This window comes from Wenzhouxiangella sp. XN24, from assembly GCF_011064545.1.
Lineage (GTDB): Bacteria > Pseudomonadota > Gammaproteobacteria > Steroidobacterales > XN24 > XN24.
Genome location: NZ_JAAMFG010000021.1, coordinates 1 through 112,560 on the forward strand (window position 1 = coordinate 1; position 112,560 = coordinate 112,560).

Sequence of the window (112,560 nt, forward strand, 5' to 3'; positions counted from 1 at the left end):
CGGCTCGCGACCGCGGGCGCGCGGGCGCATCGCGTCGCGCCCACCAGAATACGGCGAGCCCGACGACAGCCAGCAGCACGATCAGAAGCTCCATATAGCCAACCTATCGGCCCGCGGGGGCTCAAACTTGAGTCAATTCATGCTGCGGCGCGATAGTGTGGCGTCGCCCGGCGCAGGCTATCATGCGCAAAACTGCTCGGCGCGGAGACAATGGACCGGTCAGAGCGCTTCCACAAGATCATCCGGATGCTCAAGGACCGGAAAGTCGTCTCGCGGGATGCGTTTCTCGCGGCGCTCGAGGTGTCTCGCGCCACCTTCAAGCGGGACCTGGAGTACCTGCGCGACCGCATGGACGCGCCGATCCTTTGGGATGCCGAGTTCGGCGGCTACCGCCTGGCGGCGGCCGGCGGTGCGCCGCAGAACTATGAATTGCCGGGCCTGTGGCTCAATGCCGGCGAATTGCATGCCCTGCTGGCGATGGAGCAGTTGCTCGACGGGCTGCAGCCGGGCCTGCTCGGGCCGCATGTCCGGCCGCTGCGCGACCGCATCCGCCGGCTCATCGAGGTCGGCGACCACTCGGCGGAGGAGGTCGGCCGGCGGATCCGGGTGCTGGAGGTCGGCAGCCGGCCGGTCGAGCCGGATTGTTTCCAGTCGCTCGCTTCGGCGGTGTTGTCCCGACGCCGGCTCAGGATCACGCACTACAGCCGCGTCCGCGGCGTCTCGACGGAGCGCACCGTGTCACCGCAGCGCCTCGTGCATTACCGCGACAACTGGTACCTGGATGCCTGGTGCCACGAGCGCCAGGCCCTGCGCACCTTCTCGGCGGACGCCATCGAGTCGGCGGAGATGCTGGAGCGCGGCGCGCGCGAGATCTCCGACGCGAAACTCGACCGGCACCTCGGCTCCGGCTTCGGCATTTTTTCCGGGGCGCGCACCGACCTCGCCGTGCTGCAGTTCACGCCCGATCGCGCCCGCTGGGTGGCACGCGAATCCTGGCATCCTGAACAGGAGGGCCAGTTCCAGCTGGACGGTTCCTACCTGCTCAAGGTCCCGTATTCGGACCCGCGCGAACTGGTGATGGATATCATGAAATACGGGCCCGATGTCGAAGTGCTCGCCCCGGCCGCGCTGGCGGAGCTGGTGCTGGATCGTCTCGCGGAGGCGAAGGGACGGTACGACGCCCGCACCACGCGGCGATGAATCGACGCTGAAGGGCACCGCGAATCGGTCCATAATGCTTTTTTGCGTCGCTGTTTCCTGGAGCCGTTCCGATGCTAGCCTCACTGCTTGGCCAGAAGACCCGCATGATCACCGCCGACGACGCCCTGCCGGGGCGCGCGACGCCGATGCCCGTGCCCGCGGCCCACTTCGTCAACGGCCGCCCGATGGCGCCGCCCTATCCGGAAGGCCTCGCCTGGGTGGATTTCGGTCTCGGGTGTTTCTGGGGCGCGGAGCGACGCTTCTGGCAAACGCCGGGCGTGTGGGTCACGGCCGCGGGCTATGCCGGCGGCTTCACCCCCAATCCGGACTACCGGGAAGTCTGCTCGGGCCGCACCGGGCACACGGAGGTCGTGCGCGTCGTGTTCGACCCTGCCGAGATCGATTTTGCCGGGCTGCTGAAAGTTTTCTGGGAGTCGCATGACCCGACGCAGGGCATGCGCCAGGGCGGCGACGTCGGCACGCAGTACCGCTCGGCGATCTACACCTACGGTGAGACCCAGCAGGCCGAGGCCGAGGCGTCCGCCGCGGCCTACCAGCAGGCGCTGCGGGCCGCCGGGCGCGGCGAGATCACGACCGAAATCCGTCCGGCCGGGGCGTTCTACTTTGCCGAGGACTACCACCAGCAGTACCTGGCGAAGAATCCGGGCGGCTATTGCGGTATCGGGGGTTGCGGCGTCGACTACGTCGCGCCGGCCGGCTAGGCTTTTTCCGGCCGACTACCAGTAGCGGACGCGGCCGGTGTCGATGTGGATGAAATCTGAGCTCTGGTAATAGCCCACGCCGCCGGCCTTGAGGTCCAGCGCCGCCTGGCGCAGCTGCCGCGTGTCCACGCCCCTGAGACGGATGTCCATGGCGCGCCCCTCCATGTGCAGGCTGCGCTGCGCCACACCGTTGCTGCTGGAGCGGAGCATCTCGTTGGTCTGCGGCGAGCGGTAGGCTGAGATGATCTCGAACGGGCCCTTGCCGCCCGTCGACTGCTGCAGGTGGTGGAGGATATCCAGCAACTGCGGGTCCATCTGGTGTGCTTCGCCGCTGCGGAAGTCCCTCAGGAAGTGGCTGACCTCGTCGAGCGCCGCGGGGATATGGTGGTCGCCCTCTGCGTAGGCCACGCGAAGCTTTTCGCCGGTGTGCGTATGATAGAAGCTCAGGATTCGCGCTGCGGACTGGGTTGCGGACCGGTTGGCGAACGCGCTGGCGGGGAACATCGCCAGCGCGCCGGCGCCCAATCCCGCGAAAACCAGCCGCCGCCGCGCCCGGCCGTGATCGGGCAAGGATTCCTCGCAAAGGTCGCACATGCGCATTTCTCCGGCGCCGGCCCGCCCGGCCGGCAATCTGTTGATCCTGCGTTGCATCACCGCGGTGATGCTATTGGTGGCGCTCGCTCCCCGGGCTCATCCGGAGGCGTTATCGTCGGTCGCATCGGCCGAGCAGCTGCAGCTGCGGATCGGCGCCCTGGCCGAAGATTCCCGCGTCGCCGGCCGGGAGGTAGCCGACCCCTGGTTCCTGGCGCGCTTCTACGAGCGCCGGCAGTTTACCCCGGTCTGGGCCGATCGGGCAAAAATTGACCAGCTCCTTGAGGCGGTTATCGTCAGCGAGCGCCATGGACTTGAGCCGGAAGACTACCACCTCACGATTCTCCGGGAGCTGGCGGCGGCCATGCGTTCCGCGCCTCGCCCCTGGCTGGCCAACGAGCTCGAGATTCTTGCCACGGACGCCCTGGTCAGGCTGGCGTTCCACCTCCGCTTCGGCAAGGTGAACCCGGGGCGCATCGAATCCACCTGGAACTTCAGTCCCGACATGGGCAGCGTCAGCCCGGTCGATGCGATCCAGTCGCTGCTCCGTGCGGACGACCTGGCTGCGGCGGTGGCTGGGAATGCCCCGGACAGTGCGCATTACCGGGCGCTGATGGGCCACCTGGCGGCTTACCGGGAGATCGCTGCGCAAGGCGGCTGGCCGGTCATCGGGCTCGGCGACTCGTTGCGCCTGGGAATGCAGTCGCGCCGGGTGCCGGCGCTGCGCGCGCTGCTGTCGATCACCGGCGACCTGGAGGCGGCCGTGTACGCGGAGGCCCCTGACGTCTTCGACCCAGTCATGGAGGCCGCGGTAAAGCGCTTCCAGGAGCGCCACGGCCTCGACCCCGACGGCGTGGTCGGCCGCCAGACGCTGGTCGAGCTCAATGTCCCGGTCGAGGCACGCATCGACCAGCTGCGCATCAACATGGAACGGTTTCGCTGGATATTCCGGGACCTCGAGCCGCGCTTCCTGCTGGTCAACATCGCCCGCTACCGTGTGCTGCTGGTGGAGAACCAGCAGGTCGTATGGAGCACGCGCGCCGTGGTCGGCCGCCCGTACCGCCAGACGCCGGTGTTCAAGGCGCGCATGACTTACCTGGAGCTGAATCCCACCTGGACGGTGCCTCCGACCATCCTGCGCGAGGACCTGCTGCCTGACATCCGCCGCGATCCCACAGTCCTTCAGCAGCGCAACATGACGGTGCTGGATCACCAGGGCCGGCCTGTGGACCCTGCCACCATCGACTGGTCGACCGTCACCGGGCAAACGTTCCACCACATGATCCGCCAGGAACCGGGTCCCGACAATGCGCTCGGCCGGGTGAAGTTCATGTTTCCCAACCCGTACCACGTGTACATGCATGACACGCCCGCCCGCAGCTTGTTCGCGCGGGCCGCGCGTGGCTTCAGCTCGGGGTGCATCCGCCTCGAGCGCCCCTTCGAGCTGGTGGAAATCCTGTTGGCCGGCACGCAGTGGAACCAGGCGGCGATCGAGCAAGTCCTCGCGAGCGGCCGCACGCGGGTCGTCAACCTGCCGCAGCCGTTGACCGTGCTGACGCTGTACGGCACGGCGGTGCCGGAGGCCGGCCGTATTCACTTCGCCCGGGATGTTTACCAACGCGATGCCCGGCTGCTGCAGGCGCTGGATGTGCCTTTTGAGTTCAGCCCGCCGGCAGGCTACCAGGAAGCCCTGGATTCGACCGACTGATTCGCCACATTGGTCTATGGTGTGTCGACAGGAGCGGTCCCGGGCGGTCAGACCATGCCGACAGTCACTTTCCCCTCGAATCTGCGCCGCCACCTCGATGTCACCGGCGCCCGGTCGGGTGGCGAGAGCGTGCGCGCGATGCTGGAGGCGGTAAAAATCCGGGAGGTCACGACCGGGTGGCATGCATGTCGCCTGCATGCCACCCGAGAGGGTCACGGACCCGAGTCCCGCTGGCCCGTTACATTGCGGCCGCCTGCCCCGCTAGAATCTCGCCGATGCAGCCGATCATCCACATCCGCAACCTGGGCAAGACCTACGCCTCCGGCCTGAAGGCGTTGCAGAGCATAGACCTCGAGATCCGGCGCGGCGAGATCTTCGCGCTGCTCGGTCCGAACGGCGCCGGCAAGACCACGCTGATCAGCATCCTTTGCGGACTCGTGACGCCCGGCGAGGGCACGGCAGCGGTCGACGGCCACGACATCGTGCGCGACTACCGCGCCGCGCGCGCGGTCATCGGGCTGGTGCCGCAGGAACTGCACACCGACATGTTCGAGACGGTGTGGGACACGACCTGCTTCAGCCGCGGCCTGTTCGGCCTGGGGCAGGACAAGGCGCACATCGAGCGCGTGCTGCGTGCCCTGTCGCTGTGGGACAAGCGACATGAGAAGATCATGACCCTGTCGGGCGGCATGAAGCGCCGCGTGCTGATCGCCAAGGCGCTGGCCCACGAGCCGCGCGTACTGTTTCTCGATGAGCCGACCGCCGGCGTGGACGTCGAGCTGCGGCGCGAGATGTGGGACCTCATGCGCCGTCTGCAGGACGACGGGGTCACGATCATCCTGACGACCCACTATATCGCCGAGGCCGAGGAGATGGCCGATCGGGTCGGCGTCATCCACAAGGGCGCGCTGGTGGTGGTGGACGAGACACGCGCGTTGATGAGCAGGCTCGGGAAGAAGCAGCTCACCCTGCACCTGCAGTCCCCGCTGCAGGAAATCCCGGCGGAACTCGGGCCCTGGGAACTCGAGCTGGACGATGACGGGTGCGAGTTGCGGCTGGAGTTCCGCACGGGCGAGGAGCAGTCCCGCATCCCGTCCCTGCTCAAGCGCATCGGCGAGCTCGGCATCGAGTTTCGCGACCTCAACACGCGGCAGAGTTCGCTGGAGGAGATCTTCGTGGACCTGGTGAACGAGCGATGAGCGCGGCGTCGAGGGTCAACCTGCGCGGCATGCGCGCCATCTACCTGTTCGAGATGGCGCGTTTCAGGCGCACGCTGTGGCAGAGCCTGGCCACGCCCGTCATCACCACCGCGCTGTATTTCGTGGTGTTCGGTTCGGCCATCGGCGGGCGCATCGGGACCATCGACGGCGTGAGCTACGCCGCCTTCATCGTGCCGGGGCTGATCATGCTCACCGTGTTCACCGAGAGCCTGAGCAACGCGGCCTTCGGGATCTACATGCCGAAGTTCAACGGCACCAGCTACGAGTTGCTGTCGGCGCCGATCTCGCCGCTCGAGACCGTGCTCGCCTTCGTGGGCGCCGCCGCGACCAAGTCGGTGATTCTCGGGCTGGTGATCCTCGCGACCGCCGCGACGTTCGTGCCGCTGGAGTTGCAGCATCCCGTCTGGATGTTCTGCTACCTGGTGCTCGTGGCGCTGGCATTCAGCCTCGCCGGGTTCATCATCGGCCTCATGGCGGAGGGCTTCGAGGCGCTGCAGTTCGTGCCGATGCTGGTCATCACGCCGTTGAGCTTCCTCGGCGGGGCCTTCTACTCGATCCGCATGCTGCCCGAGACCTTCCAGGCGGTCAGCCTGTTGAACCCGATCGTCTACGTGATCAGCGGCTTCCGCTGGAGTTTCTACGGCAGCGGCGACGTTTCGATCGGCGTCAGCATGGCGGTCCTGGGGACTTTTCTCGTCGCCAGTTTCGGCTTCGTGTGGTGGGTTTTCCGCAGCGGTTACCGGCTCAAGAGCTGAGCCGGCAACCGCGCTGGTATCCCGTTGGAGCCGCGATCGCAAAGCGCGGCACCCTGTGTCGACGCCTATCTTTCCGGGGTGACGCCCTGCACCGGTTCGACCGGCAGGTCGTCGGTGGCGGGCGCCTCGGGCGCGCGCCAGCGCAGGGCGGCGGCCTGGGCCTGGCGGCTGTAGTCCATCGACTCGGCGAGGATCCGGGCCGCTTCCTGGTCCGCATGGAAACCCTTGGAGTTCTCGCTGCTGATGTAGTCGAGCCGCCACATGGCCTTGCTCTGCAGGTCGAAGATCTCCGCAAGGTCGGCGTCCGTCGCGCCGGCGGCCTTGGCTTCCATGATGGCGTCGAGCATTTCGGTCACAGCCTCGCCGGCACGGTTGGTCAGGGAGACGGTGCGTTCCTGGATCGTCTTGACCCGATCGCGCAGCTCGTCCTCGCTCACGTTATGGCAGGTCTGGCAGGCGCCGTTGATGTTCTCCATCGGGCTGCGCACGTTATGGTTGCTTACCTTCATGGCGCCCTCGCGCTCATAAGGCATGTGGCAGTCGGCACAGCTCACGCCGCTGCGCGCGTGGATGCCCTGGCTCCACAGTTCGAACTCGGGATGCTGGGCCTTGAAGACGGGGGCGCCGGTCTCGCCGTGCTTGTAGTCGAAAAACGGCGTGCCGTCGGGGAACACCTTCTCGCTCCAGACCTGTTCGGCGTCTTCGACCGTCAGGCCTTCGCTCCACGGGAAGGTGAGGGTGTCCTTGTTCGCGCAGTAGTACTCCACGTGGCATTGGCCGCAGGTGAAGGAGCGCATCTCCTGGCGTGTCGCAAGTTCGTTCGGGTCATAGGGTTCGGAGCGGTCTCCCTCGCGCCACTGTTCCACGCTGGGCAGGTGGGATGCGTCGCCGTCGCCGGCGGCGAGGGCGGCCATGCCGAGCATGAAACCGGGCCGCGTGATGCGGATCGCCATGCTTTCGGGATCGTGGCAGTCAATGCAGGTGACGGGATGTGCCTCGCCGATCATGCCGTGGTTCTCGGGCACTTGCTGGCCGGCGTATTCGCCGGTGAAGCCGCCCGCCGGGGCCATCGGGAAGACCGGCTCGTTCTCGCCGGGCGTGCCGTCGGGGGTGGCATACAGCATCGCCAGGACTTCCTGGTAGGGCTTCTGGCTGACCTCCTCGAAGCCGCGGATCACCGCCGGCATGTTGAAGTCTTCCGCCAGCTTCTCGTCGGTCACTTCCTCGCCCATCGCCTCGAGGCCGACGCGACGATAGAGCACCGAGGTCGAGGCATGGCAATGCAGGCAGGCGCCGGCCTGCGGTTTCTGGGTGACACGCTCGGTCACGCCCTGGTCGTAGAGCATGTAGGCGTGGCCACGGGCTTCCCGGTAGTCGATGCTGAAGGCATAGCCGGCATACAAGCGCTTCAGCCAGGGCTGATGGTCCAGCTTGCTCTCCGGCAGCGCGCTGCTGCCGCCGTAGAACTCGTCGCCCGCCGTCGATTTCCAGTCCTCGAAATGGCGCGGCCAGTTCTGGCCCCAGGGCTCGGGATCCGTGCTGATCTCGCTGACCTCGGTCACGCGAACGAAGGGCTGACGCGCGTCCTGCTTGTGGCCGAACATCGTGATCAGCACGTAAGTCACGGCGATCGTGGCGAGGATCGCGACGATGAGCACGAGGCCGAGCAACATCGCGCTCCCGCGTTGAGTGTCTGCCTCGCGCCGGCTCGGTCGGCGGCTGTTCCCTGGTGCTGCTTTCATCATCATGGACCTCAGAAGTATGTCTAGCGCCGGCCTGCGTGACCGACGTCGCTATGGCAATGCACACACAGCTGCACGTCGCCGCCGTGCTCCGCCGGGAGCATGGCGTTGACCAGGTCGCTGTGGCAGGAGAGACACGCGCCCTGCGTCACGCGCCGGTTGCGCGGCTTGATCTTGATGGGCTCGTCAAAATTGCCGGTCGTGAAGGCCAGCGCGTGGAAGAAACCGTTGTCGGCCTTGGTGAGCCATTTGCCGACGAAATCATGCGGCAGATGGCAATCGCCGCAGCCCGCCACATCACGGTGACTGGAGTTCAGCCAGGCATCGAAATGATCCTGCATGACGTGGCAGTTGGCACAGGCCGTGGAGTCCTTCGTCAGGTAGGACAGGCCGTCGCCGTAGCCGAGGGTGAACACGCCCAGCCCGCCCAGCACGCCGACGGCGATCGCCGTGGCGAAGGCCAGGACACGAAGCCCGCGGGGCTTGGGAGAGGGGGCGGCTTGAGACTGGCGCATAATTAATACATTTCGTGTGTATCTTTATGGCGGGCAGTCTCCTCGAGCCGTCGAAAGGTGGCAATACGCAGAATCCGAAGGTTGAGACGGGGCCGGCGAAACCGGCCGGCGTTGAGCGGCGGCCCCCAGGAAACGCCCGGCGGATAGCCGGGATCGCGGCGCTCAGTCGCCGTCGAACAGCGCCGCGGTCCCCATGGCTTCCACCGCGGCGCCGATGCGCTTGAGCACGAGCCCGTAGGCCGCCATGCGTGGCGACAGGGACTTGTCCGCCGCAATGTCCATGACGACGTTGAACTGGTCACACATCCGCTTGTCCAGCCGCGCCAGCACGTCACGTTCCTCCCAGTACTCGCCGCTGCGGTTCTGCACCCACTCGTAGTAGCTGACCGTCACACCACCCGCGTTGGCGAGAATGTCGGGAATGATGGTCACCCCCCGCTCGTCGAGGATCCGATCGGCCTCAATGGTCGTCGGGCCGTTGGCCAGTTCGATGACGGTCGTGGCCTTGATCTGCCCGGCATTGTCGGCGTTGATGACGTCTTCGAGAGCGGCGGGCACCAGCACATCGACGTCCAGTTCGAGCAGTTGGGCGTTGGAAATATGCTCACCGTTCTTTTCATCGCCCACGGAGTGTTCGCAGTACAGGCTCTTCACCTGGCCGTGCTCGTTTTTCGCCCGGATCAGGCGCGGCACGTCGAGACCGCTCTCGTCGTGGACGCCGCCGCCGGAATCGCTGACCGCCACGACGCGATAACCGTTCTCGTACAGGAGGCGGGCCGCCTCCTGGCCGACATTGCCGAAGCCCTGCACCGCGACGGTGGTCTCTTCCGCAACCCAGTCGCGCCGTTTCGCGAGTTCGCGGATGCAGACGTAGCCGCCGTAGCCCGTTGCACCCCGTCGCCCGAGACTGCCGCCCAGGGCGACCGGCTTGCCGGTGAAGGCGGCGGGCGTGCGTTGCCGGACCACCTGAGAGTACTCGTCCATCATCCAGCCCATGATGCGGGCGTTGGTGTACACGTCGGGCGCGGGAATATCGGCCGCCGGGCCGATGAAGTCCGCGATTCTGCGGATGAAGCCGCGGCTGAGCCGCTCGAGCTCCATCTTCGACAGCGATTTCGGGTCCACGGCGACGCCGCCTTTCGCGCCGCCGTAGGGCAGGTCCATGAGCGCGCACTTGCAGCTCATCCAGAGCGCGAGGGCCTTGAGTTCCTCGAGGCAGACGTCCGGGTGGTAGCGAAGTCCGCCCTTGCACGGGCCGAGCAGGTCGCTGTGCTGCACGCGGTAGCCGTCGAATATTTCCAGGCGGCCGTCGTCCATGCGCAGGGGTATCGATACGGCGAGGACCGCGGTCGGATGGCGCAGCCGTTCCAGCGTTTCTGCGCCGACCTCCATGTGTTGCGCCGCTTCGTCGAGTCTGCCGAGGGCGCGTTCGAAAAGTTTCTCTGTCATGTCAGATCACGTTGGCGAGCAGTACCCAGGCGATGCCGAGCGGCGCGATGTATCGCAGTGTGAAACGCCACAGGCCGAACAGCCGGTTGTTTTCCAGGCCGAGTTCCTTGCGCGTCGTCTCCGCCGACACGACCCAGCCGACGAACACGGCGATCAGCAGGCCGCCCAGCGGCAGCAGGAGGTTGGAGGTGAAATAGTCGATCAGGTCGAACACCGTCGATTCGCGAAAGCGCTCGAAACCGCCGAGCGGGAACCAGCCGGCCCAGATGTTGAAAGAGAACACCGTCGCCAGGCCCATCAGCCATGCGGCGGCGCCCGCGATGATCGTCGCGGGGCCGCGGCGCATGCCGTTGTGCTCCTCCGCCCAGGAGACAACCGGCTCCAGGATCGCGATCGACGAGGTGATGGCGGACACCAGCACGAGCAGGAAGAACACGGCGCCGAACAGCGCGCCCGCCGGCATCTGGCCGAAGGCGATCGGCAGCGTGACGAAGATCAGTCCCGGCCCCTCGGCAGGGTCGAGTCCGTTGGCGAACACCAGCGGGAAGATCGCGAGACCGGAGAGCAGCGCAACGCTGGTGTCCGCGCCGGCGATATAGACCGCAGACGAACCGAGGCGGGCGGAGCTGTCGAGATAAGCCCCGTAGGTGATCAGAAGCCCCATCGCGACGCTCACGGAGAAAAAGGCCTGCCCGATGGCCTGCAGCACGACGCCGGAATCGATTTTCGAGAAATCCGCCTTGAACAGGAAGCTGAGGGCGCTGGCCATGTCGCCGGCGATCGCCGCATAGCCCACCAGCATGACCAGCATCACGAGCAGGGCCGGCATGAGAAAGCGCACGGCGCGCTCGATGCCGCGTTTCAGGCCGACCGAGACGATGCCGACCGTCAGGATCATGAAGATGGCGTGGAACAGTGCGAGGCGCCCGGGGGATGCGAGCAGTGCACTGAATTCCGCTGCCACCTCGTCCGGCGAGGCGCCCGAGAAATGGCCCATCGCCATCTTGGGCACGTAACCGAGAGCCCAACCCGCGATCACGCTGTAGAAGGAGAGGATCAGGAAGACCGCGAGCAGGTTCATCCAGCCGACGAATCGCCAGCCCGGATTGGCGCCGGCCTCCCGGGCCAGGGCGAGAAAACTGTTCGGCGGACTCAACCGACCGCGCCTGCCGATCATCAGTTCGGCGATGACCACCGGGATGGCGACCGCCGCCACCGCGACCAGGTACACGACCACGAAGGCTGCGCCCCCGCTGACCCCGGCCGTGTACGGGAATTTCCACAGGTTGCCGAGTCCGACGGCGGCGCCCACGGCCGCCATCAGGAACACGATCCGGGACGACCAGCCCTCGTGGACGTTTGCGCTGCCTTGGCCAGACGCCATGCCTACCCCCGTTATCTCGCGATGCGCCGGGCCGGTCTGTCGCCGGCTTTGCATCCCGGATGATAACGAATATGCGGGCTTCCAGTGGAATGCACCCCGGTTGCGGCAGGCCACCGGGGTGAACGGACCTGGACTTCAAGGCCTGGAAGTCCTCAGTCGTCCTTCACGGCCAGCTCGTTGCGCACGTCCTTCACGCCGGACGTGTTCGCGGCGATCAGTTCCGCCAGTTCGCGTTCCGTGTCGTCATTCACATTGCCCATGAGCGTGACGACCTGCTCGTCGGTATCGACATTTATCTCCAGCCCTGCGGTATTCTCGCTGGCAAGAAGGCGCGCCTTCACGGTGGCGGTGATGCGCGCGTCGTCCGCCGTCGAGGCGAGTCGCTCGGCGATCGTGGCCTGCTCGGTGTCGCCGATGACGCGGATGTCGTTGCGCACCGAGCGAATCCCCTCGATATTGAAGGCGGCCTGTTCGGCGAGTTCGCGTTCCGCAGCGGACTCTACCTCGCCGCCCAGGTAGGCGGTCCCGTCACGCACGTCGGTATCGATCTGCAGGGCGCTGAGTTCGTCGCTCATCGCATAGTGCGTCTCCAGCCGGATATGCGCCTCGATGTCGTCGAAATTGCTGCTGCGACCGCTGCCGTTGATCCCGCCCGCCTGGGCCGGATCACCGTAGCTTGCGTCACTCTGTGATTCATCCGTGGTGGTCTGCGCCTGCGTTTGCTCCGCCTGTTGCGTCTGCTGTTCGGTTCTTTGTGTCTGTGCCCGGGCGTCGTCGGCGGTCTCGTTATCGCGGTCCGCACATGCGCCCAGCGGCAGCAGGAACAACCCTGCGAGCATCAGCGTGGTCTTCCTGGATGGTTTCATGGTCTTTTACCTCTATGCGTTGATTGGTTGCGATGCCCGGCACGGCCAATGCCGAAGCCGGGGTTTCGTCAAGGTCCCCGGCGACGTGTGCCCATCAGGTGGGAGACGAGAGACACGACCAGCAACACGAGGAAGACGAAGAACAGGATCTGGGCGATGCCGGCCGCGGCGCCGGCGACTCCGCCAAAGCCCATGACGCCCGCGATCAGGGCGATGATGAAAAACAACAATATCCAGCCAAGCATGGCGATCTCCTTTTGTATCGATCCGTGAGACAAGCGGTCCCACCGGGCTCTTTGCCATTTCGATGCAATCAACGTGCCAGTGCCCCGATGTACGTGATACGGGCCGCGCCCGCGCCTTTGAGCGTCGGTACTATCGAAAGCCGAGACCGGGCGCGCCGAGCACCGATGGGTGCGACGGGACGGCATGGCTGAGGAAGAGTTTTCAGCGGGAACGGAAGTTTCTACCGCCCGGAGGGGCCCTGTCCGCCGAGATTCTTGAGCCGGCCGAGTGCTTGCCGGCTGATGCCGAGGACCAGTTGCGACTGCGAACGGCGTTCCAGCAGGCTCCACGGCACCGCGACCATGCGCTGGCGAGGCTCCGTCGGCTGCTCGATATGCACGAGCGCGTAACAGATGTTGGCCGCGCCCGGCACATCGAGAATGAGATCTTCAATCCGGCCGACGCGGTCGCCTTCGCGGTCGACGACGGCCGATCCCAGCAGCTCGCTTGCGTGTATCGTCATGCACCTGCGCCTACAACATTGCCCGCTTGAGGACATGCAGGAAGCGTGCCGTCGGCCGGGGAACGGTTTATCCCGGTGACCGCGGGGCGAGTCAGCCCTCGCGGTAGGCCTTCAGCTTCGTGTAGAGCGTCTTCAGGCTCACGCCGAGGGTTTCCGCGGCGGCCTTCTTGTCGCCCTCGAGATGTTCGACGGTCGCGAGGATAGCCCGGCGCTCGACCTCCGCGAGCGGCAGGCCCACAGCGATTCTCAGGTAGTCCCGGTCAACGGGGTTGTCGCCGGCCACGGCAGGTGGCAGGTCGTCCGCCTCGATCGTGTCGGTAGACAAGACGTGCGCCCGCGCGACCGCGTTGCGCAGCTCGCGCACGTTCCCCGGCCAGCTGTGCATGCGCAGCAGTTCCTCGACCTCGGTGGAGAATTCCTTGGCGGTCCCATTGGCTTCGTTCAGCTCGGCAAGGAACAGGTTGGCGAGCACCAGGATATCGTCACCCCGTTCCCGCAGCGCGGGGATGCGGACCGGAAACTGCGCAAGGCGGTAATAGAGATCTTCGCGAAGCAGGCCGGCCTGCACGGCGTCTTCCGGGTCCCTGTTGCTGGCCGCCACCACCCGCACGTCGACGGCAATATCCTCCTCGGCGCCCACGCGCCGAATGCTGCCCGATTCGAGGACCCGCAGCAGTTTGACCTGCAGCGCCGGCGACATCTCCGTGATCTCGTCGAGGAACAACGTCCCTCCCGACGCGGTTTCGAAGAAGCCGATGTGGCGCCGCGTCGCGCCCGTGAAGCTGCCTTTTTCGTGCCCGAAGAGCTCGCTTTCCAGGATCTCGGCGCTGATCGCCCCGCAATTGACCGCCACCAGCGGGGCCGCGGAGCGATCGCTGAGCGAATGTATCATCTGGGCAGCCAGTTCCTTGCCGACGCCGCTTTCGCCGGCCAGCAGCACCGTCATGTCGGTCGGCGCAACCTTGCGCAGCAGCGTGAACAGGCGGCGCATGGGCCGGGAATCTCCGTGCATGATGCCCAGGCCGGCGGCCTTGACGATTCCGGAGATCTCGGCGGCGGGCCGGTTCGCCGCCGCGACGAGCTTTTCCAGTGCCGTGCGCAATCGCTCGATCTTCACCGGCTTGGAGAAATAATCCGAAGCGCCCAGCTGCATTCCCCGCACCGCTGTCTCGAGCTGGGGGTCGGCCGTGATCAGCATGAGTTCGATCACGTTGCCGAGACGGCTGTGCTCGAGGAACGATATTCCGTCGGCGCCGAGCAGGTCGTACTCCAGCACGGCCACGTCGGGCATCTCCCGGAGCAGCGCGCGCTGGGCGTCTTCGAAGCGCGTGACGACCTGCACCGCGCAACCCGTCTCGCGAAATACATCCGACAGGCTGGCGATGGTTTCTCCATCGCCGGAGAACAGCAGGGCGTTGAGCATGGGGTCCCACGGGTCAGTTCCTGTCCCCAGAGTTTAGGAGGCCCGCGGAAAAAAAGTACCTGCAGCGGCCTGAACGCCGAGGCCGTGGCTGCTTACTCCCGTGGCCTGTCTATTATTCAGGTGACGCCGGCAGTGTCCGTGCAGGAAATTTGTTTCAGGTCGGGAGAACGGAGATGACTATCGGGAACGCAGGAAACGGCCGGCGGCCGAGACCGCCTTTCGATCCGCAGGATACGCAGGGACAGCCGGGCATCGAGGCGAAGCTCGATCCCCGACCGCAATACAGCGGCCGGGACTACAAGGCGGCCGGCAAGCTGGAGGGCGAGGTTGCATTGATCACGGGGGGCGACTCGGGAATCGGCCGGGCCGTCGCGGTGTTGTTCGCCCGGGAGGGGGCGGATGTCGCCATCTTGTGCCTGCCGGAAGAGAAAACGGATGCCGATGAGACCCTGCAGGCGATCGAGGCGGCGGGCCGGAGGGGCCTGGTCATGACAGGGGATATCCGGGAATACGCGTTCTGCCAGGAAGCGGTGCGCCAGGTGGTGGCGCATTTCGGCCGGATCAATATCCTCGTCAACAACGCCGCTTACCAGCAGCACGTCGAGAGCCTGGACGAACTCAGCATCGAGCAGTGGGATCGCACCTTCCGGACCAACATCTACGGCTATTTCTACATGGCGAAGGCGGTCGCCAGTCACCTGGATCACGGCGACTGCATCATCAACACGGGTTCCGTCACGGGGCTCCAGGGCAGCCCCGGCCTGCTGGATTACTCAGCCACGAAGGGTGCAATCCACACCTTCACCAAGAGCCTGGCCGCGAACCTCGTCAAGCGGGGAGTCCGCGTCAATTGCGTTGCGCCCGGGCCCGTCTGGACCCCGTTGAACCCCGCGGAACGCAGTGACGAGGAGATCGAGGAATTCGGCGCCCGCGTGCCTTTCGGCCGTCCTGCACAACCGGAGGAAATCGCCCCTGCGTTCGTCTACCTGGCCTCCAGGGCCGATTCCGGCTATGTGACGGGCGAGACGATCGCCCTGCTCGGCGGCGAGATCACGGCAGGGAGCTGAACCACCGGCCGCCGTCAGTCATTTTCCCGGCGCGCATCGAGGCGCAGCCCGCTGTCCTCGTCGAATTCCGCGACGACCAGGATGGGGTTGCAGCAGACGCTGCAGTCCTCGACATAGGACTGGGCCGGGGTAGAGCAATCGACGAGCACCTCCAGGGTCTCCCAGCAATAGGGACACTGCAGGTTCGCTTGCATCAACAAGTCCATGACGACCCGTCCCTCATTGCGCCTGCGCGGCGTCGTACAATGCGGCGACGGCGGGCCAGTTCACCACGTTCCAGAAGCTGTCGATGTAGCGGCCGCGCTCGTTCTGGAATTTCAGGTAATAGGCGTGTTCCCACAAATCGACGCCGAGAAGCGGCGTGCCGCGCTTTTCCACGACGTCCATTAGCGGATTGTCCTGGTTGCTGGTGGTGGTGACGAACAGCGATCCATCGTCTGCCACGCACAGCCACGCCCAGCCGCTGCCGAAGTGGGACAGGCCCGCGGTCTTGAATTCGACGCGCAGCCCGTCCAGTGACCCGAACTTCGCATCGATGGCTTCCTCCAGCGGCCCCGTGGGGAAACCGCCGACCGGAGGCGACATGACCTGCCAGTAGAGACTGTGGTTGTAATGTCCGCCGGCGTTGTTGCGCACGGTCGTCGGCCATGCGCTGATTTCGCCAAGCAGTTCCGTCAGCGAGGTGTTGCCCAGCTCGGTACCTTCCAGCGCCGTCATGAGCTTGGTGAAATAGCCCCGGTGGTGCCGGTTGTAATGGAGCTCCATCGTGCGGGCGTCGATGTAGGGCTCGAGTGCGTCGTATGCATAGGGCAGCGGTTCGAAGGCGAAGGTCGCGACCTCATCCTGCGCGATCGCAGGACCGGCCAGCATGGCGGTCGCGGCAAGGGCAAAGAAAATTCTCATGGCAATCTCCGGCAGGCCCGGGGTTGCGGCATGAATAAGTCGCGGACCTGCGCTTAAAAAAGGTATAGCGCATACCGGAGGCTCTGCCAGTCAGCGTTCGGGTACGGTGCTGTCTGCGGACTCCAGGTCCACGGCCTCGAGCTCCGCCGCCTCCAGGTCTGCCGCATCCTGGTCCGCGACGACCCGGGCGATCTCGCCGCGACGTCGCTCGGCCTCCAGGTCGCTGTCGGCGAGCGGCGCCTTGACGATGATCTCGTAGAGATCGCGGCGCCTGTCCTTCAGGTTGGTCACGCTGCCGATTTCGTGCAGTTCCTTGAGCAGGTCCATGTCGAGGTCGGCGATGACGGTCATCTCGGTGTTTGGGGTGGTCTCGGCCTTGATGGAATTGGTCGGGAAGGCGAAGTCCGCGGGCGTGAATATGGCCGACTGGCCGTACTGGACGTCCATGTTGTGCACCTGGGGGAGGTTGCCGACCGAGCCCGCGATCGCGACGTAGCATTCGTTTTCCACGGCGCGCGCCTGCGAGCAGATGCGCACCCGCATGTAGGCGCTCTGTGTGTCGGTCAGGAAGGGGACGAACAGGATGTGCATGTTCTGGTCCGCGCAGATGCGGGCCAGCTCGGGAAACTCGGCGTCGTAACAGATCAGGATCCCGATGCGGCCGCAGTCCGTGTCGAAGACCGGCACGCGGTCCCAGCCGGACATGCCCCAGATGGAAATCTCGTCGGGGGTCGGGTGAATCTTCCGCGACTGGTCCCAGGTCCCGTCCCGACGCAGCAGGAAGCTGACGTTGTACAGCCGGTCGTGCTCCACCAGCGGCATGCTGCCGGCGATGATGTTGATGTTGTAGGACACCGCGAGTTCCTGGAAACGTGCGCGGATCCACTCGGTGTGCTTCGACACTTCCCGGATCGCTTTCGGTTCATCCAGCTCGTTGAACTCCGCCATCAGGGGGGCGTTGAAGAATTCCGGGAAAAGGATGAAATCGGCCTTGTAAGCCGAGATCGCATCGACGAAGAACTCGACCTGGTCCATCAGCGCCACGCGGTCCGCGAACAGCCGCATCTGCCACTGCACGAGGCCGACGCGCACGACGCTGCGCGGGCGATTGATCAGTCGCGGCTTCTCCTCGTAGTAGATGTTGTTCCACTCGAGCAGCGTGGCGTAGCCGAGCGATTGGGTGTCTTCCTCGAGATAGTTGCGCAGCAGTTTCTTGACGTGGAAACCGTTGGACAGCTGGAAGGTGAGGGTGGGATCGTAGATGTTCTTCAGCCGCACCTGCTCGATGTATTCGCGCGGCGTCATCAGTTCGCCGTATTTCTCGTAGTTCGGAATGCGCCCCCCGGCCATGATCGCCCGCAGGTTGAGGTTCTCGCACAGTTCCTTGCGGGCGTCGTAAAGACGCCGCGCCAGGCGCATGCCGCGGAACTCGGGCCGCACGAACACCTCGATGCCGTACAGCACGTCGCCGTCCGGGTCGTGCGTCTTGAAGGTGTCGTTGCCGGTGATGTCACGGAAACTGTGGTTGTCGCCGAACTTTCCGTAATCGACCACGAGCGAGAGCGCCGACGCCACGACCTTGCCGTTGACCTTGACGCACAGCTGGCCCTCCGGGAATTTCTCCAGCAGTTTCGCGATGTCGGCATGCGGCCAGTAGTCCCGGCCGATGCCCGCGTAGGCCTCCTCCATGGCTTTGCGCAGCTCGCTGTAATCGGCCAGTTCGAGATTGCCGAGTTCGATTTTCATGCCGGATTCTTCGCTCACGCGTTTGCTTCTCGCCAGGTTGGATATGGATTACAAGGGTACTGCCGCCGGCCGGCCGCGGCTACCCGCGGCGCCGCGGGGGCGTATTCGGCAACTCCGCTGACGGACGCATCTCGCGGGACGAGACGACGGGCCACGCACCCGGCTCGGAGTTTCACACGAGATGGTCGGCCACATAGCGTGCCATCGCTTCCTCGGCGAACAGCACTTCGACGTCCCCCAGCTTGCGCAGGATCTTCGCATGCAACTCGTCGATGCCCTTGATCAGCACGCGCTCCGCGCCGTGCTCCAGCGCCAGCATCGTCGTGACGATGCTGCGGTTGGCATGGTCGCCGAGCGAGATGAACACCGCGTCCGCATTCGGCAGATCCAGGGCCTCGAGCACCTCTTCGTCTGCACCGTCGGCCACCAGGGCCTCCGCGAGGCAATGCTCGACCCGTTGCACCGCGGCCTCGTCGATGTCCACGCCGGTGACCTTGTGGCCGTTTTTCGCCAGGCGTTCGGCCAGGGCGCCGCCGAAGCGTCCGAGGCCGATGACGATGAAGCGGGAATGCTTTTTCTCAGCCAATGATCACCTCACTTTGCGGATAGCGGATTTTAGGGCCCTGCGGACGGCGCAGCAGGGAGGAGGCCATCGCCAGCGGCCCGACGCGCCCGAGTAGCATCATGAGGACCACCACGAGTTGTCCACCCTCGCTGAGCCGCCCGGTGGCGCCCGTGGAAAGGCCCACGGTGCCGAGGGCGGAAATCGCCTCGAAAACCACGTCGAGGAACTCTCCCTGCGCGGTCGCCCGCTGCAGATCGCGAGTCTCGAGCACCAGCAGCAGGGCGGCGCCGACGACCAGCACGACGAGATAGGTCGCCGTGACCGTGACCGCGAGCAGCAGGGCGCGGTCGGAGACGCGCCGGTGGAACGCGTTCATCTGCCAGTCGTGGCGCACCAGCGCCTTGGCCTGCAACGCCAGCACGGCGACCGTGGAGACCTTGATGCCGCCCGCGGTAGAACACGAGCTGCCGCCGATCATCATCAGCAGCATGAGGACGAACAGCGAGGGGTAGACCATGCTCTCGATCGGGAGGGTCGAAAACCCCGCGGATCGTGCGGTGACACTCTGGAAAAGCGCGTTGACCACGGCATCGCCCGGGCCCATGTCCGCCAGGGCCTGGCCGCGCTCCAGCCACCAGATGGCAATGGTGCCGCCGATCACGAGAAACAGGGTGGCGGTGACGACGAGGCGCGTGTGGAACCGCAGGCTGCGCCGGTCGCGACCTTTCTTCCTCACGTGGCGCAGGTCGAGCAGTACCGGGAACCCGAGTCCTCCGGCGATGATCAATCCCGCCATCACCAGGATCACGGCGGGATCGCCTGCCCAGGGCGCGAGACTGGCATCCTGCAGCGAGATGCCCGAGTTGCAGAACCCCGATACCGAATGGAACACGGCCCACCAGAGCACGTCGAGGAACGGTCCGTCCCCGAGCCGCGCCAGCAGCAGCGCGATCGCGCCGACCGCTTCGATGGCGAGGGTCACGGCCGCCACCAGGAGGATCAGTCGCTTCACGTCGGCGCCGAGAGGCGCGCCGAGCGTTTCCTTGGTGAGCACATGGAAGCGGACCGGCTGCCTTCCGGTGGCGCTCACGAAGAGGAGCGTACCGATCGACATGATGCCGAAGCCGCCGAGCTGGATGAGCGCCAGGACGACCGCCTGGCCGGTGAAGCTCAGCTGCGACTCGACCGACAGCACCATCAGCCCGGTGACGGTGGAGGCGCTGGCGGCGGTGAACAGCGCATCGATGAAACCGAAAGGCGCCACGCCGGGCGCGCGGCAGGCCGGTAGCAAAAGGACCAGGGTGCCGACAGCGATCAGCCCCAGGTACCAGGAGAACAGCGCACGGGATGGATAGTCGGCGATGACGCCGACGTACCTGACCAGTCGGGTCTGCACGATCGCGGCGGCCTATGCTGCGAACTTGTCCAGAGCATAGACCGTCGGTCGCCGTCTTGCGCGCGGCGGTTCGGAGAGTGGCGTCCCGCCCCTTGCTGCGTGGCGTCAGGCGTCTTGAGCCGTTTCGGGAGCGGCGACGATGGCTTCGTCGGCCAGCATGATGGGAATGCCGTCGCGGACCGGATAGATGCGCGACCCGTCGCTGGTCACCAGCGCAGTCTCGAGCGGCGCTTCGACCTTGCGGCCGTCCGGATGACACAACTCGCCTGCATCGATCGCGGCGTTCAGCTCGCGCAGCCGGTCTTTCGGTGCGACGGTGACGGCCTGTCGGGTCACCGGGCAACGGAGAATTTCGACGAGTTTCCTATCGATCATGTTCGTATTCCTTTGTCAGCGGCGGCCGCGCCGCAACAGCGCGGCCAGCAGGTATGCGATGCCCGCAAGCACGATGATCACGGGCCCGGAAGGCAGGTCAGGGGCATAGGAGATCGCCAGTCCGCCGGCGGTGAAAGCCATGCCCAGCAGGATGGCGAGGCCCATCATCGCGCCGAGCGACACCGTGAAGCGCCCGGCGATGGCGGCCGGCAGGGTCATCAGGGCGATCACCAGGATCAGGCCGACGACCTGGATGAGCATCACGACGGTCAGCGCCACCAGGACCAGCAGCAGCAGGTAATATCGTTCCATCTTGAGGCCGCGCACGCGCGCGAATTCCGGGTCGAAGCACACGGCGAGGAACTGGCGGAAGAACAACCCGGTCAGGACGAGGATCACGATATCGAGCGCGGCGATGAGCTGCAGGTCGCTCGAGGACATCATCAACAGGTTGCCGAACAGGTAGCCGATGAGATCCACGCTGTAACCCGGGGTCTTGGCGATGAACAGGATGCCGATGGCCATGCCGAGCGCCCAGATCGCCGAAATCGCGGTGTCCTCGCGTTCCGCGAAGCGCAGCTTGACCCAGCCGATGATGAGCGCGGCGAAGACCGCGGCCACCAGTGCGCCGGCCAGGGGATCGATGCCGAAATACCAGGCGGCGCCCATGCCCCCGAGCACGGCGTGCGCGATCGCACCCGCCAGCAGGCTGATGCGCTGCACGACGACGTAGCTGCCGACGATGCCGCAGCCGATGCTGGCGAGGAGCCCCCCCGCGAGAGCGCGTTGCAGGAAATCGTGCTCCGCCAGGGCCTGGAGAAACTCCATCAGCTTCGATCCGGCGCCGATCCGTGGGGATGCGCATGATGCACGGCCCGGACCGGGTGCCCGTAGAGCTCGTTGATCACTTCGCCGGTGACTTCCGAGGTGCCGTGGCAGATCAGGGTCCGGCTGATGCACGCGACCCGCTGCACGTAGCCGGTGACGAACCCGACGTCGTGCGAGACGAGCACGACCGCCATGCGGTCGCTCAGTTTCGCAAGGAGGGCGAACATGTCCTCCTCGGCGCGCTGGTCGAGGTTCGAGGTGGGTTCGTCGAGCAGCAGCAGGCGCGGCTCGGCGGCGAGCGCGCGGGCGATCAGCACGCGTTGCAGTTCTCCGCCGGACAGCGCGCTGAGTGGTCTGCCCGCGAGCGCATCCAGCTCGGTTTCGTGGATCGCGCGGGTGGCCGCGGCCCGGTCGGCCGCGCTCCAGCGGAGTCCGGAGCCGACCCCCAGCCGGCCGAGCAACACGGCCTGCGCGACGGTGATGGGAAACTCGCGCGGAAACAGCGCGAACTGCGGCACGTACCCGATGTCTTCGCGCGCTGCATGGGGCGGCCGGCCGAACACTTGCACTTCGCCCTCGCGCGGCTTGAGCAGTCCGGCGGCGAGTTTCAGGAGCGTGCTCTTGCCGCCCCCGTTGGGGCCGATCAGGCCGATCAGCTCGTGGGGGCCGATCTCCAGGTCCACGTGTTGCACGACGTCCGGGCCGTCTCCGTAACCGAAGCTGACATCCCGGAAAGACAGTGAGGCCGTCACGAGCCGTCGTCCGCGCCCGCGCCGTCGAGCGCGGCCGCCATGGCGATGGAAACGCGTCGCAGGTTGTCGATGTAGTCCAGGGCCAGCGGGTCGGCCTCGACGGTCGGCACGCCCAGGGCCTCCGCCACGGCGCGCGCGCTGCGCTGGGTGAACTGGCGCTGGACGAACACCGCCTTGACGCCGGCCGCGCGGCCGCGGCGGATCAGCTCGGCGAGGCTCCGCGGGCCGGGTTCGCGCCCCCCGATCTCGATGGGCAGCTGCACCAGCCCATAGGCGTCCGCAAAATATCCCCAGGAGGGGTGGAACACGATGAAAGCCCGACCCTCCAGCGGCGCGAGGCGTGCGGCGATCTCGCGGTGCAGGTCGAGCAGTTCCTCCTGCAGGGCGGCGGCCCGTTCCCGGTAATAGGCGGCTCCCTCGGGATCGAGCCGGGCCAGCGTGTCCGCGATGCGTTCCGCCATCCGCGCCGCCAGGCGCGGATCCGTCCACGTGTGGGGGTCCGGAGCGCCGCCATGGTCGTGATCGTGGTGATGGTCATCATGACGGTCGTGATCGTGCGTGCCCGCAGGCGAACCTTCGGTCAGTACGTCGCTCTCCTCCGTGCGACGCAACGGCAGATCCTCTGCCAGGGGAATAATCTCCAGGCCGGGCCGGTCGCGCACGATTCGGTCGAGCCAGACGGCTTCGAAATGCACGTCGATGGTGAACCACGCCTGCGCGGTATCCAGGGCGGCGAGCGTGGCGGGTCCGGGTGCGTAGGTGGCGGGGCTGTCTCCCGGCTGCACCAGCGTGAGCACCTCGACCCGCGACCCGCCGATCCGCTCGACGAGGTACTGCTGCGGCAGGATGCTGACGACCACCTGCGGCGTCGCGGCCCCGGCGGCCGCCGCCGGCAACAGGGCCAAGGACGACAGCACCAGGGCCGAGATGACCATGGACGACAGGCGGACGATCAGGGGGCTGGCAGGACGCATCCTGATATTCTACCGCGCCGGTCAAGCCTCCCCGCGGAAGTCCCGTCGGTTAGAATGCGCTCCCCCCGGGAGGAAGCAGGATGAACGACGAGGGCGCACTCTCCGCCACGGCCCGCCGCCTCGAATCGCGGCTGCGCAGCCAGGTCGGCAAGGCGATCGAGGATTACGGCATGATCGCCGACGGCGATCGCGTGATGGTGTGCCTGTCGGGGGGCAAGGACAGCTACGCGCTCCTCAGCCTGCTCATCGCGCTGCAGCGCGCGGCGCCGGTGAGCTTCGAGCTTGTCGCCGTGAACCTCGACCAGAAGCAGCCGGGTTTCCCGGCGCACGTCCTCCCGGAGTATCTCGCGTCCCTCGGGGTGCCTTTCCATATCCTGGAACAGGACACCTACAGCGTGGTCAAGCGGGTCATCCCGGAGGGGAAGACCACCTGCGGCCTCTGCTCGCGGCTCAGGCGGGGCGCCCTGTACAGCTTCGCCGCCGCGCAGGGATTCGACAAGATCGCCCTGGGGCACCATCGCGACGACATCATCGAGACGCTGTTCCTGAACCTGTTTTTCGGCGGCACCATCAAGGCCATGCCGCCGAAGCTGCGCAGCGACGACGGACGCAACGTGGTGATCCGGCCGCTGGCCTATTGCCGCGAGAGCGAGCTGGCGCGCTACGCCACGGCCAAGCAGTTTCCCCTCATTCCCTGCAACCTGTGCGGCGCGCAGGAAAACCTGCAGCGACAGGAGATCAAGGCGATGCTGGCGGACTGGGAGCGACGTTTCCCGGGCCGGATCGACTCCATTGCCGCCGCACTCGGCAATGTCGCGCCTTCCCAGCTGCTCGACACACAGCTGTTCGACTTCGCCGGCCTGGCGGCGGCGAGCAGGGCTGCAGCAGACTAAAAGGAACCGATCGCCGCGGGTGCAGCGTGCTACAGGCCGGGGCAGGCGGGACCGGCGCCCGCCCGGAGGTCAGAACCTCGGTGGCCGGGGCGCCCGGGGACGGGCTTCGTTGATCTTCAGGGCGCGTCCACCCATTTCGTGGCCCTCGAGGGCCTTGATGGCGTTGTCCGCGTCAGCGTCAGGCATCTCGACAAACCCGAATCCCCTCGGCCGGCCGGTCTCTCGATCGCTCACGATCTTGACCGACTGGACGTCGCCAAAGGGGGAGAACAGGCCACGGACTTCTTCTTCTGTGGCGGTGAAAGGCAGGTTGCCTACGTAGATCGACTTCATGTCATGAGGCTCTCAACAACGGATCGGGATCAGGGAAGCCACATGGGCATCCGGTCCCAAGCATACGACAGCGCTGCCGCGGGGCAAAGCGGGGGAATTACGTGGTTCGAGCGCTACGATGTCCCGCCGGAGGATGGCCCGGAACCCTGACCTCCTCGCGAGCCGGGCCCGGGATCGGGTGATGACGCTGCGTCGCTCGCGGGGGCATCGCCGACCTCGGGAGAGCGAACCGCGCCGATCCGCGCGACGGCGGCGGAGTCCACCGAGCGGAGGTGAAGGTCGCGTTGCGGGAAGGGGATCTCGATTCCCGATTCGTACAGCGCATCGTGCACGGCGAGCGTCAGGTCGCTCTTGATGGTGAGGTAGTTGTTGAAATCGTCCGTCCACGCGCGGAGCGAGAAATCCAGCGAGCTGTCGCCGAAGCCGAGAAACAGCGCGGCGGGTTCCGGGTCCTCGAGAACTTTCTCGTTGCGACGCGCCACGGCCAGGAGCAGTTCGATCACTTTGCGGGGATCCGTGCCGTAGGCCACGCCGGCCAGGATCTCGATGCGCCGGCGCATATCGGACAACGTCCAGTTGGTGACTTCGTTGGATATCAGGTTGGCGTTCGGCACGATCACCTCGGCGCCGTCGAAAGTGCGCACCGTGCTGGAGCGCACGCCGATGCGCGTGACGTTGCCGAACGTCTCGGTGAACTCGATGGTATCGCCGGATTGCACCGGGCGCTCGAAGGCCAGGATCAGGCCGGACACGAAGTTGTTGACCACGTTCTGCAGCCCGAAACCGATGCCGACGGAAAGTGCGCCCACGATGATCGCGAAACGATCGAGCTGGATGCCGGCGGCCGCCACGGCGAACACGACGGCGATGCCCAGGATCGTGTAGTTGACCAGCATCGAGATGGTGGCCGCCACGCCCCGCGGCAACGTGACCCGCGGGAACACGTCCACGTCGAGCACGAAGCGCAGCAGTCGCGAGAGGAGCAGGCCCAGCCAGATCGCGAGCGCGAAACCGAGGATGTCGCCGAGCGATATCGACACCGTTCCGATCCTGGCCCTGCTGAACAATATTCCGGAAACCACCTGGCCGAGCAGGCCATCGAGACGAAACAGCCGGAGGGTGGCCACGATCCAGCCGATGAGCACGACGAACGGCAGGATGCGCATCACCCAGCCGTCGATGGCGGCACTGTGCCAGCGGACGAGGTTCGATTTTCTCAACAGCTGCGTCTGCAGCATCGCGTTGAGCGCAGCCCGCGTGACGACGACCCCGGCGAACAGCACGATGCCGGCAAACGCGCTGCCGATCACCGCATTGGTGAGCAAACCCGCCAGTGACACATAGCCGCCGATATTTGCCAGCAGCGCGGTCAACAGGACCAGGCTGCCGGCTCGTCCGGCGAAACGCACCGCCCGCCACCATGGTCCCGCCTCGAGCTTCGCCGCCGGCCCGCCGGGACGGAACATCAGGGCGGCGACCGCGAGCGCCGCAGTGGTGAGCAAGAGCAGCGTGTAGCGCTCCAGGCTGGTCCCCGTGCCGAGCAGGATATCCATCCGCAACAACGCATACAGGGCGATGACCTGGTAAAGGGGGCCCCGCAAAACCGGGCTGACGATGGGCGGCAGCATGCGCAGCAATGGCAGGATCAGCAAGACGCCGAACAGCTCCCTCAGTACCGGTGGCGCGTCCGGGTAGAGCCACGCGCCGGCGAGAATCGCCATGACGAGCGCGGCGGCGAGGGGGAAACGGAATATGGCGAGCGTCGGGGCGAGCCCGGGCCTGTCGCCGACCCATTGGTCGACCTTGCGTGCCAGCGCGAAGAAGAATACGAGCAGCAACACCAGCAAACCGGCATGGAGGGCAAGGGCGCCTTCCCTGGCCGCCAGGTAATTCTGCAGCGCCTGCCAGTCGCCTTGCCATGCGTGCCGGGAGCCCTGGAGGTCGCCGAGCGAGATGTCACTGCGCCAGATCGCCGGATGCTCGGGCTCGAACAATTCGGCGCCCGCTTGCGCCATGGCCGCTTCGAGGATTTCGCGTCGTTCCTCGACGGGCGTGCGCCAGCGCGTCAGTTGCGCCTGCATGGCCAGGATCGTTTCCAGGCGTCCATCGACGACCTGCCGGGCGTCCTCGAGCGCATCTTGCAGGTTGTCGACGCTTTCGAGCAGTTCGGCGGGAGCGTCCCCCCCGGCCAGCGCTTCCCGGGTCAGGCGCCAGGTCTCGCTCGCCTGTTGCAGCGACTCCAGCCGCTGGCCGAGTTCGCTGCCGCGCCGGGCAAGCGGCAAGCGTAGCGAAGTCAGGTCGCGGCGCAGCCCGTTGACCCGTTCCAGGGCATTCTCGAGGCTCCGCAAGTCGGTGGCCGGCAGGGGTTCGTCGAGTGTCTCGAGGCGCGTTTCGAGCCCCGTGAGCTGCTCGGCAATCGACTCGACTTCCGGGTCGGGCCGGGCGGCATTCACCGCGCGCCGCACGAGTTCCCGTCCCTCGTCCAGCCGGTCCGGCACCGCTTGCAGGGGGACCGCCCTCAGTGGCGCAGGCGCCGTTTCCTCGGCAGGCTCCTCGGTCTCGGCCCTGTCCGGCACGCTGATTCCCGGGAGGACCTGGGCGATGGCCGGCGCGCCGGCAGAGAGACCGCAGGCGATGCAGAGCACGGCCAGGAGCAGCATGGCGGCGCGGGGCGATGACTTCGCAGGCGGCATGGCGCAATCCATTCTTGAAACAAACTCCCGTAGCTTAGATCCCTGGCCCATGTTGCACACGTTTCCGGCCGCCGCATCCATGTCGGTCCACAGGACGAAAGCGACGCTGAATTCTACGCCACTGGTGAAGACATGAACCCTCCGGCGCCGGACCCCGTGCTCGCCAGCTTTCCCCAACCCTTCACCGCGCTGGTCGCCGGGGCGAATCGCGGCATCGGCCTGGCTTTCGTCCGGCACCTCGTGGCGGGCGGGCAGGCGCGACGGATCTGGGCGGGCTGTCGGGACCCGGAGGCGGCCGGGGAACTGGCCGAGCTCGCCGCCGTCGCGCCGGCCGTGCGCATCCTGCAACTCGACGTCACCGACGAGCAGGTCCTCGCCGACGCCGCCCGGGAGGCGGGCGAAGAAGGCTCGACGGTCGAGTTGCTGATCAACTGCGCCGGATTCCTGCACAGGCCGGGTGGACCGCAACCGGAACGGCGTCTTGCCGAGGTCCGCGCAGACTGGCTCCAGGAGTCGTTCGCGGTCAACGCGGCCGGCCCGTTGTTGCTGGCCAAGCACTTCGAGCGGCTGTTGCCGCGGCGGGATCGTGTCGTGTTCGCGAGCCTCTCCGCCCGCGTGGGCAGCATCGGCGACAACCGGCTCGGCGGCTGGTATGCCTATCGTGCGGCCAAGGCGGCGCAGAACATGTTCATCCGGACGTTATCCATCGAGCTGGCACGTCGCGCGCGCGGTTCGATCTGTGTCGCCTTGCATCCCGGCACCACCGACACCGGCCTGTCGCGCCCGTTCCAGGCCGGTGTTCCCGAGGGCAAGCTGTTCAACACGGCGTTTTCGGCCGGGCGGCTGCTCGCGGTGATCGACGGGCTGAAACGCGACGACACCGGCGGATTCTTCGCCTGGAACGGGGAGCGAATTCCCTGGTGAGGGGAGGCGCGACGTTGCTCAGCGCAGCAGCCAGACCACCGCGAGGCCCAGCAATGCGGCGAAGCCAAGGCCCAGGCCGAACGCCAGCAGGGGCTTGTCTTCGAGAAGGCCGACGAAAAAGCCGCGGCGGGGCGCCGCGGCGCTGAGCTCGCCGGAGCGGGCCAGTTCGCTTTCCACCGCGAGGATGCGGCGCGCCTGCGCGAGCGCCTCGCGGGCGCCGTCCGCGTTGAGTTCCGGAAACAGGCCGAGGGTCCGGCGGCGCGCGAAACCGTCCACCGAATAGACCAGCACCCAGCACTTCGTGCCGTTGGGAAACACCGAGAACACCAGCCCTTCCCCCAGCGGGGTGTCGTAGCGGCGTTCTTTCGGCGGCAGGTCGCGAAAATAGTCGTCCGTCAGCTTGCTCATTTCTCTTTGGCCTTCACCGCGCTTTCCACGTCATGTTCGTCGCTATGGAACAGGAACGCGAGTTCCCGTTCAGCCTCGCGGACCGTCTGCACGAGGCGGCCCTCGTCCTGGTCCACCGCGCGTTCCCGCTCCAGCAGGTTCTCGTCGAAGCGGCGGAACTGGCGGATGCTGTCGGCCGCCATGTCCGGCGGATCGCCAAGCGCCTGCAACAGGTTCTCCGCCATTTCCAGGCTCGACACGTAGTTTTCGCGAATGACGTAGTCCACGTTCCGGTTGCGCAAGGCCCGCGCATGGGCGCGATCGGTGGCGCGGGCAAATATCTTCAGGTGCGGGAAATGGTGTTTCACCAGTTCGACCGTGCGCACGGAAGCCTCGATATCCTCGATGGCGACCACGAACAGCTTGGCTTTTTCCACGTGCGCCGCGCGCAACAAATCCAGGCGCGTCGTGTCGCCGTAATAGACGACGTTGCCGAAGCGGCGCACGAAGTCGACCTGCCGGCTGTCGGACTCGAGCGCGGTGAAGGGGATCCGGCGCATGTTCAGGACGCGCGCTACGACCTGGCCGAAGCGACCGAGGCCGGCGATGATGACCTCGTGGTCGCGATCGGATTCCACCTTGTCCCATTCACGCTGGTCTTCCTTCTCGCGGGTGGCCCGGCCGACGCGTTCATCGGCGATCACCAGGAAGGGCGTCGCCATCATGGACAGGCTGACGACCAGGATCAGCAGCTCGAACAGCTCGCGATCGATGAGGTTGCCCTGCAATGCGGCGGCGAACAGGACGAAGGCGAATTCGCCGCCCTGGGCGAGCACGAACGCCAGGCTGCGCGCCGAGCTGGTCGGCAGGCCGCTGAGCCGGCCGACCACGAACAGCACCAGCGCTTTCAGGGCGATCAACGCCACGGTCATGGCGATGATCCGCCAGGGTATTTCGACCAGCAGGCCGAGGTTGGTGGACATCCCGACGGCGACGAAGAACAGGCCGAGCAGCAGGCCCTTGAAGGGCTCGATCTCGGCCTCCAGTTCGTGGCGGAACTCGGAATCCGCCAGCAGCACGCCGGCGAGGAAGGCGCCGAGCCCGGCCGAGAGCCCGACCTGGGTCATCAGCAGCGCGGAGCCGACCACCACCACCAGTGCAGTGGCCGTGAATATCTCGTGGCCCCCGTCGCGGGCCGCGATCCGGAACATCGGCCGCAACAGCCAGCGACCGCCCGCAATCAGGGCCAGCACGGCGCCGATCTGCAACACGTACCCGCTGCCTGAGACCGGCGTGCCGCCGGCCCCCGGGGCGAGCATCGGGATCAGGGCGAGCAGTGGAATGACGGCGATATCCTGCAACAGCAGGATGGTGAAGGCGGTCCGGCCGTGCCGCGTCGTCAGTTGCCGGCGCTCGGCCAGCAATTGGAGCACGAAGGCCGTGGAGGACAGTGCCAGGATCAGGCCGACGATCAGCGCCGATTTCCACGCCAGGCCGAAAGCGATTGCCGCGCCCGCCAGCACTGCGCCGGTGACGAGGACCTGCGCTGCACCGGTGCCGAAGATGCCGCGCCGGAGCGCCCACAGGCGGGTCGGCTGCAATTCCAGCCCGATGATGAACAGCAGCAGGACCACGCCGAACTCGGCCAGGTGGAGAATCCGGTCGACGTCGGCGAACAGCTTCAGTCCCCAGGGCCCGATGATGATGCCCGCCGCGAGGTAGCCGAGGATCGAGCCGAAACCGAGCCGACGGGCGATGGGCACGGCGATCACGGCGGCTACGAGATACGCGAGCAGTTCGGTCAGCGACATCGAATTCTCAGGAAAGGGCGGGCGCCATCAGGCAGAGCATAACCAAGCGGGCGGCGAATTTCCCGGCCGGAAACATGAAGCTTTTCCGTCAAGCCATTATGCTTGTAGGGGATGCGTAGCGAGTCGCACCCCTCGAGCATGGCATGAATCCGTGCGACTGACAGGTATCGCGCCCCACAAGCCCGCCCAGGAGCCCCGGAATGGATTACGAAATGGCCCGCCGGCCCGAAGTCTGGTTGATCACCCTCGCGGGCATCGGCTGGTTCGCGTGCGGTGCCGACGGCGGTCTCGCGGGAATCCTGGCCGCCACGGTGCCGGGGGCGCTGCTGCTGGCGTGTGCCGTGGGCATGGTGTTCTTTCCGGGCGACCGGCTGATCCCCCGGACCGGGGTGACGGGGGCGTTCGTCGGGCTGGTGTTCGCGGTGCTGTTGCTGCTGTTCGCGCCCTTGACGGCGGTGTTCCTGGGCGCGCTGTCCGTCGGGGCCGGACTCGCGGCGGCTCGGCTTGCGGCGGACGACCTGGTGGTTCCGGAGGGTTTGCCCGTTCCGGAACTCGACCTGGCATTGAGCGCGGAAATCGCGCTGGACGAGACGGTGCTGGGCAGTCTCACCACCATCATGGGCGTCTACAGCGAGCCGGTGCAGGCCCGGGTCGGCGAGGAGCTCGAGGCCACGCTCGACTGGTTGCGGGCGGGCGGCTGGCTGGAGAACCCGGCCGCGTTTCACGAGGCGCCGCCGCCGATCGGCCCGTCGGCCATCGCGGAGCGGCGCAGTGCCGGCCTGGACTGCGAGATCATGCGTTTCGAGAGCGAGTTCGCGCCGCGCCAGGGCGCCCCGGGTCGCGACCGGTGGCTCGGCTACCGGGCGAACCGGACCGAGGAGGTGCGCATCGTGCGCAGCGGACGGACGCGCGACTGGCTGATCTGCGTCCACGGCCTTGCCATGGGCCGCGACTGGCTCGACCTGCGCGCCATGAATGCGGGCTGGCTGCACCAGACGGGGCTCAACCTGGCGTTGCCCGTGCTGCCGCTGCATGGCCCCCGGTCGATCCATGGCGTCGCCAGTGGCGCCGGCTTTATTTCCGGCGACGTGAGCAACACGCTGCACGCGTTGACGCAAACCGTCTGGGATGTCCGGCGCCTGGTGGCCTGGCTTCGCGACGAAGGGGCCGAGCGGATCGGCCTGATGGGTCTCTCGCTGGGCGGCTACACCACCGCGCTCATCGCCTCGCTGGAGGACGATATCGATTGCGCGATCGCGGGCATCCCGGCGGCCGAATTCGGCGAGCTGACCTGCTATCACGCCAGCGGCCGTGCGCTGGCCCTGGCCACCGCCGAGGGCATCACGCCGGATCGAATCTCGCTTGCGCTGACCCCGGTGTCGCCGCTGGCCCTGCCCCCCCGGATCGCGCGGGAGCGGCGCTTCATATTCGGTGCCCTCGCCGATCGCTTCGTGCCGCCCGGGCAGGTGGACGCGTTGTGGCGTCACTGGGAGCAGCCAGAGATCGAGTGGTATCCCGGCGGCCACCTGGGCTTCCGCTTTCATCGTTCCGTGACCACCTTCGTCGATCGCGCCCTGCGCGCGACCATCCTGCAGCCCCGCTGAGGCGCCCCGGAGAATCATCATGAGCAATGCCGCCGAACTGCTCGGCCTGACGGTGAAAGGCGCGCTGCGCCTGGGGCAGACCGGGCGGGTGCTCGCCGGCACGGGGGTGAGCTGGCTGATGGGCGACCGCCCACCGCCGCCGCGCCTCGTGCGCCAGACCTTCGAGCGCCTCGGCGCGACCTACGTCAAGCTCGGCCAGTTCATCGCCAGCTCGCCGTCCATGTTCCCGGAGCCCTGGGTCACCGAGTTCCAGCACTGCCTGGACCGCACCTCGCCGTTGCCCTGGCGCACCATCCGCCGCGCCCTGCGCGAGGAGCTCGGCGACAAGGTCGAGTCCGAGTTCAGCTGGATCGATCCGGAGCCGCTGGCGTCCGCGTCCATCGCCCAGGTGCACGCCGCGCGCCTCAAGACGGGTGAAGACGTGGTGTTGAAGGTGCGCAAGCCCGGCGTCGAGAAAGTCATCGTCACCGACCTGAACCTGCTGTACCTGGTGGCGCGCGTCGCGGAACGTGTCACGCCCGGCGCCGCGCATGCCTCCCTCGCGGCCATCGTGGAAGAGATCCAGGGCTCGATGATGGAGGAGTGCGACTTCGTTCGCGAGGCCGCCAACATCGAGGCCTTCCGCGTCTATCTGGACGATACGCTGAACCGGAGCGCGGCGGTCCCACGCGTCTACCCGGCCTTGAGCACGGGGCGCGTGCTGACCATGGAGCGGTTCTTCGGCGCCTCCCTGACGGACCCGGCCGGCTTGCGCCGCTGCACCGACGATCCCGAGGGCCTGTTGGTCACGGCGCTGAACACCTGGTTCGGCAGCCTGATGCATTGCCGGACCTTTCATGCCGACCTGCACGCCGGCAACCTGATGGCGCTGCGCGACGGGCGCATCGGCTTCATCGATTTCGGCATCGTCGGGCGCATTCGCGAAGAGACCTGGCGCGCCATGTTCGCCCTTGCCGACGGCCTGCCGAGAGGGGATTTCAAGGCGGTCGCGGAGGGTCTCGCGACCATGGGCGCCACCCGCGAAGGGGTGGATACGGCGCGACTTGCGACCGACCTCGAGGCGCTGTTCCGGCGGCTTGATCTTGCGCCCGGTGGGCCCGGCGACGCGGCGGACTACCCGGTCTACGACGAGCCGCCGGAAGACGAGGACCTGAACCGTGCGCTGATGGAACTCGTGGCGGTCGGTCGCCGCCACGGCATTCGTTTCCCGCGCGAGTTCACCCTGCTGGTGAAGCAGTTCCTCTATTTCGACCGCTACATCCGGATGCTGGCGCCGGATCTCGCGCTGTTCGGCGACGCGAGGGTCAATGCCCTGCCGAGCCTCGGGTGACCAACAGTCTCCAAGCGTCGGCTTGAAGATGCCCGGCGCCGCCTTGGTTGCCCTCAGGGCAGGTACGAATCGCGCCAGCGCAGCACGACATTGAACGAGATGGAGACGCGCAGTTCGTCCGACAGGTTCGGATGCACCAGGTGGTGCAGGAACGCCGGCCACAGCATGATCTCGCCGGCGCGCGGCAGGATGCGGTGCTCGGGATCCACCTGCGGATCGCCGCGCACCGCCATCATGTTGGCCTGCGGGCGCGGGTCGTAGAAACTGATCGCGCCCGGGTTGCGGTCGGCGCGTCCCGGCAGTGGCTTGGGTTCGGGCACCTGCAGGTAGTAGGTCCCGCTCAGCCACGAGTGCGGGTGATTGTGCAGGTTGTGGTAGTCGCCGAAGCGATTGATGTTCGCCCAGGCCTGCACGTGGTAGTCCAGCTCGTAGTCGACGCCGGCGGCCCTTGCGTAGTCCAGCACGGCGCGCTTGACGCAGCTCTTCAGCCAGCCGATCGCCGGGTGCTCGTTGTCGAACAGGTTGCCCTCGAGGTACTTGGTGGTGAGGTCCGGCCGCGCCTTTTCCATCCCGGTGAGCAGCTCCAGCAGCACCGGGTTGGCGCGCTCGGCGCCCGGCAGGCGATGACGCAGCATCAGTGTCGGCCAGAGCCGCGTGATCTCGGGTGTGTCTGCTGTCGGCTTGGTCATGGCTCCATCTCCTGGCGTTCGCCGAGGGCGTAATCGATCGCCTGTGACGCGTGGATCTCTGTCGTGTCGTAGAGGGGGATGTCAGTATCCTCGGGCCGCAGCAGCAGGCCGATCTCGGTACAGCCGAGGATCACGGCCTCGGCGCCGCGCGACGCCAGCGCCTCGACGACTTGCAGGTACGCGCGCCGGGAGCCCGGATTGATGGCGCCCCGGCACAGCTCTTCGTAGATGATCCGGTGCACGATTTCGCGCTGTGGCGCCTCGGGTACCAGCACCTCGATCCCGAAATCGGCCAGGCGATCACTGAAAAACGCCTGTTCCATGGTGAACCGCGTGCCCAGCAGCCCCACGCGCGTGATCCCGCCCCGGCGCAGCGCCGCCGCCGTCGCATCCGCGATATGCAACAACGGGATATCGATCGCCCGGGCGATCTCCGGCGCGACCCTGTGCATGGTGTTGGTGCAGATCAGCAGGAAATCCGCGCCCGCCGACGCCACGCCCTTCGCCGCCGTCGAGAGCAGTTCAGCCATCGCGGGCCAGTCCTCGCGACGCTGGAGCGCCTCGATCTCCGCGAAATCGACGCTGTGCAAAATGATTTTCGCGGAGTGCAGCCCGCCGAGCCTGGCGCGAACCTGCTCGTTCAGCAGCCGGTAGTAGACCTGGGTCGATTCCCAGCTCATGCCGCCGAGCAGGCCGATGGTCTTCATGCTGCTACCAGCGGAAGCGCTGGAAATTCTCCGGGTGCGCCCAGTCGTCCGGATTGTTCCAGCGTCGTTCCGGGTTGTACTCGTCGATGTCGTAGCGCCAGGCGATGCGCCCGTCGTCGAGACGCTCGAACGGCGCCAGCGCGAGCGCCAGCAGCGCCTCGCGTCCCAGGCAGGACCGCGCAGGATCGGCCAGCAGCAGGAACCTGTCGGTGTGCAGGTTCTTCAGCCGGCCGAGCACGGCCTCCGCGGTGGGCTCATCGACCTGTTCCAGCAGGTCGCAGACGACGACGAAATCGAAACGCCCCAGCGTGGCCAGAGTGTCCAGCGCGTCGGCGGCGGGTATCGCCGCCTCGGCCGGTATGCCATGCCCCCCGGGCGGCTCGCCGATCAACAGCAAGCGCGTCGGCGCCTCGCTCGCCAGCAGCGATGCCACGCATTCCTGTGCCGATACGCTCATCAGTCCGCCGCGCTCATCCGGCGGCGATGACGCGCAGGATCTGGCCGCACAGCCAGGCGCCGTAGGTGCCGACGCCGTAGCCGAGCACCGCCAGCAATACACCGACCGGGGCCAGCGAGGGATGGAAGGCGGACGCCACGACGGGCGCGGAGGCGGCCCCCCCGACATTCGCCTGGCTGCCGACCGCGAGGTAGAAAAACGGCGCCTTGATCAGCTTGCCGACGATCAAGAGCAGGATGGCGTGGAAGCCGATCCAGATCATGCCGACGGCGAACAGCCCCGGGTTGCTGAGGACGGCCGTGATGTCCATCTGCATGCCGATACTGGCGACCAGGATGTAGAGGAAGGCGGAGCCCACCGTCGAGGCGCCGGCGCCTTCCAGTTTGCGCGCCGGCGTGAACGACAGCAGCAGGCCGCCGGTGGTGGCGATCACCACCAGCCAGAAAAAGCCGCTGGTCAGGCTGAAGCGGTCCAGTCCCGGCGCGTTGGCGGCGATCCACGGGGCGAGTGTGTCGGCGCCGAAATGCGCGACCGCGGTCACGCCGAAGCCGATGGCGGCGAGGAACATGAGGTCGGCAAGGCGCGGGATGCGTGCGTGCTGCGCGTGGTAGGCCTCGATGCGACGCTGCAAATCCTCGATGGCCGTGGTGTCGGCGCCCGTCTTCGCGTCGATGGCCTTGGCGCGTCCTGCGAAGAACAGCAGGATCGCCAGCCAGACGCTGGCGCACAGCACATCGACCGCGATCATCTGGCCGAACAGGTTATTGCCGACGTCGAAGACTTCTTTCATCGCGGCCTGGTTGGCGCCTCCGCCGATCCAGCTGCCCGCGATGGTCGTCATGCCGCGCCACACGGCGTCGGGGCCGTCGCCCCCGACCGTCTCCGGCGAGATCGCGCCGACCACCAGCAACGCCAGCGGGCCGCCGACGATGATGCCGAAGGTGCCGGTGAAGAACATGATCACGGCCTTGTTGCCGAGGCGCGCCACCGCCGGCAGGTCGATCGACAGCGTGAGCAGCACCAGGCAGGCCGGCAGCAGGTAGCGGGAGGCGACGAAGTACAGCCGTGACTCGCTGCCGTCGATGATGTTGAAGGTGTTCAGCAGCGAAGGCAGGAAATAGCACAGCAGCAGGGCCGGGACAAAAGTGTAGAAGCGGCGGAAAAAAGGATGGCTGCTTTGCTGGGTCCAGAAGACGCCGCCGAGAATGATCGCCAGCAGTCCGAGGACCACGGCGTCGTTGGTGATCAGGGCGGTGGATTCGTTCATCGGCATCCGGCTCCTTGCTGGCGGACGATTCTACCGGAGATGAGGCCGCGCTATGCTGCACGCTGGTTTTCCTTCGGAAGCGATCATGCCCGAACTCGCCGATCACCTGCGCCTGCCCTGCGGCGCACTGTTGCCCAACCGCATCGCCAAGGCGGCCATGACCGAGGGGCTGGCGGCGGCGGACGACCGGGCCAATGAACGTCATGCGCGCCTTTACCGTCGCTGGGCGGCCGGCGGCGCGGGCCTGCTGGTCACCGGCAACGTGATGGTCGATCGCCGCTGGCTGGAGCGGCCCGGCAACGTCGTGATCGAGGATCGGCGCGGTGCGGCGGCGCTGGCCGAATGGGCGAAGGCCGGGACCTGCGCGGGCAATCACCTGTGGATGCAGATCAGCCACCCGGGGCGGCAATGCTCGCGCATGAGTTCCTCCCAGCCGGTCTCGGCCTCGACGGAGGGGCTGGACCTGCTCGGGCTGTTCGCCCGGCCGCGCGCGCTGACAGGGGCGGAGATCGAGGACGTCATCCGCCGCTTCGCCACCACCGCGACGATCGCGCGGGAGACCGGGTTCACCGGGGTGCAGGTGCATTCCGCCCACGGTTACCTGCTGGCGCAGTTCCTCTCGCCGGTCACCAACCACCGCGAGGACGAATGGGGCGGCCCGCTGGAGAACCGGGCGCGGCTGCTGCTCGAGATCGTGCGCGCCACGCGTCGCGCGGTCGGCGACGACTTCCCGGTGGCGGTTAAGCTCAACAGCGCCGACTTCCAGAAGGGCGGCTTCGATCTGCCCGACTGCGTGCGGGTGGCGGGATGGTTGGCGGAGGAGAAGATCGACCTGCTGGAAGTGTCCGGCGGCACCTACGAGCAGCCGAAACTGTTCGGCTACGAGGGGCGGGCCGAGACCGCGGCCGAGCCGCAGCGCGCCAGCACGCGGCAGCGCGAGGCGTACTTTCTCGACTACGCGCGCGAGATCCGCGCCGCGTACCCGCTCCCGATGATGGTCACGGGCGGCTTCCGCAGCCGCGCCGCGATGGCCGAGGCGCTGGCCGCCGACGAACTCGACGTGGTCGGGCTCGGGCGCCCGCTGTGTCCCGAGCCGGACCTGCCGGGCCGGCTCGCCGCCGGCAGCGTAGTGGGCGCGACGCCGCCTCCGCCGTTGCGCTTCGGCCGCAGTCGCTGGGCGGGGCCGGCCAGCCCGCTGATGCTCATGAAGTTTCTCAACGTGCAGGGCGAGATGGCGTGGTATTACCGCCAGATCCTGCGGCTCGCGGACGGCCTAGCGCCGGATCCCTCGCTGTCCATCGGCCGCGCCCTCGCGGCGCACGCGCGCGACGAGTGGCGGCTGTCGCGTGCACGGCGACGCGCGATGGCCGTGCGCCGGCCTCTCGTGGAGGGGTAGAATCGTTCCAATTGAAGCGTCTCTCGGAGCAACGGATGAGCAACGACAAGAACGGCCGCGACCAGGTCAGCGGCGAACTCAAGAAGATCATCGAGAGCTACAGCCGCCTCGCCGATCACCAGGGCCCGGCCGCGGTGCCCGAGCACGGCCGCATCAAGTTCGAGACCGAAGAGGCGCCGCCGCCCGACGAACAGGAAAAGGCCGCGATCGACCGGGAGTTCCGCCAGGTGGTGGACCGCTTCATCGCGCTGGCCAACGAGCAGATCGACAGCGTGCCCCGCGAACACGTCAGCATGGCGCTGCTCTACGCCGCGGCGCGTTTCAACTCCTTCATCGTCTCGACCCATGCGCCGAGCCGCGAGAAGTTCCGCGCCGACCGCCCCGCCGCCTTCAAGTTCTTCACCGGCGAGTATCACCGCATGCTCGGGGAAAATCTCGACGACTACGAGCGGGTGTACGAGGGCCGCGCAGACGACAAGCCCGCCGACGGCAAGTAGGCCCCGGCCGACGTACCGAACAAGGCAGGTGACGTGCGCCGGACCGCCGCGGCGTCCACCGCGGCGGTCCGGCCCGGGTCGTCAGCGCAGCACGTTGCCGTCGGCGTCCAGCACCACCACTTCGCCGAGTCCGAGGTCACGTACCGGCGCCTCGATCTGGGCGAGGTCGCCGATGATCACCCAGGTCAGGGCATCCGCGTCCAGTGATCTGGCCGCGGCGCGCACCTGCTCGACGGTCATGGCCTCGATGCGCTGCTGCTCGCGGATCACGTAATCGTCGGGGCGGTCGTAGCTGACGATGCCGCCGATGGCGCCAAGCACGGCGCCGCCCGTTTCGTAACGGCCCGGGAGGCCGCGGATGCGGTTGTTGCGGATCTTGTCGACCTCGTCCGCTGTCGCCGGCTGGTCGCCGGCGAACGCCGCGAGTTCGCGCCGGATCTCGGTGATCGACTCGGCGGTGCGATCGATCTGCACCGCGGCCGAGAGAATCCAGGGGCGCTGGCCCTTGGCGGCGGAGGCCCCGCTGCCTGCGCCGTAGGACCAGCCCTTGTCCTCGCGCAGGTTCATGTTGATCCGCGAGGTGAACGTGCCGCCGAACACGCCGTTGGCGATGTCGAGGTCCGTGGAGGCCTCGTCTGCGGTCGAGTTCACGAGCAGGCCGGCCAGGATGTTGGCCTGCACGGCGCCAGGCTGGTCAACCAGGTAGATGCGTGGCGACACCGGCCGTTCGACCGGCGCGATCGCCTTGGTCGGCAATGGCGCATCGGGCGCCTCCCAGCGGCCGAAATGTTTTTCCAGCAGCGGCACGATCTCTTCCATCGTCGTGTCGCCGACCACCAGGATCTTAACGTTGTCCGGCCGCAGCCAGGCGCGCTTAAACGCCACAAGGTCGTCCCGGCCGATCGCCTTGACCGAGGCCTCGGTGCCGCTGCCGGTGAAGGGGATGGCGTAGGCGTGGCCGTCGCCGTACAGCAGCGGCGGCAGCACGCGGTAGGCGATGGACTGGGGGCGGGTCTTCTCCTGCGCGATCGAGGCCAGCCATTGCCGGCGGACGCGTTCGATCTCGTCGGCGTCGAAGGTCGGGCGCAATGTCACGTCGGCCAGCAGCCCCAGTGACGGGTCGAGCCGGTCGGCCAGGGCCGACAGGCCGATCGTCGCGGTATCCAGGCCGGTGCCGGTGCCGATCTGTGCCCCTTCGGCTTCGATAGCGGCGGCCAGCTCGAGGGCGCTGCGCTTGCCGGCGCCTTGATCGAGCATCGACATTGCGAAACTCGCCGTGCCGAGCTTCGCGCCCTGGTCGGCTGCATAGCCCGCATCGAACTGCAGCTGGACCCGGACCGTCGGAATCTCGTGGCGTTCGGCCAGCACCACTTCGATGCCGTTCTTCAGCGTGGCGCGCTGCAGTGCCGGGAACGTGATGTCCGGAAACTCATCGACCTGCGGCACGCCGAGACTGCGATCCACGTCCGTCGGCACGGTCGCATGGCTCGGGAACGGCAGCACCGTCAGCGTGTGGTCGCCCCTGGCCAGGTAGCGCGTGCCGATCGCCTTGAGGTCGGCGGCGCTGGTGGTCTCGATATCCGTGAGCGCCTGGCGGAAACAGCCGGGGTCGCCCGTGTAGACCGCGCACTCCGCGAGCGCGTCCGACTTGCCGCCGAAGCCGCCGACCCGCTCGAGGCCGCGGATGACCTGCCCCCGCACGTGATTTTTTGCCTGCTCGAGTTCGGCCCGGCTGGGGCCGTCCTTTTTGAAGCGGGCGAGTTCCTCGTCGATGATCGCCTCGACCCGGGCCGGATCCACGCCCTGCTTGACCGAGGCGATGATCATGAACACCCCGGAGATCTCCAGCGGCATGCTGAAGGCCGTGATGTTGTCCACCAGCTGTTCCTCGTGCACCAGGCGGGCATTGAGGCGCGAGGAGGCACTGTTGCCGAGGATGTGGCTGAACAGCCCCAGCCGGTTGACGTCGGCGTGACCGTAGTTGGCCACCGTCCAGGCGCGGTAGATGCGCGGCTGCGCGACGCGGTCGTACATGATTTCGCGCGTGGACTCGTTGCGCGGCGCGATCCAGGTCTTCTTGCGGCTCAGCGGCGGGCCCGCCGGGATGTCGCCGAAGTAACGCGTGACTTTTTCGCGCGCGGTCTCGACGTCGATGTCGCCGGCCAGCACCAGCACCGCGTTGTTCGGCCCGTACCAGGTCTCGAACCACTCCTTCACGTCGTCCAGGCTGGCCGCCTCCAGGTCCTCCATGGAGCCGATCGGCATCCAGGAGTAGGGGTGGCCCGCCGGGTAGAGGGCCTTGAACATCGATTCCCACACGCGACCGTACGGCTGGTTCTCGCCCTGGCGTTTCTCGTTCTGCACCACGCCGCGCTCCTGGTCGAGCAGTTCCTGCGTGATGACGCCCTCGAAATGACCCATGCGGTCCGATTCCATCCACAACGCGAGATCCAGCGCGGTCGTGGGGACATTCTGGAAATAGTTGGTGCGATCGAAACTGGTGGTGCCGTTCTGTCCCGTCGCGCCGACGAGCTCGAAAGGCTCGAAGTACTCGCCCGGGTGGTTCTCCGAGCCCTTGAACATCAGGTGTTCGAACAGGTGCGCGAAACCGGTGCGGCCCGGCGGCTCGTCCTTGGAGCCGACGTGGTACCAGAGGTTCACGGCGACGATCGGCGCCTTGCGATCCGTGTGGACGATGACCCGCAGGCCGTTATCCAGCGTGAACTCCTCGTAGGGAATGTCCACCGCGGCAGTGGCGCCGGCGGCCATGGGCAGCGACAGGGACAGCAACAGGACGGCCGCAAGACCGTTAAGCCGGTTCATCATGGCAACACTCTCTCGGTAACACGGTTTGGCGCATAAACAGCTTGGCGGTGCGGAGCGCTTCGTCGCACCGGCCCCGGCCGGATTCCGCAGGCCCTTCGAAACGTGACCGGGCGCTGCCGGAGAGCAGCGCCCGGTCGTTCCGGATTACTCGCCGCCGGTCAGACCCCGGCGCTCCAGCAAGTGACGAATCTCGGGATCACGCCCCGCGAAGTCGCGGTACAGTTCCATCGCGTCCTTGCTGCCGCCCCGCGACAGCAGGGTCGCGCGGAAATGCTCGCCGTTCTCGCGCTTCATGCCGCCGTTTTCCTTGAACCAGGCGACGGCGTCGGCATCCAGCACTTCGCTCCAGATGTAGGAGTAGTAGCCGGCCGAGTAACCGCCCATGATGTGGGAGAAGTAGGGGCTGCGATAACGCGGCGGCACCGGGGCGAAGTCCATGCCCGTTTCCGCCAGGACCTGCTGTTCGAAGGCCACGGTGTCGGTGGGGACATCGCCCGCGGCGCGCTGGTGCCAGGCCTGGTCGACCAGTGACGCGGCGACGTACTCGGTGCTCCGGTAGCCCTCGTTGAACTGCTGTGCCTCCAGCGCCTTCTCGAGCATCTCTGTCGGCAACGGTTCGCCGGTCTCGTAGTGGCGGGCGTAGTTCGCCAGGACTTCCGGCCAGTCAGCCCACATCTCGTAGACCTGCGAGGGAAACTCGACGAAGTCGCGCGGCACGCTGGTGCCCGCGAAGCGCGGGTAGCGGACGTCGGAGAACAGGCCGTGCACCGCGTGACCGAACTCGTGGAACATCGTGATGACCTCATCGAAGGTCATCAGGGTCGGTTCGCCCTCCGGCGGCTTCGGAATGTTCTGGTGGTTGCCGACGACGGCCTTGGTGCCCAGCAGGCCGGATTGCGGGACGTAGGCGTTCATCCAGGCGCCGCCGCGCTTCGAGTCACGGGCGTAGAAGTCGCCGATGAAGATGCCGAGCGGCGTGCCGTCTTCCTCGAAGACTTCCCAGGCCCGGGCGTCGGGGTGGTACATCGGCAGGTCCGGACGCGGCTTGAAGGTCAGCCCGAACACCTTGTTGGCGGCGTAGAACACGCCGTTGTTCAGCACGCTCTCGAGTTCGAAGTAGGCGCGCAATTCCGCCGGATCGAGGTCGTAGCGGGCCGCTTTGACCTGCTCGGCGTAGAAGTCCCAGTCCCAGGCCTGCAGCTCGAAACCGCCGCCCTGGGCATCGATCAGCGCCTGGAGATCGGCGGCTTCCTTGCGTGCGTTGGCGACTGCCGCCGGCGCGAGGCCGGCCAGCATCGCGTTGACCGCTGCCGGGGTGCCGGCCGTGGCGTTCTCCAGCACGAAAGCCGCGTGGCTGTCGTAGCCCAGCAGGGCCGCGCGTTCCGCGCGCAGCGCGGCCACGCGCGCCACCACCGGCCGGTTGTCATGCTCGTTGTCCCGGGCGCCGCGATTGACCGAAGCTTCATGGATGCGCTGGCGCAGGGCACGGTTGGTCAGCACCGCGAGAGGCGGCTGGCCGGAGGTGTTCTGCAGGGAGATCAGGTATTTCCCTTCATGGCCCCGGGCAGCGGCCGCTTCCGCGGCGGCGCGGATCTGCGCATCGGAGAAGCCGTCCAGCTCCTCGGCGGTGTCCACGATGACCGCGGAGTCCAGGGTCTCGCGCAGCACATTCTGGGCGAAGGCAGTGCCCAGCGAGGCCAGTTCGGCGTTCACGGCGCGCAGCTTGTCCTTGTCTTCCTCGGACAGGCGGGCGCCTGCGCGCACGAAGTCGATGTAGTAGCGCTCCAGCAGGCGCTTGGACTCGGGGTCCAGACCCAGTTCATCGCGCTTGGCATGCAGCGCCTCGACCCGCGCGAACAGCCGGGGGTTCAGGAAGATTGCATCGCGGTGCGCGGCGAGTTGCGGCGACACCGTCTTCTGCACTTCCTGCATGGCGGGGTTGGTGTGCGCGGAGTTCAGGTTGAAGAACACGCGCGACACGCGCGCCAGCACTTCGCCCGTGGTTTCCATGGCGACGATGGTGTTCTCGAAGGTGGGCGGCTCGGGATTATTCGCGATCGCCTCGATTTCGGCGAGTTCCTCCGCCATGCCGCGCTCGAAGGCCGGCAGGTAATGCTCGTCTTCGATCTTGTCGAAGGGCGGCACGGAATAGGGCAGCGGGCTCGGCGTGAAAAACGGGTTCGGTTCCGCCATGGCGACCGGTTCATCCGCGGCCGTTGCAGATTCCTGCGGCGTGCTGCAACCGGCGAGAGCGACGGTGGCGGCCAGCGCCAACGGGAGGGCGAAATGTCGGCTCATCAAGAAGTCTCCTGCAGATAGAGGTTCGGGCGCATGGTGCCCGCTGAAAAACGATCATTCTAACCGATGCGAGGCCGATGACGGACCGATGACGGCGCAGGCGCCTCTGATATAGTCCCGCCATGCTTCCCGCTCCGACCCTCGACGTCCTCAACGAGGCACAGCGCCGCGCCGTCACCTATGGTGTGCGGCGCAGCAAGGGCGACGGCCTGGACGCCGGACCGCTGCTCGTCGTCGCCGGAGCGGGCACCGGCAAGACCATGACCCTGGCGCACAGGGTGGGACACCTGGTGCTTTCCGGAGTTCCACCGGCCCGCATCCTGCTGTTGACCTTCAGCCGCCGGGCTGCACGGGAGATGACCCGCCGCGCGCGTCGGATCGTCGGCCAGGCGCTCGCCGACCAGGGACGCGGCGAGGCCATCCGCCTGCCGTGGGCGGGCACTTTCCACTCGATCGCCAACCGGCTGTTGCGGGAGTACGCGCCGAACCTGGGCCTCGACGCCGGTTTTTCCGTGCTCGACCGGAGCGATGCGGGGGATCTCATTGACGTCGCCCGCCAGGAGCTCGGGCTGGGTGGCAGCGACCGGCGCTTCCCGCGCAAGGACACGTGCCTGGCGATCTATTCGCGGTCGGTGAATGCGCGCGCGGCCCTGGACGAGTGTCTTGCGGACGGCTGGCCATGGTGTGCGGACTGGGCGGAGGAGTTGCGCAGCCTGTTTCGCCGCTACGTGGAGCTCAAGCAGGCCGGCGGCATGCTGGATTACGACGACCTGCTGCTGTGGTGGCACGGCCTGCTGGAGTCGCCCGCGCTTGCGGCTGCGGTCGGTGAGCGCTTCGACCATGTGCTGGTGGACGAATACCAGGACACGAACCTGCTGCAGGCCGAGATCCTCGCACGGCTGAAGCCCGACGGCCGCGGCCTCACGGTGGTCGGCGACGATGCGCAGAGCATCTACTCCTTCCGCGCGGCGGACGTCGAGAACATCCTTCGTTTTCCGACCCAGTTCACGCCCGGCGCCGAGGTCGTCACGCTGGCGGAAAACTACCGCTCCGTGCAGCCGGTACTGGCTGCCGCCAATGCCTTGATGGCGGGTGCCGAACGCCAGTTTCGCAAGAACCTGCGCTCCGCCAGGCCGTCGGGGCAACGGCCCTGCTATGTCACCGTGCAGGACGACGAGGGGCAGGCGCAGTACGTGATCGAGGGTGTGCTTGCAGCTCGCGAGGCGGGACAATTGCTGCGCCACCAGGCCGTGTTGTTTCGCGCCAGTCATCACAGTGACCGGCTGGAGCTGGAGCTTACGCGGCGTAACATTCCTTTCGTGAAATACGGGGGGCTGAAGTTTCTCGAGGCCGGCCATGTGAAAGACCTGCTGGCCGTGTTGCGCTGGGGCGATAATCCGCGCAACCGGATCGCCGCGTTCCGCTGCCTGCAGTTGTTGCCGGGCGTCGGCCCGGCCCTGGCGGCCAAGGCCTGGGGTTGGCTGGAGACGCACGATTATTTGCCGGCCGCGCTTGCCGACTGGCGCCCGCCGGCGGCCGCCGCGCCATATTGGGCGAGCCTCGTCGAGTTGCTGTGCACGATGGGCGGCGGCGGCGACTGGCGCCCGCAGGTCGGCCTGGCGCGCGACTGGTACCGGCCGCAGCTGGAGCGCATCTACGAGGAATGGCCGGTGCGGCTCGGCGATCTCGACGCCCTCGAGCAGATCGCCGCGAAATTCGCCACCCGGGAGCAGTTCCTGACCGAGTTGTCGCTCGATCCGCCGCAGGCGACGGGGGACCTGGCAGGCCCGCCACTGGTCGACGAGGATTACCTCGTGTTGTCCACCATCCATTCCGCCAAGGGACAGGAATGGGACTCGGTCTACGTGCTGAACGTGGCGGACGGCAATTTCCCCTCCGAGTTCGCCACCGGCAAGCCGGCCCTGATCGAGGAGGAGCGACGCCTGCTGTACGTGGCCATGACGCGCGCCAAGACGGCGCTGCACCTTGTCGCACCGCTCAAATACTGGGTGCCGCAACAGCCCCGGCACGGCGATCGGCACGTCTACGGGGCCCGCAGCCGTTTCATCGACGAGGCCATGATGGCGTGCATGGAGAAGCGCTTCCATGGCAATGCGGAAGCGCACGCGGCCGGTTCCGCGCGGCCCGCCGAGATCGTCGATCTCGGGGCGCGCATGAGGATGATGTGGTGAGGAACGAATCATGAGCGTGCTGGGAATCGATGTCGGCGGTTCGGGGATCAAGGCGGCGCCCGTGAATCTCGTCGAAGGGCGCCTCACGACCGAGCGTCACAAGCTGCTGACGCCGCAACCCGCGACCCCGGAAGCGATCGTTGCGTCGGTGGTGGCGCTGGCCGGCGAGTTCGACTCGCACGGCAGCGTGGGCGTCGCGGTGCCCGCCGTGGTCAAGCACGGCGTGGCGCACACCGCCGCCAACATCGATGCGGCCTGGATAGGATGCGACATCGGCCGCCTGCTGCACGAGGCGCTCGGCAGGCCCGTGGCCGTGCTCAACGATGCCGACGCGGCGGGTATCGCGGAGATGCGCTTCGGCGCCGGCAGGGGGCAACGCGGCACGGTCGTCATGCTGACGCTCGGCACGGGGATCGGCACAGCCGTGTTCGTGGACGGGATATTGGTGCCGAACACGGAGTTCGGCCACATGGACATCCGCGGCAAGGAAGCCGAGCATCGCGCGTCGGCGCAGCGGCGCAAGGACGACAACCTGTCGTGGGAGAAGTGGGCGACGAACGTCTCCGAGGTGCTGGTGGCGCTCGAGCGACTGCTGTGGCCGGATCTCTACATCATCGGCGGCGGCGTCAGCCGCAAGCACGAGAAGTTTCTCCCCTTGCTCGAGTGCCGCACGCCGGTCGTCACGGCCGAACTCGGCAACGACGCGGGCATCGTCGGGGCGGCGCTGGCGACGACCGAAGGGCACACCCCTGCCGGCGCCCGGTAAGGGCGGTGACCTCGTCAGTCCTTCTTCACCCAGCGATCGCCTTTTTTCTCATAGGATTTTTTCACCGTAGACCAGGCCACGCGGTGCGCCGTTTCCTCGCGGCTCGCATCTCCACGCCGGTCTTCCGGGTCGCTGTACTCGTCCCAGGCATTGTTGAAGGCATTGCGATAGATGGTCTGCGCCTTTTCGGGCAGGTTGTCGCGCACCGAGTCGGGCAGGTCCGCGTTGCGGTCGTAAGGCATGGTCTTTCTCCAGTTCAGCGATGGGGATCCAGAAAGAAGGGCTACCCTTCATTCTGGTCGAAAATCGCGGGACCATTGAGTCATCGCTGCCAGGAAGCCGGGCCGGCCCCCATGTGCGGATGAAGAGTTTCGCTCCGCTGTTGATTTTCGTCGTGCTGATCTATGCGGCGCTGGTCGCCTTTCTCTGGTTTCGGCAGGAGAGCCTGTTGTTCCTGCCGAACATGCCTTCACGGGAAATCGTCGCCACGCCCGCGGATATCGGGCTGCGCTACGAGGCCCTGCGCCTGCCGACTGCAGACGGCGAGGAGCTGGACGCCTGGTTCGTTCCGGCGCCCGGGGAGCGCGCCGTGCTGCTGTTCTTCCACGGCAACGCCGGCAATATTTCGCACCGCCTGGATTCCTTGCGAATCTTTCACGAGCTCGGGTTGTCGGTGCTGATTTTCGATTACCGCGGTTACGGGCGAAGCACGGGACGGCCGACGGAACCCGGTACTTATGAAGACGCGCGCGCGGCCTGGCGCCACCTGGTCGAGGATCGCGGCATTCCCGCGCAACGCATCGTCCTGTTCGGCCGCTCGCTGGGCGGCGCCGTGGCGACCTGGCTGGCGGCGAACGCCGCGCCGCGTGCGCTGATCGTGGAGTCGGCCTTCCGCTCGGTGCCCGACATGGCGGCCGAGATCTACTGGTTCCTGCCGGTGCGGCTGCTGGCGCGGCTGCACTACCCGGTGGAGGAACTGCTGCCGCGCGTTGCCGCGCCGGTGCTGGTGATTCACAGCCGCGACGACGAGATCATCCCCTTCGCCCATGGCGAGGCGCTGCACGCGGCGGCGGGGCCGCCGACGCGCCTGCTGGAGCTGCAGGGCGGTCACAACACCGGCTTTTTCCACAGCCGGGCGCGCTATGTGGCGGGCATCGACGCCTTCCTGCGGGAGGAACTCGGCCTGTGACGCGGCGGTTCGCCGGCCGCGCGCTTACCGCAGGCCGGTTTCCTGCCGTGCGATCACCATGCGCTGGATCTCGCTCGTGCCCTCGTAGATCTCCGTGATCTTGGCGTCGCGGAAATAGCGCTCGATCGGCATTTCCTTGCTGTAGCCCATGCCGCCGTGGATCTGCACCGCGGCGTGAGTGATGAACATCGCGGCCTCGGAGGCGAACAGCTTGGCGCAGGACGACTCCGTCGTGTTGCGCAGCCCGGCCGCGGCCGCGACCTTCTTGTTCCACGCGGCCTTGAGCGTCAGCAGGCGAGCGGCCTCGAGGCGCATCTTCATGTCGGCGATCTTGGCCTGGATCATCTGGAAACTGCCGATGGGCGAGCCGAAGGCATGGCGTTCGCGGGCGTACTGGACGCTGGCTTCATAGGCGGCGCGCGCGATGCCGACGGCCTGCGCGGCGATACCGATGCGGCCCGCGTCGAGGATGCTCATGGCGATTTTGAAGCCGTCGCCCTCGTTGGCGATCCGGTCCTCCACCGGGCAGCGATAGTCCGCCAACTCGATCTCGCAGGTGGCCGAGGCGCGGATGCCCAGCTTGGGCTCCGTCTTGCCGCAGGCGAAACCGTCCTTCTGCGTATCGATCATGAAGGCCGACACGCCCTTCGGGCCGGCGCCCGGGTCGGTCATGGCGAACAGCATGATGTACCGGGCCACCGGGCCCGAGGTGATCCAGGACTTCTTGCCGTTGATGACGTAGTGGTCGCCGTCCAGCACGGCACGCGTGCGCATGTTGGCTGCGTCGGAACCCGATTGCGGCTCGGTCAGGCCGTAGGCCGCGAACACCTCGCCCGAGGCCACGGGCGTGACGAACTTCTGTTTCTGTTCCTCGGTGCCGTACTGCAGGATGCCGTTGCAGTAGAGCGAGTTGTGCACGGAGATGACGGTCGAGTGCGCGGCATCGGCTGCGGCGATCTCCTCCATCATCAGCGCAAAGCCGATGGCGTCCAGCCCGGAACCGCCGTATTCCTCCGGCACCTCGACGCCCATGAAACCGAGCTCGCCGGCCTGGCGCAGCGTCTCCTCCGGGAACTTCCCGCTGATGTCGAACTCCGCCGCGATGGGCGCGATCTCGCGCTGGGCGAAGTCGCGGGCGGCTTCCTGGATCATGAGCTGTTCTTCGGTGAACGAGAAGTCCATGGCGGGTCTCCGGAACGGTCGCTAAACAAGCGTTCGATTCTACCTCACCGGGGAGACCGGGTAGGGCCGCGCACGGTTCCCCGCGCCCAAAATTGCGATGACGCTCGCTGCGTCCTGCCCGACCCGACGCGGCACCCCCGAATTCGTCGCTAGCGCAGTGGCGGGGACATGCCAGGGTCCCTGGAGCGGCATAAGAATTCCAAGCGAAAGGGACCCTGGCATGTCTCCGCCACGGCCGTCAGGATCGGTCGTCGTAGCTGACCTCGAGCAGCAGCCAGGTCCTGCGCCCGGTGGCGAGTTCGAGGGTGACCTCGTCCCCCGGCGACCGCTTCAGCAGCGCGCGGGCCAGCGGCGCATCCATGCTGATGTAGCCGGGCGCATGGTCGAACTCATCCGGGCCGACGATCCGGAAACGTGATTCGGCGCCGTTTTCATCTTCCAGCGTCACCCAGGCGCCGAAAAAAACCCGGCCGCCTGCTTCCGGGGTGCGATCGACGATTTTCAGGACGCCGAGGCGCCGCCGCAGGTGGCGGATGCGCCGGTCGAGTCCGCCGAGCTGCTTCTTGCGGTAGATGTATTCCGCGTTCTCGGAGCGATCGCCCTCGGCGGCGGCGTCGGCCAGCGCGCGCACCACCTCGGGACGCTCCACGCGCCACAGCCGGTCCAGTTCCTCGCGCAAACGTCCTGCGCCCTCCGGCGTGATATAGGGCGAAGCTGCGGGCTGGGGCGGGCGGTAGCGGCTCATTCCTGCGCCGGGGCGGTCACCGCGCGCAACAGCTCTCCTACGGTGCAATGGCGCTCGAGCGGATGTCGCAAAGGCACATCCAGGTTCAGTTCATAGTGATTGCGCCGCCCGAGGCGTTCCCGCCTGATCACCCCGCCCGATTCCAGCTCCGCCACGATGCGCTGCACGGCGCGCTCGGTGATGCCCACCTGTTGCGCCACTTCGCGTAACACCTGTTCGGGGTTTCGCGCGAGACACACCAGCACGTGGGTGTGGTTGCTGAGAAAGGTCCATCCGCCGGTATCGGACACGGGAGATTTCATTGCGCCCCCTTGCGTTCGGAACATCGTAAGACTTAGAATTCACGATATCAAGTGCGTATATACCAGGAGTGCCCATGTCTGCAGTACTTGCCCCGCTGATCAACAGCGCCGCGCCCGACACGCTTCCGGCACGCACCGTGGCCGTCGCCGCGGGCGATGGCATCGGACCCGAAATAACCTCCGCCGTGTTGCGTGTGCTCGCCGCCGCCGATCCTGCTCTCAGCTTCCACCATGTGACCGTCGGGCTCAAGGCCTATGCCGCCGGCGAGGCCTCGGGAATCGGCCAGGACGTCCTCGACGCGGTGGCGCGGCACGGTGCGATCCTCAAGGGCCCGATCACGACACCGCAGGGCGGCGGCTACAAGAGCGTCAACGTCACGCTGCGCAAGGTGCTGGGACTCTACGCAAACGTCCGCCCGAGCATTTCCTACCACCCTTTCATTACGGCCCTGCAACCCGGGATGGACGTCGTCGTCATCCGGGAAAACGAGGAGGACACCTACGCCGGGATCGAGCACAGGCAATCCGACGAGGTTTACCAGTGCCTCAAGCTCGTGTCCCGCCCCGGCTGCGAACGGATCTGTCGTTACGCCTTCGAGTACGCCCGGGCGCACGGCCGGCGAAAGGTCACGTGCATGACCAAGTCCAACATCATGAAGCTGACGGACGGCCTGTTCCAGCGGGTATTCGAAGAAACCGCCCGGGACTATCCGGAGCTCGTCGCAGAACACATGATCATCGACATCGGCACGGCGCGCATGGCGAGTCGCCCCGCAGAATTCGACGTGGTGGTCACGCTCAATCTCTACGGTGACATCCTCTCCGATGTGGCCGCGGAAGTATCCGGCTCCATCGGCCTGGCGGGCTCGGCCAATATCGGCCGGGAATGCGCCATGTTCGAGGCGGTGCATGGCTCCGCGCCGGACATCGCCGGCCGGGATATCGCCAATCCCTCCGGCATGCTGCAGGCCGCGGTCATGATGCTGCAGCATCTCGGTCGCGAGCGGCCTGCGGCATTGATCCGGAATGCCTGGCTGCGCACGCTCGAGGAGGGCATTCTCACGGCCGACGCGTATCGCCCCGGCCCGGGACGCCGCCAGGTCGGGACGCAGGAGTTCGCGGATGCCGTGATCGAACGGCTCGGCCAGGTGCCGCGGCGGCTGGCGCCGGTGGCCGAAGGGCAGGCCGTTCCCGAGGTGCGGCTGCAGCCGCCCGGCAGCGCCACGCCGAGGTCGTCGAAGCGCCTCGTGGGCGTGGACGTATTTCTCGACTGGGACGAAGCGGGCCGCGATCCGGGCGTGCTCGGCCGGCGTCTCGAGGCGCTGGCCGGGCCGGATTTCACGCTGGCCGTGGTGACCAACCGGGGCGTGAAAGTCTACCCGGGCGGCAACGCCCGGACGCTCTGCACCGATCACTGGCGCTGCCGTTTCCAGGCGCAGGAAGCTGCCGGACCGACCACCATTGCTGCGCTGTTGCTGCGACTGGCGGAGGCCGGGCTCGACGCGGTGAAGACGGAGAACCTGTACGAGTTCGACGGGCAGGCGGGCTACTCCCAGGCCCAGGGCGCTTAGCGCGGCAACCGGCCGCCCCTCACCGGTCTTTGGCCGGCCGGGGATGGCGGCTCGCGTCCGGGTCGCCGTGCCATAATGCCGGCAGACCCTTAACTCAGGACTGCCGCCATGCCCCAAGTCAAAGCCTATGCCGCCGAGTCTCCGGAGTCCGGAGTGGCGCCTTTCCCGATCGAGCGCCGGGCGCCGCGGCCGGACGACGTGGTGATCGAGATCGACTATTGCGGGGTCTGCCACAGCGACCTGCACACCGCCTACAACGACTGGGGTATCACCACCTATCCGATCGTGCCCGGCCACGAGATCGTGGGCACCGTGCAGGCCGTGGGCGACGCGGTCACCGCGTTCAAGCCGGGCGACCGGGTCGGGGTGGGCTGCCTGGTCGATTCCTGCCGCAGCTGCGGCTCCTGCGACGACGGCCTCGAGCAGTACTGCGAGCAGGGCTGGACCGGCACCTACAACGGGGTCGATCGCCATGACGGCACGCCGACTTTCGGGGGCTACTCCGAGCAGGTCGTGGTCAGCGACCGCTTCGTCCTGCGCATGCCGGAGGGACTCGACCCGGCGGCGGCCGCGCCGCTGCTGTGTGCGGGCATCACCACCTGGTCACCGCTGAAGCACTTCGGCGTCGGCAAGGGACATCGCGTCGGCGTGGTCGGCATGGGCGGGCTGGGCCACATGGGCGTCAAGTTCGCGCGCGCGCTCGGCGCCGAGGTCACCGTGTTCACGCGCTCGGCCTCGAAGGTCGAGGAGGCCAAAAGCCAGGGCGCGCACCACGTGATCATCTCCAGCGACCCGGCGCAGATGGAAGCCGCCGCCGCCAGCTTCGACTTCATCCTCGATACCGTGCCCGTGGAGCACGACCTGAATCCTTACGTCAACGCGCTGAAGCGCGACGGCACGCTCATCATCGTGGGCCTGCTGGGACCCGTCGAGCCGGCGCTGCACACTTTCCCGGTCGTGCTGGGGCGCCGCCGGATCGCCGGCTCCCTCATCGGCGGGCTGCCGGAGACGCAGGAGATGCTGGATTTCTGCGGCGAACACGGCATCACCTGCGATATCGAGATGCTGGACATCAAGAATATCAACCAGGCTTACGAGCGCATGCAGCGCAGCGACGTGCGGTACCGCTTCGTGATCGACATGGAGACGCTCCGGGCCTGAAAACCGGCTATCGGCACCAAGCTCGCTACGACCTCGTGTCCGCGGCAGGCGAAGGCGGCAGGCGTAGCTGTCAGCGGCAGGCGAAGGCGGCGGCCGAGGCTGTCAGCGGGCCGCGGCCGGCGCCATCATGTGCGCCGTCTCGCTGCGCTGGCGGCGCGCACCCGGGCGCGACACCTGGCGTGCCAGCAGGATCACCGGGATGAGGCCGGCGACCACGATCGCGAGTGATGCGGTCGAGGCTTCCGCGAGCCGCTCGTCCGAGGCGAGCTTGTAGGCCTGTACCGCGAGCGTGTCGAAATCGAAGGGTCGCAGGATCAGGGTCGCCGGCAGCTCCTTCATCACGTCGACGAAGACGATCAGGCCGGCCGTCAGCAGGTTGGCGCGCAGGATCGGGAGATGCACGCGCCGGAGCGTGCGCCCGGGACCCTCGCCGAGCGCATGGGCCGCGTCGTCCATCGCAGGCGTGATGCGGGCAAGGCCGGCGTCGACGCTCTGCAGCGACACCGCAAGAAAGCGCGCGACGTAGGCAAACACGAGGCCGAGAATGCCGCCGGTCAGGATCAGCCCCGATTCGACGCCGAACCATGCCGAGAGCCAGCCCCGCAAGCCATGATCCGCCAGGGTGAGCGGGATGAGCACCCCCACCGCGATCACCGAGCCGGGTATGGCGTAACCGAGTCCGGCAATCCGGTGCACGAGCCGCATTCCCGCCCCCGGGCGCAGGCGCAGCCCGTAGCCCACGATCACGGCGGCGACAACCGCGACCACCGCACTCACCGCCGCCAGGCTGACGCTGTTCCACAGGAGCCCGAGATAGCGCGCGCCGAACTGCATGTCGCCCCCGACCCAGGCCAGCCAGGCGAGACGACCCGCCGGCAACAGGAAACCGAAGGTCAGCGGCACGAGGCAGACGGCCAGCGCCAGCGCCGCACGTCCGCCGCGGAGTTCATAGGGTTTGCGTTCGGCGGCCGGCGCACCGACCTGGTGGAAGCGCATCCCGCCGCGATTGATGCGCTCCAGTGCGACCAGGGTGAAGACGAAAGCCAGCAGCACGGCCGAGAGCTTGGCGGCGGAGACCGGGTCGCCGAGGGAGAACCACGCGCGATAGATGCCGGTCGTGAACACGGGGATGCCGAAATAGGCGACGGTGCCGAAATCGGCCAGTGTCTCCATGAGCGCCAGCAGCACGCCCGCGACCAGCGCCGGACGCGCCATCGGCAGCGCGACTTTCCAGAACGCACCCCAGGGACCGTGACCGAGCGTCCGGGCGGCCTCGAGCACGCCGCTGGACTGTTGCACGAAGGCCGCCCGCCCGAGCAGGTAGACGTAGGGATAGAGCACCAGCGAGAGCATCGCGATGGCGCCGCCCAGCGAGCGGATGGGCGGAAACCAGAAATCGCGGGCCGACCACCCGGTCAGGTCGCGGATGAATGTCTGGACGGGCCCGGAGACCTGGAGCAGGTCGGTATACGTGTACGCGATGACATAAGCGGGAAAGGCGAGGGGCAGGACCAGGGCCCATTCGAGGATGCGGCGCCCGGGGAAGCGGCACACGGCCACCAGCCAGGCAGTGGACAACCCGAGCACCAGTACGCCGATTCCCGTGCCGACGACCAGCAGCAGGGTGGTGAGGACGTAATCGGGCAACAGCACCTGGGCGATGTGACGCCAAGCCCCCTCGTCCGGGAGAAAGACGTGCAGGACCACCGTGATGACCGGCAAGGCCACCACCGCCGCCACGAGCACCGCGGCGGCGGGTAGCGAGAACAGCCTCCCCGCCGCGCGCATCATTCCTCTGGTCGTCGGCTTACTTCCAGCCGGCCCGGTCGAGCGCCTTCTGCGCCTCGGCCTGGTGGATGCCATAGAGCGAGGCATCCACGGGGTCCGCCTTGAACGTGCCCATCGATTCCAGGGCCGGGTTGTCGAGCGCGGCGCCCGGGACGACCGGATATTCGTTGTTGCCCCTGGCGAACAGCGTCTGGGCTTCGCTCGAGGCGAGGAATTCGAGGAAGGCGACCGCTTCTTCTGCGTTGTCGGCTTTGGCCACCACGCCCGCGCCGGAGATGTTCACATGCGTGCCGCGCCCGTCCTGGTTGGGGAACACCCAGCCCAGGCGTTCGACCACCGCGCGGTCGTTCGGGTCGTCGGACTTCATCAGGCGGGCGAAATAGTAGGTGTTGGCGACGGCGATGCCGCACTCGCCGGCAGCGACGGCGCGGATCTGGTCGGTATCGCCACCCTGCGGGTCGCGCGCGAAATTGGCGACCACGCCCCGCGCCCAGGCTTCGGCCTCTTCCAGTCCGTGCGCTTCGATCATCGAGGCCATCAGTGAAAGGTTGTAGATGTTGCCGCCCGTACGGATGCAGATTTCGCCGGCCCAACGGGGGTCGGCCAGGTCCTCGTAACGCGTGATCGCGCCGGCCTCGATCCGCTCGGCGTCATAGAAAATGATCCTCGCGCGCGAGGAAAAGCCGAACCAGAGGCCGTCGGGGTGACGCAACTGCGCGGGTATCCGTTCCGTGAGCACCGCCGATTCCACGGGCTGGAAGAGGCCGGCCTGCTCGGCGCGCCACAGGCGCCCCGCGTCCACCGTGAACAGGAGGTCCGCCGGCGTGGCCTCGCCTTCCTGCAGGATGCGCTGGATCAGGGCGTCGTCCGTGCCTTCGATCCGTCGCACTTCGATTCCCGTGGCGTCCGTGAACGCCTGGTAGAGCTGCTCGTCGCTCTGGTAGTGGCGGGCCGAATAGATGTTGATGACCTGTGACTCCGCCTCGGTGGCGGCCGCGGCATTCTCCTCAGTCCCCGGGTCGGGCGAGCGGCCGCAGGCTGCGAGGAGCGCAAGCGATGCCAGGGTGAAGGCGAATCGTGCGGGGGTGAGCTTAGGTCGGGTGGGCAGCATGGTGAATTCCGGTGTTGGCGTAGACAGGAGGACCAATTTAATGCGAATCGTTCGCATTATCAAGGTCCCGGCTTTCGCAGGTTACGGCGCTATGGGGGACATGAGAGAATTACTCGATGGACACGAATTTCAAGGGCATCCCGATCATGCAGCCGCCCCCGGTGAAGAGCGGCGCCAAGTTTCGTCACCAACAGGGTGTGGCGGCGATCAAGAACGGCGTGAAGCAGAACGACCGCGCGGTTGCGGCGCCGCTGGGCCGCAAGCCGCCGTGGTTGCGCGCCAAGATGCCGAGCGGCGAAGGATACTCCCGGGTCCGGCAGAACGTACGCGAGCATCGCCTGGCGACGGTGTGCGAGGAATCGATCTGCCCCAATATCGGCGAGTGCTGGAACAACGGCACCGCGACGCTGATGATCATGGGCGCCGTGTGCACCCGCGCCTGCCAGTTCTGCGCCGTGGACACCGGTAATCCGCGCGGCTGGCTGGATGCGGAGGAACCGGCCAACGCGGCGCGCTCGGTCCAGTTGATGGGCTTGCGTTACGTGGTCATCACCAGCGTCGATCGCGACGACCTGCCGGATGGCGGCGCCGCGCATTACGCGGCCTGCGTGCGCGCCATCAAGGCGCTGAATCCGGACACCGCGGTCGAGGCGCTGACGCCGGATTTCTGCGGCGACCTGCGCGCCATCGAGGCGGTGGTCGAGTCCGGGCTGGAGGTCTATGCGCAGAACCTGGAGACGGTGCGGCGCCTGACTCACCCGGTGCGCGACCCGCGGGCGGGCTACGAACAGACGCTCGACGTGCTGGAACATGCCAAGCGCCATCGTCCCGAAGTGCTCACGAAGACGAGCCTGATGGTGGGGCTCGGCGAGACCGACGAGGAGATACGCGAGACGCTGGCCGAACTGCGCGCCCGGCAAGTCGACATCGTCACCTTCGGCCAGTACCTGCGCCCGACGCCCAATCACCTGCCCGTCGAGCGTTACGTCACGCCCGAAGAATTCGCCGAATACCGGCGGATCGGGCTGGAGATGGGTTTTCTCGAGGTCGTGTCCGGCCCGCTGGTCCGTTCCAGCTATCGCGCCGACCGCGTTTTCGAACACAACAACGTCGGTCTGGGAACATGATTCGTCCGCACGGCTGCCGCTCATGATCGACGTCCTGCTCGATTACGTCCTGTTTCTCACCAAGACCCTGACGCTCGTTGCCGCGGTGACGTTCGTGGCGGGCGCCCTGGTCAATCTTTCGCGCCGGAACCGGGAAACCGAGGAGCTCAGGGTCACCAGCCTGAATTCGCGCCTGCGCCGCGCAGCGGACAGCCTGCGCGGCAAGCTGTTGCCCAAGGCCGGGCGCAAGCAGCTGGCGAAGCAGCGTCGCCGCGAAGAAAAGGCCGCGCGGGAAGAACGCCGCAAGCGGGTGTTCGTGATCGACTTTCATGGCGACATGCGCGCCACCGCGACCGCATCCCTGCGCGAGGAGGTCAGCGCCGTGCTGGCGGTGGCCGAGAAGGGCGACGAGGTGCTGGTGCGCCTGGAGAACGCCGGCGGGCTGGTGCACGATCACGGCCTGGCCGCATCCCAGCTGGTACGCATTCGCGAGCGGGAGATTCCGTTGACGGTGGCGGTCGACAAGGTGGCCGCGAGCGGCGGATATCTCATGGCCTGCGTGGCCGACCGGATCGTCGCCGCGCCGTTTGCCATCGTCGGCTCGATCGGCGTACTGGCGCAGATCCCGAATATCCGTCGCCTCCTCGACGATCGCGGCGTCACCGTCGAGCAGGTCAAGGCAGGGCGCTACAAGCGCACCGTCAGCATGGTCGGCGAAGTCACCGAAGAGGATCGCGAGAAGCTGCGCGAAGAACTCGAGGACGTCCACACGCTGTTCCAGGAAATGGTCGCCAGGTACCGACCGGACCTCGACATGGAGCGGGTCGCCACCGGAGAGCACTGGTACGGCAGCCGGGCGCTCGAGCTGGGGCTGGTCGATGAGCTCAGCACCAGCGACGACTGGCTGGCCCGGCTCATCGACGACGCCGATGCGTGGAAGGTGGAATGGCGCCGGCCCCGGCGCTTCATGGAAAAGCTCTCCGGCGCGATGGAAGAGAGCCGCCTCGGCGCATTCTTCGGCCGCTAGCTAGCCCCAGACCTTGGACGAGATCAGCTTGTCCCGCAGCAGGTCGGGCAGCCGGCCGAGCAGGGCGATCGACTTCGCGTCCTTGCCGACCAGGTAGCGGTTCTTCGGCCGCGGCGTTTCGAGCGCATCGATGACGACCCCGGCCACATCCTCGGGCGGCAGGCCGCCCGGCCTGGCATTGAGCTTTTCCAGCAGCTTCACCAGAGGGGCGTAGATCTCCAGCAGCCGGGCCGTGTGCGGATCTTCCGGACGTTCGGCATCCCGTTGCGCGCCTTTTTGCCAGATCGGCGTCTTGATGCCGCCCGGCTCGATCACGACGACCTTCACGCCGAAGGGCTGCAGCTCGATGCGCAACGAGTCCGTGATGGCTTCCACGGCATGCTTCGACCCGGCATAGACGCTCACGCCGGGCATGGCGACCAGCCCGGAAATCGAGCCGATGTTGATGATTCGTCCCTCGGCAGCGCGCAGCAGGGGCAGGCACGCGCGGGTCACCGACAGCAAACCGGTCACGTTGACGGCAAAGGTCCGCGCGATCTCGTCGTTGCTCATCAACTCGAGCGGACCCCCCAGGTAAATGCCGGCGTTGTTGATGAGCCCGTGGAGTTCCCCGCCCGTGGCTTCGTTCAAATGCGCCGCGGCGGCGTCTACGGTGTCCTGCTCGGCAACGTCCAGCAGCAACGGCACCACCGTCCCATCGGCTTCCTTGACCAGTGAGTCGCCATCGGCTTCCTTGCGCACGCCGGCGAACACCTGCCAGCCCTTGGCGGCCAGCATCAGCGCGGTGCTTCTACCGAGTCCCGACGACGTGCCGGTGATGAGAACGTTTTTCTTCATGGGGAATTCCTTCGGCGGCTCCGTGCGCGCAGATTCATCAGCAGCAGGAACATACCAAGCGTCCCGAGGCTCGCGGCGACGGGTCGTTCGATGGCGAAGACCACGGGCGCCAGGCCCGCACGGGTGAGTGCGCGCAGGCTGTCGTGGCGGCTGATGACTGCGGCGATCGGGGGCGAGTGGCGGTAGTAGAAAGCGACGAACTCGCGTCCCGCGGCGTGCGGCATCAGGACGTCGTCGCGGAACTGCCGCAGGCTGCCGACATGCGGATCCATCCAGCTGCCCCAGGCGGCGGTCGCGATGAAGCATTCGCAGAAACCCTGGCACGATTCGCTGGGTTCGCCGTCGTCCTCGCGCACCGTGATCGTCACGCTGCGCGACTCGGGGTCGAGTCCGGCGAGCGGCGAGGGGTCCGCCAGCGCGACGGCGAAACGCCGACGGTCCGTGCGCACCTCTTCATCGTCGATCAGCTGGACCTGGAAAGTCTGGCGCGTCTCGCCCGGGGCGAAAACCAGCCGGCCCGTGGCGGCGACGAAGTCGACGTCGGCCACCGCTGCGCCGTCGTCGGCCAGTTCGACCGTGACCCAGCTGACGGCCGCTTCGCCGCTGCTGCCGCGATTGCGGTCCACGGTGAAGCCAATGCTGCCGTCGCTTTCACCGACCTCGAGCGCGTCCGCGAACAGAGAGAACTCGCCGGCATGGGTGTCGCCCGGCGGCTCGATCACGACCAGTGGCCCGCGGCCGTCGAATGCCGCGCTGTCCTCGGGCGTCGGGCTGGCAAGCAGCAGGCTGAGCGTGCGCGGTGGCCGCGCCGCAATGCTGGAGAGCGTGGCGAGCGTCGCCTCGCGCAGGGTCTCACCGGCGGGAAATTCGATGTCGAGCGTCAAGTCGCTGTAATCGATGCCGACGGCCGCGGTATCGGGAACGCCCAGCAGGGTGGCCGACACGGCGGTATCCGGGAGTCCGCTGCGGGTCACTTCGATGGGCAGCTCATTGCCCTCCGTCACACGGCGCACCGCGTCGCCCGGAATGGCCAGCAACGCATCGGCGGACTCGTCGTCCTCGATCTGCAGCAACTGGCTGCTGCCCCGGCCTAGTGTCGCGCCGGCAGGGTTCGCCAGGGTGAACACCGCATAGCGGGTACCGTCCGCGGCGTCGTTCTGCAGTGCATCGATTTCGGCATGACCGGAGAACTCGCCATCGGCGATCCGGACGACTCCGAGGGGCAGTTCGACGGTGAAATCCTCGCCGAGCCGGGCCGTGCCGCCGAGGCTGACGTTCAGCACGACCGTGACGTCGCCGGTCGCGCTGCCGCTGCGGATCACCGTGACCTGTCCGGTTTCACCTTCGACGAGGTTCAGCCGGGGCTCGAGGAACTGCAACACGCCGTCCGCCATGGCAGGCGAGGTCCACAGGGCCAGGGCTGTTGCGGCCAGCAGTGCCGGGCCCGCCACCGATCTGCCAAGTCCCCGCATCGTTCAGTTCTCCCGGGTCGAATATCCTGTATTTGTACATCATGGGACGGTCGCGGCGCGACCGCAAATAAAGCGGTCGCGCGTGCTAAAGTCGGCGTCCCCAGGCATGCACTGGAGCAGGAATGAGCACCGAAAGGTCGTCCCGGGCCGGCTTTCTGACGCCGGTTGCAGACGAGGCCCCGACACCCGAAGGCATCGGGGCGACGATCTCCGCCAGGCTCGCGGCATGCGTGTCGCGCCTGGAGGATCCGGCGTTGCCGGGTGGGCGGGTGGTGCACGAGGTGCGCAAGGAACTGAAGCGGGTGCGGGCCCTGCTGCGGCTCAGCAGCGATGCCTTGCCGACGCGTCACCTGGAAAAGCGCTGTGCCGAGGCTGCCCGCCGGCTGGCGCATCTGCGCGATGCGGATGCCATGGCCGAGACACTCCTGCGGCTGCGTTCCAGAGCGGACGCGCGCCATCTCGAGGCGCTGGATGCGCTGTCCGAAGCGCTGGCGGAGGATCGCCGGGCGAATGCCGCCGCCGGACTGCCGCGGCCGCTGGCGGAGGGCGTGGTGGATACCCTCCGCGTGATCCGCGCGGACGTCGACGGGCTGGATTTCGCGCTCATGGACGAGGGGACGATCGGTGCCGGTCTCGCAGACGCCTGGGCGAAAACCGCCCGGGCATTCCGGCGCGTCCTGGAGCACCCGGTATTGCCGCGCTTCCATGATTTCCGCAAGGTCGTGAAGCGCGAGCTCTACCAGAGGGAGCTTTGCGGGATGCCGCTCGACAAGCAGGAGCGCGCCATGCTGAAGAAGCTCGCCGACGTGCTGGGCGAGTTGCAGGATCTCGACGTGCTGCGGGCGAAGCTTCGTGCGATCGATGCGTGGCAGGGTCCGGTGCGCCAGCTCGTCAAGCAGACGATCCGTGAACTCAAGGCGCGTGCATTGCGCCTCGGCCTCGCCAGGTATCCGGAAGGCCTGTCCTGAGAGGCCGGCCCGTTCAACCGGGTTCCCGGCGTCCATGATTCCGTTGCGGGCCGAGCACCGGGTCGCGTCCACGCCGCTCGTGACCTGGGCCCTCCTGGCGGCCATCGCCGTGGTGTTCCTCTGGCAGGTGTCGCTCGACGAGGCCGGCTTCAACCGCGCCATCTTTACCTTCGGCGTGATTCCGGCCGTGTTGCTCGGCCACCTGGCGATGCCGCAGGACATCGCCGTCGTCCCGCCCGCGGCGACCGTGATCACCTCCATGTTCCTCCATGGCGGCTGGCTCCACCTCGCGGGTAACATGCTCTACCTTTGGGTATTCGGACCCAGCATCGAGGACCGCATGGGACGCGCCAGGTACGGGTGCTTCTACCTGGCCTGCGGCGTGGTGGCGGCACTGGCCCAGGCCTTGCCGGCACCCGAGACGCTGGCACCGATGATCGGTGCTTCCGGGGCGATCTCGGGCGTGCTCGGTGCCTATCTCTTGCTGTTCCCGCGCACACAGGTGCGCGTACTGGTGCCGTTGGGCTTTATGCTGACGGTGGTGAGGTTGCCGGCGCTTTGGGTGCTCGGGCTGTGGTTCGCGATCCAGCTGCTGTCATCGCTGTGGGCGCCCGACGGCGAGGGCGGCGTGGCGTTCCGGGCGCACCTCGGGGGCTTTGTCGCGGGGCTGGCGGCGGCGCCGTTGTTCCTGGCACGGAGAAGATGAACTTGAACGAATGGTTGTCGCTGATGATCGACGAGATCCGCCGCAAGCAGAGCGAGCGGGAGCAAGCCGAGCGCGAACGCGAAAGGCGCGCCGCCGCGGACCTCTCGCCACCGCCTGAAGGCGGCGGCGCCGGCCGGAACGAACCGCCGGGGCAGAACTGATCGCCACGATGTCGATGATGTCGGGACACAAGCCTGCGGACCCTGCGGCGGGACCGGCATCGCCGTCTGCCGTGCCGCAGTCTCCCGTGCATGGCGTGCTGCGCCAGGGCCCGGCCGAATGGGGCCTGCTCGTCACGCTCGTGGCCTTGTGGGGCAGTTCCTTCCTGCTGGTGCGCCTCGCGCTCGACAGCTTCACGCCGGTGACGGTGACGGCAGGGCGCCTGTTGATCGGCGCCGGTGTGCTGTTGCTGCTGTTCGTCCTCACGCGGCGACGGCCGCCGCGGTCGCTGCGCGTGTGGCTGTTCTTCCTCGTCATGGCGCTGCTCGGCAACGCGCTGCCGTTCTTTCTCATCGCCTGGGGCCAGCGGTCGATCCCGTCAGGTCTCACCGGCATCCTCATGGCGGTGATGCCGCTGGTCGTCCTGTTGCTGGCCCATTTCCTGGTGGCCGGGGAACGCCTGACGCCGCGACGCCTGGCGGGTTTCGCGCTGGGTTTCATCGGGGTCGTCGTGCTGACGGGGCCGGAGGCCGCCGCCGCAATGGTCGGACGCGAGGCTTCGTTCGCGGCACAACTCGCCGTGCTGGGCGCTGCGCTCTGCTATGGCGTGGCGGCGGTCATCGCGCGCCGCGGTCCGGTGCTGCATCCCGTCGTCACCGCCGGCGCAGTGTTGTCCATCGCGGGGATCGTCGTCGGTGGCTTCCTGCTGCTTGCCGGGCTGCGCGACGGGTCCGCCGGCGTCGTGCACTCGCCGGTCGCCGTCGTGCCGACGCTGGCCCTGCTCGCGCTGGGCGCGCTGTCCACGGGGCTGGCGACCGTGGTCTATTTCAGCCTGGTGGCGCGGGCCGGTCCGACCTTCCTGTCCCTCATCAATTACCTGATCCCTGTGTGGGCGGTGGTGCTCGGATCGCTGGCCCTGGGTGAACGCCTGCCCGGCCGCGCCTTCGCGGCACTCGGCCTGATTCTCGGGGGCGTGGTGCTGGCACGCTGGCAGTTCCGCGGCCGACGGGCGTCCGCATGAGGATCGTCGTGCTCGGCGGCGGATACGCAGGGCTGGCCTGCCTGGCACGGCTGGCGCGGGTGCTGCCGGATGCGGATCGACACCTGGTCGATCCCGCCCGCTGGCACCTGCGTCGCACGCTGCTGCACGAGACGTTGCGCAAGCCCCTGTCGGACCTGCGGGCGGACTTCGCGCCGATCGCGCGGCGCTGGGAATTCCGTCACCACATTGCGCAGGTGGACTGGACCCCGGCCCGCCTCGAGGAGTGGTCGCGACGCGGCGAGCTGCCCGTGGGACGCCGCAAGCTGGCCTTCGACGCCCTGGTCGTCACCACCGGGTTGCCCGGTGTCCGGAGCCGCCCGTCGCGTGCGCGTCCGCCGCCGGTGCCGCTCGAGTCGCTGACCACCGGTCCCGGGGTCAACGCCTTCAAGCGCCTCGCCGGCACGGAGGAGCGCGCCTGGGTCGTGGGCGCCGGCGCCAGCGGGCTGCAATGTCTCTTCGAGCTCGCGGCCGTCCGCCCGCAAGGCGCACCCCTGGGCCTGGTCGAGGCCGCCGACACGATCATGGCAGCCGAGCCGGAAGGGCTGCGAAAAGCCGTCTTCGAACGACTGGACGGCCTCGACATCGATATCCGCATGGGAACGCGCTACGAGTCGTTCGGCCGCGGGCGCATTCGCATGAGCGCGGATGGGTCGTCCCTGTCGGAGCCGGCCGGCGGAGTGCTGCTCTGCACGGGGCCGAAGGTCGAGCGCATCGAAGCCGATTCGGCCGGGCGCGTGTTGCATGGGAGCCGGCCGCTGGCGGGGATCTATGCCGCCGGCGATTGCGCGCGCTGGAAAGATGTGCCTTTCGATGCGGCGACCGCGCAGACGGCCGTGCGCAAGGGTCGCCACGTCGCCGACACGGTCGCGCGCGTGGCCGAAGGGCGTTCGCCGGAGCCGTGGGACGTGCGGCAGCTCGGCTTTTTCATGAGCCTCGGACCGCATGATGCGGTCGGCTGGGTGTTCAAGCGTGCGGCCCTGATCAGCGGCCTGCCCGCGGTGGCTGCGCGCGAGGCCATCGAGGCTCGCTGGGATCTGTTGCTGCGCGGCCTCGACAGCTTCGCCGCATTCTGAATGCAGCAGCCGATCCGGCGCTCAGTCGCGCGCCGGGACGTATTGCGGGTCGAGCGGCTGCACCGGCTGTTCGAAGTAGCGATGGAAGCCGGCGGGCAGTTCGCGGTAATCGAGGGCCAGGGCATCGTCGGGCACCGCATGGCCGTTGTAGGTATTCCAGAACAGCGCGTGCCGTCCCGTGAGGCGACCGCTCTTGAGGTCCGCGAGCAGCGCCGCAAAAGCCTTGCCGGTGTAGGTGCCTTCCAGCCCGAGATCGAGGGCCTGGCGCGCCACGGCGAGCGCGTTCATGCCCTCGGGCGTGAAGCGCGCATAACCCGGCCCGATGAATTCGTGCCGCACCTCGATTCGTGAACTCTCCAGCGGGGCGAGCGGAAAACGGGGATCGCGCGCATGCAGCAGGCGCGCCGCACCGTGATAAAGCGCACGGAAGCGGCGCGGACTGGCGATATCCGCGCGCACCACCCGCACGAGGACCAGGCGGGTGCGTAATCCACCGGCGGCCAGCCCCAGCGCCAGGCCCGCGGCGGTGCCCATCGTTCCGAGTGCGACATAGAGCGCGTCCGGCTCCGGCAGTCGCCCCGCGTGAACCTGCGCCGCCAGCTCGAGACCCGCGTTGACGAACCCGACGGTGCCGAGCGGCGAAGAGCCGCCGCCGGGGATCCGCAGCGGCGCCGGACGGTCGCCACGGCCCTGCAGTTCGAGCGCCCGCGCGGTGCGCCGGGCCTGTGCCTCCGTGGCGCAGTGCACCTGCTGCGCGCCTGCCCAGCGCCCCATCAGCAGGTTGCGCGCGACGAACGAGGAATTGCTTTGCGGCGTCAGCAGCAGTCGGGCGTGCAAGCCTGCACGGCCTGCGTAGATGGCTGTCGCGAGCGCGTGATTGGACCCGGCGCAGCCGAAAGTGAACACGCTGTCGTGGCCTTTCTGCAGCGCATCCGCCAGCAGGAACTCCAGTTTGCGCACCTTGTTGCCGCCGTAGGGCGTGGCGCAGCGATCGTCGCGCTTCACCCACAGGCCGGCACACGCACCGGGCAACTCCGCCGGATGCGCGGCCTGCACCGCGGTCGGCCATTCGCCCAGCGGCAATGCGACGAGGCTTTCAGCCAGCCGTGGATAACGCTCGAACAGCGACCAGGTGCTCAAGTCTCTTTCTCCGCAGATCCGTCCGCGTCCTGCGCGTTCTGCGCGTTGCCGAGCCGGCGCGTCTCCTCGAGCAGGAAAGCCTCGTCGAGCGGCGACAGGTCGAAACGCCGGCATGCGTCCTCCACGGCCGCCGCGTCGTGCCGGCCGATCTCGGACAGCCAGCGCACGGCGTCGCGCAGCGCCTGGCCGTGAGGCCGGATACCTTGTCTGCCGGACTGCTTCGTCATGCGGTTCGCCCACCCGGTGATTCATCAGGAGTCACGATCCGCTATTATCACCCTTGTCACCGTCGGCCGGAATGCGAGCCCCAGGATCAATGAGCGGCACCGATCACCTCGACACGCTGCGCAAGGACGCGAACAGTGCTCCGGTCGTGGTGTTCGCGTCGCGCCTCACCGACGTGCACGAGGTGGTTGCGCGGCTCGACGAACTCGGCATCGACTACCGGATCGTCACGCTGGCGATGGGCGATCGCGCGGCGCGCGACCGTTTCCACGTGCTGGAGGAATGGACCGGCCATCGGACCCTGCCGCAGGTTTTTCTCGACGGCCGCTTCATCGGCGGGCCGTCGGAACTGCTGGCGCATCCGCGGCTCTCCGGCGGCGTGTCGAAAGCCGCCCACTGGCTGGGCTATGCCGGCCTGGTCCCTTTCGTCGCCGCTCTGCTCGGTGGCCTGCTGGGCGGCGCCGGACAACAAGCCTATTTCGCGCAGCAGTTCATCGCCTACGGCGCGGTCATCCTGTCGTTCGTCGGCGCCGTGCACTGGGGAACCGCGCTGGCCTCGGGCTCGCTGCGCATCATGCGGCTCGCGATCAGCGTGCTGCCCGCGTTGCTTGGCTGGGCCGCCCTGCTGTTGCCGTCGCAGGGCGCCGCATGGCTGCTGCTCGGCGGCTTTGTGCTGCTGCGCGCGTGGGAAGCCACCCCGCCGGTCGCCGCGACCCTGCCGGCCTGGTATCGCGGGCTTCGCACCCGACTGACCGTGGCGGTGAGTGTCCTGCTGGTCCTGTTCGCGATGTTCGCCGCATGAAGTCGGCACGTCACGCCGCCGCGCGAAGCGCATGCCGCCGCACTGCCGGAGGCCGCCATGTCTGATCCGCTCACTCCCGGCATACTCGTCGAGGAAATCCCCGGTCGGGAAGCGTCCCTGGAAGGCCTCGCCGGCGGCACCGCGGCTTTCATCGGCGCGGCACCGCGTGGCCCGCTGCACGAGGCCGTGCTGGTCGAGAGTGTCGCGGAATTCGAGCGCTCCTACGGCATTGCCGGCGGCGAGTACGCATTGCAGCGTTGCCTGCAGGATTTCTTTCTCGCCGGCGGGACGCGCGCCGCCGTGGTGCGGGTCGCCAATGGCGCGCGGCCCTGCACGATCCGCCTGCCCGGTCGCGAGGGCGCACTGGTGCTCGAGGCCGTCAGCCCCGGACGGCGGGAGTTCCTGCGCGCCTCCGTGGACTACGATCATATCGGCCCTTCGGACGACGTGACCTTCAATCTCGTTCTGCAACGGCTGCATGTGCGCGGCACGGAGCGGGTCGCCGACCAGGAAATCTATCAGCGCTTGTCGCTCCGGCCGGCTTCGGAGCGCTATATCGTCGATGTCCTCATGGGCTCGCGGCTCGCAAGGGTGCGCGGCCTGTTGCCGCCCAGCCGGCCGGCGGCCACCGTCAGCACGGCGCCCGGTTACCCCGTGACCTGGGTGGAGGCCGAAGACGACGGCGCGGACGGCGCGCCGCTCACGGACTACGACCTGGTGGGTTCGTCCACCCTGGGCAGCGGCTTGTTCGCGCTCGACGGCTTGCCCGACATCGATTTCCTGTGCCTGCCCACGGTGCACGCGTCACGCGGCCCCGGTCCGGCGCTCCTGCTGGCGGCGCTGCGGTATTGCCGCAAGCGCCGCGCGATGCTCATCCTCGAGCCGCCGGCCGACAGCTACGACGGGGAGCAGGCCCTCGCGTGGCTGCAGCGGATCAATATCGCCGGCGAGAACGTCATGGCCGTCTTCCCGCAACTCGCGGGCGAGGGACGCGAACCCGGTCGTTCCGCGGTCGGCGCGGTGGCTGGTGCCCTGGCGCGCAGCCCGGACGAGGCGGAACCGGCCCTTGGCGCCTCGTTCCGGCCGACGCACGAAGTGCCGCCCGACTTGCGGCGGCGGCTCCACGGCGCCGGCATCAACGTGCTGTCGCGCTCGCGCGGCGGCCGGACGGCACTGACCGGCGATCACACGCTGGCTTCGCCGGAGTGCCCGGTGCCGGCCTGGCGTTCCCTGGCCACCCGGCGGCTTGCCCTCGCGGTCGAAAAGGCGCTGCTGAACGGCACGCGATGGATCGTATTCGAGGTTGCCGGCGCCGACCTGGCCCGGCGGCTGCAGCGCCAGCTGGCGGGCTGGCTCGAGTCGTTGCGTGGCGCAGGGCGGCTCGCTGGCGAAGCGGCGCACGCATGGTTCGTGGACGTCGACGAGGTCTCGGCGCCGTTCCGTCCGACGCAGGTGGAGTTCACGGTGGGTTTCGCTCCGCGGCGGCCCGGCGACTTCATCATCTACCGGGTCAGCCAGGGCCTCCATGGCGCAAGACTCGCGCCGGTTTCGCCCGAGCGCTGGGCGATTACCCAGCCCTTGCGCGAGGCGATCGTCCCCGCGACCGGGACGGCCGAGTCGCAGCCAGGAAGCCTGGAGGCCGGATGAACGAGGCGACGCGCGTCGCCTACTTCGCCTACGGCGCGAACGTCCATCCCGGCTGGTTGCGCCGGCGTGTGCCCGAGGCGGAGCTGCACGGCGCCGCGCTGTTGCCCGGTCATCGGCTGGTGTTTCGCAAGCGCGGTCGCGACGGCGCGGCACGCTCGGATGCATGTCCCAGCACCACGCCTGGCGATGCCCTGCCGGGAGCGCTCTACTGGTTGCCCGCTGGATCCCTTGATCGGCTCGGAGCTGCAGGCGCCGGCTACCGGTGCGCGGACGTGGTGGTGATGACCGTCGCGGGCGAGATTCGCGCCCGGACCTGGATGGCGGAGCCGGCGGAACAAGCCGAGGGGCTGCTGCCGTGGGACTGGTACGTCGAGCTGATCCGCGCCGGAGCCGAACTGCTCGAGCTGCCGGCCGCGCACCGGCGCTGGCTGCAGGACGTGCCGGTCGCGCGCGATCCCGACAGGGCGCGTGCGGCCGCCGCGCGCCGGATCATTGCCGGCGGGAGCGAAGTTCCCTGATCGCCTCGTCCAGCGCATCGACCGCGGCCTCGAAACCCTCCGCGTGCGCGATGATCAGCAGGGCATCGACCAGGTAGTCGGGGTAGCCGACCATCGCCTCGAAGAATTCCGCGAGCATCTTGCCTTCGATCCGGCCGCAGGAACCGGCCGGGTCCTCGATGCGCACGGGATGTCGGTGCAACAGTATCTGCCACACTGCATAAGCATCCCATGACGGGCATCCTGCCCGGTTGTCCTTGTCCACGACTCGAAACTAGCAGATTTGCCGCCGCGCCACCGTGAGCGAGGTCACGCACGGCGACCGAAGCCACCCCCACCCGGCGTTTCTATTTCGAGCGCATCACCCGGCGACAGGGCCACTGCCGCGGTGCCGGCCAGTTCGATCACGCGGCCGTCCGCGCGGATGAGGCGGTTGCAGCCGGTGCGCCCCGGCGCGCCGCCGTCCAGGCCGAAGGGCGGAATGCGTCGCCGGTTCGAAATCAGGGCGGCGTCGAGCGCCTCGGTGAACACCAGGCGCCGCAGCACCCCCTCGCCCCCGCGGTGACGGCCGTCGCCACCGGAACCGTGGCGCAAGCCGAAGGCCGCGACCCGCACGGGATGGCGCAGCTCGAGAATTTCAGGGTCCGTGAGCCGGCTGTTCGTCATGTGCGTGTGGACCGCCGAGGCCCCGTCGAAGTCCGGCCCTGCGCCGGCGCCGCCGCACAGGGTCTCGTAATACTGGTGCCGGGCGTTACCGAAGCTGAGGTTGTTCATCGTGCCCTGCGAAGCGGCGACCACCCCGAGCGCGCCGAACAGCGCGTCCACCACGCATTGCGAGGTTTCCACGTTTCCGGCGGCGACTGCCGCGGGCCAAAGCGGATTGAGCAGGCTGCCGTCCGGGATGTGCAGCGTCACCGGCGCCAGGCAGCCTTCGTTAAGGGGGATGTCGCGGTCCACCAGGCAGCGCAGGACATACAGCACGGCGGCGCGGCAGACGGCGGCGGGGGCGTTGAGGTTGCCTGCCGACTGGGCGGAGGTACCGGTGAAATCGATCTGCGCCCGGCCCGTCTCGCGCTCGATGCGCACGGCGACCCGGACGGTCTCGCCGCCGTCCATCGCGAGAGTGAATTCACCGTCGGCGAGCCCGCTGATGGCGCTGCGCACCGCGGCAGCGGCATTGTCCTGTATGTGCCCCATGTAGGCCGTCACGGCTGCCGCGCCGAACTCGTCCATCATGCGCGCCAGTTCGGCCGCACCGCGCCGGTTCGCCGCGAGCTGCGCGCGCAGGTCGGCCAGGTTCTGTTCGACGTTGCGTGCGGGCCAGCGTCCCGCCGTCAGCAGTGCGCGCATTCCGTCCTCGTCGAAACGCTCTGCCGCGACCAGTCGCATGCCGCGGATCAGCACGCCCTCTTCGTCGATATGCCGGCTGTCGGCAGGCATCGAGCCGGGCGTCCGGCCGCCGATGTCCGCGTGATGCGCGCGGGAGGCGACGTAGAGCGCCGGGCGCGGGCCGGCGCCGAAAAACGGCGTCACGACCGTGATGTCGGGCAAATGCGTGCCGCCCTCGTAGGGGTCGTTGAGCACGAAGCTGTCGCCCGCGGCCATGTCGTCGCCGAAACGGGCCATCACCGCGCGCACGCTTTCGCCCATCGAGCCGAGATGGACCGGCATGTGCGGCGCGTTCGCCACCAGCCCGCCGGCCGGGTCGAACACCGCGCAGGAATAATCCAGCCGTTCCTTGATGTTGACCGAGCTCGCGGTGTTCTGCAGCACGGCGCCCATCTGTTCGGCGACGTGCATGAAGCGGTTGTTGAAGACTTCGAGCAACACCGGGTCGGCCGCCGTGGAGGCGCGCCGGCCGCGGGGACGCGCCGGCCGGCTGAGCAGCAGGTTGCCGAGCTCATCCGAGCGCAAGGTCCAGCCCGGCGCCAGCCAGGTGGTGGCGTTCGTCTCCGGCACCAGCGCCGGGCCGGTCAGGGTCTCACCGGGCGCCAGCGATGCGCGAGGCACCAGCGGGATCTCCCGCCAGGTCCCATCCAGCCATGCCCTACAGCGGCCGCGCTGTGGACCGTCCTTGCCAGCGTCCGGGCCGTTCGCGTCGTCCCTGCGCCCGCCGCCGCAGGCTTCGGCCTCCACGGCCTCCAGCACCAGCGGCTGCGCGGTCACGAAGCCGAATCGCTGCGTGTGGGCTGCGGCGAAGGTCTCGCGCACGGTTTCTTCATCGCCCAGCGGCACCTCCAGGGTCGTGTCGCTGCCCGCGTAGCGCAGGCGCAGCCGTCGCCGGATCGTGATCGCGTCGGCCGCCACGCCCTGCATCGCCAGCGCCTCCGCCGCCGCGGCGCCGAGTTCGGCCAACGCGGCGTCGGCGGCGGCCAGCGTGGCGGCATCGAGCGTCGCCTGGACCGGGGCCTGGCGCAGTTCCACGAGGTCGGCGAGCCCGATTCCCCAGGCGGAGAGGACGCCGGCCAGGGGCGGCAGCAACACTTCGCGAATACCCAGCGCATCGGCCACTTCACAGGCGTGCTGCCCGGCTGCCCCCCCGAAACCGCACAGGGTGAAGCCCGCGGGATCGACGCCGCGGCGTATCGAGACCTGTTTCACCGCGCGCGCCATGCGCTCGACGGCGATTTCGAGGAAACCGGCCGCCATGGCCTCCAGGCTCGCGGGCGGCTCTCTGGCCATGCGCATGGCGGCGGCGAGCTCGCGAAGGCGCCCCGCCGATGCGGCCGGGTCCAGCGCTTGCGCGCCGTCGGCGCCGAACACGGCCGGCAGCGCGTCGGGCTGCAGGCGCCCGAGGACCAGGTTCGCATCGGTGACCGTGGCAGGGCCGCCGCGCCCGTAGCAGGCGGGACCCGGATCCGCGCCGGCCGAATCCGGCCCGACCTGGTAACGGCCGTCGGCGAAGCTCAGCAGCGAGCCGCCGCCCGCCGCGACGGTGTGGATGCGCAGCATCGGCGCCTGCAGGCGGATCCCCGCGACCGTGTTGTCGTGGCTGCGCTCGTACTCGCCCTCGTAAAGGCAGACGTCGGTCGAGGTGCCGCCCATGTCGAAGCCGATCAGCCGCTCGCGGCCGGCGCGATGCCCGGCCGCGGCCATGCCGACGACCCCGCCCGCCGGGCCGGAGAGCACGCTGTCGCGCCCCCTGAATCTTGCGGCTTCCGCGAGCCCGCCGTTGCTCTGCATGAACAACAGCCGCGTGTCGCCCAGCGGCGCTCGCAACTGCGCCACGTAACGATCCAGTACGGGCGAAAGATAGGCATCGGCCACCGTGGTCTCGCCGCGCGGCACGAGGCGCGCCAGCGGGCTGACTTCGTGCGAGACGGAGACCTGGGTGAACCCGGCCGCGCGCGCCAGCCTGGCCGCCGCCCGCTCGTGGTCCGGATAGCGGTAGCCGTGCAGCAACGCGATGGCCACCGCGCGCAGTCCCCCGGCATGGGCAGCATGCAGCGCCGCCGCCAGCGCGTCCTCGTCCAGCGGCTGCAGAACCCGGCCGTCCGCCCCGACGCGCTCGTCCGCTTCCAGCACATCGGCGTACAGCGGCTCCGGCAGCCGGATGTCGAGTTCGAACAGGCGAGGGCGCTGTTGCGTGCCGATCCGCAACGCGTCCCCGAGTCCGCGCGTCGTGACCAGCAGTGTCGGCTCGCCGCGGCGTTCCAGCAGGGCGTTGGTGGCCACGGTCGTGCCCATGCGCACCGCGTCGATCGGCGCACGATCCAGCTGCGCGGCATCCTCGAGGCCGAGCAGGCGTCGCATGCCTTCGATACCTGCATCGGGATATTGCTCCGGCGCTTCGGACAAGAGCTTCAGGGTGTCCAGCCGCCCGTCCGGACGGCGGGCGACGATGTCTGTAAAGGTGCCGCCCCGGTCGATCCAGAAGCGCCAGCCAGGGCTTGCCGTGTGTGTCATGCCGCGATTGTAAGGCCGGGACGGCTGCTACACTGCCTCGCTCCAGTCCGAGGGCCGCCATGACACGCGCCGAGGCCATTCTCTACACCCTGGTCGCCTACAAGCTCGTGCTGGTCGCGATCGGTCTGTGGGCGGCGCGTCGCAACCTGGACAGCGCGGATTTCTTTCTCGGCGGTCGCCGGCTCGGCGGCTGGGTCGCGGCGATCAGCGCGTCGGCTTCGTCGTCCTCGGCATGGACGCTCGTGGCGGTCAGCGGCATGGCCTACCTGTGGGGCTGGCCGGCGCTCTGGCTCTTCCCGGCCACGCTGTCCGGTTTCATCGTCAACTGGTTCTGGGTGGCGCCGCGGCTGATGCGCGCGAGCCGCGAGCAGGGCGCGATCACGCTCACCGATTTCATCGCCGGGCCGGGGGCGGGCCACGGATGGCCGCGCCGCATCGTCATCCTCGCCTCGGGCGTGGTGCTGTTCTCGTTCACGTTCTACATCGCGGCCCAGTTCCAGGCGGCGGGCAGCGCCTTCGCCAGCGCCTTCGAGATCGAGATGCGCACGGCGGTCATGATCGGTGCGGCAGTGGTGCTGTTGTACACGCTGCTCGGCGGCTTCTGGGCCGTGAGCGTGACCGACACGTTGCAGGGACTGGTCATGGCGGTGACGGCCCTGTTGCTGCCGGTCGCCGCCGTGGTCGCCGCCGGCGGGCCGGGCGCCGTGGTCGAGGCGCTGGCCGCACAGGGGCCTGCGGTCGGCGGTCCCCCGACCGCCGGGATCGCCGCCGCGGGCTTCGTGCTTGGTACGCTTGGCATCGGGATCGGTTATCCGGGGCAGCCGCACGTGGTGAATCGTTTCATGGCGTTGCGCGACGAGCGCGCATTACGCGACGGACAGGTCATCGCCATCACCTGGGCGGTGGTCATCTATGCCGGCATGTTGACCGTCGGGCTGGCCGCCCGCGCCCTCTACGGCGGGCTGCTCGCCGACGAGCAGGTGCTGTTCGAGGTCGCGAACCGGCTATTCGCGCCGGTGGTGGCAGGCGTCATGATCGCCGCCGTGCTCTCCGCGATCATGTCCACCGCCGACAGCCAGCTGCTGGTCGCCGCCGCGTCGGTCAGCCACGACCTGCCGCGCCGGCGGCGGGGCAGCCTGGTCGTTTCGCGGCTGGTCGTGGCCCTGATCAGCGGGCTGGCCGTGCTGGTTGCCGTGCTGCTGCCGCAGACCATCTTCGCGCGCGTGTTGTTCGCCTGGACAGCGCTCGGAGCTGCATTCGGCCCGCCGCTGCTGGTTCGCCTCGCCGGCTTCACCGTGCCGCCGCAGCGCGTGTTCGCCGCGATGGCGGTCGGGTTCTTCGGCACGGTTGCGTGCTACTGGCTGCCGGACACACCGGGCGACTGGCTGGAGCGGCTGGTGCCGTTTTTCCTGTCGCTGGCGATCTGCCTGTCCGCCGCACGACGTGCCGGCGATGCGGTGAAGCATGAGACGTGACCGGCGCCTGCGGCTGGCGCTTGCGGCCGCCATCATCGTCGCGCTGGTGCTGTTCGCCGGCGCCCTGCTGGCGGTCGCGGACACCGTCCTGTCCATCGTCGAGCGGCTCCGGGAAGGCCCGGCGCCGATCTACTACGGTTTCATCGCGGCCCTGTCGCTGGGCGGCGCCCTGGCCGCCTGGCTGCTGTGGTGGCTGCTCGCACCGCCGCGGCGCGGGCCTGAGCCGCGATCCCGTCCCAGCGTGCCCGACGAGGCCGGATTGCGTGAACGGCTCGCGGACGAGCAGGCGGCCGGCACCGACACCTCGGCGGTGGAGCGCGAACTGGCGGAACTGGCGCGTCGCCGCGAAGGTGGGCGGTTGTTCATCGCCCTGTTCGGCGCCGCAAGCGCGGGCAAGAGTTCCCTGGTCGCTTCGCTGGTCCCCGGCGCAGCGCCGGAAATCGCGGTGACCGCGGGCACCACGCGGGCGGTCAGCCATTACCGCTGGGTCCTGCCGTCCGGCGATACCGTCGAGCTGGCGGATGTCCCCGGGCGCGGCGATACGCCGACGCTCGCCGAGGCGGGCCTCGAAGAGGCGCTGCGCGCGCACCTGGTCGTGTATGTCTGCGAGGGGGACCTGAGTCGCAGCGAGTTCGAGGACGTGGAAACGCTCGCCGCTGTCGGCAAGCCGATCGTCGTGGCCGTCAACAAGGCCGACTGGTACGCGGAGGAGGACCTGCAGCGCATCGTCGCGCGGCTGGCCGAGCGCCTGGCCTCGCTCGAGCCGACGCCGCGGGTCGTGCCGGTGGTCGCCGGTGGGATGGAACGCGTGACGCGGGTGGACGAAACAGGGCGCGAGCTCGTGGCGGAGCGGTCGCGTCCGCCGCGGGTGGATGCGCTGCGTAGCGCGCTGCAGGCGCAGCTGGAGGGCGACCCGGAGGCGCTCGACGCTTTGCGCGATGCGTCGGTGTTCCGCCTGGCGGCGGCACGGCTCGAGACGGCGGCCGGCGAGCGGCGCCGGGCGGAGGCCGAACGTGTCGTCTCGGACTATACGAAAAAGGCGGTCGTCGGGGCGCTGGCGGCCGTCAGCCCCGGCACGGACCTGTTGATCCAGGGCTATCTCGGCACCTCGCTGGTCAAGGCGCTGTGCAAGCTGTATGACGTGCCGGCCCGCGATATCGACATCCAGCGATTTCTCGACATCGCGCAACGCTACGTGGGACGGGCCCTGCCGCTGCTGCTGGCGATCTCCGGCAACGTGCTGAAGGCGTTCCCGGGCGTCGGCACGGTGGCCGGCGGATTGGTGCACGCGGTCGCCTACGGGATCATTTTCGACGCCATGGGCAAGGGCCTGGCCAACAGCCTCGAGACGACCGGGGACCTGCGGCCCGCCGCCGCAGCCCGCAAGGTGGGAGACGAGTTTGGAAAAGACATCGGGAAGAAAGCGCGGCAGATGGCGCGACTGGCCGTGGAAGCGCGCCGCGCCGGTCGCGACTGAGATACTCGCGCCGCCCTCGGCGGGCGATGCCCACGTGGCCCTGGCGCGCGACAGCCTGCGCCGGCTGCTCGACGACCCGCAGCTACCCGGCGGCGTGCGGGAGGCCCTGGCCCCCGACTTCGCCGAGATCGAGCGCATGCTGAGCAAGCTGGAGCAGGGAGAGATTCACATCGCCGTGCTGGGCGAGGTCAGCGTGGGCAAGTCCTCGCTGCTGAATGCCCTGCTCGGGGAAGCGCGCTTCACGACCAGTCCGCTGCACGGCGAGACGCGGGCGCCGGCCGAGGCGCAGTGGCGCGAGGAACGCAGCGGCGGCGTGGTGCTGGTCGACACGCCCGGCATCAACGAGATCGGCGGGGAGGACCGCGAGCAGATGGCCCGGAACGTGGCCGAGCGCGCCGACCTGGTGCTGTTCGTGGTGGACGGCGACCTGAATGCCGCGGAGGAGGCGTCCCTCGACCAGGCGCTGGCGCCAGGGCGCCCGCTGCTGCTGGTGCTGAACAAGGCCGATCGTTACACGGACGATGAGCGGACCTTGCTGCTCGAGCGCCTCGCGAAGCGCGTCGCCGGGCGGATCGCAGCGCAGAACATCGTGGCGGCGGCCGCCGACCCCGCCCCGGTGACACGGGTGCTGCAGGCGGCGGACGGCACCGAGCGCGAAGAGCGGCATGTGCCGGCGCCGGACGTCGGCATGCTGCGCGAGCGGCTGTGGACGATCCTCGAGGCGGAAGGGCAGACCCTCGCCGCGGTGACGGCCGGACTGTTCGCCGGCCGCGTCAGCGAGCGTGTGGGAGCGCGCGTGGTCGAGGTGCGGCGCAAGGCCGCCGAGCGGCTGGTACGCCAGTATTGCATCGCCAAGGGCGTGGCCGTCGCGGTGAACCCGGTGCCGGTCGCGGACCTGCTGGCCGCGGCCGCGCTCGACGCCGGACTGGTGCTGCACCTGTCGCGCCTGTACGGACTGCCCCTGACGCGCAGCGAGGCGGGATCCCTGGTCACCGTGATCGCGACGCAGATGACCCTGCTGATGGGCACGGTCTGGCTGACGCATTTTGTCTCCGCGACACTGAAAGCGGGCACCGGCGGCCTGTCCACCGTGCTGACCGCCGGCGCCCAGGGCGCCGTCTCCTATTACGGGACCTTCATGATCGGTCGCGTCGCAGAGCGTTATTTCGCCCAGGGCAAGTCCTGGGGTGACGGGGGGCCGAAAGCGGTCGTGCAGGAGATTCTCGAGTCCGTGGACCGCGATTCGGTGCTCAACCAGGCGCGCGACGACCTGGCCGCTTATCTGAAACGCTGAGCGGGGCGGCGGCCCCTTCCCCGGCGGGCGCCATCGGCAGCCGGCGCCGCGTGACTGCCGTCCGGCCGCAAAGCCCTGCTAATATCCGCGATTCGCGACCAACAAGAACGAGCTGCGAGGGGAGTCTCGACATGAGTTATTTCGTCACCGGCGGATCCGGGTTCATCGGCCGGCGCCTGATCAGGAAGCTGCTGCGCCGCGAAGGCAAGGTCTACGTGCTCATGCTGGAGCGTGAGCTGGAGAACATCGACGCGCTGCGCGAGTTCTGGGGCGAGGGCGGCGAGCGCGTCATCCCCGTCGTCGGCAACCTGGCGGAGCCCCTGCTCGGCGTGGCGGACGATGTCCGCGAGAAGCTGAAGGGCGATATCGACCATTTCTTCCATCTCGCGGCGATCTACGACATGAACGCCGACCTCGAGGTGCAGCTCAAGGTCAACGTCGAGGGCACGCGCCAGGCGGTGCGGTTCGCCGAGGCCGTGGGCGCCGGCTGCTTCCACCAGGTCAGCTCGATCGCATCCGCCGGGACTTATGACGGCATCTTCCGCGAGGACATGTTCGAGCAGGCGACCGGCCTCGAGCATCCCTATTTCCGCACCAAGCACGACTCGGAAGGCATCGTGCGTCGCGAGTGCTCGATCCCCTGGCGCATCTACCGTCCCGGCATGGTCGTCGGTGATTCGCGTACCGGCGAGATCGAGAAGATCGACGGCCCCTACTATTTCTTCAAGCTGATCCAGAAGCTCCGCCAGGCGCTGCCCGGCTGGATGCCCATCGTCGGCATCGAGGGCGGGCGCATCAACCTGGTGCCGGTGGACTGGCTGGTGGCGGCGATGGATCACATCGCGCATGTCCCCGGCGAAGACGGCAAGTGTTTCCATCTCACGGATCCCCATCCGCGCCGCATCGGCGAAGTGCTCAACCTGTTCGCCAAGGCGGCCCATGCTCCCGAGATGAGCGCCCGGTTCAACGCGCGCATGTTCGGCATCGTGCCGGGCTACATCTGGAAGACCGTGGCCGGGCTGCCGCCGGTGAAGCGCGTGGTGGACAGCGTGTTGCACGACCTGGGCATTCCGCGCTCCGTGATGGGTTACATCAACTACCCGACGCGCTTCGATTCGCGCGAGACCGAGCGCCTCCTGAAGGGCACGGACATCAAGCTGCCGGACCTGGCGGACTACGCCTGGCGGCTCTGGGATTACTGGGAGCGCAATCTCGACCCCGACCTGTTCGTGGACCGCAGCCTGCGCGGCGCGATCGGCGGCAAGACCGTCCTCGTCACCGGCGCTTCGTCCGGCATCGGCCAGGCCACCGCCTACCGCATGGCGGAGGCCGGCGCGAAGGTCATCATGGTCGCGCGCGGCGAGGAGGCCCTGCAGGAAACGCAGTCCGACATCGACAAGCGCGGCGGCGAAGCCCACTGGTACACCTGCGACCTGACGAGCCTCGAGGAAATCGACGGGCTGATCGAAAAGGTCCTGGCGGACCATGGGCAGGTCGACGTGCTGATCAACAACGCCGGGCGCTCGATCCGGCGCAGCGTCCACCTGTCCTTCGACCGCTTCCACGATTTCGAGCGCACCATGCAGCTGAACTACTTCGGCTCGTTGCGCATGACCATGGGCCTGCTGCCGAAAATGATCGAGCAGCGTCGTGGCCACGTGATCAACATCTCCTCCATCGGCGTGTTGTCGAATGCGCCGCGCTTCTCGGCCTATGTCGCATCCAAGGCGGCGCTCGACGCATTCGCGCGCTGCGCGGCATCGGAGCTTTCGCACAAGGGCATCAGCTTCACCACCATCAACATGCCGCTGGTCCGCACGCCGATGATCGCGCCGACCAAGATCTACGAGAACGTGCCGACGATCAGCCCCGAGGAGGCCGCGGAGCTGGTGGCCGAGGCGGTGATCCACAAGCCCAAGCGGGTCGCGACGCGGCTGGGGATCTCGGCACAGATCCTGCACCTGCTGTTCCCCAAGGCGATGGAGATCAGCATGAACACGGCGTTCCAGATGTTCCCGGACTCGACGGCCGCGAAGGGCGTCAAGGAAGACCAGAGCGCGGCGTCCGCGGAGCAGATCGCCCTGGCGCAGGTCACGCGCGGCATCCACTGGTAGGGGTCGATGAGCGCGGCGCCGTACGTCTGCTTTTCGCACGGCAAGGAAAGCGGGCCCTGGGGAAGCAAGATCGCGGCGATGGCGGAGGTGGCGCGCGACCGGGGCCTCGTGGTCGACAGCATCGACTACCGCGGCATGGACGACCCGCGTGCGCGCGTGGAGAAACTGGTGGCGCACTGCGCGCCGCTGGATCGTCCGCTGCTGCTGGTCGGCTCGAGCATGGGCGGGCATGTCGCCGCCGCGGCGTCGGCGCGCCTGCCCGACGTGCGCGGGCTGTTCCTGCTCGCGCCGGCGTTTTTCATGCCGGGTTACGAGGAACATACGCCCGTGCCGCAGGCCGGCCGCATCGCGATCGTGCATGGCTGGCGGGACGATGTCGTGCCGCCGGAGAACAGCGTTCGCTTCGCCCGCGAGTACCGCGCCGGCCTGCACATGATCGACGGCGATCATCGTCTCACCGAGCAGATCTACGACATCAACCGCTTTTTCAACTGGTTCCTCGACGACGTGACCGGCGTTCGGGATCGCTGAGGCGCCGGGGGGGTCGTCATTTGCGTTCGGCGATGGCCCGCGCGGCGATCCGGTCGATGAGTCCCGGTGCGATGAGCTTCAGTACGCGCCCCAGCTTTCCCCGTGTCGAGGTGATCAACATCCGGCGCCGGGCGGCCATGGCGGGCACCATCAGCGCGGCGCACTCCTCGGCCGTCATGATGCGGGCTTCCTGCATCGGGCTCGTGCCGAGCGGGTGGCCTTGCGCGTCCAGCGCGCGGCGATGGATCTCGGTGACGACGAAATCCGGACACACCGTGGTGACGGTGACGCCGCTGTCGGCCAGCTCGATGCGCAGCGAGTCGAAGAAGCCGATGACGGCGTGCTTGCTGGCGCAATAGGCGCTGCGCTCGGGCACGCCGGTCAGGCCCGCGACGCTCGCGACCGGGACGAGCCGCCCGCGCGTGGTCTTGAGGTGCGGCAGGGCCGCGAGCGTCAGCCAGACGACCGAGAAATAGTTCAGCTCCATGACGGAACGGAAAACGGCGCTGTCCCGGATCTCGTCGGCGCGCGCCCACATGGTGCGACCGGCGTTCGCCACCAGCGTGTCGAGCCGGCCGAAGTGTTCAACGGTCCGGTCGATCAGCTCGCGGCATTCCGTTTCCTTCTCCAGGTCGCATGGCACCACGAGGGTCTCCGCGCCGGCGGCGCGGCAGGCGCTCGCCAGTGACTCGAGCCGCTCCGCATTGCGGGCCGCCAGCACCAGCCGCGGACCCTGCGGCGCCAGCGCCTCGCACAGCGCGCGCCCGATGCCCTCGGAGGCGCCGGTCACCACGATCACGTTGCCGCTGAATTCACCCATTGCACGCTCCGCTGTGGGAAGACCGGCGATAAGCTAACATCTGGCCGCACGTTTGCAGAGCGCCCCGGCGCCAGGAAAAAGGAAAGCGACTTGGAAAGAATCCTCGAGCCGGAACTGATGGACGACGCAGCGCAGGCCCGGGCCTACGCGGAAGCCGATTTCGCCGAGCCGAACGCCCGTTTCGTGGCGCTCTGCGAGGAGTTCGTGGGCGCTTTGCCGGCCGGTGCGGCGGTCCTCGATCTCGGCTGCGGACCGGGTGACATCAGCCTGCAGCTGGCGGCGGCCCATCCCGCCATCGAGGTCCACGGCCTCGACGGCTCCGCCGCGATGCTGCATTTCGGTCATACGGCCTTGTCGGCGGCGCCCGCATTGCAGGACCGGGTGCGTTTCATCGAGGGCCTGGTGCCGGATGCCGGGCTGCCCAGGGCGCGTTACGAAGCCATTGTCTCCAACAGCCTGTTGCATCACCTGCACGCGCCCGACTCGCTGTGGCGCATGGTTGTGGCCCGCGGCCGTCCCGGGGCCCCGGTGCTCGTCATGGATCTCATGCGCCCGGCCAGCGCGGCTGCGGCCGGCGCACTCGTCGAGGCGCATGCCGCGGGCGAGCCCGAGGTGTTGCGCCGGGATTTCTACAATTCCCTGCTCGCGGCCTTCGAACCGGCGGAGGTGCGCCAGCAGCTGGAAGCCGCCGGCCTCGGGCATTTCACGGTGCGCCCGGTCAGCGATCGTCACCTGGTGATCCACGGGCGGCTCTGAGGCGAGAGCGCGGGGCGGCGTCACCTGCCTCAGACGCCGAGTGCGTCCAAAAAGCGCTGCCGCCAGGCGTGGATGTCGTTGCCCTGCAACACGTCCATCATGGCCCGGTACCTGTCCTGGCGTTCCTCCAGGGACATTTCGGAGGCCGTGAGAATCGCGTCCGCCACGCCGATCGCATCGTAGGGATTCACCAGCAGCGCGCTCTCGCCGAATTCGGCCGCCGCACCGGCCAGCCGCGACAGCACCAGCACGCCGGGATCGGCCGGGTCCTGGGCGGCCACGTATTCCTTGGCCACGAGGTTCATGCCGTCGCGCAATGGCGTCACGAGGCCGATCTTCGCCAGGCGGAAATAGCCCATCAGCATTTTCCTGGAAATTCCCCGGTTGATGTAGCGAATCGGGGTCCAGTCGGGTTGCGAGAAGCGACCGTTGATATGCCCCGCGGACTGTTCGAGCACGTGGCGAATCTCCTCGTAGGCGCGTACCCCGCTGCGCGTCGGCGAGGCGATCTGGAGAAACACGAGGTGACGATGGCTGGCCGGATGGCGCTCCAGGAGCGCCTGGAAAGCCTGGAAGCGTTCCGGCAGGCCCTTACTGTAGTCCAGGCGATCCACGCCGATCACGAGCTCGCGCTCGTCGATGTCCTTGGCCAGTCTTTGCACCGCGCTGGTTTTCATCGAGGCGGCGGCCTGCGTCATGGCCTCTTCCACGTCGATACTGATCGGGTAGGCGTCTACCCGGATGCGGCGCTGCAACGCGCTGACGCGGCCGTCGGGACCCCGCTCGCCACCCAGCCCTGCGGCGCGCAGCCCGGCGAGAAAGTTCTCGCAGTCCTGCTCGGTCTGGAAACCGATCACGTCGTACTGGGCCAGCGAGCGCAGGAGGCGGTGATAGCCGGGCAGCGTGCGCAGGATGTCGAACGCCGGGAACGGCACGTGGAGGAAAAAGCCGATCGGCTGCCGGACGCCGGCGCTGCGCAATTCCTCGGCCAGCGGAATCAGGTGGTAGTCATGCACCCAGATCCGGTCATCTTCCTGGAGCAGGGGACGCAGCTTGCGCGCGAACGTCTCGTTGACCCGCCGGTACGCTTCGTGTTGCTCGCGCTCATAACCGAAGATGCCGAGCATGTAGTGGCACAGTGGCCACAGCGTGCTGTTGCAATAGCCGTTGTAGTAGCCGTCGAATTCCGTCTCGTTGATGTCGATGGTGGCGAAAGTGATCTCGCCGTGACGATCCAGTTTCGGCTCGGTCGGTTCGCCGTGGCAGGTCTTGCCGCCCCAGCCGAACCAGATGCCTCCGGATTGCTTCAATGCAGCAAGAATCCCGACGGCGAGACCGCCCGCGGACTTGCCGCCCGAGGGTGCGGCCACGCGATTGGAAACTGCGATCAGGCGGCTCAAAACGCGTCCTCCCAGGGCTGGCTGAGTCGGATGGCGCCGAGGATGATGCCCACCAGGCTGTAGGTCTGCGGGAAGTTACCCCAGAGTTGGCCGTTGCGCACGTCGTAGTCCTCGGACAACAGCCCCAGGCGGGTCCGGCAGCTCAGCATTTCTTCAAACAATTCCCTTGCCTCGTCCTTGCGCCCGATCTCCGCGAGCGCGTTGATGTACCAGAATGTGCAGATGTTGAACGCGGTTTCCGGTTCACCGAAATCGTCCGGTTCCCCGTAGCGGAACATGTGCTTGCCGCGCCGCAGGTGCTTCTCGAGGCATTCCACGGTGCGACGGAAGCGCGGGTCGTCGCTTGCTACAAAGCCTAGGTCACCGATGAGCAACATGCTCGCGTCCAGCGTCGTGCCGCCGAAGCTTTCCATGAAACAGCCCTGTTCCTCGTTCCATGCCTGGGCGCAGATCTCCGCATGGATGTGGTCGGCCCGGCTGCGCCAGAGGTCTGCGCGTTGCTGGTCTCCGAGGTGGGCCGAGATCCGCGCGAGCCGGTCGCAGCCCGCCCAGCACATCATGCTGGAAAAGGTGTGGACGCGGGCCCGGCCGCGGTACTCCCAGATGCCGGCGTCGGGCTTGTCGAACAGCTCGAAGGCCCGCTGGCCGATGTCCTCGAGCAGGGCCAGTTGCTCCTTGCCGGCCGAGCCGATCAGGCGGCGGTCGAAGAACACCTGGGCTGAGGCCAGCACGACCGCGCCGTAGACGTCGTTCTGGACCTGCTCGAAGGCCTGGTTGCCGACCCTCACCGGTCCCATCCCCCGGTAGCCGGCCAGCTGGCCGACGATGGTCTCGGTGAGGTCGGCCTCGCCGCCGATGCCGTAGACCGGCTGGAGGCCGTCGCCGTCGCTGGACGCGGCCACGTTCAGGATCCAGCCGAGGTAGGCCTCCATGGTGCGGGTCGCCCCGAGGCGATTCAGGGCATGTACGACGAAGAAACTGTCGCGCAGCCAGCAATAGCGGTAATCCCAGTTGCGGGAGCTGCCGGGCGCTTCCGGGATCGAGCTCGTCACGGCCGCGATGATCGCGCCGGTGTCTTCGAAGGCGCACAGTTTCAGCGTGATGGCGGCGCGGATGACGGCCTCCTGCCACTCGAAGGGTACCGCGAGACCACGCACCCATTCCTGCCAGTAGGCGCGGGTTTCCTCGAAATGCTGGCGGCTGCTGTGCGCCACCGATTCACGCAGGCTCTCGTCGGGGCCGAGGATGAAACTCACCGGTCTCGTGAGGCGGAAAGGCCGCTCTTCACGCACATGGGTGAGCGAGGCGTCGGTGGTCAGGCGCAGGGTCAGGTCCGGCAGGACGTAACGCACATGGTTGCTGCCGAAGGTCTGGCGGGGATCTTCCGAGCCATAGCCGCCCGCGGGCCGGAGGCGGACCGTGATGCGCGGATTGCCGGTGACGGGCTCCACGTGGCGCACGAACATGAACGGGTGGAACATGCGTTCGAAGTGCTCGAAGCGCGGCGCGAAATCCACGATTTTCACGCAACCGCCGTGCGCGTCGTAGAGCAGGGTCTCGAGGATCGGCGTGTTGGTGACGTAGCTCTGCTCGGCGCGGACGAAGTCCTCCAGCACCACTTCGAATATGCCGCGCTCCACCTGCTGCTGGTCCGGCATGAGCAGGGCGCAGAACACGGGATTGCTGTCGAAGCGCGGCATGCAGGCCCACACCATCCGGCCGAATTCATCCACCAGTGCGCTGACCTGGCAGTTGCCGATCACGGCGAGTTCGAGCGAGGCTTCCTTTTGCGGCGACATCATGGTCCTCCATGTATTTCCGCAAGGTTAAAGCGCGCGGCCGGTGAACACCAATGCGCGGTGCGCGAAAACGACTGACGCGCGACGGCGGGCCGGTTACACTCCCGAGCCTTATGTACCCCTGGCACGGACTGTGGCGGCTGGCGCTGTGGCTCACGAGGAAATTGATGTTCCTCTGGGTACGAACGCGCACGCTCGAGGCACAACTCGAGCGCGTCGCCTCCTTCTCCGCGCAACCCGTCTGTTACGTCCTCGAGCGTCCGGGCCTGGCCGACCTGGCGGTCCTCGAGCAGGAATGCCTGCGTCACGGCTTGCCGCGTCCGTCCACCGGATTGTCGATGGAGGGACTGAAGGAATGGCGCGCCGTCGCCTACCTGCGCAAGGGACCGAAGCGCGGCCGGAAAGCCCGCGGTGGCCGCCTGGAACGCCTTGCCGCGGCCGTGCAGACCGGGCAGGTGAAGGAAGTCATCGTCATCCCGGTGTCCGTGTTCTGGGGCCGTTCGCCGGACAAGGAGCGCTCGATCTTCAAGCTGCTGTTCTCCGAGGACTGGCGGATCGTCGGCCGGATCAACAAGCTTTTCATGATCATCTTCCATGGCCGCGACGTGCTCCTCCAGTTCAGCGAACCGGTGCAGCTGTCTGCGCTGGTGGCCGAGGGTCCCAACCCTGCGCTGGTGGCCCGCAAGCTCGGACGGGTGCTGCGCGTGCATTTTCGCCGGCGGCGGATCGCGACCATCGGGCCCGACCTTTCCCATCGGCGCACGCTCGTCAACCAGGTGCTGAATTCCGACCCCGTCCGCCGCGCGATCCGCCGCGACAGCGAAGTGCACAAGCTGCCGACGGCCAAGTCCGTCGCCAAGGCGCGCCGCTACGCGAACGAGATCGCCGCCAACTACAGCTACACCACGGTGCGGGTCATGGAGCGCCTGCTGATGTGGCTCTGGAACCGGCTCTACGAGGGCGTCGAAGTCGGCGGCGCGGAGCGCCTGAAGGCGGTCGCGGAGGGCAACGAGATCGTCTACGTGCCCTGCCACCGCAGCCACATCGATTACCTGCTGCTGTCCTACGTCGTGTATCGCAACGGGCTGGTGCCGCCGCATATCGCCGCCGGCGTCAACCTCAACCTGCCGGTCATCGGCCCGATCCTGCGCAGCGGCGGCGCGTTCTTCATGCGGCGGAGTTTTCGCGACGACCCGCTTTACGCCGCCGTGTTCCGCCGTTATTTCTCGCTGAACCTGGCCAAGGGCGTGGCGATGGAATATTTCATCGAGGGGGGGCGCAGCCGCACGGGCCGCCTGCTGCCGGCCAAGCCCGGGATGCTTGCGATGACGGTGCGCGCCTACCTCCGCGAGCCCGTCCGGCCGGTGGTGTTCGTGCCGGTGTATTTTGGCTACGAGCGGCTGTTGGAAGGGGGTACGTACGTCTCCGAGCTGTCCGGCAAGCCGAAACAGAAAGAGTCCGTGCTCGGGATCTTCAAGGCGGTACGGCAGCTGCGCCGCGATTTCGGCCGGGTGCACGTGAATTTCGGCGAACCGTTCTTCCTCGACGTGGCGCTGCGCACCCACCGTCCCGGCTGGCGCGAGGAGATCATCGAGGAGCACGAGAAGCCCGCCTGGTCGGGCCCGGTCGTGGAGGCCCTCGGCGACGAAATCCTCAAGCGCATCAACGCCGCGGCAGCCGTCAATCCGATCAACCTGCTGGCCATGACGCTGCTCGCGACACCGCGACAGAGCATGGTCGAGCGCCCGCTGGCGAAGATGCTCGACCTGTTCTGCACCATGCAGCGCGCTGCGCCGTATGCCGCCGGGGTGACGGTCACCGGGCTCGACGGCGACGAGATCATCGCCTATGGCGAGCGCCTCGGACTTGTCGAGCGCAAGTCTCACCGTCTCGGCGACATCATCGCCCTGGCTCCCAAGGAGGCCCTGCGCGCGACGTACTTCCGCAACAACATCGCGCACCTCTTTGCGCTGCCGTCCATCGTGGCGTGCTGTTTCCTGGACAAATCGGTGCTTCCCGTGGACCGGGTGCGCGGCCTGGCTCACATGGTCTATCCGTACATCGGCGGGGAGCTGTTCCTGCGTTGGGACCTCGCCGAGCTGGACGGGGAACTCGACCGGGTCATCGACACCCTCGTCTCGCAGGGCCTGCTCGTCCGCGACGAGGGCAACGGCGAAGAACGCCTGCGGCGGCCCGCGCCACAGACGCCCGAGGCGATCGAGCTCTGGGTCCTGGCGCAGTGTTCGATCCAGACCCTGGAGCGCTTCTACATGACCGCGGCACTGCTCGCCAAGCACGGCTCGGGCACGTTGCGCCCGGGCCAGCTGGAGGACCTGTGCCACCTCATGGCCCAGCGCATGTCGATGCTGTTCCAGTTCAGCGCCCCGGAGTTTTTCGACAAGACCCTGTTCCGCGGCTTCATCGGTCGCCTGCGGAAAAATGGCGTGCTGCGTACGGACGAGTCGGGCCTGCTGGTCTTCGATGCCGGCCTGCTGCGCGCCATGGAGGATGCCCGGGTCTTTCTCGGCGATCGATTGAGGCGCGACGTATTGCAGGCGATGAACCTTTAGGGGGCGCTGTGCAGCTCGACAGGGGAGAGTGATTCCGATGCCACCGGCGCACAAGATTCGGCCGGCCGTCCTCGCGCTCATCATCGCGACCGTTCCCCTGGCAGCATGTGCGGGCGTGAGCAGTGCGAAGCCGGCCCTGGTGTTCGACGGTCGTTTCGACGACTGGCCCCGCGGCACGACGGCCCTGGCGGATCCCTGGTTCCTGTACTTCCGGCTGTCCCTGCCGACGGTCGTCGGCCTGCAGGCCGCCTACACGACGACCGAGCTGTTGATCGACCTCGACGCTGACGCAGGCACCGGTCGCAGCGTGGAATCCCGGGCCGGCGGGGATGATGCGCTCGGTGTCGAACTGTCCCTGCGGTTCGCGCCTCGTGCCGGGCATTCGGCCGTGCGGCCTCCCGGCGGCCGGTCTCCCCGCGGCGGGCCGCCCGGTGGCGCGGCGGCGGTGGCCTATGCGCGGGATGGCAGCCCGACCAAGCTGGCACACCAGCAAGTGGCCTTTGCCGCCTTGCCGACCCATGCGGCCGACGCCTTCGAATTGCGCGTGGCCCGTCATGTGCTGCAGCGACACGAAGCCGCGGCCCGCCTGCGGGCGCCGGGCCGTGGCCGCGCCAAGTTCCGGCGCCTCGACGCGGATGGCGTGGTGGTCTGGGAATCCGGGCCCCTGTTTTTCGAGCGCCCCGCGGCCGCCGCCACGGCACCGCGTGCCGGTGCTTTTCCTGTCCGTGCGGACGACGCGATCAGGATCATGTCCATCAACGTGCGCCGCGGCGGCCCGCTCGAAGAACCGGGACCGCTGGCGCGCGTCGTCGCCGCGGCAGACCCCGATATCGTCCTACTGCAGGAATGGGATCAGCGGGGCGGACGAGACACGAGGTCGAGCCCTGCGCGAGCCGCGTCGCTGGCGCGCTGGTTCGACACGCACGTCCCGGGCGGGCGGCCGTGGCGGGCGCGCCGCTCGCAGGCCCATGGAGTCGCGATCGTGGCGCGCCACGAAATGTCGCCGCTCGGGCCGGAGCAGGTGTTGTTTCCGACGCCGGCCGACGGGAGCGGCCCGACGCTTCGGCCCGTGCGTTACGTTGCTGCTCGCGTGGACACCCCGCTCGGTCCCGTGGCGGTCGCGAGCATCCATCTCAGTTGCTGCGGCGCCCCGGGCTCCATGGAGGATCGCGAACGCGCTGCGCAGGCGACTGCCCTGCATGCCGCTTTCCGGGCCGCGGTGGCCCGGGCCGATGTGGGCATGGTCGTGGTCGGAGGTGATTTCAACCTGGTGGGCGAAGTCCATCCCCGCAACGTGATCGCGGCCTCGCTCGATCTCGACGGCTCGGCCCTGGCGGTTGCGCCGGCGCTGGCGCCCGGGGACCGGGCGGCGACGACGTGGCGCGACCCGCACTCGAGATTCTCACCGTCGCAACTCGACTTCCTGTTGTATTCAGATGCGACCGCCGTGTTGCAGGCGGCCTTCGTCGCCGACACCGCGACGATGTCGGAGACGACCCTGCGGCGGGCCGGCCTGCTGCGCGACGATGCGGCGTTCAGCGATCATCTCGGCGTCGTGATCGACCTGCGCCGGCGTGATCCGCGACTCGCCGCGACAGGCGCCCGCGAAGCGGCCGAACACTGACTTCGGGAGCGAAATCCGGAGCGGCGGGAAGGGCTTTGCCGCTGTGTTTCCCTGTATTTGGATGCTGCGTTGCAGCGCGCATGCGCGTCCGTCAACTGCGTCCAGCTTGCATGTTTTTGCATCGATGCAACACGCTTTAACCTTTGAAAAAGCGGTGAATTCGCGCGCCAGGCCGATATGTTGTTTTCCTGTTACGGATTCTGTAAGAGTAGCGGCTCGCGCCGGACGGAATCCGGCTGCGGGCAACGTGCATAAACACAATTCAGAAATCTGGGGAGTCCTAATGAGTGCGCAATCCTCCAGGGCCCGTTCGGGCAACGGACGCATCCTTGCGGCTGCTGTCGCGACGGCAATTGCTGCGAGTTACGCGGCACCCGCGTCGGCGGTTCCGATCGAAACCAAGAACTGGTCCGGCAGCTGGGATACGACGCTGTCCTATGGCGCCCTCTGGCGCGTGCAGAGTCCCGACTGCGAGTTGATCGCCAACGCGAACGGCGGTTGCGGACCCAGCGCCAACATCGACGACGGCAATCTGAACTACGACACGGGCATCGTCTCGAACGCGATCAAGGGCACGTCCGAGATCCTGATGAGGTATCGCGACTCGTGGGGCTTTTTCGCGCGCGGCACGGCGTTCTGGGACTGGGAGGCCGGCGACACCAACCGCACGCCGCTTTCGCCGGGCGCCGAGGACCTCATCGAGCAGGGCGGCCGGATGCTCGATTACTTCGTCTTCGTGCCCTTCGAACTGGGCAACATGCCCGGCGAGTTCCGCCTCGGCAACCAGGTGATCAGCTGGGGAGAGAGCACGTTCATCCAGGGTGGCGCGAACCTGACTAACCCTGTCGATGTCTCGAAGCTGCGCGTGCCGGGCGCCGAACTGAAAGAGGCGCTGGTGCCGCAAGGCATGGCCTATTTCAACCTGTCGCCGACCGACAATCTCAGCCTCGAAGCTTATTACCAGTACGACTGGAAAAAAGTGAAGCCGGATCCCGCCGGCTCCTATTTCTCGTCGAACGATTTCGCCACCCGCGGCGGGACGTTCGTGATGCTCGGCTTCGGCGAGTGGTCCGACCAGGGCACCGACTTCGGTCCGCTGGGCGGCGGGTTCGATCCGGACTTCAACTTCGTGCCGCGAGCGGAGGCCATCGAGGCCGATGACGGCGGGCAGTTCGGCCTCGCAGCGCGCTATTTTGCCGACCAGTTCATGGGCGGCATGGAATTCGGTCTCTATTACATCCGTTATCACAGCCGCCTGCCACTGATCAGCGGCCGCACCGGCACCCAGGCAGGGCTCGGCAATGCCGCGGCGGCCGCCACGGCTGCCCAGGCTGCGGCGATCGGCCTCGCCTCCGGCCTGTCGTTCGACGCAGCCGTCAGCACCGCGACGGCGCAGGCCGCGCAGACTGCGGCGGGGCTCGGCGGCGACATCGACACCGACAGGCTGCGGGATCGCGCGACGATCGCGGCCAATGCGTTCCTCGGCGGCGGACTGGCGCCGGTGTCGTATCTCGGCGGGTCCTTCGCGGCCGACGAACTGGCGCAGACCTCGCGCTACTTCGTCGAGTACCCGGAGGATCTCGACCTGTTCGGCGCGAGCTTCAGCGGTTACCTGTTCAACACGGGCATCGCGTGGCAGGGCGAGGTCAGCTACAAGCCGGACTCGCCGCTGCAGGTGGACGACGTGGAACTGCTGTTCGCCGCGCTTTCACCGCTCGACGCCTTGTCCGCGGCACCCGGTAGTTGCGCAACGAATCCCGCGGCGGTCGGGCCACTCGGCTGCTTCAACCAGCTCGGTCCTTTCGGCATCAACCAGATCATCGACGGCAAGGTGGAGCTCGACGTCTGGCAGGCGCAGACGACGTTCACCTACCTGTCCGGCCCGATGTTCGGCGCCAGTACCGGCGCGTTCGTCCTGGAGGCCGGCGTCACACACGTGCCGGACCTGCCGGACGCCACTTCCGGGGGGCCGAACAACCAGGGCCTGCGCCTGAACGGCGAGGGCACGTCCCTGTCCGGCAACGAGACGCTGCAGTCCAGGCACGGCCCGACCTACGGCACGACCTTCGAGCCGCGTGACGCATTCCCGCACTCGACCTCGTGGGGCTACCGCTTCCGCGGCACGCTGGTCTACAACAACGCCATCGGCCCATGGACCATCGCGCCGATCGTCGGCTGGAGCCATGACGTCAACGGCAACAGCCCCGGACCCGGCGGCAGCTTCATCGAGGGCCGCACGGCGATGTCCCTCGGCGTCAAAGGCACGCTCCGGAACAAGTACGAACTCGAGCTGAACTACGCCGAGTTCGGTGGTGCCGACCGCTACAATACGACCCATGACCGTGACTTCCTGTCATTCACGGCCAAGGTTTCGTTCTAGGAACGAGGAGAGTCATCGCATGACCAAGACCAGATTGTTCAACGCGCTCGCCATTGTTGCGCTGGCCGGCCTGTCGGCCCCCGCACTGGCTGAACGCCTGTCCGCGGACCAGATCGCCCGGCTCGGCACCGACCTGACGCCGCTCGGCGCCATCCGTGCCGGCAACGAGGCCGGCACCATTCCCGAGTGGACCGGGGGGATACGCAGCGCTGCGGAGGCCGGCTTCCCGGACTTCCAGTCCGGCGGCCACCATCCGGATCCTTTCGCCGAGGACAAGCCGCTGTACCGCATCACGGCCGCCAACATGGCGCAGTACGAGGACATCCTGACGGAAGGCCACAAGGCCATGTTCAGGACCTATCCGGACTACTTCATGGACGTGTATCCCACGCGGCGCAGCGCGGCGGTGCCGGAGCGGATCTACGAGGCGACCAGGCGAATCGCCACGGACACGCACCTGATCGAGGGCGGCAACGGTTTCAGCGGTGGCGCCGAGGGTATTCCCTTCCCGATTCCGGAGAACGGCCTGCACGTCATCTGGAACCACATCGCCCGTTACCGCACCGACAGCGCGCGTCGCACCATCGGCCAGGCGCCGGTGACCCGCGACGGCAGCTACACGATGGTGATGTTCAGCGACGAGTATCTCGGGCTCTACGGCCTGGAGGGCGCGCGCGAGGAAGACCTCGAAAACATCATCCTGTTTTTCAAGCAGACCGTGACCGCGCCGTCCCGCCTCGCCGGCGAGGTGCTGCTGGTGCACGAGACGCTCAACCAGGCGCGCGAGAATCGCAAGGCGTGGCTGTACAACCCGGGTCAGCGGCGCGTCCGCCGTGCGCCGAACGTGGCGCATGACAACCCGCGTACTGCGTCGGACGGTCTTGCGACCTCGGACCAGTTCGACGTGTTCAACGGGAGCCCCGAGCGTTACAACTGGGAACTGGTCGGCCGCAAGGAGATGCTGATCCCCTACAACAGCTACAAGCTGCACAGCGACAAGCTGAAGTACGACGACATTCTCAAGCCGCTGCACATCAACCAGGCGCATGCACGCTACGAGTTGCACCGGGTCTGGGTCGTGGATGCGACACTCAAGGAAGGCACGCGCCATGTCTACAAGCGCCGCACCTTCTACATCGACGAGGATTCCTGGCAGGCCATGGTCGTGGATTGCTATGACAACCGCGACCAGATCTGGCGCGTGCAGGAGGCGCATTCGATCAATTACTACGACGTGCCGTCCTTCTGGTCGACGCTCGAGCTGACCATGGACCTGCAGTCGGGTCGCTACCTTGCGATCGGCCTGAACAACGAAGAACGCGGCACCTACGACTTCAGTGCCGAGTTCACCCCGGCCGACTTCAGTCCGGCGTCCCTGCGCCGGGCCGGCGTTCGCTGAACGTGTCGAGCGGGGGCGGCTTCCGGGTCGCCCCCGCTCTTTCTTCTGCTCCACGTTTCGAGCGAGTCCTACCCATCGTGGCCAAGATTCCTTCCCTGATCGTGTTGGCGACCATGCTGTCGTTCGCACCGTCCGGCGCGGTGCATGCCGTGTGCGAAGATCCCGTGCCGGAAGACGAGTGGTCCCTGATCATGCCGCTGGCGAGTGATGCGCTCGCGCTCGATATTTCACGCGTCGGCGACACGTTCGTCGTCGTGGGCGAACGGGGACACGTGCTGATCAGCGAGGACCAGGGCCGGAGCTGGATCCAGCAGCGCACGCCCACGCGTGCGCCGTTGACCGGGGTCTGGTTTCACGATCGCGATCTCGGCTGGGCGGTAGGCCATGACGCGGTCATCCTGCGCACCGAGGACGGCGGTGAAACGTGGTGCCGGGTGCACCACGCGCCCGAACTGGAGCGTCCCCTGTTCGACATCTGGTTCGAAGATGCGCGCAACGGGTTCGCGATCGGCGCCTACGGGTATTTTTTGCGCAGTTCCGACGGCGGCCTGACCTGGCGCGAGGAACCTTTGGAGATCGTCGCCGAGGAGGAGGCGGAGCCGGGCGAAGAACACGGGGCGGAGGACGACACCGCCGCAGGGAACGATGACGCCGGCTGGGACGATGACGGCTGGGACGACGATGCGTGGCTGGACGACGGCCCGATGACCGACATGCACCTCAACCGGGTGGTGCTGGATGGCGCGGGGCGGATATTTCTCATGGCGGAGGCGGGCATCATACTGCGCTCCGACGACCGGGGCGGCAGCTGGCGCTACCTCGAGCCGCCGTACGACGGCTCGTTTTTCGGCGGCCTCGCACCCGATGCCGAATCGCTCCTGGTGTTCGGCCTGCGCGGCACGATGTTCCGGACCTGGGACGGCGGCACGACCTGGCGCGACATCGCGTTGCCGGTCGACAGCTCACTGTTCGGCGGCGGCTCCGTAGGCGAGAGACACATCGTCGTCGTCGGTACCTCGGGTGTGATGCTGGTCAGCAGGGAAGGCGAGAGCTTCCGGCTGGTGCAACGTTCGGACCGGAAGGCATTGATGTCCGCGATGGGTACCGATGACGGTGCCGTGATCGTCATCGGCGAGCCCGGTGTAGAGCGCATCGAGCGCGCCACCCTGTTGGCGGAGTAGCGAATGTCAGCCTCACCCAAGACCCCGGTCACCGATTTCCTCGAGCGGCTCGTTTTCGGCAACCGCCCGCTGGTGATCACGATTTTCGCGATCGTCACGCTCCTGCTCGCCTGGAGCGCCGTCAGCGGGCTGCGCGTGGACGCGGGCTTCAGCAAGCAGTTGCCCCTCGAGCACGAGTACATGGGAACCTTCCTCGAGCACTACGAGGATTTCGGCGGCGCCGACCGCATCGTCATCGCGCTGACGGACAAGAGCGGCGACATATTCAACCCGGACTTCTTCACGGCGCTGGCCGACGCCACGGATGCCGTGTTCTTCATTCCCGGCGTGGATCGTGCCCGCGTGACCTCCATTTTCACGCCGAACGTCCGCTACCTCGAGGTCACGGAGGAAGGCATCGAGGCCGGGGATGTCATCCCTGCAGACTTCCAGGGCACGCCGAGCGATCTCGAGCGCGTCCGCGAAAATATTCTCAAGGCCGGCATCGTCGGCCGGCTCGTGGCCAACGATTTCTCCGGGGCCCTGATCAGCGCGCAGCTGCTGGAGATCAATCCGGACACCCAGGAGCGGCTGGATTATTTCGACGTCGCCCGGTTGCTCGAGACGCAGGTCCGCGAGCAGTTCGAATCCGACAAGATCGATGTCCACATCATCGGTTTCGCCAAGATCGTCGGAGACATCAAGGAAGGCGCCAACCGGATCGTGCTGTTCTTCGCCGTCGCCTTGTTCATCACCGCGCTGCTCGTGTTCATCTACAGCCAGTCCCTGAAGCTGACCGTCGTGCCGCTGGTGTGCAGCATCTTCGCGGTGATCTGGGAGTTGGGCGCCTTGCCCCTGCTGGGTTTCGGCATCGATCCGATGGGCCTCCTGGTGCCGTTCCTGGTGTTTGCCATCGGTGTGTCCCATGGCGTGCAGATGATCTCGGGCTTTGCCGCGGAGGTGTTCGACGGCGCCGAACCGGAGGCCGCCGCGCGGACGACTTTCAGGCGCTTGCTGGTGCCCGGCGGCATCGCGCTGTTGTCCGACACCATCGGCTTCATCACCATCCTGTTCATCGAGATCCGCATCATCCAGGAGATGGCGATCATGGCCTCGCTCGGCGTGGCCTGCATCATCCTCACCAACCTCGTGCTGCTGCCGGTGCTGATCAGCTACGTGCGCCCGGGACCGAGCTACAAGGACAAGCTGATTTCGCGCGCCGCACAGATGCGGCCCCTGTGGGACAGCCTGTCCAAGGTCTCGACCCGTGGCCCCGCGACCGCCATCATCGTGGTCGCCATCGGGTTGTTCGTCTTCGGCGCGTGGAAAGGCTCGCAGGTCCGCATCGGCGACCTGCATGCAGGGGTTCCCGAGTTGCGCCCGGACTCCCGTTACAACCTCGACACCCAGGAAATCACCGACCGCTTCTCGATCGGCGTGGACCTGATCACGGTCATCGTCGAGGTCGGGCCGAACGGCTGCATCGATTACCAGGTGATGGACACCATCGACGAATTCGCCTGGCACATGCGCAACGTGGAAGGCGTGCAGACCGTGCTGGCGCTGCCGCAGATCGCGAAAATCGTCACCGCGGGCTGGAACGAGGGCTATCCCTCGTGGCGGGCGCTGTCGCGCAACGAGCAGGTCCTGGTGCAGGCGCTGGCGCGCGTGGAAACGAGCACGGGCCTCTTGAACAGCGACTGCAGCGTGATCCCGGTGATGATCTACACGATCGACCACAAGGCCGAGACCATCGAGCGGGTCGTGTCAGAGGTCAAGTCCTGGCGTGAAGAGCACAGCATCGAGGGTGTCGAGTTCCGTCTCGCCACCGGCAACGTCGGTGTCATGGCGGCGATGAACGAGGAAGTCGCGGCTGCCCAGTTCCCGATCCTGATCTACGTGTTCGGCGCGGTGATCCTGCTGTGCTGGGTGAGTTTCCGCTCGCTGCGGGCCGTGGCCTGCATCGTCATTCCGCTGGCCCTGGTTTCGTTGCTGGCCTACGCGCTGATGGCGTTCCTCGAAATCGGGCTCAAGGTGAACACCCTGCCGGTCGCCGCGCTGGGCGTCGGTATCGGCGTGGACTACGGCATCTACATTTACAGCCGGTTCCAGTACTTCCTCGAAAAGGAAGGCGCCAGCATCCAGGCCGCCTATGCCAAGACCCTGCGGGTCACCGGCAATGCCGTGGTGTTCACCGGGATCACGCTGGCCATCGGCGTGTTCACGTGGGTGTTTTCGCCGCTGCAGTTCCAGGCCGACATGGGCATCCTGCTGACCTTCATGTTCCTGGTGAACATGTTCGGCGCCATCCTGCTGCTGCCGGCCCTGGCCACCTGGCTGCTGCCGGCCAAGTACCAGCACGAGCGTCCGCCGCAACCCTGATCCCGCCGCGCACGGCCGTCCGGCGCGCTGCGCCGGATCTCGCCGGATCAGGCGTTCAGGTGACTCATTCAGGTCACGCGTTCAGGTCGGGAATCAGCTCGCTTTCGAGGCGCGTGATCAGGTCCTTGAGCATGAGCTTGCGCTTTTTCAGGCGCTTCAGCTGCAACTGGTCCACCAGCGGGTTCTCCGCCAGGCGGGTGATCACGTCGTCGAGGTCCCGATGCGCGATCCGCAACTCCTTCAGCCGGGTCATGTTGCCGAAGATGTAGGTGTCGACCTTGTTGTCGTTCATGGGGGGCGCCACTCGGAAGCCGTCGGTGCAAGCGGGAACGCGCCACCGCGGCAACGCGCCGGGAGCCGGGGCGTCGCGCCGTGGCGCAGGCCGCCAAGCTTAGCCAACTGGCCGCCGCGCCGCCAGAGCCGCGAGGGTGGTGGCCGTAGCGGCTACGGCGGCAGCTTGGGGCGCGTGGCGTGGCGTAGCGGGGAGGGGAGGGGGTCCGGACGGGGTGCCTCAGTCGCCGCGGCGTGGCGGCGCGATGTCGCCATTGCCGTTCCGGTCGTCCGCGCCCGGGGTCGGGGCGAGGCCGACCGAGGTCACGGTCGCACCCAGGGTAATGACGAAGCCGCGCAGCCGCCGGTAGCCGTCGTCGGTGTATTCGAAGCCGTAGCTGCGTTCCAGGCGGAGCCGGCCGTCATGATCGCGGCGCGGCCAGAGACGCATGATGGAGACGGTGCCGTCCAGCATGACGAGCTGCAGCCGGCCGCAGGTCTCGCGTGCCGCGCGGTTAGCCTGTTCCCGCGCGGACATGCTCGCGTGCCAGAACCAGATGAGCCCGGCGACCAGCACGGCGACGACGATGTTGGCGTCGATGCTCAAGGCAGGTAGCTGGTCCAGTCGCGGGAATCGTCGCCCGAGGCGATGAACCACGGGTTCAGCAGGTCGGGTCCCTTGTTGTAGGCCAGCGGCTGGCCGTCGCTGGCGACGACTTCGCCCCCCGCCGCGCGCAATACGGCCTCTGCGGCGGCCGTGTCCCATTCGGACGTCGGGCCGAGGCGCGGATAGACGTCTGCATTGCCCTCGGCGACGATGCAGAATTTGAGCGAGGAGCCCATCGGGATCATTTCGTGCGGCCCGAGACGTTCGAGGTAGCCGTCGAGATCGGGTCCGCGATGCGAGCGGGAGCCCACGACACGCACCGTGCCGCTCGACAGCGCCGCCACGCGAATCGCCTGCGCCTCGGCGTCGCGGTCGCGTCGCCATGCGCCCTGTCCGACGATTCCCGAGTAGGTTGCGCCGGAGACGGGCACATGCACCACGCCCATCACGGGCCGCCCGCCGCTGACGAGCGCGATGTTGACGGTGAACTGGCCGTTGCGCTGCACGAACTCCTTGGTGCCGTCCAGCGGGTCCACGAGCCAGTAATCCCGCCAGTGGCGGCGCACTTCCCAGGGAACGGTGCGGGCTTCCTCGGACAGGATGGGCAGGTTATCCGGCAACTTCTCGAGGCCGGCGCGGATCACGTCGTGGGCGCGCCGGTCCGCCGCCGTGATCGGCGACTCGTCGGCCTTGGCCTCGACGGCGAAGTCCGTCTCGTAGACGTCCATGATCGCGCGTCCGGCCGACTCGGCGATTCCGACGACGGCATCGAGCAGTTCCATGGTGGCTTGGGTCACGAGCGGACTCCTTGGGTGCGGGGCGTATATGATAAACGCCAATGGATATCGTCTCTCATCATCCCTTCGACTGGGGCGACTACGACACTGTCCTGCTCGACATGGACGGAACGTTGCTGGACCTGCGTTTCGACAATTTCTTCTGGCAGGAGCTGATCCCGGCGCGCTACGCCAGCCTGAACGGCCTGGCGCATGAAGAAGCCGTGGCGGTGCTGGCACCGCGTTTCGCGGCGGTGCGCGGCACGCTGGAGTGGTATTGCCTGGACCACTGGAGCCGGGAGCTCGGCCTGGACGTGACTGCGCTGAAACGCGAGGTCGAGGACCATATCGACTTCCTGCCCGACGTCCAGGAATTCCTGCTGGCGGTGCGCGCGCTGGGCAAGCGCGCCGTGCTGGTGACCAATGCGCACCGGGGCTCCCTCTCGCTCAAGCTGGCGCGCACCGGCCTCGATCGGTTCCTGGATGCCCTGCATTCCAGCCACGACATCGGCCTGCCCAAAGAGGACCCCGCGTTCTGGGGTCGCCTCTGCGCGATCGAGCCTTTCGTGCCGCAGCGTACCCTGCTGGTGGACGACAGCCTGCCGGTGCTGCGTTCGGCCCATGACTGGGGGATCGGGCGGGTGATCGCCGTGCTGCGTCCTGATTCTTCTCGTCCGGCCAGCCCGCCCGGGGACTTCCACGGGATCCACGGGGTGGCCGAGCTGCTGCCGGGCGGCCGCAGTCCCGACGAGGCCTGAGGGAGTTACCCGCGTGGCGCTTCGGGGAAGCAGCCACGCGAAGTGCCGTTCGTTCAGTCCGTGGTCGGCGAGGTTTCTCCGCCGGGCTTGTCGCCACCGCTGCTGCGCTTGCGCCGGCGTCGGCGTTTCTTCGGTGCCGTGCCGGGGGCGGCCGCGTCGCCCGCGGGAGCGGGCGCAGCCGGGGCGCCCTCGCTCTTCGTCTGTGCCGGCCCGCCACCGGCTTCGGCCGGCCTGTCCTCGCGACGCGGTCCGCCGCCGGAACGCCCGGCCCCGGAGCTGCCACCCCCCGAGCGACCGCCTGCGGAACGTCCTCCCGAACTGCGTCCGCCGCGCGCACCGCCGGGTCCACTGCGTCCCTCGGCGGGTCGCGAGCCCCATTCGGTCCGGTCCAGGCGGCTGTTGCGCGCGGGCCGCGCGACTTCCGGCAATCTCGTCCGATCGATCGTATCGACCGGGATCTTCATGCCGATGTAGTCCTCGATGTCCGGCAGGGTCTGGACGTAGGTTTCGCAGCCGAAACTGATTGCGTCGCCCGACTCGCCGGCGCGCGCGGTGCGGCCGATGCGATGGACGTAGTCCTCCCGGTCCTGCGGCAAGTCGTAGTTCACGACATGCGTGACGCCCGGAATATGCAGGCCGCGCGATCCCACGTCGGTAGTGACCAGGATGGGCAGCTCCCCCGCCTGGAAACTGGCCAGCACTTTCTGGCGCTTCTTCTGCGGCACGTCGCCCGATATCACTTCGGCCGGCAGCCCGTTCGCCTCGAGGAAATCGCGCACCCGGTCGGCCGCGCGCTTGGTGTTCACGAACACCATGGTGCGAGTCGCTTCTTTCTCGCGCAGCAGGCCGATCAAGAGCGGCAGTTTCTCCGTGTTGGCCGGGAAGTAGATGCGCTGGCGCACTTTCTCCGCGGTCACCTGTTCCGGCTCGATCCGCACCAGCGTCGGATCGTTCATGTGCTCGTAAGCCAGCTCCAGCACGCGATGCGACAGGGTGGCGGAAAACACCAGGTTGAGCCGCTCCTGGGGCGGCGGGAGGCGGCGCATGACGTACCGGATGTCCTTGATGAAACCGAGGTCGAACATGCGGTCGGCCTCGTCGAGGATCATGACCTGGATATGCTGCAGGCCGAAGATCCCCTGCTTGAAATAATCGATCAGCCGGCCCGGCGTCCCGATCAGCACGTCCACGCCGGACTCGATGTGGGCCCGCTGCTTCTCGTAGTCGGTGCCGCCGTAGGCCAGGCCGAGCACCAGTCCGGTGTGGGCGCCGAGGAGTTCCGCGTCCTTGTGGATCTGGATGGCCAGTTCGCGGGTCGGCGCCAGGATCAGGGCGCGCGGATCGTTGAGCTTGCGCGTCGGGGTGGGCGGATTGCGGTGCAGGTGGGTGAACATCGCGACGAGAAATGCGGCGGTCTTCCCGGTACCGGTCTGTGCCTGGCCGGCGATATCGCCGCCGCCGAGCGCGGCGGGCAGGGTCTCGGCCTGGATGGGCGTGCAGCGATCGAAACCCGCGTCGGCGAGCCCGGCCATGACGGGGTCGGGCAGGCTCAGCTCGGCAAAGCGGAGCTGGGTAAGCAGTCCTTCAGACATTTTTCTTGGTGACTTCCTGGGGAAAAAAACGATTAGGTATTGCAACTCGCCCGAAAACCGGGACAGAATACGTGCCTGTCGGCTCCGGACGGCCTTTCCGTAGCCCCCCGCGCAAAGATTTCTTAAGCTTTTAGCCGCGAGCGCAGCGACATTGTGCCTCATCGAGCGGGGCGCGTCACACCCCGTAGCTGCGTCGCCCGACCCCGTTTCAGGGGTTGTATCCCTAACTCATGTTTTTTTGAACATTCGACAGCAAGCTTGCGGAGGCAGGAATAGTGAGCGATCAAATCGTTTACACGAGCGATAACAGTTTCGATAACGACGTACTCAAGTCCGATGTCCCGGTGTTACTGGATTTCTGGGCGGAGTGGTGCGGACCATGCAAGATGATCACGCCGATCCTGGAGGAGGTGTCGCGCGAGTACGCCGGCCGGGTCCGCGTGGCAAAAATCAACATCGATGAAAATCCGCAGACGCCGCCCAAGTTCGGCATTCGCGGCATTCCCACGTTGATGCTGTTCAAGAACGGCACGGTGGAAGCCCAGAAGGTCGGCGCCCTGAGCAAGAAGCAGCTCATCGAGTTCCTGGACCAGCACATTTGACGGGTCTGTCGGGCCGTCCGGCCCAAAAACTGGATAAAAACCGTAACCACGGTCGGAAAAAACGATATGGCCTCTGACGGCACGAGAAACGATGGCCCCCAGGGGGGGAACCCACAATCCGGACACCGCAATCCTCGCGACGGCGGGCGCAAGAAACCACGCCGTCGCAAGAGTGGCGGCGGGGGTGGCGGCGGCGGCGGCGGGGACCGTCATCATCCGGACATGCTGCCGGACTTCGACGAGGTCGAGGTCATTTCCCAGGAAGACCTCGAGCGCACCAAGAACGCGATGAACCTGGCGGAGCTCAAGAGCCGCCCGGCGCACGAACTGGTGGCTCTCGCCGAGTCGATGGGGCTCGACAGCCTGGCCCGCTCGCGCAAGCAGGACATCATCTTCTCGATCCTCAAGGCGCACGCCCGCAAGGGCGAGGATATCTACGGCGACGGGGTGCTCGAGATCCTGCAGGACGGCTTCGGCTTCCTGCGCTTCGCCGACGGCTCCTACCTGGCCGGTCCCGACGACATCTACGTCAGCCCCAGCCAGATCCGCCGCTTCAGCCTGCGCACCGGCGACACCGTCTCCGGGCTGATCCGGCCCCCGAAAGAGGGCGAGCGCTATTTCGCGCTGCTGAAGGTCGGGGAAATCAACTACGACTCTCCCGAGAGCGCGCGCCACAAGGTGCTGTTCGAGAACCTCACGCCGCTGTTCCCCAACGAACGGCTGCGCATGGAGCAGGGCAACGGCAGCCGCGAAGACCTCATGGCGCGGATCATCGACCTGGTGGCGCCGGTCGGCAAAGGCCAGCGCGGCCTCATCGTGTCGCCGCCGAAGGCCGGCAAGACGATGCTGCTGCAGAACATCGCGCAGAGCATCGCCGCCAACCACCCGGAATGCTACCTGATGGTGCTGCTCATCGATGAGCGTCCGGAAGAAGTCACGGAAATGAGCCGCACAGTACGCGGCGAAGTCATCTCCTCGACCTTCGACGAGCCGGCCACCCGCCACGTGCAGGTCGCCGAGATGGTCATCGAGAAGGCCAAGCGCCTCGTCGAGCACAAGAAAGACGTCGTGATCCTGCTCGACTCGATCACGCGCCTGGCGCGCGCCTACAACACCGTCATTCCCTCCTCCGGCAAGGTGCTGACGGGCGGCGTCGACGCGAATGCGCTGCATCGCCCCAAGCGCTTCTTCGGCGCCGCGCGCAACATCGAGGAAGGCGGCAGCCTGACGATCCTCGCCACGGCGCTGATCGACACCGGCTCGCGCATGGACGACGTCATCTACGAGGAGTTCAAGGGCACCGGCAACCTCGAGATCCACCTCGACCGGCGCATCGCCGAGAAGCGCATCTTCCCGGCGATGAACATCAACCGCTCGGGCACGCGTCGCGAGGACCTGCTGACCGCGCCGGACGAGCTGCAGAAGATGTGGATCCTGCGCAAGCTCCTGCACCCGATGGACGAGCTGGCCGCCATCGAGTTCCTGCTCTCCAAGCTGCAGGACACGAAGGTCAATGCCGACTTCTTCGACTCGATGAAGCGCTAGCGGGCGGCCCGGCGTTCGTCGGGCCCGCTTCTTCCCTGACCGCGGCACCGACCGCGCACACCTCCCGCTGGGCTCAGATGCCTGGCGCGTGAGGTGTGCGCGTTCGTTGCCGCTGCATTGCCGCCGACGGAATCTCTGTCCAGGACCTCGGCATGACCTGGAACCGGGTGGGCAAGCTGGCCCAGGTGACCGGCCCCGGGGCGATTTTTGTCGCCGGATCCGGGTCTTTAAGAAATTTTGTGTTTGATGTCGCCAACTCTCCAGCGCTAGGTCGCGTGATTGCTACGGTGAGCGCTGCGCTTCAACAAGCTTTCCGCAGGGATTGAGAATGTCTCGTGCAGCCCCTCAATCATGCGGAGGGTCAGAGGCCGCTTACGGGCCAAAACTTCGTAGACCCGATTCTTACGGCCAATCACCGGAACGAGGTCTTCAACGCTAAGGCCTTGCTGCTCCATTCGGAACTTGAGAGCTTCTATTGGATCGGGGAAATCTATTGGATAGTGCTCACGTTCGTATGCTTCAACGAGTGTGACAAGTACATCCAGCCGATCCCCTTCGGACGAGCCAGCCTCAACAGCCATGAGACCTTCGATTTCCTTCAGGGTGGCTTCGTAGTCAGCTTCTGTTTTGACGGGACGGATTTCCATAAGACACCTCAAATTGTCTGTGCATCGATGGCGTCATACTGCTCGTGTGTTCCGACGAAGCGGATATAGACGACGCGGTATGCGTAATTGATCCAAACTACCACTCGATACTTGTTTCCCGCGATGTTAAAGACGACACGACCATCTCGCAGGATGCTTGCGCTGGAAAATTGAGCCTTTACCTCGTTGGGAGTGGACCAATCGGCCTTGAGAGTTTCTCTGTACCAGGCCGTTCCGGGCTCGATAGAGTCTGCGTAGGAAGGTGAACTCTCCCAGAATTTTCTCAGCGTCGAGAGAGCAATGATTCGCATGGAGAAATCATAGTCCCAAATTGGGACTAAGGCAACCTCGCCGCCTTTGACCGTACTTCCGTAATCCGAGCCATGCGCGATGGGGGATTTCCCGGTATTTTGGCCCACCTGATCAGGAGAACCTGAACCCATGAACTCGGGCAAGAAGCCGACGAGAATCGTCGATAGCGGTTTTTCTGACTGGCGAGTGACCCAGCTGCCGGATCTGCATGGCAGGCGTTACCTCATCACCGGCGGGAACTCGGGGATCGGCTTCGATGCGGCCAGGCACCTGGCCGGGGCAGGCGCCGATCTCGTCCTCGCGTGCCGCTCGGTCGCAAAGGGAGAGGATGCCGCTGAGCAACTCCGGAAGGAAGCGCGCGGCAGCATCGACGTGGTGGAACTCGACCTGAGCGACCTGTCGTCCATCCGGCAAGCAGCCGCCACGATTCGAGAGAAGTACGACAAGCTGCACGGGCTGATCAATAACGCCGGCGTGATGCAGACGCCCGAATCGAGAACCGTGGACGGCTTCGAGATGCAGGTGGGCACCAATCACCTGGGCCATTTCCTGTTGGCCGGTCTCTTGATCGATCACGTTGAAGCCGCCGAGGGCCGGGTGGTCGTGGTTTCGAGCCTGGTGCATCGACTGGGCGTGCTCGATCTCGATGACCTGATGTCCGAGAAGAAATACGACCCGACCCGGGCCTACATCCAGAGCAAGGCGGCCAACATCGTGTTCGCACTGGAGCTCGATCGACGGTTGAAAGCCGCCGGCAGGAAGGCGATCTGTATCGCCTGCCACCCCGGCTATTCCGACACCCGGCTGCAAAGCACCGGACCGAAGGGATTCCTGAACGCGCTCTACAAGTTGACCAATCCCCTGTTCGCCCAGTCATCCTCGCAGGGCGCAGTGCCCACGGTACTTGCGGCTGCCGGTGCCGAGGCGAAGCGCGGCGCTTACTACGGGCCGCAAAGAATGCAGGAGGCGCGCGGCCCGGTCGGTGATGCCAGGGTGGCCGCCTATGCGCTTGATCGACAGCTCGCTGCGGAATTGTGGCGGCAGAGCGAGGCGCTGGTGAACTTCGAGTGGCGCCTCTAGCCCGATCTTTGTCGTCGCCGGCTTCGGCTGTTCCGCTCGGCCCGATGGTCGCCACGTAGCGCGCCACGCGGTTATGCTTCGCCGCTATGCTGCAAGGCCTCGCACTGATCTTCCTCTGCCAGCTCGCGGGCGAGATGCTCGTCCGGCTGCTCGGCGTGCCCGTGCCCGGCCCGGTGGCCGGGATGGTGATCCTGCTCGCCGGGCTGGTGCTCGCCGGCGGGCCTGGCGAGTCGCTGCGCCGCGCCGGCACCGGGCTGCTCGGCTACCTCACGCTGTTCTTCGTGCCCGCGGGTGTGGGACTGGTGACGCATGGGCCACGGCTCGCAGCCGACTGGCTGCCCATCCTCGTGGCGATCGTGGTCAGCACGCTGAGCACCATGTTGCTGGTGGGCTGGCTGGTGGGACGACGCGCCCCGCCCCAATACGGGCCGGAACATGGCCGCGAGCCCGGCCCGGGGCCAGGGCCGGAGGCGAGCCGGAATGCCTGAGTTCGGCGACATCTGGGTGTATCTCGCCGCGGCGCCGCTGCTGTGGCTCACGCTCACGCTGGTGGCGTACCTCGGCGGGGTCTGGCTGAACCGCAAGCTGAACGGCAACCCGCTGGTGCACCCGGTGCTGGTCGCGATGCTGGTGCTGATCAGCCTGCTGCTGCTGACGGGCACGTCCTACGACACCTACTTCGAGGGCGCGCAGTTCATCCATTTCCTGCTGGGCCCGGCCACCGTGGCGCTGGCGATCCCGCTGTACGACAACCTGCGCCAGGTGCGCCAGCTGCTCTGGCCGTTGCTGCTGGCCTGCGTGGCGGGCGTCGCCGTCGCCGTGGGCAGCGCGATCGGCGTGGCCTGGTTGCTGGGTGCGCGCGGCGAGACCCTGCTGTCCCTGGCCCCCAAGTCCGTCACCACGCCGATCGCGATGGGCATCGCCGAGCAGATCGGCGGGTTGCCCTCGCTCGCCGCCGGCATCGTGCTGGTCACCGGCGCGGTGGGGGCCGTGGCGGCCGGGCCGCTGTTCCGGCTCGCGGGGATCCACGATGAGCGCGCCCAGGGCTTCGCGCTGGGGATCGCCGCACACGGTTTCGGCACGGCCCACGCGCTGACCATCGGCCTGCGGGCCGGGGCGTTCGCCGGGCTCGGACTCGGCATGGCGGGCCTGTTGACGGCCTTCCTGCTACCCTTGCTCGCCCGGTTCCTGGCAGGCTGAGGTCGCGGTTTTGGCAGATCGACCCGAAGGCGCATCACGCGATCCCGGCGGCGGGCTGCTGCGGAAGGTGTTCCGCTATCCGCTGCTGGTCTACTCGGCGATCCTGTTCGCCGTGGCCGTCACGGCGCTCGGCTTCGCCATCACCCGCGTGGGCATCCTTCCCGAATCGGCAGGCCCCGGCCTGGTCGCGTTCTTCATCGCTTACAGCCTGTTCACCATCTTCATGGGGTACATGCACCCGCGCGTCGGCTACGTGTCCTTCGACCGGATCGCGCAGGTCGGCAGCATTCTCGTGCTCGGCCCGGTGGCGGCCGCCTGGATCAGCGGCGTCGCATCCTTTCTGTATCCCTGGCACCGGTTGTGGGGCGGCCGCTCTTTTATCGACGTGCTGACGGCCGCGCTGCATAACGCCGGCCTGATGAGTCTCATGGTGCTGGTCTGCGGGCTCGTGTACCAGCGCATCGGCGGGGCGGTACCGCTCGCCTCGATCGGTCTCGTGGATGTCGCGACCCTGCTGTTGCTGTTGCTCGGCATGCAGACGCTCAACGATGTCGGCATGCGCATTTTCCTCACGCTCGCGGAACATCGCGCCGCCACCGCATTCAGCCCTTTCGCCTTCATCGTCGAATCCGGGGCCGGCCTCGGCGGCATCCTCGTGGCCCTGGTGATGAACCGGATGGAGCCGTCCGCAGTGGGTCTCTTGCTGCTCGTGATGACGCTGGGAATGATTTCCCTCATGGAACTGGCCCGGATCCGGACGCGCCTCGAGGCGCGCGTGGAGAAGCGCACCCGTGAGCTGCAGGCCAAGACGCGCGAACTCGAATTGATCGCCACCCACGATCCGCTCACCGGGCTGCACAACCGGCGTTATGCCGACGAATACCTCGAGGAGCGGCTCGGCGAGTTCGAGCGTTATCGCCTCGACTTCGCGATCGCGCTGGTCGATCTCGATCACTTCAAGCGCATCAACGACGACTTCTCGCACGATGCCGGCGACGAGGTGCTCAAGGCGGTGGCGACGATCTTCCGGATGAATTGCCGGGACACCGATGTCATTGCGCGCTACGGCGGCGAGGAGTTCCTGCTGTGTTTCCCGCAGGCCAGGATGGAAGCGGCGCGGGAGGCCTGCGAGAAGATCAGGGTCGCCGTGGCGACCCACGACTGGGACTCGGTCGTGCCGGGCGTGGTGGTGACCCTCAGCGCGGGCATCGCCGCGATGCGGCCCGGCCTGAGCCGGCGCGAGTTGCTGGGCGCCGCCGACCAGGCCCTGTACGCCGCGAAGTCCGCCGGGCGCAACTGCAGCTGCATCGCCGTGGAGAAAATGCGCGCCGCCGGCTTCGTTCAGCGGTAGCCGCGCGCCTGCAGCGAGAAGAGCCGCGCGTAACGGCCGTCCAGCGCCATGAGCTCTTCGTGGCGGCCCCTCTCGATGATGCGTCCCGACTCGATGACGATGATCTGGTCGGCCATGCGCACGGTCGAGAAGCGGTGCGATATGAGAATGGCGATGCGATTCCGGGTCAGGTCGCGGAAGTGTTCGAAGATGGTCGCTTCCGCCGCCGCATCCATCGCCGCGGTCGGCTCGTCCAGCACCAGGATGTCGGCGCCGGAGCGCATGAAGGCGCGCGCGAGGGCTATTTTCTGCCACTGGCCGCCGGAGAGCTCGCGTCCGGCCTTGAACCACTTGCCGAGCTGCGCATCGAAGCCCTCCGGCAGCGTCTCGATGAAGGGCAGCGCCATCCCGGCCGTCGCGGCTTCCCTCCAGCGGTCTTCGTCCTCGAAGTGCCGCACGTCGCCGGCGCCGATATTCTCCCCGACCTTGAGCTGGTAGCGCGCAAAGTCCTGGAAAATGACGCCGATGCGTTCCCGCAGCACGGTTTCATCCCAGCCCTGCAGGTCCATCCCGTCGAGCAGGATACGTCCCGAGCTCGGCGTGTAGAGCCGTGACAACAGCTTGATGAGCGTCGTCTTGCCGGAACCGTTTTCGCCCACGAGCGCCAGCGATTCCCCGGGGCGGATATGCAGGTCGATGTCCTTCAGGGCGGGAGATTCCGCGCCCGGGTAAGTGAACGAGACTTTCTCGAAGCGGATACCGTCGGCCGGATCGGGTCCACGGGTTCCTGCGTCGCGCGCCTTGCGCCTGCGCACGGGCGTCTCGAGATATTCGTAGAGCGTCGAAAGGTAGAGATTGTCCTCGTACATGCCGCCGATCGCCGAGAGAATGGCGGACACGGCCGACTGGCCCTGGCGGAACAGCATCATGTACATCGTCATCTGGCCCAGCGTGATGCGTCCGAGGATGGTGGTCATCGCCACCCAGGCGTAGGCGCCGTAGAGCGTCAGGGTGCCGACCAGCCCGAGCACGAAGCCCCAGCCGTCGCGGCGCAGGGTGAGGTTGCGGTCCTCGCGGTAGAGCGTGGCGAAGATCTTCCGGTATCGATCCAGCAGTTTCGGGCCGAGACCGAACAGCTGGACCTCTTTTGCATGATCCTCGCGCGCCAGCACGGTCTCCAGGTAGACCTGCATGCGCGTCTCGGGTGAGCGCCAGCGGAACAGGCGGAACGCGTCGCCGGAGAACTTCGCTTCCGCGAGGAAGGCGGGAAGACCGGCCAGCACCAGCACCAGCACCGCCCACGGCGAGAACTGCGCGAGGAGCACCCCGTAGCTGACCAGCGAGACGCCGTTCTGGCCCAGGCCGAAGGTACGCATCACCAGCGACAGCGGCCGGCTGGAGGCCTCGCGCCGGGCACGGGTCAGCTTGTCGTAGAACTCGGAGTCCTCGAACTGCGCCAGTTCCAGTTCCAGCGCCTTGTCCAGGATCATCACATTGACGCGCTGGCCGAGCTGGGCACGGAGCAGCGACTGGCAGGCCGACAGCGCCCGCTGCGTCCCCGCGAGCGCCGCGACGAGCAGCCCCTCGATGACCACCAGTCGCATGACTTCGCGGTATTCGGTCGCGCCGCTCTCCTCGTAGAGCCGCGCTGCGGCGACGACCGCGTCGATGATCTGCGCGCCGAACCATGCGATGGCGGCGGGCAGCACGCCCCCCAGCACCGTCACGACCCCGAGAATCACCGTCAGCAGGCGGCTGGTGCTCCAGACGAGCCCGAGGGCGCGGCGACTGTAACGGAACACGCCGAGGAACTCGCGCGGCGATTCCGGCAATCCGGCGGGTTGTGCGGCCATGCGTTGAATAGCGTGACCCGGTCAGCGCGAAGGCAGGACGCGTCGCGTGCCGCCCGCGCCGAGTCGCGCGAGCCAGTTGCCGAACACGCGTTCGGCGAGCATGCGGGTGTCGGACAGGAAATGACGGGTTTCATCGAGGATGCGCCTGGGCGTCTGTCCGAGCCCGGAGGCGGCGAGATCGGCCAGGTAGTCGGGCGAGTTCATCCAGCGCCGGATCAGGTGTTCGTCCAGTTCGAGGTGGAACTGGAAGCCCCATGCCACTTCGTCGTACACCATCGCCTGGCCCGGACAATCGTCGCTTTCCGCGAGATGGACCGCGCCGGAAGGAATGTCGAACCCGTAGCTGTGCCACTGGAACACGGCCTGGTCCGCGGCCATCGGATGCAGCACCGGGTCCGTCGCGGCCGGCGCAAGTGTCCGGATCCGGTGCCAGCCGATCTCCGGGCGCGCGGCCGGGCCGACACGTGCGCCGAGCACGTGGGCGAGCAGCTGCGCGCCGAGGCAGATGCCGAGCACCGGGATCCTGAGCGCGAGGGCTTGTTCGATGAGGCGGAATTCCGTCTTCAGGTGCGGATGAAGGTGCGTGTCCGTGACCTGCATGGGCCCGCCCAGCACCACGAGCGCGTCATATTGCGCCAGTTCGGGCGAGGCATGCGGGTCGCGCTGGAAATTGACATACCGGATGCGATGTCCGCGGGCGCGGATCATGGGGTCGAGCAGCCCGAGCGGCTCGGCGGCGACGTGTTGCAGGACCATGATCCTAGCCATGCCGGCGATTCTATCGCGTGTCCGCACGCGGCGGGGAAGGGGTCAAGCTGTCGGGTCGGTCGCTATTCATGGGTTTTGCGCGAGCCTTCCGTGCCCACGATGCGCAGCTCGTATTCCAGCCCGATTTCCAGGCCGAAGAATCGCAGGGTCTCCCACTGCGCCTCCCCCGGCGGCACTTCGATGATGTGGCTGAACGTCTTGCGATCGATCACCGCGCCGTCTTCGTTGCGGGCGTACCGTTCCGTGTCCATGCGCGTCAGCGTCCAGCGGTCGCTGTTGTTGCGAATCAGGTAGTCCGTCGTGTTGCCCCGCTTGCGCATGTCCAGGATTTCGACCTGGGCGACGGGGATCGCGTCTTCTCTGATCTCGACGCCCGGACCGGTGTGCCAGGTCCAGGCGAACATCGCCGCCACCGCCACCGTCGCCACGCCCAGCATGGTCAGGCCCGCCCGGCCCGAGACGATGAATGCGCCGATGACGAGAGCAGCTAGCGAGGCGATCAAGACAGGCACGGATGGTTTCTCCCTCTCATTACGCGTCATTCGACCCTTCGCTGGGCCCGGCTCCATGGATGCCCGGCGACTGCGCGGCCGGTATGCGGGCGTCGGTATCCCGCATCCCTTAGAATACGTGCTCTTTTTGCCCAGCGGGACATTGCCGGTGTCGAAAACGCCCGATCCGAACGGAAATCACCGTCCCGAGCAGACGGAAGAACCCGTCCCCAGCCGGATCACGCGTTTCCTGCGGGTGGTGGAATGGCTGGGCAACGCCCTGCCGCACCCGGTGACTCTGTTCGCCCTGTTCGCGCTGAGCGTGGTGCTGTTCAGCGGCCTGATGGGGGCCCTCGGGGTGGCCGTTCCCGATCCGCGTCCGGAGGGCGCCGCGGGCCGCGCGGCCGACGGCATGATCCGGGTCGTCAGCCTGTTGAACGCCGAGGGCTTCCGCCGCATCGTGCAGAACCTGGTCACCAACTTCACCAGCTTCGTCCCGCTCGGCACGGTGCTGGTGGCCATGCTGGGCGTCGGCGTGGCAGAGCGCTCGGGCCTGCTCACGGCGGCCGTGCGCGCCATGGTGCTGAACGCGAGCCCGAGCATGGTGACCGTGACCATCGTGTTCGCCGCCGTGCTGTCGAACACGGCGTCCGAGATGGGCTACGTGGTGCTGGTGCCGCTGGCGGCGATGATCTACTACTCGCTCGGCCGTCACCCGCTTGCCGGGCTTGCGGCGGGGTTCGCCGGCGTCTCCGGTGGCTACAGCGCCAACCTGCTGGTGGGAACCGTCGATCCGCTGCTCGCCGGCATCACCCAGGAGGCGGCAAGGCTCATCGCGCCGGAATACCTGGTGGACGCGACGGCCAACTGGTTTTTCATGATCGGCAGCACCTTCGTGGTCGTGCTGGTCGTCAGCCTGATCAGCCTGAAGATCGTCGAGCCGGCGCTGGGCCCTTACGACCGCAGCCAGGCGAAGCTGGTCGCGGACGACATGAGCAGCATGGAGGGATTGTCCGACACGGAGCGCCGCGGGCTGCGGTACGCCGGCCTGGCGGCATTGCTGATGGTGGGGCTGATTGCGCTGCTGGTGGTACCCGAGGGCGCCGTGCTGCGCAATCCCGAGACGGGGGCCATCAAGGGCTCGCCTTTCCTGCGCGGCTTCGTCGCCATCATCTTCGTATTCTTTCTCGTGCCGGGGATCACCTATGGCGCGGTGGTGGGCACGATGCGCAGCGACCGCGACGTCATCGACGCGATGGCGGGCGCCATGAGCACGCTCGGTCTCTACATGGTGCTCGTGTTCTTCGCGGCGCAGTTCGTGGCGTTCTTCTCCTGGACGAACCTGGGCGCGGTCACGGCCGTGACGGGCGCCGAATTCCTCACCTCGATCGGCCTGACCGGACCGCTGGTGTTCGTGTTCTTCATCCTCATGTGCGGCTTCGTCAATCTCATGCTCGGCTCGGCCTCCGCGCAGTGGGCGGTGACCGCGCCGATCTTCGTGCCGATGCTGATGCTGCTCGGCTACAGCCCCGAAGTGATCCAGGCGGCCTACCGGATCGGCGATTCGACCACCAACATCATCACGCCGATGATGAGTTATTTCGGTCTGATCATGGCCTTCGCCGCCCGCTACGTGCCGAAGGCGGGCATCGGCACGCTGATCTCCATGATGCTGCCGTACTCGGTCGCCCTGCTGGTCTGCTGGACCGCGTTTTTCTTTCTCTGGGTCTTCGTGCTGGGATTGCCTGTCGGGCCGGCGTCGCCGACGTATTTCGCCCCCTGAGCATCTCTTGGCTTGACGCGGGTCATGGCAGGAGCGTGCGCCCTGGACTATAGGATTAGAGAGGCCTGAAGACCGTCCGGGCCAGGGAGGGCATCGCCCTGGACCGGGCCTAAGGCGCCGCCGGAGTCCAGAGCATGCAGGCGAGCGGAACTCATGTCCGGCAGGGTGCGCGCGGCCCTTGGGGCACGGGCTCACTGGTATCTCGTGTGCTGGGGGCAAGCACGGTAATCTTCGCTTTCTGGCTGGTGATTTCCGCTTCGCTGTCGCCCGCCGACTTGCTGCTCGGCGCCGCCCTGTCCCTGTTGCTGGGCGCCTGGTCCGCCAGGTTCCTCTGGGCCGGCCAAGTTCCGCGCATAACGGCTCGCCAATGGCTTGCCTTGTTGCGGACGCTGCCGGTCTTCAGCGCTGCGGTGTTCATGTCCGCGCTGCATGTCGTGCGGATCGTGGCCGATCCGCGCCTCCCAATCAGCCCGCGCCTGGTGATCTGTCGCAGCCGCTTGCGTCGTCCCGTCTCCCGGGTGGCCTTTGCCAATGCCGTCACCTTGACCCCCGGCACCTTGACCGTCGATGTCGAGGACGGCGTGTTTCTCGTGCACTGCCTTGACGAGGCCTGTGCGCAGCGTTTGCAGGACGGTGCCCTGGAGAAGCGCATCGCACGGATCTTCGAGCCGGAGGCGAGCGCATGAACGCCTTCTTCTGGGGCTTGGGGACCTTCTTGCTGATCAATGCATCCGCCTGCGTGTGGCGCGCCTTCGCCGGTCCGACCGCGGTGGACCGGATACTGGCGACGAACGTGATCGGCACCAAGGCACTGCTCGTGCTGGTGCTGCTGGGGCTGGCCTTCGAACGCAGTCTCCTGCTGGACGTCGCGCTGGTCTACGGCCTGCTGAATTTTGGCATCACCATAGCCGCCACGCGGTTCCTCGAGACGGGCCGGCTGACAGGAGGTTGGCAGCGGTGAGCGGCTGGATCGTATCGTCCTTGACCGTCGCGCTGGCGACGCTTGGCGGCGTGTTTTTCCTGGCGGGCACACTGGGTTTATTGCGCTTGCCGGATTTCTATTCCCGTGCGCATGCCGCAACGAAGTGCGACACCGTTGGGGCCGGGGCCATTCTGCTGGGGCTGGCGATCTACGTCGCTCCCCATCCCGAGGCGCTGAAAATCATCGTCTTGCTGGTGCTGGTGCTCATTTCCAGCCCGACCGCCGGGCATGCATTGGCGCGGGCGGCCCATGGCACCGGGCTGGCGCCCTGGACCGAATCGCAGGAGGGAGACGAATGAGCCAGGGCTTCGACCTCGTGATGTTGGCACTGCTGATCGGCATGGCGCTCGCCGTGGCCCGCAGCAAGGACCTGGTTGCTGCAGCCATCATCTTCTCCGGCTACAGCCTCGTGATGTGCCTGTTGTGGCAGCATCGCGGCGCTCCCGACGTGGCGATGACAGAGGCGGCGATCGGCGCCGGGGTCACGACGATCCTGGTGCTGCTGGCCATCGGCCGCACACGGCGGCGTGAAAAATGAACCGGGTGCTGATCGTGATCGTCCTGCTCGCGGCCGCAGTGCCGATGCTCGCGGGTGTCGCCGGCCTGCCCCGGCCAGGTGATCCGACGGCGCCGGTGCATACCCATGTCGCGTCACACTACGTCAAGGAGGGAGCGGAGGCATCGGGCGCCGCCAACCTGGTCACGGGCGTGTTGCTGAACTATCGCGCCTTCGACACTTTCGGCGAGGTGATGGTGATCTTTGCGGCGCTCGCCGCGCTGACCGGTGTAAGTTCGTTACCGCCAGGACAGCGGCTCCGTGAATCCGGCGGGCGGAACGATTCGCCCGGACCTGCAGGCCGTCCCATCAGCCCGGTGGTGGCCTTCATCATTCGCTGCACGGCGCCGTTCATCGCCCTATTCGGCGCCTTCGTGATCTTCAAGGGCCATGTCCATCCCGGCGGCGGATTCCAGGGCGGCGTGATTCTCGGCGCCCTGTTGATGATGCTGAGCGTGGTCTTTGGCCGCGGGCCGCGCGACCCGCTGCTGCCGCCGGCGGTCGCCGTCTGGCTCCAGGCGGCGGCGCCGCTGACTTTCGCCGCCGTCGCCGGGCTGGGCGTGTTCCTGACA

104 protein-coding genes (1 of these 104 only partly in view) are annotated in these 112,560 nt (G+C 67.4%); 52 read left to right on the plus strand and 52 right to left on the minus strand.

The features are described from left to right. The first annotated feature begins 210 nt into the window (after positions 1-210). Positions 211-1,200 carry a WYL domain-containing protein gene (locus tag G6032_RS01400; protein WP_165280348.1) on the plus strand — a complete coding sequence of 330 codons (990 nt, stop codon included), beginning with the start codon at positions 211-213 and terminating at the stop codon, positions 1,198-1,200. A 71-nt stretch (positions 1,201-1,271) separates the two neighbouring features. After that, a complete protein-coding gene (msrA, locus tag G6032_RS01405) occupies positions 1,272-1,922 on the plus strand; it encodes a peptide-methionine (S)-S-oxide reductase MsrA (protein WP_165280349.1) in 651 nt (216 codons plus the stop codon). A gap of 15 nt (positions 1,923-1,937) precedes the next feature. On the opposite strand, the gene G6032_RS01410 is transcribed toward msrA, so the two are convergent. Further along, positions 1,938-2,516, minus strand: a complete 579-nt coding sequence (locus tag G6032_RS01410; protein WP_165280350.1) for a DUF882 domain-containing protein — start codon at positions 2,514-2,516, stop codon at positions 1,938-1,940. Between G6032_RS01410 and G6032_RS01415 the strand changes: the two genes are divergently transcribed. The 3 genes from G6032_RS01415 (at position 2,515) to G6032_RS01425 (ending at position 6,196) form a co-directional block, all read left to right on the plus strand. Then, a complete protein-coding gene (locus tag G6032_RS01415; RefSeq protein WP_165280351.1) occupies positions 2,515-4,221 on the plus strand; it encodes a L,D-transpeptidase family protein in 1,707 nt (568 codons plus the stop codon). The two genes, G6032_RS01410 and G6032_RS01415, sit on opposite strands and share 2 nt — an antisense overlap. A 275-nt stretch (positions 4,222-4,496) precedes the next feature. Continuing rightward, positions 4,497-5,420 (plus strand): ABC transporter ATP-binding protein, encoded by a 924-nt coding sequence (locus tag G6032_RS01420; RefSeq protein WP_165280352.1) that lies wholly within the window; start codon positions 4,497-4,499, stop codon positions 5,418-5,420. Further along, a complete protein-coding gene (locus G6032_RS01425) occupies positions 5,417-6,196 on the plus strand; it encodes an ABC transporter permease (protein ID WP_165280353.1) in 780 nt (259 codons plus the stop codon). The genes G6032_RS01420 and G6032_RS01425 overlap by 4 nt, the downstream gene beginning before the upstream one ends. 65 nt (positions 6,197-6,261) lie before the next feature. Here the strand turns inward: G6032_RS01425 and G6032_RS01430 are convergent, their stop codons facing one another. From G6032_RS01430 to G6032_RS01465, 8 genes are all read right to left on the minus strand, one after another. Further along, complete coding sequence (locus tag G6032_RS01430; protein ID WP_165280354.1) at positions 6,262-7,869, minus strand: ammonia-forming cytochrome c nitrite reductase subunit c552; 1,608 nt, start codon at positions 7,867-7,869, stop codon at positions 6,262-6,264. A gap of 92 nt (positions 7,870-7,961) precedes the next feature. Then, positions 7,962-8,453, minus strand: a complete 492-nt coding sequence (gene nrfH, locus G6032_RS01435) for a cytochrome c nitrite reductase small subunit (protein WP_165280355.1) — start codon at positions 8,451-8,453, stop codon at positions 7,962-7,964. A gap of 162 nt (positions 8,454-8,615) precedes the next feature. Then, positions 8,616-9,902, minus strand: coding sequence for a Glu/Leu/Phe/Val dehydrogenase (locus G6032_RS01440; protein WP_165280356.1), 1,287 nt, complete (start codon positions 9,900-9,902; stop codon positions 8,616-8,618). A 1-nt stretch (position 9,903) separates the two neighbouring features. Beyond that, positions 9,904-11,286 carry a sodium-dependent transporter gene (locus G6032_RS01445; protein WP_165280357.1) on the minus strand — a complete coding sequence of 461 codons (1,383 nt, stop codon included), beginning with the start codon at positions 11,284-11,286 and terminating at the stop codon, positions 9,904-9,906. A gap of 152 nt (positions 11,287-11,438) precedes the next feature. Further along, positions 11,439-12,152, minus strand: coding sequence for a BON domain-containing protein (locus G6032_RS01450; protein WP_165280358.1), 714 nt, complete (start codon positions 12,150-12,152; stop codon positions 11,439-11,441). Between the two features lie 68 nt (positions 12,153-12,220). Beyond that, positions 12,221-12,397, minus strand: a complete 177-nt coding sequence (locus G6032_RS01455) for a DUF1328 family protein (RefSeq protein ID WP_165280359.1) — start codon at positions 12,395-12,397, stop codon at positions 12,221-12,223. A gap of 221 nt (positions 12,398-12,618) precedes the next feature. Continuing rightward, a complete protein-coding gene (locus G6032_RS01460) occupies positions 12,619-12,900 on the minus strand; it encodes a PRC-barrel domain-containing protein (protein WP_165280360.1) in 282 nt (93 codons plus the stop codon). A gap of 91 nt (positions 12,901-12,991) precedes the next feature. Then, entirely contained in the window at positions 12,992-14,323 is a 1,332-nt protein-coding gene (locus tag G6032_RS01465) for a sigma-54 dependent transcriptional regulator (RefSeq protein WP_165280361.1), read from the minus strand. A gap of 173 nt (positions 14,324-14,496) precedes the next feature. Between G6032_RS01465 and G6032_RS01470 the strand changes: the two genes are divergently transcribed. Further along, on the plus strand, positions 14,497-15,390 hold the full coding sequence (locus tag G6032_RS01470; RefSeq protein WP_165280362.1) for an SDR family oxidoreductase: 894 nt from the start codon (positions 14,497-14,499) through the stop codon (positions 15,388-15,390). A gap of 14 nt (positions 15,391-15,404) precedes the next feature. Here G6032_RS01470 and G6032_RS01475 read toward each other — a convergent pair whose 3' ends face one another. The 9 genes from G6032_RS01475 to G6032_RS01515 form a co-directional block, all read right to left on the minus strand. After that, the gene (locus G6032_RS01475) at positions 15,405-15,584 is read right to left on the minus strand and encodes a CPXCG motif-containing cysteine-rich protein (RefSeq protein ID WP_240901881.1); all 180 of its coding nucleotides are present in this window, start codon (positions 15,582-15,584) and stop codon (positions 15,405-15,407) included. 25 nt (positions 15,585-15,609) lie between these two features. Then, entirely contained in the window at positions 15,610-16,293 is a 684-nt protein-coding gene (locus G6032_RS01480; RefSeq protein ID WP_346763735.1) for a superoxide dismutase, read from the minus strand. Between the two features lie 90 nt (positions 16,294-16,383). After that, on the minus strand, positions 16,384-18,039 hold the full coding sequence (locus G6032_RS01485) for a bifunctional GNAT family N-acetyltransferase/carbon-nitrogen hydrolase family protein (protein ID WP_206211748.1): 1,656 nt from the start codon (positions 18,037-18,039) through the stop codon (positions 16,384-16,386). Between the two features lie 172 nt (positions 18,040-18,211). Continuing rightward, the gene (locus G6032_RS01490) at positions 18,212-18,625 is read right to left on the minus strand and encodes a TrkA family potassium uptake protein (RefSeq protein WP_165280365.1); all 414 of its coding nucleotides are present in this window, start codon (positions 18,623-18,625) and stop codon (positions 18,212-18,214) included. Then, on the minus strand, positions 18,618-20,000 hold the full coding sequence (locus tag G6032_RS01495) for a potassium transporter TrkG (RefSeq protein WP_165280366.1): 1,383 nt from the start codon (positions 19,998-20,000) through the stop codon (positions 18,618-18,620). Before G6032_RS01495 ends, G6032_RS01490 begins: the two co-directional genes overlap by 8 nt. A 105-nt stretch (positions 20,001-20,105) precedes the next feature. Then, entirely contained in the window at positions 20,106-20,375 is a 270-nt protein-coding gene (locus G6032_RS01500; RefSeq protein WP_165280367.1) for a Trm112 family protein, read from the minus strand. 15 nt (positions 20,376-20,390) lie between these two features. Next, positions 20,391-21,203: a metal ABC transporter permease gene (locus G6032_RS01505; RefSeq protein ID WP_206211742.1), complete on the minus strand. Its 813-nt coding sequence runs from the start codon at positions 21,201-21,203 to the stop codon at positions 20,391-20,393. Continuing rightward, the gene (locus G6032_RS01510; protein WP_165280368.1) at positions 21,203-21,955 is read right to left on the minus strand and encodes a metal ABC transporter ATP-binding protein; all 753 of its coding nucleotides are present in this window, start codon (positions 21,953-21,955) and stop codon (positions 21,203-21,205) included. The genes G6032_RS01505 and G6032_RS01510 overlap by 1 nt, the downstream gene beginning before the upstream one ends. Continuing rightward, complete coding sequence (locus G6032_RS01515; protein WP_165280369.1) at positions 21,952-22,929, minus strand: zinc ABC transporter substrate-binding protein; 978 nt, start codon at positions 22,927-22,929, stop codon at positions 21,952-21,954. Before G6032_RS01515 ends, G6032_RS01510 begins: the two co-directional genes overlap by 4 nt. An 80-nt stretch (positions 22,930-23,009) precedes the next feature. Here G6032_RS01515 and ttcA point away from each other — a divergent pair, with 80 nt between their 5' ends. Next, positions 23,010-23,822: a tRNA 2-thiocytidine(32) synthetase TtcA gene (ttcA, locus tag G6032_RS01520; RefSeq protein WP_165280370.1), complete on the plus strand. Its 813-nt coding sequence runs from the start codon at positions 23,010-23,012 to the stop codon at positions 23,820-23,822. Positions 23,823-23,891: 69 nt separating this feature from the next. Here ttcA and G6032_RS01525 read toward each other — a convergent pair whose 3' ends face one another. After that, a complete protein-coding gene (locus tag G6032_RS01525; RefSeq protein WP_165280371.1) occupies positions 23,892-24,155 on the minus strand; it encodes an RNA-binding protein in 264 nt (87 codons plus the stop codon). 113 nt (positions 24,156-24,268) lie between these two features. Next, positions 24,269-26,848 (minus strand): mechanosensitive ion channel domain-containing protein, encoded by a 2,580-nt coding sequence (locus G6032_RS01530; protein WP_165280372.1) that lies wholly within the window; start codon positions 26,846-26,848, stop codon positions 24,269-24,271. Positions 26,849-26,980: 132 nt separating this feature from the next. On the opposite strand from G6032_RS01530, the gene G6032_RS01535 reads away from it, so the two are divergent. Next, entirely contained in the window at positions 26,981-27,772 is a 792-nt protein-coding gene (locus G6032_RS01535; protein ID WP_165280373.1) for an SDR family NAD(P)-dependent oxidoreductase, read from the plus strand. An 18-nt stretch (positions 27,773-27,790) separates the two neighbouring features. On the opposite strand, the gene G6032_RS01540 is transcribed toward G6032_RS01535, so the two are convergent. Together G6032_RS01540 and G6032_RS01545 are read right to left on the minus strand one after the other, a co-directional pair. After that, positions 27,791-28,180, minus strand: a complete 390-nt coding sequence (locus G6032_RS01540; protein ID WP_165280374.1) for an Arm DNA-binding domain-containing protein — start codon at positions 28,178-28,180, stop codon at positions 27,791-27,793. After that, positions 28,177-29,970 (minus strand): monovalent cation:proton antiporter-2 (CPA2) family protein, encoded by a 1,794-nt coding sequence (locus tag G6032_RS01545; protein WP_165280375.1) that lies wholly within the window; start codon positions 29,968-29,970, stop codon positions 28,177-28,179. The genes G6032_RS01540 and G6032_RS01545 overlap by 4 nt, the downstream gene beginning before the upstream one ends. 200 nt (positions 29,971-30,170) lie before the next feature. On the opposite strand from G6032_RS01545, the gene G6032_RS01550 reads away from it, so the two are divergent. Together G6032_RS01550 and G6032_RS01555 are read left to right on the plus strand one after the other, a co-directional pair. Next, positions 30,171-31,574, plus strand: coding sequence for a hypothetical protein (locus G6032_RS01550; protein ID WP_165280376.1), 1,404 nt, complete (start codon positions 30,171-30,173; stop codon positions 31,572-31,574). A gap of 19 nt (positions 31,575-31,593) precedes the next feature. Further along, positions 31,594-32,904: an AarF/UbiB family protein gene (locus G6032_RS01555; RefSeq protein WP_165280377.1), complete on the plus strand. Its 1,311-nt coding sequence runs from the start codon at positions 31,594-31,596 to the stop codon at positions 32,902-32,904. A gap of 53 nt (positions 32,905-32,957) precedes the next feature. Here G6032_RS01555 and G6032_RS01560 read toward each other — a convergent pair whose 3' ends face one another. Genes G6032_RS01560 through G6032_RS01575 form a run of 4 tightly spaced genes read right to left on the minus strand, consistent with a single transcriptional unit; the run spans position 32,958 to position 36,024 of the window. Further along, on the minus strand, positions 32,958-33,593 hold the full coding sequence (locus tag G6032_RS01560) for a TIGR02466 family protein (RefSeq protein WP_165280378.1): 636 nt from the start codon (positions 33,591-33,593) through the stop codon (positions 32,958-32,960). Further along, positions 33,590-34,300, minus strand: coding sequence for an aspartate/glutamate racemase family protein (locus tag G6032_RS01565; RefSeq protein ID WP_165280379.1), 711 nt, complete (start codon positions 34,298-34,300; stop codon positions 33,590-33,592). The genes G6032_RS01560 and G6032_RS01565 overlap by 4 nt, the downstream gene beginning before the upstream one ends. 4 nt (positions 34,301-34,304) lie before the next feature. After that, positions 34,305-34,757 carry a DUF6231 family protein gene (locus G6032_RS01570; protein ID WP_165280380.1) on the minus strand — a complete coding sequence of 151 codons (453 nt, stop codon included), beginning with the start codon at positions 34,755-34,757 and terminating at the stop codon, positions 34,305-34,307. Positions 34,758-34,770: 13 nt separating this feature from the next. Then, positions 34,771-36,024, minus strand: a complete 1,254-nt coding sequence (locus tag G6032_RS01575) for a DUF819 family protein (RefSeq protein WP_165280381.1) — start codon at positions 36,022-36,024, stop codon at positions 34,771-34,773. 85 nt (positions 36,025-36,109) lie between these two features. Here G6032_RS01575 and G6032_RS01580 point away from each other — a divergent pair, with 85 nt between their 5' ends. Then, entirely contained in the window at positions 36,110-37,420 is a 1,311-nt protein-coding gene (locus G6032_RS01580) for an NADH:flavin oxidoreductase/NADH oxidase family protein (RefSeq protein ID WP_165280382.1), read from the plus strand. Positions 37,421-37,455: 35 nt separating this feature from the next. Further along, on the plus strand, positions 37,456-37,917 hold the full coding sequence (locus tag G6032_RS01585) for a DUF3144 domain-containing protein (RefSeq protein WP_165280383.1): 462 nt from the start codon (positions 37,456-37,458) through the stop codon (positions 37,915-37,917). 81 nt (positions 37,918-37,998) lie between these two features. Here G6032_RS01585 and G6032_RS01590 read toward each other — a convergent pair whose 3' ends face one another. Then, positions 37,999-40,743, minus strand: coding sequence for a pitrilysin family protein (locus tag G6032_RS01590; protein WP_165280384.1), 2,745 nt, complete (start codon positions 40,741-40,743; stop codon positions 37,999-38,001). Between the two features lie 144 nt (positions 40,744-40,887). Then, positions 40,888-43,041 (minus strand): M3 family metallopeptidase, encoded by a 2,154-nt coding sequence (locus G6032_RS01595; protein ID WP_165280385.1) that lies wholly within the window; start codon positions 43,039-43,041, stop codon positions 40,888-40,890. 122 nt (positions 43,042-43,163) lie between these two features. Here G6032_RS01595 and G6032_RS01600 point away from each other — a divergent pair, with 122 nt between their 5' ends. Further along, positions 43,164-45,233 (plus strand): ATP-dependent helicase, encoded by a 2,070-nt coding sequence (locus G6032_RS01600; protein WP_165280386.1) that lies wholly within the window; start codon positions 43,164-43,166, stop codon positions 45,231-45,233. 10 nt (positions 45,234-45,243) lie between these two features. Further along, complete coding sequence (gene ppgK, locus G6032_RS01605; protein ID WP_165280387.1) at positions 45,244-45,999, plus strand: polyphosphate--glucose phosphotransferase; 756 nt, start codon at positions 45,244-45,246, stop codon at positions 45,997-45,999. 14 nt (positions 46,000-46,013) lie between these two features. Here the strand turns inward: ppgK and G6032_RS01610 are convergent, their stop codons facing one another. Further along, positions 46,014-46,241 carry a ChaB family protein gene (locus G6032_RS01610; protein WP_165280388.1) on the minus strand — a complete coding sequence of 76 codons (228 nt, stop codon included), beginning with the start codon at positions 46,239-46,241 and terminating at the stop codon, positions 46,014-46,016. 119 nt (positions 46,242-46,360) lie between these two features. On the opposite strand from G6032_RS01610, the gene G6032_RS01615 reads away from it, so the two are divergent. Beyond that, entirely contained in the window at positions 46,361-47,188 is an 828-nt protein-coding gene (locus G6032_RS01615; RefSeq protein WP_165280389.1) for an alpha/beta hydrolase, read from the plus strand. A gap of 24 nt (positions 47,189-47,212) precedes the next feature. Here the strand turns inward: G6032_RS01615 and G6032_RS01620 are convergent, their stop codons facing one another. From G6032_RS01620 to G6032_RS01630, 3 genes are all read right to left on the minus strand, one after another. Further along, positions 47,213-48,370, minus strand: coding sequence for an acyl-CoA dehydrogenase family protein (locus G6032_RS01620; RefSeq protein ID WP_165280390.1), 1,158 nt, complete (start codon positions 48,368-48,370; stop codon positions 47,213-47,215). A gap of 238 nt (positions 48,371-48,608) precedes the next feature. Further along, positions 48,609-49,115 (minus strand): transcription elongation factor GreB, encoded by a 507-nt coding sequence (greB, locus tag G6032_RS01625; RefSeq protein WP_165280391.1) that lies wholly within the window; start codon positions 49,113-49,115, stop codon positions 48,609-48,611. Next, the gene (locus G6032_RS01630) at positions 49,112-49,417 is read right to left on the minus strand and encodes a winged helix-turn-helix transcriptional regulator (protein WP_165280392.1); all 306 of its coding nucleotides are present in this window, start codon (positions 49,415-49,417) and stop codon (positions 49,112-49,114) included. The genes greB and G6032_RS01630 overlap by 4 nt, the downstream gene beginning before the upstream one ends. A 74-nt stretch (positions 49,418-49,491) precedes the next feature. Here G6032_RS01630 and G6032_RS01635 point away from each other — a divergent pair, with 74 nt between their 5' ends. Both G6032_RS01635 and G6032_RS01640 read left to right on the plus strand, forming a co-directional pair. Continuing rightward, the gene (locus G6032_RS01635) at positions 49,492-50,988 is read left to right on the plus strand and encodes an NADP-dependent isocitrate dehydrogenase (protein WP_165280393.1); all 1,497 of its coding nucleotides are present in this window, start codon (positions 49,492-49,494) and stop codon (positions 50,986-50,988) included. A 108-nt stretch (positions 50,989-51,096) separates the two neighbouring features. Continuing rightward, complete coding sequence (locus G6032_RS01640; protein ID WP_165280394.1) at positions 51,097-52,149, plus strand: NAD(P)-dependent alcohol dehydrogenase; 1,053 nt, start codon at positions 51,097-51,099, stop codon at positions 52,147-52,149. Between the two features lie 102 nt (positions 52,150-52,251). Here G6032_RS01640 and G6032_RS01645 read toward each other — a convergent pair whose 3' ends face one another. Both G6032_RS01645 and G6032_RS01650 read right to left on the minus strand, forming a co-directional pair. Then, positions 52,252-53,940: an iron ABC transporter permease gene (locus G6032_RS01645; RefSeq protein WP_165280395.1), complete on the minus strand. Its 1,689-nt coding sequence runs from the start codon at positions 53,938-53,940 to the stop codon at positions 52,252-52,254. A 16-nt stretch (positions 53,941-53,956) separates the two neighbouring features. Continuing rightward, a complete protein-coding gene (locus G6032_RS01650) occupies positions 53,957-55,048 on the minus strand; it encodes a Fe(3+) ABC transporter substrate-binding protein (protein WP_165280396.1) in 1,092 nt (363 codons plus the stop codon). A 116-nt stretch (positions 55,049-55,164) separates the two neighbouring features. On the opposite strand from G6032_RS01650, the gene lipA reads away from it, so the two are divergent. Beyond that, positions 55,165-56,175, plus strand: a complete 1,011-nt coding sequence (gene lipA, locus G6032_RS01655) for a lipoyl synthase (RefSeq protein ID WP_165280397.1) — start codon at positions 55,165-55,167, stop codon at positions 56,173-56,175. 22 nt (positions 56,176-56,197) lie between these two features. Then, positions 56,198-57,181: a protease SohB gene (gene sohB, locus G6032_RS01660; RefSeq protein ID WP_165280398.1), complete on the plus strand. Its 984-nt coding sequence runs from the start codon at positions 56,198-56,200 to the stop codon at positions 57,179-57,181. On the opposite strand, the gene G6032_RS01665 is transcribed toward sohB, so the two are convergent. Both G6032_RS01665 and G6032_RS01670 read right to left on the minus strand, forming a co-directional pair. Further along, positions 57,182-58,018, minus strand: coding sequence for an SDR family oxidoreductase (locus G6032_RS01665; protein ID WP_165280399.1), 837 nt, complete (start codon positions 58,016-58,018; stop codon positions 57,182-57,184). Continuing rightward, positions 58,015-59,490 (minus strand): CFI-box-CTERM domain-containing protein, encoded by a 1,476-nt coding sequence (locus G6032_RS01670; protein ID WP_165280400.1) that lies wholly within the window; start codon positions 59,488-59,490, stop codon positions 58,015-58,017. Before G6032_RS01670 ends, G6032_RS01665 begins: the two co-directional genes overlap by 4 nt. 122 nt (positions 59,491-59,612) lie before the next feature. Here G6032_RS01670 and G6032_RS01675 point away from each other — a divergent pair, with 122 nt between their 5' ends. Genes G6032_RS01675 through G6032_RS01695 form a run of 5 tightly spaced genes read left to right on the plus strand, consistent with a single transcriptional unit; the run spans position 59,613 to position 63,438 of the window. After that, the gene (locus G6032_RS01675) at positions 59,613-60,458 is read left to right on the plus strand and encodes a CHAD domain-containing protein (RefSeq protein WP_165280401.1); all 846 of its coding nucleotides are present in this window, start codon (positions 59,613-59,615) and stop codon (positions 60,456-60,458) included. Between the two features lie 34 nt (positions 60,459-60,492). Beyond that, complete coding sequence (locus G6032_RS01680) at positions 60,493-61,164, plus strand: rhomboid family intramembrane serine protease (protein ID WP_165280402.1); 672 nt, start codon at positions 60,493-60,495, stop codon at positions 61,162-61,164. A 2-nt stretch (positions 61,165-61,166) separates the two neighbouring features. Beyond that, positions 61,167-61,325, plus strand: a complete 159-nt coding sequence (locus G6032_RS01685) for a hypothetical protein (RefSeq protein WP_165280403.1) — start codon at positions 61,167-61,169, stop codon at positions 61,323-61,325. 17 nt (positions 61,326-61,342) lie between these two features. After that, positions 61,343-62,344 (plus strand): DMT family transporter, encoded by a 1,002-nt coding sequence (locus G6032_RS01690; RefSeq protein ID WP_165280404.1) that lies wholly within the window; start codon positions 61,343-61,345, stop codon positions 62,342-62,344. Beyond that, the gene (locus G6032_RS01695) at positions 62,341-63,438 is read left to right on the plus strand and encodes an FAD-dependent oxidoreductase (protein ID WP_165280405.1); all 1,098 of its coding nucleotides are present in this window, start codon (positions 62,341-62,343) and stop codon (positions 63,436-63,438) included. Before G6032_RS01690 ends, G6032_RS01695 begins: the two co-directional genes overlap by 4 nt. A 21-nt stretch (positions 63,439-63,459) precedes the next feature. Here G6032_RS01695 and G6032_RS01700 read toward each other — a convergent pair whose 3' ends face one another. Next, positions 63,460-64,578 carry a pyridoxal-phosphate dependent enzyme gene (locus G6032_RS01700; RefSeq protein WP_165280406.1) on the minus strand — a complete coding sequence of 373 codons (1,119 nt, stop codon included), beginning with the start codon at positions 64,576-64,578 and terminating at the stop codon, positions 63,460-63,462. After that, positions 64,575-64,805, minus strand: a complete 231-nt coding sequence (locus G6032_RS01705) for a hypothetical protein (RefSeq protein ID WP_165280407.1) — start codon at positions 64,803-64,805, stop codon at positions 64,575-64,577. Before G6032_RS01705 ends, G6032_RS01700 begins: the two co-directional genes overlap by 4 nt. Positions 64,806-64,894: 89 nt before the next feature. Here G6032_RS01705 and G6032_RS01710 point away from each other — a divergent pair, with 89 nt between their 5' ends. The 3 genes from G6032_RS01710 to G6032_RS01720 are packed head-to-tail and all read left to right on the plus strand — an operon-like array spanning position 64,895 to position 67,770. Next, positions 64,895-65,605 (plus strand): DUF3429 family protein, encoded by a 711-nt coding sequence (locus G6032_RS01710; RefSeq protein ID WP_165280408.1) that lies wholly within the window; start codon positions 64,895-64,897, stop codon positions 65,603-65,605. Between the two features lie 57 nt (positions 65,606-65,662). Next, positions 65,663-67,252: a hypothetical protein gene (locus G6032_RS01715; protein ID WP_165280409.1), complete on the plus strand. Its 1,590-nt coding sequence runs from the start codon at positions 65,663-65,665 to the stop codon at positions 67,250-67,252. Next, on the plus strand, positions 67,249-67,770 hold the full coding sequence (locus G6032_RS01720) for a gamma-glutamylcyclotransferase family protein (protein WP_165280410.1): 522 nt from the start codon (positions 67,249-67,251) through the stop codon (positions 67,768-67,770). Before G6032_RS01715 ends, G6032_RS01720 begins: the two co-directional genes overlap by 4 nt. Here G6032_RS01720 and G6032_RS01725 read toward each other — a convergent pair. Both G6032_RS01725 and G6032_RS01730 read right to left on the minus strand, forming a co-directional pair. Next, positions 67,742-67,951, minus strand: coding sequence for a hypothetical protein (locus G6032_RS01725; RefSeq protein ID WP_165280411.1), 210 nt, complete (start codon positions 67,949-67,951; stop codon positions 67,742-67,744). The genes G6032_RS01720 and G6032_RS01725 overlap by 29 nt on opposite strands. 107 nt (positions 67,952-68,058) lie before the next feature. After that, a complete protein-coding gene (locus G6032_RS01730; protein WP_165280412.1) occupies positions 68,059-71,655 on the minus strand; it encodes a hydantoinase B/oxoprolinase family protein in 3,597 nt (1,198 codons plus the stop codon). A 59-nt stretch (positions 71,656-71,714) separates the two neighbouring features. On the opposite strand from G6032_RS01730, the gene G6032_RS01735 reads away from it, so the two are divergent. The 5 genes from G6032_RS01735 (at position 71,715) to G6032_RS01755 (ending at position 78,546) form a co-directional block, all read left to right on the plus strand. Next, complete coding sequence (locus tag G6032_RS01735) at positions 71,715-73,130, plus strand: sodium/proline symporter (protein ID WP_165280413.1); 1,416 nt, start codon at positions 71,715-71,717, stop codon at positions 73,128-73,130. Beyond that, positions 73,120-74,607: a GTPase gene (locus tag G6032_RS01740; protein WP_165280414.1), complete on the plus strand. Its 1,488-nt coding sequence runs from the start codon at positions 73,120-73,122 to the stop codon at positions 74,605-74,607. Before G6032_RS01735 ends, G6032_RS01740 begins: the two co-directional genes overlap by 11 nt. A 34-nt stretch (positions 74,608-74,641) precedes the next feature. Continuing rightward, positions 74,642-75,901 carry a GTP-binding protein gene (locus G6032_RS01745; RefSeq protein ID WP_346763736.1) on the plus strand — a complete coding sequence of 420 codons (1,260 nt, stop codon included), beginning with the start codon at positions 74,642-74,644 and terminating at the stop codon, positions 75,899-75,901. 131 nt (positions 75,902-76,032) lie between these two features. Continuing rightward, positions 76,033-78,015: an SDR family oxidoreductase gene (locus G6032_RS01750; RefSeq protein WP_165280416.1), complete on the plus strand. Its 1,983-nt coding sequence runs from the start codon at positions 76,033-76,035 to the stop codon at positions 78,013-78,015. A gap of 6 nt (positions 78,016-78,021) precedes the next feature. Further along, complete coding sequence (locus tag G6032_RS01755; protein ID WP_165280417.1) at positions 78,022-78,546, plus strand: alpha/beta fold hydrolase; 525 nt, start codon at positions 78,022-78,024, stop codon at positions 78,544-78,546. A gap of 16 nt (positions 78,547-78,562) precedes the next feature. On the opposite strand, the gene G6032_RS01760 is transcribed toward G6032_RS01755, so the two are convergent. Further along, complete coding sequence (locus G6032_RS01760; RefSeq protein ID WP_165280418.1) at positions 78,563-79,366, minus strand: SDR family oxidoreductase; 804 nt, start codon at positions 79,364-79,366, stop codon at positions 78,563-78,565. Between the two features lie 117 nt (positions 79,367-79,483). Here G6032_RS01760 and G6032_RS01765 point away from each other — a divergent pair, with 117 nt between their 5' ends. Beyond that, positions 79,484-80,122 carry a class I SAM-dependent methyltransferase gene (locus G6032_RS01765; protein WP_206211752.1) on the plus strand — a complete coding sequence of 213 codons (639 nt, stop codon included), beginning with the start codon at positions 79,484-79,486 and terminating at the stop codon, positions 80,120-80,122. Positions 80,123-80,151: 29 nt separating this feature from the next. Here G6032_RS01765 and G6032_RS01770 read toward each other — a convergent pair whose 3' ends face one another. Both G6032_RS01770 and G6032_RS01775 read right to left on the minus strand, forming a co-directional pair. After that, complete coding sequence (locus G6032_RS01770) at positions 80,152-81,522, minus strand: trehalose-6-phosphate synthase (protein WP_165280420.1); 1,371 nt, start codon at positions 81,520-81,522, stop codon at positions 80,152-80,154. Then, positions 81,519-83,324 (minus strand): glycoside hydrolase family 15 protein, encoded by a 1,806-nt coding sequence (locus G6032_RS01775; RefSeq protein WP_165280421.1) that lies wholly within the window; start codon positions 83,322-83,324, stop codon positions 81,519-81,521. The genes G6032_RS01770 and G6032_RS01775 overlap by 4 nt, the downstream gene beginning before the upstream one ends. A 110-nt stretch (positions 83,325-83,434) precedes the next feature. Between G6032_RS01775 and plsB the strand changes: the two genes are divergently transcribed. The 6 genes from plsB to G6032_RS01805 all read left to right on the plus strand — a co-directional run bounded on the left by plsB (position 83,435) and on the right by G6032_RS01805 (position 94,836). Then, the gene (gene plsB, locus G6032_RS01780; RefSeq protein WP_276610786.1) at positions 83,435-85,891 is read left to right on the plus strand and encodes a glycerol-3-phosphate 1-O-acyltransferase PlsB; all 2,457 of its coding nucleotides are present in this window, start codon (positions 83,435-83,437) and stop codon (positions 85,889-85,891) included. A gap of 115 nt (positions 85,892-86,006) precedes the next feature. Beyond that, on the plus strand, positions 86,007-87,515 hold the full coding sequence (locus tag G6032_RS15855) for an endonuclease/exonuclease/phosphatase family protein (protein ID WP_165280423.1): 1,509 nt from the start codon (positions 86,007-86,009) through the stop codon (positions 87,513-87,515). A gap of 283 nt (positions 87,516-87,798) precedes the next feature. Then, positions 87,799-89,895 carry a DUF1302 domain-containing protein gene (locus G6032_RS01790; protein WP_165280424.1) on the plus strand — a complete coding sequence of 699 codons (2,097 nt, stop codon included), beginning with the start codon at positions 87,799-87,801 and terminating at the stop codon, positions 89,893-89,895. Between the two features lie 19 nt (positions 89,896-89,914). Further along, positions 89,915-91,294, plus strand: a complete 1,380-nt coding sequence (locus G6032_RS01795) for a DUF1329 domain-containing protein (RefSeq protein ID WP_165280425.1) — start codon at positions 89,915-89,917, stop codon at positions 91,292-91,294. Positions 91,295-91,371: 77 nt separating this feature from the next. Next, positions 91,372-92,475 carry a YCF48-related protein gene (locus G6032_RS01800; protein ID WP_165280426.1) on the plus strand — a complete coding sequence of 368 codons (1,104 nt, stop codon included), beginning with the start codon at positions 91,372-91,374 and terminating at the stop codon, positions 92,473-92,475. Positions 92,476-92,478: 3 nt separating this feature from the next. Continuing rightward, on the plus strand, positions 92,479-94,836 hold the full coding sequence (locus tag G6032_RS01805; RefSeq protein ID WP_165280427.1) for an MMPL family transporter: 2,358 nt from the start codon (positions 92,479-92,481) through the stop codon (positions 94,834-94,836). Positions 94,837-94,909: 73 nt separating this feature from the next. Here G6032_RS01805 and G6032_RS01810 read toward each other — a convergent pair whose 3' ends face one another. From G6032_RS01810 to cysQ, 3 genes are all read right to left on the minus strand, one after another. Further along, positions 94,910-95,128, minus strand: coding sequence for a YdcH family protein (locus G6032_RS01810; RefSeq protein WP_165280428.1), 219 nt, complete (start codon positions 95,126-95,128; stop codon positions 94,910-94,912). Positions 95,129-95,347: 219 nt separating this feature from the next. Continuing rightward, positions 95,348-95,713: a DUF3301 domain-containing protein gene (locus G6032_RS01815; RefSeq protein WP_165280429.1), complete on the minus strand. Its 366-nt coding sequence runs from the start codon at positions 95,711-95,713 to the stop codon at positions 95,348-95,350. Beyond that, the gene (cysQ, locus tag G6032_RS01820) at positions 95,710-96,495 is read right to left on the minus strand and encodes a 3'(2'),5'-bisphosphate nucleotidase CysQ (RefSeq protein WP_165280585.1); all 786 of its coding nucleotides are present in this window, start codon (positions 96,493-96,495) and stop codon (positions 95,710-95,712) included. Before cysQ ends, G6032_RS01815 begins: the two co-directional genes overlap by 4 nt. Before the next feature lie 56 nt (positions 96,496-96,551). Between cysQ and yrfG the strand changes: the two genes are divergently transcribed. Further along, positions 96,552-97,247 (plus strand): GMP/IMP nucleotidase, encoded by a 696-nt coding sequence (gene yrfG / locus G6032_RS01825; RefSeq protein WP_165280430.1) that lies wholly within the window; start codon positions 96,552-96,554, stop codon positions 97,245-97,247. Positions 97,248-97,300: 53 nt separating this feature from the next. Here the strand turns inward: yrfG and G6032_RS01830 are convergent, their stop codons facing one another. Then, on the minus strand, positions 97,301-98,839 hold the full coding sequence (locus G6032_RS01830; RefSeq protein ID WP_165280431.1) for a DEAD/DEAH box helicase: 1,539 nt from the start codon (positions 98,837-98,839) through the stop codon (positions 97,301-97,303). A 275-nt stretch (positions 98,840-99,114) separates the two neighbouring features. Between G6032_RS01830 and trxA the strand changes: the two genes are divergently transcribed. Both trxA and rho read left to right on the plus strand, forming a co-directional pair. Further along, positions 99,115-99,441: a thioredoxin TrxA gene (trxA, locus tag G6032_RS01835; protein ID WP_165280432.1), complete on the plus strand. Its 327-nt coding sequence runs from the start codon at positions 99,115-99,117 to the stop codon at positions 99,439-99,441. Positions 99,442-99,729: 288 nt separating this feature from the next. Further along, positions 99,730-100,986, plus strand: a complete 1,257-nt coding sequence (gene rho / locus G6032_RS01840) for a transcription termination factor Rho (RefSeq protein ID WP_165280586.1) — start codon at positions 99,730-99,732, stop codon at positions 100,984-100,986. Positions 100,987-101,252: 266 nt separating this feature from the next. On the opposite strand, the gene G6032_RS01845 is transcribed toward rho, so the two are convergent. Beyond that, the gene (locus G6032_RS01845; protein ID WP_165280433.1) at positions 101,253-101,633 is read right to left on the minus strand and encodes a transcriptional regulator; all 381 of its coding nucleotides are present in this window, start codon (positions 101,631-101,633) and stop codon (positions 101,253-101,255) included. Between the two features lie 8 nt (positions 101,634-101,641). Next, positions 101,642-101,944: a type II toxin-antitoxin system HigB family toxin gene (locus tag G6032_RS01850; RefSeq protein WP_165280587.1), complete on the minus strand. Its 303-nt coding sequence runs from the start codon at positions 101,942-101,944 to the stop codon at positions 101,642-101,644. Between the two features lie 130 nt (positions 101,945-102,074). On the opposite strand from G6032_RS01850, the gene G6032_RS01855 reads away from it, so the two are divergent. The 4 genes from G6032_RS01855 (at position 102,075) to G6032_RS01870 (ending at position 105,576) form a co-directional block, all read left to right on the plus strand. Then, positions 102,075-103,025 carry an oxidoreductase gene (locus tag G6032_RS01855; RefSeq protein WP_165280434.1) on the plus strand — a complete coding sequence of 317 codons (951 nt, stop codon included), beginning with the start codon at positions 102,075-102,077 and terminating at the stop codon, positions 103,023-103,025. Between the two features lie 86 nt (positions 103,026-103,111). Continuing rightward, positions 103,112-103,513: a CidA/LrgA family protein gene (locus tag G6032_RS01860; RefSeq protein WP_165280435.1), complete on the plus strand. Its 402-nt coding sequence runs from the start codon at positions 103,112-103,114 to the stop codon at positions 103,511-103,513. Further along, a complete protein-coding gene (locus G6032_RS01865; RefSeq protein ID WP_165280436.1) occupies positions 103,506-104,225 on the plus strand; it encodes an LrgB family protein in 720 nt (239 codons plus the stop codon). Before G6032_RS01860 ends, G6032_RS01865 begins: the two co-directional genes overlap by 8 nt. A gap of 10 nt (positions 104,226-104,235) precedes the next feature. Then, on the plus strand, positions 104,236-105,576 hold the full coding sequence (locus G6032_RS01870; protein ID WP_165280437.1) for a GGDEF domain-containing protein: 1,341 nt from the start codon (positions 104,236-104,238) through the stop codon (positions 105,574-105,576). On the opposite strand, the gene G6032_RS01875 is transcribed toward G6032_RS01870, so the two are convergent. The 3 genes from G6032_RS01875 to G6032_RS01885 form a co-directional block, all read right to left on the minus strand. Then, positions 105,567-107,408 carry an ABC transporter ATP-binding protein gene (locus tag G6032_RS01875; RefSeq protein WP_240901884.1) on the minus strand — a complete coding sequence of 614 codons (1,842 nt, stop codon included), beginning with the start codon at positions 107,406-107,408 and terminating at the stop codon, positions 105,567-105,569. The two genes, G6032_RS01870 and G6032_RS01875, sit on opposite strands and share 10 nt — an antisense overlap. A 21-nt stretch (positions 107,409-107,429) precedes the next feature. After that, complete coding sequence (locus G6032_RS01880) at positions 107,430-108,176, minus strand: gamma-glutamyl-gamma-aminobutyrate hydrolase family protein (RefSeq protein ID WP_165280438.1); 747 nt, start codon at positions 108,174-108,176, stop codon at positions 107,430-107,432. Positions 108,177-108,238: 62 nt separating this feature from the next. Beyond that, positions 108,239-108,688 (minus strand): hypothetical protein, encoded by a 450-nt coding sequence (locus G6032_RS01885; protein ID WP_165280439.1) that lies wholly within the window; start codon positions 108,686-108,688, stop codon positions 108,239-108,241. Positions 108,689-108,836: 148 nt separating this feature from the next. Between G6032_RS01885 and G6032_RS01890 the strand changes: the two genes are divergently transcribed. The 6 genes from G6032_RS01890 to mbhE all read left to right on the plus strand — a co-directional run. Next, complete coding sequence (locus G6032_RS01890; protein WP_346763737.1) at positions 108,837-110,450, plus strand: AbgT family transporter; 1,614 nt, start codon at positions 108,837-108,839, stop codon at positions 110,448-110,450. Between the two features lie 134 nt (positions 110,451-110,584). Beyond that, positions 110,585-111,136, plus strand: a complete 552-nt coding sequence (locus tag G6032_RS01895) for a Na+/H+ antiporter subunit E (protein ID WP_165280441.1) — start codon at positions 110,585-110,587, stop codon at positions 111,134-111,136. Further along, entirely contained in the window at positions 111,133-111,411 is a 279-nt protein-coding gene (locus G6032_RS01900; RefSeq protein WP_165280442.1) for a monovalent cation/H+ antiporter complex subunit F, read from the plus strand. The genes G6032_RS01895 and G6032_RS01900 overlap by 4 nt, the downstream gene beginning before the upstream one ends. Beyond that, entirely contained in the window at positions 111,408-111,731 is a 324-nt protein-coding gene (gene mnhG / locus G6032_RS01905; RefSeq protein WP_346763738.1) for a monovalent cation/H(+) antiporter subunit G, read from the plus strand. Before G6032_RS01900 ends, mnhG begins: the two co-directional genes overlap by 4 nt. Beyond that, a complete protein-coding gene (locus tag G6032_RS01910) occupies positions 111,728-111,970 on the plus strand; it encodes a hydrogenase subunit MbhD domain-containing protein (RefSeq protein ID WP_165280444.1) in 243 nt (80 codons plus the stop codon). The genes mnhG and G6032_RS01910 overlap by 4 nt, the downstream gene beginning before the upstream one ends. Beyond that, positions 111,967-112,560, plus strand: the 5' portion of a protein-coding gene (gene mbhE / locus G6032_RS01915; RefSeq protein WP_165280445.1) for a hydrogen gas-evolving membrane-bound hydrogenase subunit E. The gene runs 135 nt beyond the window's last position; 594 of the gene's 729 nt are visible here — the first part of the coding sequence; the start codon lies at positions 111,967-111,969; its stop codon lies off the right edge, out of view. Before G6032_RS01910 ends, mbhE begins: the two co-directional genes overlap by 4 nt.

Excerpts from the sequence above, each read along its gene's own strand:
- G6032_RS01400 (WP_165280348.1), top strand. The coding sequence starts at position 211 with ATGGACCGGTCAGAGCGCTTCCACAAGATCATCCGGATGCTCAAGGAC.
- msrA (WP_165280349.1), top strand. The coding sequence starts at position 1,272 with ATGCTAGCCTCACTGCTTGGCCAGAAGACCCGCATGATCACCGCCGAC.
- G6032_RS01415 (WP_165280351.1), top strand. The coding sequence starts at position 2,515 with ATGCGCATTTCTCCGGCGCCGGCCCGCCCGGCCGGCAATCTGTTGATC.
- G6032_RS01410 (WP_165280350.1), bottom strand. The coding sequence starts at position 2,516 with ATGTGCGACCTTTGCGAGGAATCCTTGCCCGATCACGGCCGGGCGCGG.
- G6032_RS01420 (WP_165280352.1), top strand. The coding sequence starts at position 4,497 with ATGCAGCCGATCATCCACATCCGCAACCTGGGCAAGACCTACGCCTCC.
- G6032_RS01425 (WP_165280353.1), top strand. The coding sequence starts at position 5,417 with ATGAGCGCGGCGTCGAGGGTCAACCTGCGCGGCATGCGCGCCATCTAC.
- G6032_RS01430 (WP_165280354.1), bottom strand. The coding sequence starts at position 7,869 with ATGTTGCTCGGCCTCGTGCTCATCGTCGCGATCCTCGCCACGATCGCC.
- nrfH (WP_165280355.1), bottom strand. The coding sequence starts at position 8,453 with ATGCGCCAGTCTCAAGCCGCCCCCTCTCCCAAGCCCCGCGGGCTTCGT.
- G6032_RS01440 (WP_165280356.1), bottom strand. The coding sequence starts at position 9,902 with ATGACAGAGAAACTTTTCGAACGCGCCCTCGGCAGACTCGACGAAGCG.
- G6032_RS01445 (WP_165280357.1), bottom strand. The coding sequence starts at position 11,286 with ATGGCGTCTGGCCAAGGCAGCGCAAACGTCCACGAGGGCTGGTCGTCC.
- G6032_RS01450 (WP_165280358.1), bottom strand. The coding sequence starts at position 12,152 with ATGAAACCATCCAGGAAGACCACGCTGATGCTCGCAGGGTTGTTCCTG.
- G6032_RS01455 (WP_165280359.1), bottom strand. The coding sequence starts at position 12,397 with ATGCTTGGCTGGATATTGTTGTTTTTCATCATCGCCCTGATCGCGGGC.
- G6032_RS01460 (WP_165280360.1), bottom strand. The coding sequence starts at position 12,900 with ATGACGATACACGCAAGCGAGCTGCTGGGATCGGCCGTCGTCGACCGC.
- G6032_RS01465 (WP_165280361.1), bottom strand. The coding sequence starts at position 14,323 with ATGCTCAACGCCCTGCTGTTCTCCGGCGATGGAGAAACCATCGCCAGC.
- G6032_RS01470 (WP_165280362.1), top strand. The coding sequence starts at position 14,497 with ATGACTATCGGGAACGCAGGAAACGGCCGGCGGCCGAGACCGCCTTTC.
- G6032_RS01475 (WP_240901881.1), bottom strand. The coding sequence starts at position 15,584 with ATGCAAGCGAACCTGCAGTGTCCCTATTGCTGGGAGACCCTGGAGGTG.
- G6032_RS01480 (WP_346763735.1), bottom strand. The coding sequence starts at position 16,293 with ATGAGAATTTTCTTTGCCCTTGCCGCGACCGCCATGCTGGCCGGTCCT.
- G6032_RS01485 (WP_206211748.1), bottom strand. The coding sequence starts at position 18,039 with ATGAAAATCGAACTCGGCAATCTCGAACTGGCCGATTACAGCGAGCTG.
- G6032_RS01500 (WP_165280367.1), bottom strand. The coding sequence starts at position 20,375 with ATGATCGATAGGAAACTCGTCGAAATTCTCCGTTGCCCGGTGACCCGA.
- G6032_RS01505 (WP_206211742.1), bottom strand. The coding sequence starts at position 21,203 with ATGGAGTTTCTCCAGGCCCTGGCGGAGCACGATTTCCTGCAACGCGCT.
- G6032_RS01515 (WP_165280369.1), bottom strand. The coding sequence starts at position 22,929 with ATGCGTCCTGCCAGCCCCCTGATCGTCCGCCTGTCGTCCATGGTCATC.
- ttcA (WP_165280370.1), top strand. The coding sequence starts at position 23,010 with ATGAACGACGAGGGCGCACTCTCCGCCACGGCCCGCCGCCTCGAATCG.
- G6032_RS01525 (WP_165280371.1), bottom strand. The coding sequence starts at position 24,155 with ATGAAGTCGATCTACGTAGGCAACCTGCCTTTCACCGCCACAGAAGAA.
- G6032_RS01530 (WP_165280372.1), bottom strand. The coding sequence starts at position 26,848 with ATGCCGCCTGCGAAGTCATCGCCCCGCGCCGCCATGCTGCTCCTGGCC.
- G6032_RS01535 (WP_165280373.1), top strand. The coding sequence starts at position 26,981 with ATGAACCCTCCGGCGCCGGACCCCGTGCTCGCCAGCTTTCCCCAACCC.
- G6032_RS01540 (WP_165280374.1), bottom strand. The coding sequence starts at position 28,180 with ATGAGCAAGCTGACGGACGACTATTTTCGCGACCTGCCGCCGAAAGAA.
- G6032_RS01545 (WP_165280375.1), bottom strand. The coding sequence starts at position 29,970 with ATGTCGCTGACCGAACTGCTCGCGTATCTCGTAGCCGCCGTGATCGCC.
- G6032_RS01550 (WP_165280376.1), top strand. The coding sequence starts at position 30,171 with ATGGATTACGAAATGGCCCGCCGGCCCGAAGTCTGGTTGATCACCCTC.
- G6032_RS01555 (WP_165280377.1), top strand. The coding sequence starts at position 31,594 with ATGAGCAATGCCGCCGAACTGCTCGGCCTGACGGTGAAAGGCGCGCTG.
- G6032_RS01560 (WP_165280378.1), bottom strand. The coding sequence starts at position 33,593 with ATGACCAAGCCGACAGCAGACACACCCGAGATCACGCGGCTCTGGCCG.
- G6032_RS01565 (WP_165280379.1), bottom strand. The coding sequence starts at position 34,300 with ATGAAGACCATCGGCCTGCTCGGCGGCATGAGCTGGGAATCGACCCAG.
- G6032_RS01570 (WP_165280380.1), bottom strand. The coding sequence starts at position 34,757 with ATGAGCGTATCGGCACAGGAATGCGTGGCATCGCTGCTGGCGAGCGAG.
- G6032_RS01575 (WP_165280381.1), bottom strand. The coding sequence starts at position 36,024 with ATGAACGAATCCACCGCCCTGATCACCAACGACGCCGTGGTCCTCGGA.
- G6032_RS01580 (WP_165280382.1), top strand. The coding sequence starts at position 36,110 with ATGCCCGAACTCGCCGATCACCTGCGCCTGCCCTGCGGCGCACTGTTG.
- G6032_RS01585 (WP_165280383.1), top strand. The coding sequence starts at position 37,456 with ATGAGCAACGACAAGAACGGCCGCGACCAGGTCAGCGGCGAACTCAAG.
- G6032_RS01590 (WP_165280384.1), bottom strand. The coding sequence starts at position 40,743 with ATGATGAACCGGCTTAACGGTCTTGCGGCCGTCCTGTTGCTGTCCCTG.
- G6032_RS01595 (WP_165280385.1), bottom strand. The coding sequence starts at position 43,041 with ATGAGCCGACATTTCGCCCTCCCGTTGGCGCTGGCCGCCACCGTCGCT.
- G6032_RS01600 (WP_165280386.1), top strand. The coding sequence starts at position 43,164 with ATGCTTCCCGCTCCGACCCTCGACGTCCTCAACGAGGCACAGCGCCGC.
- ppgK (WP_165280387.1), top strand. The coding sequence starts at position 45,244 with ATGAGCGTGCTGGGAATCGATGTCGGCGGTTCGGGGATCAAGGCGGCG.
- G6032_RS01610 (WP_165280388.1), bottom strand. The coding sequence starts at position 46,241 with ATGCCTTACGACCGCAACGCGGACCTGCCCGACTCGGTGCGCGACAAC.
- G6032_RS01615 (WP_165280389.1), top strand. The coding sequence starts at position 46,361 with ATGAAGAGTTTCGCTCCGCTGTTGATTTTCGTCGTGCTGATCTATGCG.
- G6032_RS01620 (WP_165280390.1), bottom strand. The coding sequence starts at position 48,370 with ATGGACTTCTCGTTCACCGAAGAACAGCTCATGATCCAGGAAGCCGCC.
- greB (WP_165280391.1), bottom strand. The coding sequence starts at position 49,115 with ATGAGCCGCTACCGCCCGCCCCAGCCCGCAGCTTCGCCCTATATCACG.
- G6032_RS01630 (WP_165280392.1), bottom strand. The coding sequence starts at position 49,417 with ATGAAATCTCCCGTGTCCGATACCGGCGGATGGACCTTTCTCAGCAAC.
- G6032_RS01635 (WP_165280393.1), top strand. The coding sequence starts at position 49,492 with ATGTCTGCAGTACTTGCCCCGCTGATCAACAGCGCCGCGCCCGACACG.
- G6032_RS01640 (WP_165280394.1), top strand. The coding sequence starts at position 51,097 with ATGCCCCAAGTCAAAGCCTATGCCGCCGAGTCTCCGGAGTCCGGAGTG.
- G6032_RS01645 (WP_165280395.1), bottom strand. The coding sequence starts at position 53,940 with ATGATGCGCGCGGCGGGGAGGCTGTTCTCGCTACCCGCCGCCGCGGTG.
- G6032_RS01650 (WP_165280396.1), bottom strand. The coding sequence starts at position 55,048 with ATGCTGCCCACCCGACCTAAGCTCACCCCCGCACGATTCGCCTTCACC.
- lipA (WP_165280397.1), top strand. The coding sequence starts at position 55,165 with ATGGACACGAATTTCAAGGGCATCCCGATCATGCAGCCGCCCCCGGTG.
- sohB (WP_165280398.1), top strand. The coding sequence starts at position 56,198 with ATGATCGACGTCCTGCTCGATTACGTCCTGTTTCTCACCAAGACCCTG.
- G6032_RS01665 (WP_165280399.1), bottom strand. The coding sequence starts at position 58,018 with ATGAAGAAAAACGTTCTCATCACCGGCACGTCGTCGGGACTCGGTAGA.
- G6032_RS01670 (WP_165280400.1), bottom strand. The coding sequence starts at position 59,490 with ATGCGGGGACTTGGCAGATCGGTGGCGGGCCCGGCACTGCTGGCCGCA.
- G6032_RS01675 (WP_165280401.1), top strand. The coding sequence starts at position 59,613 with ATGAGCACCGAAAGGTCGTCCCGGGCCGGCTTTCTGACGCCGGTTGCA.
- G6032_RS01680 (WP_165280402.1), top strand. The coding sequence starts at position 60,493 with ATGATTCCGTTGCGGGCCGAGCACCGGGTCGCGTCCACGCCGCTCGTG.
- G6032_RS01690 (WP_165280404.1), top strand. The coding sequence starts at position 61,343 with ATGTCGGGACACAAGCCTGCGGACCCTGCGGCGGGACCGGCATCGCCG.
- G6032_RS01695 (WP_165280405.1), top strand. The coding sequence starts at position 62,341 with ATGAGGATCGTCGTGCTCGGCGGCGGATACGCAGGGCTGGCCTGCCTG.
- G6032_RS01705 (WP_165280407.1), bottom strand. The coding sequence starts at position 64,805 with ATGACGAAGCAGTCCGGCAGACAAGGTATCCGGCCTCACGGCCAGGCG.
- G6032_RS01710 (WP_165280408.1), top strand. The coding sequence starts at position 64,895 with ATGAGCGGCACCGATCACCTCGACACGCTGCGCAAGGACGCGAACAGT.
- G6032_RS01715 (WP_165280409.1), top strand. The coding sequence starts at position 65,663 with ATGTCTGATCCGCTCACTCCCGGCATACTCGTCGAGGAAATCCCCGGT.
- G6032_RS01720 (WP_165280410.1), top strand. The coding sequence starts at position 67,249 with ATGAACGAGGCGACGCGCGTCGCCTACTTCGCCTACGGCGCGAACGTC.
- G6032_RS01730 (WP_165280412.1), bottom strand. The coding sequence starts at position 71,655 with ATGACACACACGGCAAGCCCTGGCTGGCGCTTCTGGATCGACCGGGGC.
- G6032_RS01735 (WP_165280413.1), top strand. The coding sequence starts at position 71,715 with ATGACACGCGCCGAGGCCATTCTCTACACCCTGGTCGCCTACAAGCTC.
- G6032_RS01740 (WP_165280414.1), top strand. The coding sequence starts at position 73,120 with ATGAGACGTGACCGGCGCCTGCGGCTGGCGCTTGCGGCCGCCATCATC.
- G6032_RS01750 (WP_165280416.1), top strand. The coding sequence starts at position 76,033 with ATGAGTTATTTCGTCACCGGCGGATCCGGGTTCATCGGCCGGCGCCTG.
- G6032_RS01755 (WP_165280417.1), top strand. The coding sequence starts at position 78,022 with ATGAGCGCGGCGCCGTACGTCTGCTTTTCGCACGGCAAGGAAAGCGGG.
- G6032_RS01760 (WP_165280418.1), bottom strand. The coding sequence starts at position 79,366 with ATGGGTGAATTCAGCGGCAACGTGATCGTGGTGACCGGCGCCTCCGAG.
- G6032_RS01765 (WP_206211752.1), top strand. The coding sequence starts at position 79,484 with ATGGACGACGCAGCGCAGGCCCGGGCCTACGCGGAAGCCGATTTCGCC.
- G6032_RS01775 (WP_165280421.1), bottom strand. The coding sequence starts at position 83,324 with ATGATGTCGCCGCAAAAGGAAGCCTCGCTCGAACTCGCCGTGATCGGC.
- plsB (WP_276610786.1), top strand. The coding sequence starts at position 83,435 with ATGTACCCCTGGCACGGACTGTGGCGGCTGGCGCTGTGGCTCACGAGG.
- G6032_RS01790 (WP_165280424.1), top strand. The coding sequence starts at position 87,799 with ATGAGTGCGCAATCCTCCAGGGCCCGTTCGGGCAACGGACGCATCCTT.
- G6032_RS01795 (WP_165280425.1), top strand. The coding sequence starts at position 89,915 with ATGACCAAGACCAGATTGTTCAACGCGCTCGCCATTGTTGCGCTGGCC.
- G6032_RS01805 (WP_165280427.1), top strand. The coding sequence starts at position 92,479 with ATGTCAGCCTCACCCAAGACCCCGGTCACCGATTTCCTCGAGCGGCTC.
- G6032_RS01810 (WP_165280428.1), bottom strand. The coding sequence starts at position 95,128 with ATGAACGACAACAAGGTCGACACCTACATCTTCGGCAACATGACCCGG.
- cysQ (WP_165280585.1), bottom strand. The coding sequence starts at position 96,495 with ATGGAACTGCTCGATGCCGTCGTCGGAATCGCCGAGTCGGCCGGACGC.
- yrfG (WP_165280430.1), top strand. The coding sequence starts at position 96,552 with ATGGATATCGTCTCTCATCATCCCTTCGACTGGGGCGACTACGACACT.
- G6032_RS01830 (WP_165280431.1), bottom strand. The coding sequence starts at position 98,839 with ATGTCTGAAGGACTGCTTACCCAGCTCCGCTTTGCCGAGCTGAGCCTG.
- rho (WP_165280586.1), top strand. The coding sequence starts at position 99,730 with ATGAACCTGGCGGAGCTCAAGAGCCGCCCGGCGCACGAACTGGTGGCT.
- G6032_RS01845 (WP_165280433.1), bottom strand. The coding sequence starts at position 101,633 with ATGGAAATCCGTCCCGTCAAAACAGAAGCTGACTACGAAGCCACCCTG.
- G6032_RS01850 (WP_165280587.1), bottom strand. The coding sequence starts at position 101,944 with ATGCGAATCATTGCTCTCTCGACGCTGAGAAAATTCTGGGAGAGTTCA.
- G6032_RS01855 (WP_165280434.1), top strand. The coding sequence starts at position 102,075 with ATGAACTCGGGCAAGAAGCCGACGAGAATCGTCGATAGCGGTTTTTCT.
- G6032_RS01860 (WP_165280435.1), top strand. The coding sequence starts at position 103,112 with ATGCTGCAAGGCCTCGCACTGATCTTCCTCTGCCAGCTCGCGGGCGAG.
- G6032_RS01865 (WP_165280436.1), top strand. The coding sequence starts at position 103,506 with ATGCCTGAGTTCGGCGACATCTGGGTGTATCTCGCCGCGGCGCCGCTG.
- G6032_RS01875 (WP_240901884.1), bottom strand. The coding sequence starts at position 107,408 with ATGGCCGCACAACCCGCCGGATTGCCGGAATCGCCGCGCGAGTTCCTC.
- G6032_RS01880 (WP_165280438.1), bottom strand. The coding sequence starts at position 108,176 with ATGGCTAGGATCATGGTCCTGCAACACGTCGCCGCCGAGCCGCTCGGG.
- G6032_RS01895 (WP_165280441.1), top strand. The coding sequence starts at position 110,585 with ATGCAGGCGAGCGGAACTCATGTCCGGCAGGGTGCGCGCGGCCCTTGG.
- G6032_RS01900 (WP_165280442.1), top strand. The coding sequence starts at position 111,133 with ATGAACGCCTTCTTCTGGGGCTTGGGGACCTTCTTGCTGATCAATGCA.
- G6032_RS01910 (WP_165280444.1), top strand. The coding sequence starts at position 111,728 with ATGAGCCAGGGCTTCGACCTCGTGATGTTGGCACTGCTGATCGGCATG.